This window comes from Pseudofrankia saprophytica (assembly GCF_000235425.2).
Classification (GTDB): domain Bacteria; phylum Actinomycetota; class Actinomycetes; order Frankiales; family Frankiaceae; genus Pseudofrankia; species Pseudofrankia saprophytica.
In genome coordinates, this window is record NZ_KI912266.1 from 6,480,890 (window position 1) to 6,565,897 (window position 85,008).

An 85,008-nucleotide genomic window follows, 5' to 3' on the forward strand; every position below is an offset into this window, starting at 1 on the left:
CGGGCGGCGTGGGCGGTGCGGGCGGCGTGGGCGCCCCAGGCGACGTGGGGGGCGGCGCACGGATCGCGCTGACGCTCCCGCCCGACCCGTTCGGCGGCGACGGCGATGCCGCCCGGGCCGCCGGGGCACTGCTCGGCACCGAGCTCGTCGGCGCGGCCCTTCGGCCGTTCCCGGACGTCGCGACGATCGCCCGCGCCGCCGCCCGGCTGAACGCCGCCGCGAACGACCCCGACCTGGTCGCCGGCTTCGTCGGCACGGTCGGCCCCGACCGGCTGGCAGCCGTCCTGCACCTGGCCGAAGGCGTCCACGGCGGCGGGTACGTCATCGAGGCGACGGCGCGCGGCAGCCGGGTCCACGCCAGTCACGGCGGTCCGCGCACCGTCCTGGACGCACCCGGCAGACGCCTGCCGGCCGAGACCGCGGGCGCGCTGACGGCGGCGCTCGGCGCCACGCTCGCCACGTTCAGCCGGGCCGGGGGGCTCACCGCCGGCTGGCTCGGCCGGTTCAACGCGCGCGGCGAGCCGGGCGCCGCGGAGACGACCCTGCTCGGCCCGCTGCTGCGCCATGGCCGGTTCGCCCCGGCGAGCCTGCGGCTGCTCGGTGACGCCCTCTTCGCCGGCACGGACGTCCGCGGCGGCCGCTACCGGGTCCGCTCCGCCCCACTCACCGGCCCTGGATCGGGTGGGGCCCGTGACGTCAGCCTGTTCGGCGGTGGGCCGGCGGACGCCCGGGCGGGCTATGCCGCCGCGCTGCTGCGGGCGATCGCCGCCGAGCCGGCGCTCGCGGCGCGCTTCGCCACCGACCACGTCGAGACGGTCCTGGCGGGTTCCCGGCTGGCGGCCCTGCCACCGCCGGTCCGGGCCGGCGTGCCGGAGCAGGTCGCGAGCGCCTGGGCGTACCTGGTCGGGCGCGCCGGCGGGTCCGAGGCACGCCGGGCCGACCCGGCGGGGGCCGCGACCTTCGTCGCCCGGCTGGCCTTCGCCGTCCACCAGCACCGGGCCGCCCACCTCGACCAGGCACGTCACCGGGACACGTCCTGGCCGCTACCCGCCGGCCTGCGCGTCGCGATCGGCGAGACGCTGGGCGTGTGGCGGGAGGAGATGTACAACTCTGCGACCGGCCTGCTGCCCGCCGCGGACGCCCTGCGCGACACCGCCGGCGCGGCACTGGTAACGGACTGGCCAGCCGCCCCGGCCTCCAGCCCAGCCCGGGCCTCCGGCCCAGCCCCTGCCTCCAGCCACGCCGCGAGTTCCGGCGCGGCGGGCGGGGCGGCCCCGGGCGAGGGCGGGGCAAGCGCGGGTGGAGCGAGCGCGGGCGGACCCTGGTCGACGCACCTGGCGGGTCCGGCCGACGGGGCGCGGATCCCGGCCGAGCTGTGGGCCGACCTGCTCGGCGAGGCGCTGGCCGCCGGCGGGCCNCCGCCGCGCGCTCGCGACCGACGCGGCGCTCGTCGCGCGGCAGTGGGAGCAGGCCCAGTGGGCGGCGACCCGCGGCTACCGGAGCGACGGCCGCACGGCCTACCCGGCGAGCCCGCGCACGCTCGGGCAGCTGCGCCAGTCGGCGCTGTTCGCCTTCTTCAACGCGACGCTCGCGCGCACCGCCGACCAGCTCACGCTGCGCGCCGAGCTCGGCGCGCAGGACGAGGCCAGGGCGACCGCAAAGCTGATCGACGAGCTCGCCGCGATCGCCCGCGCGGTGAAACCGACGGACCCGGTCGGCACGCTCTCGGGCCTCGCGGTGAGCGTGCCGGTGGCCGCCGCGTCGGCCGACCTCAAACCGTTCGGCCCCGCCGTCCTGTCGCCGGACGCGCTGGCCGCGATCGACTCGGCCCGGGCCGCCGCGGCGGCGCTGCCCGGCTGGCAGGCGGCCTACGTGGCCTCGGCGACCGAGGTCTGGCTGCGCCGCGCCGACGACCCGATCATCCCCGTCGAGGTCACCGACGCCGCCGGCCGCCGCCGCCGATTCACCGGCGACCCGCGCGGGGACGGCTTCATCACCGGCCCGCTCGACGACTTCCTCGACGCCGCCGACCGCCCCCTCGCCCCGGAGCGGATGTCCCCCGCCGGCCGCGCCGCCTACCTGCGCTGGCTCGCCAGCCCCGCCCTGGTGGCCAACAACGACCGCGTCCCCGTCCTCGTCTCCGTCCTCCCCCACCCCACCGGCTGAGCCCCCCTCGGCAGTTGATCTTCGAGGCAGCTGATATTGGGGCCGCGACCGCACTTTCCGGCCCAGTTCCAGCTGCCTCGACGCGCCGGCCCACCCCGGCCCACGCCGACCGAGTACTACTGGCGGCTAGCGCAGGATCTGGCTCAGGTCGTAGCGCACCGTCTCGTCGAGCTGGGAGTAGGTGCAGCTGTCCGGGTCGCGGTCCGGGCGGAAGCGGACGAACTGGGCGGTGTGCCGGAACCGAGGCCCCTCCAGCTGGTCGTAGCGAACCTCGACGACCAGCTCGGGGCGCAGCGGCACGAACGAGAGGTCCTTGCCCTTGCCCCACCGGCTCTCCCCCGCCTCCCACGGCGTGCGGGTGTCCCCCATCCGCTCCGGCGCCCACGGATGCCCGGCCAGGTCCGTGACCAGCGGCGCGAGCTCCTCGGCGAGCGACCGGCGCCGCTCCCGCGTGAACGCCGACGCCACCCCGACCGCGGCGAGCGTCGTCCCCCCGTCGGGCGTGTCCGTGTAGAGGCCGAGCAGGAGCGACCCGACGGCGGTCGGCTCGGCCGCGTACGGCCGGTAGCCGGCGACGACACAGTCCGCCGTCCGGTCGTGCTTGACCTTGAACATGACCCGCTTGTCCTGCTGGTAGGGCGCGTCCAGCGGCTTGGCGATCAGCCCGTCCAGCCCCGCGCCCTCGAACGTCTCGAACCAGCGGCCCGCCTCGTCGGCATCGGTCGTGGTGGGCGTGACATGGACGGACCCGACAGTGGCCGCCGTGGCGCCGACGGCGTCGGCGAGCAGCCGGCGCCGCTCGGCGAACGGCGTGTCCAGCAGCGAGGCGTCCCCGAGGGCCAGCAGGTCGAAGGCGACGAACGAGGCCGGCGTCTCGGCCGCGAGGAGCCTGATCCGGCTGGCCGCCGGATGCACCCGCTGCCCGAGCGCCGCCCAGTCCAGCCGGTCCCCCACCGGCACGACGATCTCCCCGTCGAGCACGCACCGCTCCGGCAGCCCGGCCAGGAACGCCTCGACCAGCTCCGGGAAGTACCTCCTGATCGACTTCGTGTTCCGCGACCCGATCTCGATCTCGTCCCCGTCCCGGAACACGATCGACCGAAACCCGTCCCACTTCGGCTCATAGCTCATCCCGGCCGGGATCTTCGCCACAGGCTTGGCCAGCATCGGCTTCACGGGAGGCAGCACAGGAAGGTCCACCCACCCATGGTCGCGCACACCGGAACGCGGACAGCCACCACGGCCACCCTGCGGCCGCTCTCCTGCCAGAGGCTCGCGGCTCACTCGGCCCAGCGCGGCCCCTGGCCGGTGCCGTTTCCGTGTGGATCAGGCCGATGGTTCGCCGACGCGACCCGGTAGGCGGCGGCTGAGGGCGAGCATCGCCAGCGCCGCCGCGGTCAGGAGGGCGAACAGCCAGGTGACCCAGTCGTCACCCGCCCTGGCCTGCAAGAGGCCGAGCACGGTGATGCCGAGCGACGCCGACAGTTGCACTGACATGAACAGCGCGGTCGTCCCCTGCGGCTGTTCGGCGGGCGGCAGGGTGCGAAAGACGCTGGCGAACGTCGGGGACGCCGTCGCGCCGAAGCCCAGCCCGATGGCGACGAACAGGACGAACACGGCCGCGAGCGGCAGCCGGTCGTGGGTGAGCGCGAAGGTGAGCAGCCCGGCGGCGGTGACCACACTTCCCGCCCGGACCAGCGGGCGTGGCCCCGTCCGGTCGCTCATCCGGCCGCCCCAGGACATCGAGACGAACAGCCCGAGCCCCAGCGCGCACACCAGCAGGCCCTGGCCGATGCCGTGCAGGTGGTGACGCTCGGCCCCGAAGATCGGCAGCGCCGACTGCTGCCCGTACATGAGCAGCCCGACGCAGCTCATCACCGCGAGGCTGGCGCCGAACCCGGGCCGGCGCAACAGGCGCAGGTCGAAGGCCGGCGTGGTCGTCGCCGTCAGGGCGTGCCGGGCGTAGCCGGCGAGCAGCGCGACCCCCGCGGCGGCGGCCAGGGCGACGACCAGACCGGCGCCGGCCTGGCCCGCCCTGGTCAGCGCGAGCAGGACCGCAACGTAGCCAGTGGTCAGCAGCACGAGTCCACGCACGTCGGCCGTCGGCACGGCGCCGCCAGCCTCGGTACCGCCAGCCTCGGTACCGCCGGCCTCGGCGTCCTGATCCGGCGCCGCGCGGGCCGGGCGATCGGCCGGGATGTACACGAGCGCGACGACGAGCAGGCCCAGGCACAGCGGGATGTTCACCACGAAGATCCACTGCCAGTGCCCGGTCGTGAGGAGCAGGCCACCCACGACTGGTCCGACCGCCGGCGCGACGTTGATGATCATAGAGATCGTGCCGAGCACCCGGCCGACCCGGTCCTGGCCGGCGAGCCGGGCCGCGAGCAGGAGCGCCGTCGGCTCGAGCAGGCCGCCACCGAGGCCCTGCACCACCCGGAAGGCGATCAGCGCCTCGGCCGACCAGGCGAGGGACGCGAGCGCCGAGCCGAGCCCGAACAGCCCAAGACCAGTGAGGAACACCGCCCGCCCGCCGAACCTGGCGGTGAGCCAGCCGAGCAGCGGGAGCATCGTGGCGGCCGCGAGCAGGTAGCCGACGGTCGTCCAGACCACCGTGGTGAGCGGGGCGTCGAAGTCGGCGGCGAGCGTGCGCAGCGCGACCGAGACCACGGTTCCGTCGAGCACCGCGACCAGCGCGGCGAGCCCCAGCGCCACCAGGGCACCCGTCGGCGCCCCGGCCCGTTCCGCCGGTCGCCGGTCGTCGTTCTGGGCGTCGGGCGTGGCCGGGCCTGGGACGGCGGACGCCCGCGCGTTGGTCGTCGTGTCGTCGGCGCTCTCCGCACTTACTGCCATGGCACGAAAGTAAACCAAACCGTTTAGTGCAGCAACCTGCGGAGCGCGTCAACATCGCGTTACACTCGTGCCGTGGAGGCAGTGGCGGACGCAGGGCGCGCGGACGCAGGTCGCGCGGACACGCGGCGGGTGGCCCGGCGGGACAAGCGACGGGTGATCCTGGACGCGGCCGCGCCGATCTTCGGCGACGAGGGCTACGAGCGAGCGAGCATCGACGCGATCGCCACGTCGGCAGGCGTCTCCAAGCCCACGATCTACAGCTACTTCGGCGGCAAGGAGCAGCTGTTCCGCGAGTCGGTCGCCGACTCGGCCATCCAGCAGAACGCCCAGGTCCTGGAAGTGATCCAGCGGCTGGACTTCTCGGAGCAGGGGTGGCTCGCGAGCCTGCGCGACCTGGGCATGCGGCTCGTCGAGTGCCAGCGCACCCCGTGCGCCGTCTTCCTCGCCCGCATGATCGCTTCAGAGACGGCGCGTGACCCTGAGGTCTACCGGGTGGTGCGGGTCAAGGCGGCGGCCCCGATCCTGGAGGCGCTGGCCGGCCGGCTCGCGATGCTCGGCAACGCCGGTCACCTCACCGTGCCCGACCCGACGCTCGCCGCCCGCCAGTTCCTCGCCCTGATCGGCGCCGAGATCTCCGACCTCACCGAGCAGGGCACCCGGCCTGTCCCCGACGACCGCGTCCGCGCCGCCGTCGACGCCGGCGTCGACACCTTCCTGCGCGCCCATACCCACTCGCCCAGGTAACCCAGCGGGAAGGACCACCGCCCGCGGCGGGGACGAGCGTCAGGAGACGGTGGGTGCCGTGAACTGCAGGTCGAGCTCCACCTTCACCTTGTCCGAGAGGGCGAACTGGTCGACGCCGATCGGCATGTTGAAGTCGATGCCGAACTCGCTGCGCAGGATCACCGTGCTTGCCGCGAAGCCCGCGCGGAAGCTGCCGTCCATGGGGTGCGTCGCGCTGCCGAAGTACTCGACGGTCAGCGCCACCGGCCGGGTCACGCCGTTGATCGTCAGGTCACCGGCCGCCTCGTAGCCGTCCGGCCCCTCGACCACCGAGGTGGAGACGAAGGTGACGCGCGGCTGGCCTACCGCGTTGAGGTATTCGGCGGCGTGCAGGTGGGTGTCGCGCATCGGGAACGCGGTGTTGATCGACGCCATCTCGATCGACGCGGTGACGGACACCGAGTCCAACGTCTCACCGACGGTCAGTGTCGCGTCGAACTCGTCGAACCGGCCGCGGAAGTTGCTGACGCCGAGGTAGCGGACCTGGAAGGTGACGCTGGAGGACTTCGGATCCAACGCCCAGGAGCCGGCCGCGAGCGGGAGCGAGTCGACGCCGGGCCCGGCGGTCGAGGGAGCGGTCATTCAACGGCCTCCGTGCGGTGAGGGACGACGAGATGGGTCACCAGACCGCGCGGGACGACCAGTCGGTGCACCGGAGAGTGTGCGACCAATCCCCCGCAGGTCGCAGGCCGATGCTAGCCGGTCAGAGGCTGCCGCTCAGGCCAAACCACATTCTCGTATACGTTCTCGTATACAGAGCACTTCGGGCTGCTGCCGCCGATGGCACGAATGGGTGGTTTCCCTCGCCACGGGCGGTCTTCCGGCGCTTTCCTGGGCGGCTTTCGCCCGCGGCGCGAGGCAGTTCGCCGCCACGCCGCCACGCCGCGAGCCTCCCGGTCGGTCAGCCAGCCGTGAACTCCCCGATCGCCGCAAGGACCGCCTCGGCGAGGTCGGGACGGCAGATGAGCAGGTCGGGCAGGAGCGGGTCGGGCTGGTTGTAGCGCAGCGGCGAGCCGTCGATGCGGGTGGCGTGCAGGCCGGCGGCCAGCGCCACCGCGACCGGGGCCGCCGAATCCCACTCGTACTGGCCGCCGGCGTGCAGGTAGACGTCCGCCTCGCCACGGATCACCGCGGCCGCCTTGGCGCCGGCCGAGCCCATCGGGACGACGACGCCACCGATCCGCTCGGCGACGCCGGTGACCAGTTTGGGAGCGCGGGTCCGGCTCGCGACCAGGCGCGGCGGCCCCGCCGCCGCCGCTGCCGGTGGGGTGATGGTCGCGGTCGACAGGGTCACCCCGAGGGCGGGAAGCGCGACGGCGCCGACGGCGAGGGCGCCGCCCTGCCAGAGGGCGACGTGGACGGCCCAGTCGGTGCGGCCTGTCTCGGAGAACTCCCGGGTGCCGTCGAGCGGGTCGATGATCCATACTCGGTCGGCGGCGAGCCGGGCCCGGTCGTCGACGGCCTCCTCCGACAGCACCGCGTCGGCCGGCCGGTGGTGCGCGAGCGCGGCGGCGAGCAGTTTCTGCGAGCCGGCGTCGCCGGCGTCGCGCAGCGCCGCGCTGTCCGTGAAGCCCACCTCGTCGCGGATCTCGAGCAGCCGGTGGCCCGCGTCGGTGGCGAGCCGGCTCGCGAGCGCGGCGTCGGTCGGCGCGGAGTCGGTTGGCTCTATGGTGCCGTCGATGCTCATCAGCCCCACATTCTATGGCAGACATCTGCCATCAATCATCTGTTTCGCGACCCGCGGAAGCGGCCGCGGACGGACCGGCAAGCCTGCCCACGGACGGCGTTCGTCGATTCTGTACCGACCATCCGGCTCGGCGAACGCGACCGGTGCCAGGCGCGGCAGGCACTACAGCCCGACGGCCGACACCCGACGGGCGCGGTCATGCTCCGTAATGTCTCCGTAACCGCTACGGTCGCGGGGTGTCCGCCACCACTCGTACTCCCGACGGATCGCCGGGCATTCCGTCAGGTCCCCTGAGGCTGGTCGGCCCGGACCGCGCCGCCGAGCTGACGGCCGCGTCCAGGGACTGGCCCTCGCTCACGCTCACCCTCGCCCAGCTCGCCGATCTGGAGCTGCTGCTGCTGGGCACGTTCGGCCCGGTGCCCGGATACGCGGAGGAGACGCTGCGCGACGGCCTGCGAATGCCGGTGCTCGTCGTTTCGGCCGAGACTGCCGCCGGTGTCGCCCCGGGTGACTCCGTGGCGCTGCGCGACCCCGAGGGGGTGATGATCGCCGCGCTGCGGGTGGGGCTGGTCCGCCAGGCCGGCGCGACCGCCCAGCCAGGTGCCGTCGCCGGTGGATCACCCGGCGCGACCAGGCCGCCCGGTGCGCCAGGCGAGGAGGCCGAGGTCGTGGAGCCGGGTCAGGTACGGCTGGCGGGCCGGATCGAGGGACTGCGGCTGCCACGCCATCCCGACTACCCGGGGTTGCGACCGCGGCCCGACGAGCTGCGCGCGCTGCTGCGCGAGCGCGACTGGTTCCAGCCGGGGGGCCGGCCACCCTGGGCGGTCTGGGCCGACGGTCTGCTGCACACGGCCGACATCGCCCGCATCCGGGCGCTGACCCGGCAGGGCAAGCGATGCGTGGTCCTCGCGCCGATGGGCGGGGCCGACCCGGCCGACCCGCGTCACCACCTGCGGGTCCGCGCTCTGCGCGCGGCGCTCGACGCGCTCGACGCGCCGATCCGCCCGACGGAGGCGACACTCGCCGGCGAGGCGATCGCCGCCGAGGCCACCCGCGCCTCGGCGGCCGTGCGGTCCTACCCACCGAGCCCCGCCGCGCCACCCACCGGCACCGAGGCGGTGGGTGGCCAGGCCGCGCGTGCCCCCGACGCTCAGCCGGCGAAGGCGCTGCTGGTACTGGTGCCGGTCGCGCCCAGCGCGGTGCTCGCCGCGCCCCGGGAGCCCGGGATCACGGCCACCTCCCCGTTCGGCGCGCCTACCGGCGCCGACCCCGGCGAACCCGACCGGCTGGCCGAGCTGTCGACCCTGCGCGCCCACGTCGCCGAGTTCTACGGTCTTGGCGGCAGCATCACCGGGCCGGCGCTGGGGGCGCCGGGGCGCGAGGAGCTCGGCGCGCTGCTCGCCGCCGGCAGGCCGATCCCGGCGGAGCTCACCCCGCCTGGCGTGGCCGCCCAGCTCGCGCGCGCCTACCCCCCACGGCACGCCCGCGGCCTCACCGTCCTGTTCACCGGGTTGTCCGGATCGGGGAAGTCGACGCTCGCGGGCCTGCTGGCGGTCCGGCTGCTCGAGCGCGGCGACCGGCACGTCACCCTGCTCGACGGCGACGTGGTGCGTGCCTACCTGTCCGAGGGGCTCGGCTTCTCCCGCGCCGACCGGGAGGCGGGCATGACCCGGATCGGCTTCGTCGCCGCCGAGGTCGCGGCCGCCGGCGGCATCGCCATCTGCGCGCCGATCGCACCTCATGCGGCGCCGCGCGCGCGGGTTCGTGAGCTGGTCGCGGGCAGCGGCGCCGGGTTCGTGCTTGTCCACGTCTCCACGCCGCTGGACGTCTGCGAGGACCGCGACCGCGAGGGCCTCTACGCCAAGGCGCGCGCCGGGGTGATCCCCGAGTTCCCCGGCATCTCCGACCCGTATGAGGAACCGGCCGACGCCGAGGTCACCGTCGACACCGCGCGGGTCACCCCCGACGCCGCCGTCGACTCCGTGCTCACCCATCTGCGCGCCGAAGGCTGGCTCCTGGCCTGACCCGACCTGCCCTTGACCCGACCTGCCCTGGCCCGGCCGCCCGAACGTCGTCCGGGCCGGCGGCGCGTGCCGCCGACCCGGACGACGTGGATCAGGCGATCGGGATCAGGCCAGGTCGAAGCGGCCGAGGTTCATGACCTTGGTCCAGGCGGCGACGAAGTCGTCCACGAACTTCTGCTTCGCGTCGTCGCTGCCGTAGACCTCCGCGACCGCCCTCAGCTCGGAGTTCGAGCCGAAGACCAGGTCGACGCGGCTCCCGGTCCACCTGACCTCGCCGGTGGCGTCGTCGCGGCCCTCGAACGTGTTCGCGTCCTCGGACGTGGGCGTCCACGTGACGCCCAAATCGAGCAGGTTGACGAAGAAGTCGTTCGTCAGCGCCCCCGGGGTTGTGGTGAACGCGCCGAGCGGCGACTGCTGGTAGTTCGCGCCGAGGACCCGCAGGCCACCGACGAGGACGGTCATCTCCGGGGCGGAGAGGGTCAGCAGGTTCGCCCGGTCGACCAGCAGGAACTCGGCCGGCAGCCGCTGGGCCTTCCCGAGGTAGTTGCGGAACCCGTCCGCCTTCGGCTCGAGCGGCGCGAACGACTCGACGTCGGTCTGCTCCTGCGAGGCGTCGGTGCGGCCCGGCGTGAACGGGACCTCGACGTCGTGGCCGGCGTTCCTCGCCGCCTGCTCGACGCCGACGCCACCGGCGAGCACGATCAGGTCGGCGAGCGAGACCTGCCGGCCACCGGCCACGTTGAAGGTCTCCTGGATCCCGGTCAGGGCCCGCAGGACGACCGCGAGCTGGTCGGGCTCGTTGACCTCCCAACCGATCTGCGGCTCCAGGCGGAGGCGGGCGCCGTTGGCGCCGCCGCGCTTGTCGCCGCCCCGGTAGGTCGAGGCCGACGCCCAGGCGGTGGAGACCAGCTGGGAGACCGTCAGGCCGGACGCGAGGATCTGGCCCTTGAGGGTGGCCACATCCGTGGCGTCGACGAGCTCACCCGCGACCGGCGGGACCGGGTCCTGCCAGATCAGCACCTCGGCCGGGACCTCCGGGCCGAGATAACGCTCGACCGGCCCCATGTCACGGTGCGTCAGCTTGTACCAGGCCCGCGCGAACGCGTCGGCGAACGCGGCCGGGTCGTCCCTGAAGCGCCGCGAGATCGGCTCGTAGACCGGGTCGAAGCGCAGCGCGAGGTCGGTCGTCAGCATCGTCGGCGCGTGCGTCGTCGCCGGGTCGTGCGCGTCCGGGACGGTGCCGGCCCCGGCGCCGTCCTTCGGCCGCCACTGGTTGGCGCCCGCCGGGCTCTGGAACAGCTCCCAGTCGTACCCGAAGAGGATCTCGAAGAAGCTGTTGTCCCATGTCGTCGGCGTGTTCGTCCAGATGCCCTCGAGGCCGCTGGTGATCGCGTCGCCGCCCTTGCCGGTGCCGTAGGAGCTCTTCCAGCCGAGGCCCTGCTGCTCGATCGGGGCGCCCTCGGGCTCGGGGCCGACACTCTCCGCCGGGCCGGCACCGTGCGTCTTGCCGAAGGTGTGGCCGCCGGCGATCAGGGCGACCGTCTCCTCGTCGTTCATCGCCATCCGGCGGAACGTCTCGCGAATGTCACGGGCCGAGGCGAGCGGGTCCGGGTTGCCGTTCGGGCCCTCGGGGTTGACGTAGATGAGGCCCATCTGGACCGCGCCCAGGGGCTCCTCGAGCTCCCGGTCACCGGTGTAGCGCTCGTCGCCGAGCCAGGTCGACTCGGGACCCCAGTAGACGTCCTCGTCCGGCTCCCAGACGTCCGGGCGGCCGCCGGCGAAGCCGAAGGTCTGGAAGCCCATCGACTCCAGGGCGACGTTTCCCGCGAGGACCATCAGGTCGGCCCAGGAGATCTTCTGCCCGTACTTCTTCTTGACCGGCCACAGCAGGCGGCGGGCCTTGTCGAGGTTGCCGTTGTCCGGCCAGCTGTTCAGCGGCGCGAACCGCTGCTGGCCGCTGCCGGCGCCCCCACGGCCGTCGTCGATGCGGTAGGTCCCCGCGGAGTGCCACGCCATCCGGATCATGAACGGGCCGTAGTGCCCGAAGTCGGCCGGCCACCAGTCCTGCGAGGTCGTCAGCACCTCGGCGATGTCGCTCTTCACGGCGGCGAGGTCGAGGGACGTGAACGCCGCCGCGTAGTCGAACCGCTCGCCGAGGGGGTTGGCCACGGCGGGGTTCTTGGCAAGGAGGTGCAGGTTGAGCTGGTTCGGCCACCAGCCACGGTTCCCGCCGCCCTGGGTGGGGTGCGGGGCACGCGGGTGCTCGACCGGGCACCCCACGCTGTTCGCTTCGTTGACGTTGGGCGCGGTTTCGCGGGTCTCGGACATGGGATTCCTCCCGAGCCTAGATGGGTCAGGCACGATCGGGCGCGGGCCCGGCCGAGCAGGCCGGGCACAGGCCCCAGTAGGTGACCTCGGCCTCGTCGATCGAGTAGCCACGGTCGTCGGACGCGGTCAGGCACGGCGCCTCGCCGACGGCGCAGTCGACGTCGGCGATGTCGCCGCACGACCGGCACACGACGTGGTGGTGGTTGTCCCCGACTCTCGACTCGTAGCGGGCCACGGAGCCGGCCGGCTGGATGCGCCGCACCAGCCCCGCGGCCGTCAGCGCATGCAGCGAGTCATACACGGCCTGGTGCGACACCTCGGGCAGCTCCCGGCGAACGACGCCGATGATCGAGTCCGTGTCGGCATGTGCGTGGGCGAACACAGCGCCCAGCACGGCCATCCGAGGTCGGGTCACACGCAGACCGGCCCCTCGCAGCATCCCCTGGAAGTCCAAGGCGGCGGCCATGGCGCATACTCTTCCCCGTTTTCTTGAACCTGTCAAGAAAACACTGTGGCCCGTTCCACCAGCCGCGACGCGCTGACGAACCGCTGGCTAGGACGAACCGCTGGCTAGTAGGCGCCCTCGCGGCGCAGGACCGCGAAGACGGTGCGCCAGAGGATCACGAAGTCCATGGCCAGCGTCCAGTTCTCGACGTAGCGCAGGTCGAGGCGGACCGACTCGTCCCAGGCCAGGTCGGAGCGGCCGCTGATCTGCCACAGGCCCGTCAGGCCGGGCTTGACCATCAGCCGGCGGTGCACGTCGCCCTCGTACGCGGCGACCTCACTCGGCAGCGGCGGGCGGGGGCCGACCAGCGACATGTCCCCCCGCAGGACGTTGAACAGCTGCGGCAGCTCGTCGAGCGACCACTTGCGCAGGAACTTCCCGACCCCGGTCACCCGCGGGTCGTCGCGCATCTTGAACAGCAGGCCCTGGCCCTCGTTGCTCGTCCGCAGCCCGACCAGGCGCGCCTCGGCGTCGACGTACATCGAGCGGAACTTGTACATCTTGAACGGCTGGCCGCCCCGGCCGACCCGGACCTGCTTGAAGATTGCCGGTCCGCGGCTGTTGAGCCGGACCGCGAGCGCGAGCCCGAGCAGCAGCGGCGAGAAGAACAGGACGATGCTCAGCGCCACCGCCCGGTCGAAGAGCATCTTCATGACCCGGCGCGAGCCGGTCAGCTCCGGCTCCTCGACGTGCAGCAACGGCAGGCCGGCCACCGGCCGGATCGAGATCCTCGGGCCGACGACGTCGGTCAGCGCCGACGAGACGAGCACCTCGACGTCCGAGCCCTCCAGGTTCCACAGCATCCGCTGCAGGGTCCCGCCGTCCACCTGCGGCGAGATCGCAACCGTGGTGGCGCGGGTCGCCCTGATCGAGGTGTGCAGCGACTCGGTGGTGCCGACGATCGGCACGCCCAGCAGGTCGAACCCGCTGCGCTCGGGACGGTCGCTGCTGTGCCGACCGGGCGAGCGGTCCAGCACGACGCCGACGACCGACCACCCCGCTGTCGGGTCGCGCTGCGCGAGCCGGACCAGCATCGCCGCCGACTCGCCGGCGCCGACCACGAGCACCCGGTGCATGCACCGGCCCTGCCGGCGCGCCCGGTGCAGGAGGCCGCGCCCGCCGATCCGGCCGGCCACGGTCAGCAGGATCGCCACCGGGAAGACGACCAGCACGTAGGCGCGGGCGATCTCCGCCTTGGTCACGTACGACACGGTCGCAACCGTCGCGACGACCCGCATCGCGGCGTTGACGACCCGGCGGAACTCCTCGGAGCCGCCGCCGAGGAACCGGGGCTCGTAGGCCCGGTTCAACGACATCGCGACGCCCCAGACCAGTGGCAGCAGCACCGTCGCGAGCAGGTACCACCGCGGCGACGTGGCCCGCATCTCGAAGTGCAGAAAGCCACCGAACCGGATGACGTATGCCACACCGGTCGCGGCCACACAGGCGGCGGCGTCGAAGAGGATCAGCACCCGGACGTAGCGATGCTCCCACCGCAGCTGGGCCCGGTAGCCGCCCGGCGGCGGCGCCTGGCCGCCTCGCGGAGCACGGCCGGGCGCCGCCGTCCGCTGGGGCGGACTGGCCGCCTGCCAGCCGGCCGGCGCGGTCGCCGTCACCGCGCGCCCCCCGCGAACCAGTGGGCAACGCATCCCTGCAGCGTCAGCACGTTCTCCTCCGCGGTGGGCAACTCCACCGGCTCCCCCCACGCGCCACACCGCGCGGACCCACCCGTGTTCGGGTGCTCCCCCTTCGGTGTGCGCCACCGCGAGCCCCGTTCCCGCGTCCCGGCGCGACTGCTGATCCCGCGCAAGGGCGTGAGAGCCACCAGACCGTGGCCACGCGGGCAAACCTACCCGCCCCTGACTATCGCCCCACCAGCGCCCCCACGTGGCAGAACGCGCCATTCGAGCGATGACCGTCATCGACGGACAAACGCGCACCAGCCTCGCGCGAGGGCAATCCGCGCCTCGACAATGAGTTACACAACGACGCCGAAGTGTTACTGTCCGCGAATCCCGGGATGGCGACCCCGGGGTGAGGCCCCCTGGCCGCCGTGGCGGCCAGGGCGAGAGCGGTCGGCGTCCGTCGGACGGGTGGGGGCGCCCAGGCGGACGTCGACCCCCTTTTCTGGTTCGCTCCGTCCGGGCACGGCGCTCCGGCCCCGTACTCACGACCTCCGAAATCGGCTTCGCCGATTCCGCAGGGACCCCGTCGCTCCCACGGGACCTCCGCGCCGTGTCCTCCTCCGCTCACGGGCGCTCCGGCGACCTCGCTGCGGCCCAGCCCCGATCGCTTCGCTCCGGGGCCGGGCCTCCGCGAGGCGCGCCTCCGCGCCGCTACGGTCACCCGCCGCTGAACGTCACCAATCGACAAAATGTTGGATCCAGACGGCCACTTCGCTTCGCTTGTGGGAGGCCTCTGCGGAGGTGTGCCTCTACGCGCGGACCTACCGCTGAACGTCACCGACCCGAAGCAGGCCCATCCGTAGGCCCTTTCGCTTCGCTCGTGGATGTCTGGACCAGTGACGGCTGGAGCGCTCCCGTACCGGTCGGTCGGGAGCGAACTCCACCCCACGAGCGCAGCGAAGTGGCCCCGAGCACGGTCTTGTGGTCCCACACCGTCCGAGCGCAAAGCAACCGAGCTGGCGCAGAGGCGCGCCTCCGCGGAGGCCCGGCCACGAGCGAAGCGAAGTGGTTGGGCCGCAGCGGAGGTCGCCGGAGCGCCGTGAGCGGAGGAGGACGGCGCGCGGAGGTCCCGTGGGAGCGAAGCGAGTACGGGGCCGGAGCGCGCCGCCCGCACGGAGCGAACCAATGTCAGGGCAGGGCGGCGACGATGTCCGCGATGGGCTTGCGGGCGCCGGTGTAGAAGGGCGTCTCCAGCCGGGTGTGCCGGCGGGCGGCGCTCGAGCGCAGGTGGCGGATGCAGTCGACGATCCGGTGCAGCTGGTCCGCCTCGAAGGCGAGCAGCCACTCGTAGTCGCCGAGGCCGAAGGCGGAGACGGTGTTGGCGCGTACGTCCTCGTACTCCCGGCCCATGATCCCGTGCTCGGAGAGCATCCCGCGCCGCTCGTAGTCGGGCAGCAGGTACCACTCGAGCGAGCGGTTGAACGGGTAGACGCAGACGTAGTCGCGCGGGTCCTCACGCCGGACGTACGCCGGGATGTGGCTGCGGTTGAACTCGGCCGGCCGGTGCAGGCCGACGGCCGACCACACCGGGTCGAGGTGCGCGCCCAGCGTCGTCTGGCGGAACCGCTGGTAGGTCTCCTGCAGCAGGTCCGGGTCGGGGCAGGTCCACCAGATCATGAGGTCGGCGTCGGCACGGTAGCCGGAGATCTCGTACACGCCCCGGGTGTAGACGTCCTTGGCGAGCGCGCCGTCGAGCAGCGCGTCCGCCTCGGCCGCGACGGCGGACCGGTCGGCAGGCAGCGGCCGCCGGGCGGCGAACACCGACCAGCTGGTGTAGAGCATCTCCGCGTTCAGGTCCCGGGCGGACTTCGCCGTCTCACCGTGCTGGGTACCGGGCTCCTGCCGCGGGGACGTGGTCTCCAGCTGGGATGAGGACTCCGGCTGCGACGTGGACGAAGGCTGGGTGGACGACATACGCCTATTCTTCCTCGCTCGCGGGGCGGCTTACCGCGCCGACCACATCCGTCTCGGGCCGAAGCACCGCCGCCGCCGCGGCCTCACCGGACCGGATGCAGGCGGGAATGCCGACCCCGTCGTAGCCCGCGCCGGCGAGCGCGAGCCCCGGCGGCAGCGCCCGTCGCACCATCACGACCCGCTCCAGATGACCCGGCAGGTACTGCGGCAGCGCCCCGCCCCACCGGCTCACCCGGCTCGCGACCGGCCTGGCCGACAGGCCGGTGGCATGCGCGATCTCCGCGGCCACCACCCCGGCGAGCTCGGTGTCGGAGCGGCGCAGGTCCCGGTCGGCGCCCGCCCGCCCGACGCTCGCGCGGATCACCCGCAGCGGACCGCCGCCGGACACGTGCGGCCACTTCGAGGTCAGGTAGGTCGCGGCCTTGATCGTCGCGCGTTCCCGGGCCGGCACCAGGAAACCGCTGCCGGCCGGCAGGTCGACGTCACGGAAGACGAGCGTGACCAGCCCGATCGAGGCGTACGGCACGCCGGCCAGCGGCGCTGCGGCCCGCGGCGCGACCGGGCTGAGCAGCTCGCGCGCGGCCCCGGCGGGGACCGCGAGGATCACCGCGTCGGCATCCAGCGAGCCACTGCCACGCGGCCCGACCGCCACGGCATCCGGGCCGGCGTCGCCGGCCGGGCCGGACTCGTCGAAGTCGACGCGCCAGCCGCCTTCCACCTGGGTGAGCCGGCGCGCCAGCACCCCGGTGCGCACGGTCGCGCCACTGGCCTCGGCGACCCGGGCGGCGAAGGCGCCGAGGCCGCCGCGCACCGAGGCGAACACCGGCGAGGGCGCCGCGGCGACGGCCGGCGCCGCCGCCGGCCCGGTGCGTGCCCGCACCCGGTGGGCGCCGAGCAGCAGCGAGCGGTCCTCGGCCAGGATCGGCACCAGCTGCGGGACGGTCGCGCGCAGCGACAGCGCATCGGCCCGGCCGGCGTAGACGCCACCGAGCAGCGGGTCGACCAGCCGGTCGACGACCTGGCGCCCGACCCGGGCACCGACGTAGTCACCGACCGTCGGGTCGTCCGGCATCTTCGCGCGCGGCAGCACCAGGTCGGCTGCGGCGCGCACCAGTCCCCACGGGGACAGCACCCGGGAGCGGATCAGCCCCAGCGCGTCGGTCGGCACCCCGAGCAGCGTGTTCGGCGGGATCGGCCGCAGCCGCCCGTTGATCCACAGCGACGCCGAGGTGGTGTCGGGATGGACGATGTCGTGGCCGAGGCCGACCTGGCGGGCCAGCCGAAGACCTTCCGGGACCCTGGCCAGGAAGGACTCGGCACCCTCCTCGATGTCGAGCCCCGCGAGCGGGGTGGTGCGCAGCTTGCCGCCCACCCGGTCGCCGGCCTCCAGCACGGTCACCTCGGCCCGGCCGGCCAGCGCATGCGCCGCGGCCAGCCCCGCGATACCCCCGCCGACAATCACCACTCGCACGCTGGAACGCTCCCTCCGCGACCTGGGACGGACCCGCGGGGGCGCGGGGTCTCGTCGACGTCGCGCGTCTTTCGGCCGGCGTCACTCGTGACGGCCGGGTTGCCGGCCGCCAGGAGCGACGCCGGCGGATTCCTAGCCGCCATGAACGAGGTCGACGATGTGGGCCAGCACGCCCGGGTCGGTCTCGGGCAGCACGCCATGGCCGAGGTTGAAGATGTGCCCCTCGGCCTTGGACCCACGCAGCAGCACGTCACGGACCTTCTCGGCGAGCACGTCCCGGGGGGCGAACACCGCGGTGGGGTCCAGGTTGCCCTGCAGGGCGCGGCCCGGGCCGACCCGGCGGGCCGCCTCGTCGAGGCCGACCCGCCAGTCGACACCGACGACGTCCGCGCCCGCCTCGCCCATCGCGGTGAGCAGCTCACCGGTGTTGACGCCGAAGTGGATCCGCGGCACCCCGGCGTCCTCGAAGGCGGCCAGCACCCGGGCGCTGTGCGGGGCGACGTAGCGGCGGTAGTCGGCCTCGTCGAGCGCGCCGGCCCAGGAGTCGAACAGCTGCAGCGCGTCGATGCCCGCGTCGACCTGCACCCGCAGGAAGCCGATGGTGATCTCGGCGAGGCGGTCCAGCAGCGCGTGCCACAGCGAGGGGTTGCTGTACATCAGCTCCTTGGTCTTCGCGTGCGTCCGGCTCGGGCCGCCCTCGACGAGGTAGCTGGCCAGCGTGAACGGCGCCCCGGCGAAGCCGATCAGCGGGGTGTCGCCGAGCTCGGCGAGCAGCAGCCGGACCGCGTCGTGGATGTAGGGGACGTCGTCAGGCGAGATCGGGCGCAGCTGCGCGAGACCGGCCGCGTCGCGGATCGGCTCGGCCACCACCGGCCCGGTCCCGGGCACGATGTCGACGTCCACGCCGATCGCGACCAGCGGTACGACGATGTCCGAGAAGAAGATCGCCGCGTCCGTGCCGAACCGGCGGACCGGCTGCAGCGTGATCTCGGTGACCAGCGCGGCGTCCTGGCAGGAGTCCAGCATCGGCACCCCGGCGCGCAGCGCCCGGTACTCCGGCAGGGCCCGGCCGGCCTGGCGCATGAACCACACCGGCGTCGCGTCGGTCGGCTCCCGCCGGGCGGCGCGCAGCAGGGACGCGCGTTCCGCCAGCCCGGGCCGGCGAGGCCCGGCGGGCGCGGTCAAGGCAGACGGAGCTCCCACAGCCATACTCCGATCGTGACACGTGCCGGCCGAGGGTGCCGAACCCGCGTCGCCAGCGGCGCCGCCAGCCTTCCCAGGCGACGGCTCCGGAACTTCTACCTCTAGTAGAAACTACTCCCCCGGCTTCCGGCCGCCGCACCCGCGGCGGGACATTCCGGATCTCGTCGGCCAGGCTCCCCCGGCCTCTCGAGGCACCCGACCCAGGGCCGAAGAATGCCCATCGGGCGCCCAACGGGTGGAACCGGGACGCTCGTCACATGTGTCGCGCGCGGGGCACAGCCGGTCCGGCGCGACACGCCGGGGGGAATGCGTGGAGATCAGCCATGGTCGTGGCACCGTCTGTCCCGTCCGAAAGGGCTGGGAGTGCATGCGATGTCCGAGCTGGCGCTGCCTGCTCGCTGCCGGGGCAGCTTCGCCGCGGGCCGCGACAGTGCCCCGGGGGCGACCCTGGACCCCGACCAGCAGAAGACCCCGGACCCCGACCAGCAGAATCAGCCGGCCACAGGAGGTGCGGTCATGCTCCCTGGACGCGAGCCCGATCAGCCTGATCATCCCGCCGGGAACGCGGGCCCCGGGCGCTCCGCCCCGGCAGGCCGGCACGGGGCGGCCACCCTCACCGGTGACCGTGACCCCGTGGGCGAGTACCACCACTGCCCCGAGTGTGCCGACGAGCGGCGGTTCGAGCGGCCGGAATGCCTCGACGGGCACGGCGCGGACTGTCCCGAGCGGGCCTGTGCGCACTGCGGTGCCGCGATCCTGGTCGCGCCCCTGACCCAGCCCGGCGCCGGGCTGGACGACGAGGCGGACCGGCCCCGGCCCCGGGTGGTCCGCCAGCCGGGGCCCGGCCGCGAACCGGACGCCTCGTCCCGAGGCAGGACGCCGCGCCCCCTGGCCGGTGCCAGGCGCGCTCCACGGTCGCTGGCGTGAGCCTGTACGGCACGGCGCCGGAGGCACCTGGCCCCGGCGTCGTTCCCGCGGTCGCCCCACATCGGGCGGTACCCCACCGGGCGCACCCATCGGGGTCGAAGCAGCACGCTCCGGCGTCCGGCCAGCGCGATCTACGCCTACGCCCTAACGTGGCCGCCATGGGCGTCCCGTTGTCACCCGACGCCGGGTCCGCGCGAGCGGCGGTGACGGCGGCGACCACGACGACGCCGGCCCTCGCGGGGCCGGGCCTGTTCGTCGCCACGGCCACGGCGTTGCGGGAGGCCTTGGGCACGCTGCGCCCCGAGTTGGCCGTCCGGGAGGCGACGCCGCCGAGCCGGGTCGCGCCCTACGCGTTCGCGCTCGCGGCCAGCCTCGCCGGCGATGACGAGGACCTCGCCGCCGGCCGGCTCGTCCTCCTGTTCGATCCGGCGGGGCACAACGCCTGGGAGGGCACCGCCCGGCTGGTCTGCTATGCCCGCGCCGCCGTCGAGCCCGAGGTCGCGACCGACCCGATGCTGCCCGAGGTGGCATGGTCCTGGCTGGTCGAGGCGATGGCGGCGCACGGCGTGGGCGTCCGGGCACTCGGTGGCACGGTCACCACGACGACGTCGCGCCGCTTCGGGGTGCTCGCGCCCGACGGCGACAGCTTCGACGTCGAGATGCGCTGCTCCTGGTCTCCCGACTGGGCGGAGACAGCCGGCCGGCCCCGTCCCGGCGGGGAGGGTGGGACGCCCTGGTCGGCCCAGGGCACGGCCGCCCACCTGCATGCGTTCGCCGACCTGCTGGCCGCCATGGCCGGCCTGCCGCCCCGCATCGCCGGCGTCGTCTCTCTCCCCGGACGCCGCTTCTAACCGCTGGTCAGCCGGCCCGCGCGGCACGCAGCACCCGCCCCTCGGGCAGCGCGGGCGAGCCGCGTACATATGCCGGTACGCCGGTCACTGGTGCCGGTAGCCTCGTTACGAAGCGTATAAACGGTACGTTTGATCCGCCGACCGGCCTGCCAACCGCGGCTTTGACACGTACCATCGCCGATCGTGACGTCGACGGTTCCGAACTCAACACGGCAGCTCAGCGGGGGTGGCAGACCAGACGTGACCGACGCGGCAGAGCCGGCGTCGCCCGCCGTCACCCCACTGCTGGAACCGGTCGAGGGCGTACCACCCGTCACCAGCGACGCGAGGGCCCTCGCCGCGGTGGCCGAGCGGCTCGCCGCGGGTGAGGGTCCGGTGGCCTTCGACGCCGAGCGCGCATCCGGCTATCGCTACAGCCAGCGCGCCTACCTGGTCCAGATCCGCCGGCGCGGCTCCGGCACGGTGCTGATCGACCCGGTCACACTGCCCGACCTGACCGTGCTCCAGGAGAAGGTCGGCGAGTGCGAGTGGGTGCTGCACGCCGCGAGCCAGGACCTGCCCTGCCTGGCCGAGCTGGGGCTGCGCCCGACGAGGCTGTTCGACACCGAGCTCGCCGGCCGGCTGCTGGGCTACGAGCGGGTCGGGCTCGGGATGATGGTCGAGCGGGTGCTCGGGTTCGGCCTGGAGAAGGGGCACTCCGCGGCTGACTGGTCGACCCGACCGCTGCCCGAGCCGTGGCTGCGCTACGCGGCGCTCGACGTCGAGCTGCTCGTCGAGCTGCGTGACGCGCTCACGGCCGAGCTCACCGAGACGGGCAAGCTGGAGTTCGCCCTCCAGGAGTTCGCGGCGATCGCCGCCGCCCCGCCACGCGAGCCGAGGGCCGAGCCCTGGCGGCGCACCAGCGGCATCCACCGCGCCCGCAGCCGACGGCAGCTGGCCGCGGTCCGCTCGATGTGGACCGCCCGGGACAAGATCGCCCGCGTCCGCGACATCGCGCCCGGCCGGGTGCTGCCAGACAGCGCGATCATCGACGCGGTGCTGTCCGCGCCCGCCGACGCCGCCGAGCTGGTCAAGCTGCCGGTGTTCTCCGGGCCGCGGCTGCGGCGCAGCGCCGGCGTCTGGATGACGGCGCTGACCCAGGCCGCGGCGCTGCCGGACGCGGAGCTCCCGCCCGCGACCGCCTCCACCGGCGGCGACGGGCTGCCGCCGCCCAACCGGTGGGCCGAGCGCGACCCGATCGCCGCCGCCCGGCTCGCCCGGGTCCGCGCCAGCCTCAACAAGGTCGCGGGCGAGCAGAACATGCCGGTGGAGAACCTGATCGAGCCCGCGTTGACCCGGCGGGTCGCCTGGTCGCCGCCCGGCGAGCTGTCCGCCGCGGCCGTGGCCGACGCGCTGCGCGCCGGCGGTGCCCGCCCCTGGCAGGTGGACCTGACGGCGACCGCGATCGCCGTCGCCCTGATCGAGCCCCCCAAGGCCGAGCCCCAGGAGCCGCGCCCGGCCGGCCGGGCCGCCACCGCGGCCGCCGGTCCGGCCGGCGGCACCGAGGCCGCCCCCTAGCTCCCGCTGGTCCTACCGGCCAGTACCCGCTGATCCTGCTGGACGCGACCGCGCGGGCGGTCTGGCCCGGGATGTCCGCCGAGCGCGAACCCGGGCACGATCCGTGGCCGCCGCCGGTTGCTGGCGACATGAGTGATGACGTCCCGCCAGCCCAGCGTGACGACCCCGCCGGCCAGGGCGACGAGCCGGCCGAGCAGGAGCCGCTCGACGCCTACTCAGCGGCCGTCGTCCACGTGGCGAGCACGGTGCTGCCGAGCGTCGCGAGCCTGCGGGTCCGCGGCCGGCGCGGGCAGGGCGCCGGCAGCGCGAGCGTCCTGACCACCGACGGGTTCCTGCTCACCAGCGCGCACGTCGTAGAGGGGGCGGACACCGCCGAGGCGATCTTCACCGACGGCTCCGACGTCACCGCCGATGTGATCGGCCGTGATCCGCTGTCGGACCTCGCGGTGCTCCGGGCGCGCGGCGACGTGCCGTCTCCGGTCACCCTCGGCGACGCCGGCCAGCTGCGGGTCGGCCAGCTGGTCGTCGCGCTCGGCAACCCCCTCGGCCTGGCCGGCAGCGTCACCGCCGGGATCGTCTCCGCGCTCGGCCGCTCGCTGCCGACCCAGTCCGGCCGGGTCGTCGACGAGGTCATCCAGACCGACGCGGCCCTCAACCCGGGCAACAGCGGCGGGGTGCTCGCCGACAGCCGGGGCCGCATGGTCGGCGTCAACACGGCGGTCGCGGGGATCGGCCTCGGCCTCGCCGTCCCGATCAACGACACCACCCGCGGCCTGATCGCCACCCTGATGCGCCACGGCCGGGTCCGCCGCGCCTGGCTCGGCATCGCCGGCGCCGAGGCCCCGCTGCCACCGGCGCTGGCCGCCAAGGTGGGGCGCCGCGCCGGCCTGCGGGTCGCCCAGGTGGTCGACGGCAGCCCCGCCGAACGCGCGGGCCTGCGTCGTGGCGACGTCGTCCTGTCCGTCGACGGCCAGGAGATCGCCACCAGCACCGCCATCCAGAAGCTCATGGTCGAACACGCCATCGGCCGCCGCCTGGAGGTCACCGTGTGGCGAAACGGCGCCCTCGTCGACGTCGTCGCCGTCCCCCGCGAGCTCACCGACGCCTAGGTCGCCGACGCGGGCCTGCTTCGGGATCACGTGGCGGGTGCCGTGCGGGCGACAGTCGCCGGGGCGACGAACGCGGTTCGAGGGGCGATTCCCGTCCTCAGAATGACGGCGTGGCCTAACCGCCAGGTAAGGCCACGACAGCGGGTCCGTAACGGATCCGTCTGCTTCCCGCCGCCGAGGTTCTCGTGAGCTCGGCGCCCCGAACACCTGCCCGCGCCGGGTCGACCGCCGCCTGGGACGACGCCGTCCCGTGGCCGGCCGTGGCGAGCTGAAAGGACCTCCCGTGAGTGGCGTCAACGAAGCCGCCGTGTCGGATCCGTCGACCCGCCCCAGGCGCACGCGCCGTCGCCGGGGCCACCCGACGGCATGCGTTCAGGTCTCGACGGCCGAGCCGGCCACGGTCGGGACCGTCGCCGCGGCCATCGCCCCGGAGGCCATCGAGCCGGCGGTCGCCGCGGGCGCCCCGGACACCGCGAGCGCTCCGGACACGACGGGAGTCCCGGACGCGGCGGGAGTCCCGGACACGGCGGGAGTCCCGGTCTCCGGTCCTGGTGTCTTCGACGACGGCGTCGTCTGGTTCCCCGGCGAGCCGGCCGACGACGCCGACGACGCGGGTGCGGGCGCGCTCGCGGCGACCGACGGCAGAGTTGCCGCGCCATCGGCGCCCGCCCGGGTCGCGCCGACCCGGCCGGCGCGGCGGCGGCTCGCCGTCGTCCTGCCGGCCGCCGGGATCGCGACCGTCCTCGCGGCGGGCGGTGTCGGGATCGGCGCGCTCGCGGCGCAGGGGGAGGCTCAGCCAGGCGACACCGTCAGCGCCTACCTGACACAGATCGGCCACGGTCAGCTGTGGGCCGCCTACCAGCGGCTGTGCGGCCAGACGCTCGACGAGCACGCGACGGCCGGCCACGCGTACGGCCCCGGCGACTTCCAGAACGACCTACTGGCTCAGAACGCCCGTGACGGCGGGACGATCCGCGCGGTCAGCGTCACCGGCGTGACGCTCGCCCCCACGCCGGCCACGGAGTCGGAGCGCGACGTCACCGTCCTCGTCCGGCGCGAGCACGCGGCCACGAGCCGCGTATATCGCGTCGACCGTCACGACGGCCGTTACTGCCTGCGCACCATCTGACCCAGCCCTTTCTGCACCTTCCGCACCTTCCGCGAGCCGCCCGCCCGGCCGCGAGACGCCCGTCGGCGCGGTGCTCGCGCGCCGCCTTCGATCTTGCCTTCTCCGATCTTTCAGCCACCAGAACCGAGGACGCAGTGAACGCCAACCAGTACGGACACCCCGCCACCCCGACGCAGTACGACGCGCAGCCCGGCGCCGCCTGGCCGGGACAGCCCGCCGGCCCCGGCCAGCCCGGCTACCCCGCTCAGCCCGGGTACGGCGGCCAACCGGGCTACGGCCAGCAGCCCGGGTACGGCGGCCAACCGGGCTACGGGGGGCAGCCCGGCTACGGGGGGCAGCCCGGCTACGGGGCACCCGGCTACGGCGACGCTGCGGGGTACGGCGCGCCGGCCGGGCCGGGCCTGCCCGGTTACCCGGGCGCGGGCGCGCCGGCGCCCAGGAAGCGGCGACGCTGGGTGCTGCCCGTCGTCCTCGTGGCCGTGCTCATCGTCGGCGGCTGCGCGGCCGGCATCGCGACGCTCGCCAAGGCGGGCTCGGGACCGAAGTCCGTGGTCAGCGGCTACCTGGGCGACGTGCGGGGCGCCCGCTACCAGCAGGCCTACGACCGGCTGTGCGGCTCGCTGCGCGGCCAGGGCTCCGCCGCGGACTTCACCACGGTCATGCGGCAGCGGGACACGGCCGAGGGCCCGATCTCCAAGTTCAAGACCACCGGGTACAGCGTGAGCTCACGCAACGGCTCCACCACGCGGGTCGTCACCGCCAGGATCACCCGGAATGGCAAGACCACCGCGTACGACTACAAGATTGGCAAGGAAGGCGGCAAGGACTGCCTGCTGTCCACGTGACCCGGCCGCCGTGGGCCTGACAGGGCCGACACCGGGTTCGACAGGAGCGACGCGGAGCGTGCGCCGGGCAAGACGGGGCGCGCCTGGCACGGTGGCCAGAGGGGCATGGAAGACTCGCGGCGGTTGTTACCTACTCATCGGTAACTCTGTCGTAGGCTGGCGGGGTGCCGCTGGGCGACGCCCGGTGGCACGGCCCAGCCGAGCCGTTCCTCGCCGGGGAGGACCTCCGTGTTCAAGGCATCCCGTGGTGCTGTCCGCGACGTCGTGTTCGTCGACGGGGTACGCACCCCGTTCGGCAAGGCCAAGGGGGTCTACGCCGAGACCCGCGCGGACGACCTGGTGGTCCGGGTCATCCGGGACCTGTTGCGGCGCAACCCGTCCCTGCCGCCGGAGCGGGTCGACGACGTGGCGATCGCCGCGACGACCCAGATCGGCGACCAGGGGCTGACGATCGGCCGGGTCGCCGGGATCCTGTCCGGGCTGCCCGAGTCGGTGCCCGGCTACGCGATCGACCGGATGTGCGCCGGCGCCGTCACGGCCGTCACCACCACGGCGTCCGCGATCGGTATCGGCGCCTACGACGTGGCGATCGCCGGCGGCGTCGAGCACATGGGGCGCCACCCGATGGGCGAGGGCGTCGACCCGAACCCGCGCTTCGTCTCCGAGAAGCTCGTCGACCCGTCCGCGCTGGTCATGGGCATGACCGCCGAGAACGTGCACGACCGCTACCCCGACATCACCAAGGCGCGCGCCGACGCCTACGCCGCCGCGTCCCAGGAGAAGGTCGCGAAGGCCTACGCGGACGGCAAGATCCAGCCGGACCTCGTCCCGGTCGCCGCGCGGCACGCCGAGACCGGCTGGGAGTACGTGACGGCCGACGAGCCGCCGCGGCCGGGCACGACCGTCGAGGGCCTGGCGCAGCTGAAGACCCCGTTCCGGCCGCACGGCAGGGTGACGGCAGGCAACTCGGCCGGCATCAACGACGGCGCGACGGGCTGCATCCTGGCCGCGAGCGAGGTCGCCGACGAGCTGGGCCTGTCCAAGAAGATGTCTCTCGTCGGGTTCGGGTTCGTCGGGGTGGCGCCCGAGGTGATGGGCGTCGGCCCGATCCCGTCGACCGAGAAGGCGCTCGCCCGCACCGGCCTGACGATCGACGACATCGGCCTGTTCGAGCTGAACGAGGCGTTCGCCGTCCAGGTGCTGGCGTTCCTCGACCACTTCGGCCTCGCGGACGACGACCCGCGGGTCAACCCCTACGGCGGCGCGATCGCGCTCGGCCACCCGCTGGCGAGCTCCGGCGTGCGGCTGATGACGCAGCTCGCCCGCGAGTTCGAGGAGCACACCGAGGTCCGCTACGGCCTGACCGCGATGTGCGTCGGCTTCGGCATGGGCGCCACCACGATCTGGGAAAACCCCCACTTCTCGGCCTGAGACCGATCCGGACAGGAGAACCGCCGCATGAGCAGCACTGGCGCAGCGCTGGACTTTCCGGACGAGGTCGTCACGCACGCCTACGTCCGTTACGCCCAGCTTCCCGGGGTCGACGGCCCGATCGCCCTGATCACGCTGGACAACGGGCATGACCACACCCGGCCGAACACGTTCGGCCCCGCCGGGCTGCGCGAGCTGTTGGCCGCCGTCGACGAGATCGAGGCGCACACGCCGCCGGTCGCCGCGGTCGCCGTCACCGGCAAGCCGTTCATCTTCTGCGTCGGCGCGGACCTGTCGTTCCGGTCGTCCTTCACCGACCCGGACGCGATCCGGCCGGCGATCGAGAAGCTCGGCGAGCTGGGGCACCAGGCGCTGCGCCGCGTCGGCGAGGGCAAGCTTCGCGGGCGGAAGGTGCCGACGTTCGCGCTGGTCAACGGCGCGGCGATGGGCGGTGGCCTGGAGCTGGCGCTGCACTGCGACTACCGGGCGTTCTCCGCCGGCATCCCGGTGCTCGCGCTGCCGGAGGTGTTCCTCGGTCTGGTACCCGGCTGGGGCGGCACCCAGCTGCTACCGAACCTGGTCGGCGCCGACAAGGCCGTCACCCTCGCGATCGAGAACCCGCTCAACACCAACCGCACCCTCAAGGGCCCGCAGGCGGCGAAGCTCGGCCTCGCCGACGTCCTGCTGGAGCCGGCCGACTTCCTCGAGGAGGCGCTCGGCTGGGTCGGCCGGGTGCTGCGCGGCCTGAGCCAAAGGTCGAGCGACAATGGCGAAGCCTCGCGCGACCGGCGGCTGTCAGACGACATTGTCGATCCGGTCGCCGCCCGCCCGGCCGTCGAGCGCGGCCAGGCCTGGGCGGACGCGCTCGCCCGCGGCCGGGCGCTGGCAGACGCGAAGCTGCACGGCGCCGCGCCCGCCGCCTACCGCGCGCTGGACCTGCTGGCGCTGGCCGAGACGGCCGACCGTGACGCCGGCTACGCCGCCGAGACGACGGCGCTCGCCGACCTGTCGGTCTCCGACGAACTCGCCGCGAGCCTCTACGCCTTCGACCTGACCCAGAAGCGCGCCCGCAAGCCGGTCGGCGGGCCGGACCCGAAGCTCGCCCGGCCGGTGACGAAGGTCGGCGTCGTGGGCGCCGGGCTGATGGCCAGCCAGCTCGCGCTGCTGTTCGCCCAGCGCCTCGAGGTGCCGGTCGTGCTCACCGACCTCGACCAGGCCCGCCTCGACAAGGGCGTCGGCTACGTCCACCGCGAGGTCGACAACCTGCTGCTGCGCGGCCGGGTCTCCCACGACAAGGCCAACCGGCTCAAGGCCCTGGTCACCGGTTCGCTGACCAAGGACGCGTTCGCCGACGCCGACCTCGTCATCGAGGCCGTCTTCGAGGATTTGAAGGTCAAGCAGGTGGTGCTCGGCGAGCTGGAGGCGGTGGTCCGCCCCGACGCCCTGCTGCTGACGAACACCTCCGCGCTGTCCGTGACCGACATGGCCGCGGGCCTCGCGCACCCCGAGCGGGTCGCCGGCCTGCACTTCTTCAACCCGGTCGCGGTGCTGCCGCTCGTCGAGGTGGTGCGGGCGGCCCGGACGGACGACGCCGCGATCGCCACGACGCTCGCGGTCGCCAAGAAGCTCGGCAAGAACGCCGTCCTCGTCAAGGACGCGCCGGCGTTCGTCGTCAACCGGCTGCTCACCCGCTTCCTCGGCGAGGTGCTCGGCGCGATCGAGGCCGGCACCCCGGTCGCCGAGGCGGACGCGGCGCTCGACCCGCTGGGCCTGCCGATGTCGCCGCTGACGCTGCTCGCGCTGGTCGGCCCGCCGGTGGCGCTGCACGTCGCCGAGACGCTGCACGAGGCGTTCCCCGACCGGTTCCACTCCCCCGCGGGCCTGGGCCGGGTCGTCGCCGCCGGCAAGACCAACATCTACACGACCGGCCCGGACGGCGCGCAGGTCGTCGACGAGGAGGCCGCGGCGCTCGCCCGCGGCCCGGTCGCCGGCGACGGCGCGGGCGCGGGCTCCGCGCTCGCGCCGAGCGGTGACGAGGTCCGCGCCTCGGCGCTCTCGGCCCTGGCCCAGGAGATCCGCCTGCTCCTCGACGAGGGCGTCGTCGCCGAGGCCGCCGACGTCGACCTGTGCATGATCCTCGGCGCCGGCTGGCCCTTCCACCTCGGCGGCATCACCCCGTACCTCGACCGCATCGGCGTCAGCGAGAAGATCGCCGGTGCCCGCTTCACCCCGCCCGGCGTCGCCACCGTCCGCTGACGACACGCTGTCGATCAGGTCGCTCGGCCGGCGACGACCGGATTGCGCCGTCGTCCGGGCGAGGGCCGCGAGTGGCGGGCCACGGGTGGGCCGCCGATCTCGGCGTCCGCACCGGCCCCGCCGCCGTCAGCCCGTCTGGTAGGTGACCGTGACGCGCCGGTTCTTCGCCCGGCCGTCGGGATCGTCAGAGCCGTCCGGGTGAGTGTTCGGCGACCGGATCCGACGCGCCGTGTCCCGTCGTCGCCACCGTGACTCCGGTCGCCGCCCCCGCCGCCCGTAGCCGCGCCGCGACGGCCTCCGCGCGACGCTGGGAGAGGGTTTGGTTGTCGTCCACCGCGCCCACGCTGTCGGTATAACCGTCGGCCTGGACCGTGGCTGCCGCCGGCGTGGGCCGCCTCACCCGGTCACCACCACGTCGGTGAAAAGCGGCCGCGCGTCGGCGAAAACGCTCACGCGCGCCCCGGCCGGCGGCGCGGCGAACGTGTACGTGGCGGCCGCCGAGGTGTCGTTCCTGATACCGAACTGGACGGCCATGGGGCCGAGATCCTGCCCCTGGCTGTCGGTCACGACGAGATAGCCCTTCAGGTTCACCGGGTCGACCAGCGTTATGGGTACCGAGACGTTCCCGAACATTCCGTACAGCGATATGCCCGAAGGTCCCCGTCCTCGGCCGAGGGCGCTACCCGCCCGGGACCGGCTGGCCGCACCAGTAGCCGTCATGGTCGAACTCCGCCGGTGGCCGCACCGCGGTGAAGCCGCGGCCCGTGGGGTCGGCCTTGATGAAGTTCTCGCAGAGGACTGGCGCCCTGGGCTTGGACAGGTCGACCGGGGGCATCAGGCCACTGCCGGTGAAGTCCGTCACCCGCCGGAGCCTCTCGATGAACTCGGCGCGGGTCGGGCAGGGCCCGGCCAGCTCGAGGCCGTGGATCATCTCGTCGGCGGCGACGTACGCCGCGATCGCGATCTCATCGCTCGGGTCCGTCATCTCCGGGGAGTAGGTGGTCATCGCGTTGTCGTACGCGGTCATCGCCGGGGAGCCCGGCGCGGCGAAGGTCGAGATGGTCGTCATCCCCGCCATCTTGGGACCGAACGTCTCGAGCAGGGACGAGCTGTAGCCGGCGGCATTCAGCGCGACGTTGATCCCCACCCCGAGATCCTTGGCCCGGGCGTAGATGTCGATGAAGTCGGCGGCCTGCGCGGAGCCGACCAGTGCGTCGGCGCCGGACTGCTTCAGTTCATCGGCGACACTCGACGCGCTGCTGATCTCGTGGGTGAAGTCGACCTGGTCGACGACCTGGACCCCGCGGCTTCGCAGGCTGGCCGAGAGCGCCGTGACGAGGGTCGGTGAGGTCGCCGCGCTCGGGTCGACGACGACCACCGCCTTGGTGCCGCCCTCCGCCTTGACGTAGTCACCGAACGTCGAGACGGTGCCCTTGTTGAACAGGCTGCCGAAATGGAAGGCATTGGGATACTCGCTCCATTCGGCACTGGAGGCGAACCCGGTGACCGGGACGTTCTTCTTCTGCAGCCAGGCAGCTGAGCCGCCGAAGGCGACCGTCAGCGCGATGAGGCCGAAGACCCGCTCGCGATCGACGAGACGACGTACCGCCGACGAGAATCCCGCGGCGGAGGCCTGGTCGTCCTGCCAGACGAGATCGATCCGGCGGCCGCCGACGCCGCCGCGGGCGTTCTGTAGGTCCACCCGGGCGTCGACCGCGCCGCGCACCCCCTTGAAGGCGTCCACGACCGCGGCGGGGCCACTGTCAGAAAGGGCGAGCCCGATTTTGATCGCGCCCGGCGCCACTCCCGGGCCCGGGCCCAGGCCCGGGGCCGGGCAGGGGCTGGCCGCGCCGCCGGACGCGCCCGACGGCGCCCCGCAGCCGGAGAGCAGGCCGGGTGAGGTCACGAGCGCGACGGCGAGGGCCACCGTGACCGTCCGCGCGTGTAATCGAGGCAGGTTCATCGTGCGCGCTGTCTCCCGTCGTGGTGCCAGGCGTTTCTCGTGGTCCCTGCCGCCGACGCGGAGCGCTGTCGCGCCGGTGGCGAGCCCGAAGGCTCGAGAGGTGACGAGGCGCAAAGGAACCAGCGGTCCAAGCGGCGAGCCAGCCCGCCAGTCGAGGTCCGGCGGACGTATCGTTCCTGACGTAGATATTCTTTTTGACGGGAGCGGGCTTTCCGGATTCGGTCGTCCGGCCCCAGGGACGACTGGCCCGCACAGCCCTGTCCGTTCCCCGCCGCGGCGGGGAACGGAAAGAATCGCCAGGCATGCGGCAGCGTCGAATCGATAGGCGGCCTCGCCACCTCGATGACACGACCATGGCAGCTCCCGAGCGACACAGTCTTGGGCAACCGCCAAATCGTGCTGGGACAAATGTTTAGCACGCGTTCTACTGGTAGGCAAGACCGATAGCCGCGGGACCGGCCTACCCCTCGGAGAGCAGGCGCAGAACCCTCACCGCGCCCGACGCCGGCCAGGCCCGGGCGGCCGGCCACGACGTGGTCCGGATGGGCCGCTGACCAGCGACACCTGAGGCGGGGACAAAGGCGACGCCCGCACCAGCGCCGGCGTGACGTTGGGCCATGGCCCAGGCACAGGGACGGGCAAAGGCGCGGGGCTGGCCACAGATATCTGTGGCCAGCCCCGCGCCTCATCTCGTCGACGACGCTGTCAGCCGGAGGTCACCGCATGGCGTCGCGCGCCCGGTCGACCGCCGATACGACCGGTCCGACCGTCCACTGGGCGGCGGGGGAACCGGCGGTCGACGGGTGCGGGTGCGTCGGGGCGACCTTTTCCGCGGCGTGCAGCTTGCGGCCCATGCCTTCAAGCTGATGCTCGTCGCGGGCCGCCCGCACGCGCGGGAACTCCTCGCTCTCCTCGTGCTCCGCGTGGGCGGACACGGAGCGCTCCAGATCGGTCAGCTTCCGCGCGAACTCGGCGCTGTCCAGGTCCATCTTCCCCAGCTCCCGGAGCACGCGGCCGGCCTTGTCCTCCTCCTCGTTGCGGGCAGCGGCGACGGACTTGTCGACCTTCTTCGTCACGGGCCGCACGACCATCTCCTCGGCGGTCTCGTGGACCGCGAGCAGCGCGCGCAGCTCGTCGAACGCCTGCCGCTTGTCCTCGCCCGTCCCCGTGCGCACCTCGGCGAACAGGTCACGAATGCGAGCGTGCTGGTCGAGCAGAACTCCCACCACATCGTCCTCAGACAGTCGCGCCGCGCGGGCACGCTCTACGTCGGCCTCGCTCATCGCCATGATCCCTCCTCGTTGTGGTGACGTTGTTGTGGTGACGTTCGGTCCGGTGCAGCGTTCGCCCTTCCCGCGTTCTCCGCTCCCAATCACGCAGCAGCGGAGCCATTCGGAGAAGCCATTCATCCGATCCGGTCCACCATCAGCCGACGTCAGCCGGCGTTCACCATCAGCCGGCCCGGCGAACAGCACGAAGGCCTACATGATGATCTATGTCGGCCACAAAAAAAATCGATCAGACGATCAGCGCCCAGGTGGGCGGAGCGACCGTCATGCTCCCGGCGAGACCAAAACCAGCCGGGAATCGTCAGGCAGTCAGGAATCGTCAGGCCAATGCGGGCGGCCGTCATCGGCCGCGCCATCACCCTCAGGCCGCCCACGGCTTCCGGCCCGGCTCATCCCGGCCGAACCGATGGTCAATCAGGTCGATCAGGAGGAAACGTCCCCCGCGGACACCCGCTGGTGGTGACGGCCCCGAGGGCCGGTGGACCGGCGCGCGCGGGTCCCGGTGTCGACGCGGCGACGGTGCGAGACCTCCGGCGCACGCTCGCGGTCCTCCGCGATGCTTTGCGCGATCATGTCGAGGGTCCGCGTCCGGGTCTGATCGTCGAGTCCGGTCAGAAGGCTGTCCAGCACGCCCATCGCCCACTCCGTTCGGTTTCGCTCGGTTTCCTCCCGATTCCCACGGAACCGCGGGTAACACGACGCCCGACATGATTTATCCGTCGGACGAGAGATCATCGGGCCCTTGGGATAGAACGGGGTGATCCGGGTACCTCGCCGCCATGACCACTACTCAGCACACCACCGGAGTCCCCGCGGCCCGGCTCAGCGACGACGACCTGCGCCGTGAGCTTGACCGGCTGCACGCCACCCGCCACGACACGATGATCGGCGGCAGCGAGGACGCACTCGCGACCCACACCCGGCGGATGCTCGAGCTGGAGGCCGAGTACCTCACCCGGTTCCCCGCCGAGTCCGCTCCCGACCCCGCCCGGACGCGGGCGGGCGCGCGCCGGCTCGCGGCCGGACGCTGACGCGGCGGCGCGGCGGCCTGGCAGCAAGGAAGGAACTCATGAGTTCGACGCCAGTGACGGCCAGGCCGTTCAGGCAGCCACGGCTCCGCGCCCCCGGCCGCCACCGCGGCCGCCGCTGCCGAGACCGGGACAGCCCAGCCGGGACCACCACCGCATCCAGCGTGGCCGCCGCTGCTACCCCGTCCACCGCGGGCGCCTAGCTACCTGAGCGGATCGCCGGTGATCGTGGCGGCGGAGCCGGAACCGGGTGCGAGACCGGGACATCGTCGGATCAGGCCAGAATGGGCCCATGACCAACCGGGGAACGTCGAGACGGGCACGTGCCGCTTGCCGGCCGTCGTCGACGGGCCCCGCGCCGGGGAACGCCCCGCCCTCCGCCAGCAACGCCGCCGCGACCGACACAGCCACCGACACGATGGACTCGCGGACGATCGGCGGGCCCGCGGGCGCCGGGCAGCGCAGAGCGGCGCAGCTCAGGGCGGGGCGACTCAGGGCGGGGCAGCTCAGGGCGGGGCAGAAACACAAACGTGGCGAGAGCCCGACCAATCGCGATGGGGTAGCCGCAGGTACGGCGGCGACTGGCTGGCGGCGAGGAGCCGCGCCGCGGGCAGCCGCCCTGTTGGCCTACGGGCTCGGGCTGATCGACGTCCTGTCGGCGGTCACGCCGCCGGGCCATCGCCGGGTGGCCGAGCTGCGGGCCATCCTGCCGACGGGCATCCCGGAGCACGCGCGGACGCTGACGGTCCTCGTCGGCGTCCTGCTGGTCGTGCTCGCGCACGGGCTCGCGCGCCGCAAGCAGCGCGCCTGGCAGCTCGTGCTCGCGCTCGCCGCGCTGAGCACGATCCTGCATCTGCTCAAGGGCCTCGACTACGACGACGCCGCCGGGTCGGCCGCGGTCACCGGCTGGCTGCTCTACCGCCATCGGGACTTCCACGCCGAGCCTGACCCGTCGAGCCGCTGGCGGGCCGTCGGCGCCTTCGCCGCGCTGTTCGGACTGTCGGTGGGCAGCGGCCTGTTGATGCTGCGTCTGGGCTGGTCGAGGTCGATCGGCGAGTACGCGCTGTCCGAGCAGGTCGAGCACGTGCTCGGCGGCATGGTCGGCGTCCACGGCCCGGTCGGCTTCGCCTCGGGCCGGGTCGACCGGATGGTCGCCCGGACGCTCGCCGCGATGGGCCTGCTGACGGTGGCGCTGCCGACCTGGATGGCACTGCGGCCGCCGCGGCCGCACCCGCGCCATGACGCGGACGACGAGGCCCGGCTGCTGGAGCTGCTCGCCCGCCACGGCGGCGACGACTCACTCGGCTGGTTCGCGCTGCGCCGGGACAAGGCGGTGATCTGGTCGCCGTCGGGGAAGGCCGCGATCGCCTACCGTGTCGTCGGCGCGGTGATGCTCGCCAGCGGCGACCCGCTCGGCGACCGGGAGGCGTGGCCGGGGGCGATCGCCGAGTTCCTGCGGGTCGCCGCCCGGCACGCCTGGGTCCCGGCGGTGATCGGCTGCTCGGCCGCCGGCGGCACGGCGTGGACGAGGGCCGGGCTGACCGCGCTGGAGCTGGGTGACGAGGCCGTGCTCTCGGTCGACGACTTCAGCCTGGACGGCCGGGCGATGCGCGGGGTCCGCCAGGCGGTCGCCCGGGTCGAGCGCGCCGGCTACGAGACGCGGGCCACGCGGGTGCGTGACCTGCCCGCGGCGGAACTGGCCGAACTGCGCCGGCTGGCGCACGCCTGGCGCGGCTCGGAACCGGAGCGCGGATTCTCGATGGCACTCGGGCGGTTCGCCGAGCCCGCCGCGGCCGCGGGTAAGGGCACCGGCACCGGCACCGGCACCGGTGCGGGTGCGGGTGCCGGTGCCGGCGGCCGGGTCGGCGTCGGCACGGGTGACGACGACGCCGTCGTCACCGCGTGCGCCGCCGACTGCGTGGTCGTCACCGCCGTCAGCCGGCCCGAGGCCGGCCGAGACGCGCCGGCCGGCGGGGACGCCACCGTGCCAGCCGGCGCGGTACGCGGGTTGCTGCACTTCGTGCCCTGGGGCCACGACGGGCTGTCGCTCGACGTGATGCTGCGCGACCCGCGGGCCGACAACGGGCTGACCGAGTACCTCATCGTCGCGACGATCCGCGCCGCCCGCGACCTGGGCGTACGCCGCATCTCGCTGAACTTCGCCGCCTTCCGCCAGGCGCTGGAGCTCGGAGGCCGGCTCGGCGCGGGCCCCGTGGCCAGGAGCGGGCGGTGGCTGCTGGTGTTCCTGTCCCGCTGGTTCCAGATCGAGAGCCTCTACCGGTTCAACGCCCGGTTCCAGCCGGCCTGGCAGCCGCGCTACATCTGCTTCCCCACCAGCCGTGACCTGCCCAGGGTCGCCGTCGCGATGATGGAGGCCGAGGCCTACCTCACCAGGCCCTGGCGCCGCTCCCGCCGCCCTCGGCCCACCAGCTAGACGACGGAACGTGGCGGATCAGCGACCGTATAGACACGACCATCTGCCACGCTCCAAAGTCACGGTTCGGGAACCGGACGGGGCTGGAGGTCAGCGGCGGGCGGGGACGCCGCCGGGCGGCGGCGCGCCGGCCATCGATGACGGGTCGGAGCCTTCGGGGGCCGGCTGGGTGGCGCCGCGCGGGCGCAGGGCCACGCCGACGCCGGCCCAGACGAGGTCGGCCACAGTGGCGAACAGCCGGGATACCAGCGCCAGCACCAGCGCCGGATCCCGGGCGAGCGCCGGCGACAGGGCCAGAACCAGCACCGCCTCGCGTACCCCGAGGCCGGCGGGAAGCACCAGCACGAGGAAGCCAGCGGTCCAGGACAGTGCGTAGCCGCCGACGGCGAGCGCGAGCAGCCGCGGCCCGCCGACGCTCGCGCCGAGGTCTCGGGCGAGCAGGAACGTCGCCGCGCCGTAGCAGCCGAAGCTCACCACCAGCCAGCCGGCGCCGGCCAGCACCGCGCGCGCCGGAACCGGCTCGGTCATCGCGGGGCGGCGCAGCAGCCGGAAGGCCAACGCCAGCAGCCGGCGCAGCACCGGCGGCAACAGCAGCAGCGCGAAGGCCGCGGCGGCGGCGAACGCCCACCAGTAGCTCGTGAGCGCGTCCCGGGAGACGAACGGGAGGGTCGCCGCCGCGACGAGCCCGCCGCACGGCACCGCGAGCGCCAGCACGATCAGGCTCGCCGCCGCCGAGCGCGGCCGGGCCACCCCGTAGTCGCGCGACAGCTCCATCTGAGCCAACACCGGCCACACGCTGCCCGGGATGTACTTGCCGACCTGGCCGACGAAGAAGATCCGCGTCGCCGCCCGCAGCGGCAGCCGCGCGCCCAGCCCGGCGAGCACCGCCCGCCACGACAGCACCGTCAGCCCGACGGCGACGACCGTCGCCACCCCCGAGCCGACCACCCCGACGACGCTCAGCTCCCGCAGCGACGCGCTGACCTCGTGCCACCGGCTGACCAGCGTGGCCACGAGCAGCCCGGCGGCCACCAGCAACGCCCCGCGCACCAGCCACGCGCGCGGCCCGCCCTTGCGTCTCGGCGCCGCCGGCGTCCCCTGTTCGCCTGACGGAGCGGACGCGGCGGAAGCGGGGGACGCGGCGGTGGCGGCCCGCGGACCGGCCGGATCCGACGCCGAGGCGGACACCGCCGCCGAGTCGGACGTCGCGGCCGTCCGCCGTGACGCCGCCCGGCCGCCGGCCTGGGTACGACCCGCGCGGTGCCGCCCGGTCATCGCCGGCTGGTTCGGCGCGGTGTCAGCATGCACCCGTCCAGACTAGGGGCGGACCGGTATCGCGCCGCGCTGCCCCGTCCGCACCGGTCGGCATACCTGGCGCGGACCGGGTCGGGCCGGCCGGTCGCGGACCGGACCGAAGTCGGTCCCGGACCGGACCGAAAGCCGAAACCGCCGGCCAGGCGGGTGCCTGGCCGGCGGTCGGAAGTGCCGTGCGGGGTAGCCGAGCTACTCGGCCGAGCGGCGCTGCCGCGGCGAGGCCTTGGCCGCCTTCACCTGCTCCGGGACCACCGGCTCGGCGGACGAGGCCGACTCGGGCGACGTGCCCGGCTCGCCGGCGAGTGCCGGCTGCCGACGAGCGACCGCCTCGACGACCTTGCGGGCCAGGTCCTGCGGCGCGAGGCCGACCTCCGCGAGCACCTCGTCGCGCTTGCCCTGGTCGAGGAAGCGCTGGGCGATGCCGAAGTCGCGCAGCGGGATGTCGACGTCGGCGTCCCGCAGGGCCTGCGCGATGGCCGAGCCGACACCGCCGACCCGGCCGTTGTCCTCGACGGTGACGACCAGGTCGTGCTCGCGGGCGAGCTCGACGATCTCGGCCGGCACCGGCTTGACCCAGCGCGGGTCGACGACGGTGATCCCGATGCCCTGGCTGGCCACCCGGCGGGCGACCTCCATGCAGGTCGTGGCCATCGCGCCGACGGAGACCAGCAGCACCTCTCGGTGCCGCGCCACCGCCGGCTCGCGGAACAGGACGTCCACGGTGCCGGCGGTGTCGATCGCCGGCACCTCGGCCGAGAGGTTGCCCTTCGGGAAGCGGATGACGTTCGGCTTCTCGGTCTCGGCGACCGCCTCGCGCAGCAGGGCGCGCAGCGTCGGCTCGTCGCGCGGCGCGGCGATCTCCAGGTCCGGCACGATCTGCATGAGCGACATGTCCCACATGCCGTTGTGCGACGGGCCGTCCTCGCCGGTCACGCCCGCGCGGTCGAGCACGAACGTCACGGCCTGGCGGTGCAGCGCGACGTCCATGAGGACCTGGTCGAACGCGCGGTTGAGGAAGGTCGCGTAGATGCAGACGACCGGCTTGAGGCCGCCCATCGCGAGGCCCGCCGCCGAGGTGGTGGCGTGCTGCTCGGCGATGCCGACGTCGAAGACCCGGTCGGGGAACGCCTTGGAGAACGCGTGCAGGCCGACGGGCTGCAGCATCGCGGCGGTCAGGGTGACCACATCCGGCCGCTCCGCGCCGATCTGGACGATCTCGTCGGAGAAGACGCCCGTCCAGGACCGGCCCTTCTTCGCGCCGGTCGGCTTGCCGGTCTTCGGGTCGATGATGCCGACGGCGTGGAACTGGTCGGCCTCGTCCTGCTCGGCGGCCGGGTAGCCGAAGCCCTTGCGGGTGACGGCGTGCACGATCACCGGGCGGTTGTAGTCCTTGGCGCGGCGCAGCGCCTGCTCCATGGCGGCGTGGTCGTGGCCGTCGACCGGGCCGACGTACTTCAGGCCGAGGTCCTCGAACATGCCCTGCGGCTGGACGACGTCCTTGATGCCCCGCTTGATGCCGTGCAGCGCGTCGAACAGCGGGGCGCCGACCAGCGGGGTGCGGCCGAGGACCTGCTTGACGACGTCGAGCACCTGCTCGTACTCGGGCGCCAGGCGCAGCGCGGCCAGGTGGTCGGCGAGGCCGCCGATGGTCGGCGCGTAGGAGCGGCCGTTGTCGTTGACGACGATGACGACCTTGCGGTCGCCAGCGGCGATGTTGTTGATCGCCTCCCAGCACATGCCGCCCGTGAGCGCGCCGTCGCCGACGACGGCGACGACGTGGCGGTCCTCGCCACGCAGCGCATAGGCCCGCGACAGACCGTCGGCGTAGGAGAGTGCGGTGGAGGCGTGCGAGTTCTCGATGATGTCGTGGTCGGACTCGGCCTGGCTGGGGTAGCCGGACATCCCGCCACGCTGGCGCAGGTTCACGAAACCGTCGGCGCGGCCAGTGAGCAGCTTGTGCACATAGGCCTGATGACCGGTGTCCCAGAGGACCCGGTCAAAGGGCGAGTCGAATACCCGATGAATTGCCACCGTGAGTTCGACTGCGCCCAGGTTCGGACCGAGGTGGCCACCAGTGCGCGCGACCGCGTGGATCAGGAAATCACGGATCTCCGCGGCCAGGACGGGCAGCTCCTCGGGGTTGAGGCGTTTGACGTCCTGTGGGCTGTTGATCGTCGGCAGCAGCGGCACGGCGTGCACTCCCTCCCCCGACTGGGGATCGGTCCCGGGGTCCGGGAAAGCCTAGCCTGGCCGGATGCCGGCCAAGGGACCGGCACCCGACATGTGAGATCACCATGACCGCGAGTGAATTCGCGCGCTTTGGCGCTAGAATGCACTCCCCAGCGTGGCGACACTCTGTTGTAACAACAACGCGTCCCGGCACCAGTACTCTCATGAACCTACCGCCGTTCGGTCACCACGCCATGTCGGTCATCCGACCACCCGACGCGGCGGTCTCCGCCTGCCCCAGACCTCCCAGCAGACCTCCCAGATCACGACCTCCCAGATCGGCTTCGCCGATCCGGCAGGGACCCCGTCCGGCGATCCGGCAGGAACCCCGGCTTCGCGATCCGGCAGGGACCCGGCCAGGCGCCGGGACGCCCTCACCCGAGGCCGGGCGCGCCGCTCCCGATCAACGGTCCGCGGGTTTCCGATCGGGTGCCGGGACCAGGCGGGCGACGCACTCGACATGCGCGGTCATCGGGAACAGGTCGAAGGCACGGATTCCGTCGACCTGGTAGCCGGCCGACGCCGCGACGGCGAGGTCACGCCCGAGCGCGACCGGGTCGCACGCCACGTAGGCGACCGCCCTGGGCCGCAGCGCGAGCAGCGCCGTCAGCACGTCCGTACCGGCGCCGGTACGCGGCGGGTCCAGCACCGCCACGTCGACGCCGCCCCCACCCGGGCCGCCGGTGGGCCGGGCGCCGCCGACGCAGTGGCGCACGGTCGCCGCCGTCACCCGCACCGGCCGGACCGAGACCCACGGCAGGTCGGCGAGGCTGCGGGCCGCCGACGTGATCGCCGCCGCGTCGGACTCCAGCGCGATCACCTCACCGGCCGGGCCGACCGCCTCGGCGAGGAACGCGGCGAACAGGCCGGCGCCCGCGTACAGGTCGAGCGCCCGCTCCCCCGGCCGCGGCTCCAGCGCGGCCAGCACCGCGCCGACGAGGGTGCGCGCCGCCGCCGGGTGGACCTGCCAGAAGGCGGACGCGTCCACCCGGAACTCCCGGCCCAACACCCGCTCGACCAGCCCGCCGCCGTGAGCCGCTCGGCTGACGTCGCGGGCCGTGCCACCAGCGGGGCGAACAGCCACCCGCCCGGAACTCACGCTCGCCGCGACCTCGACCGCCTCCGCCCCCGGAAAGCGCCGCCCGGCGACGGCCTCCATGACCAGCGGATGCGCGATCCGGCAGTCGGGCGTGGCCACGACCTGGTGCGACCGGTGCATCCGCAGCCCCACCTCGCCGTCCGCCGTCACGGCGAAACGCATCCGGGAGCGCCAGCCGAGCCCAACGCCTGCCGGCAGCGCCGCCGTGGGGTCTCCCTCGCCTTCCAGGGCCGGCAGCGGCTCGACCGTGACGGCGAGTCCGGGCACGCCCTTCTCGACGTCCCGCTCGCCGCCGTGGGCGTCGCCGTGGGCCACGTGCGCGGCCAGGCCCGCGTGGCGGCGCAACGCCTCGACGATCACCTCGGCCTTCAGCCGCCGCTGGGCGGCCAGGGACGCGTGCTGCCAGTCGCAGCCGCCGCAGCCTCCCAGACCGAGGCGAGTGTCGCCACGTTCGCCCCGTGCTCCTCCCGACGCCTCCGGCCGCGGTGCTCCTTCCAGAGCCGCCGGCCTGAAGGGCCCAGCATGCGGGCAGGGCGCCTCCACCCGGTCGGGCGAGGGTTCGAGGATCTCGACGGCGTCGGCGCGCCAGTACCGGTCGTGGGAGCGGTCGGTGACGCGGGCGCGCACCCGCTCACCGGGCAGCGCGTGCCGGACGAACACCACCCGGCCGCCCGCCCGCGCCACGCACGACCCGCCGTGGGCGACCGGGCCCACGTCCAGGTCGACCAGCTCGCCGCCCTCGTGGTTCTCGTCAGTCGCGTCGCCCTCGTAGTCCTCGTCGGCCCACCGCGCACCCACGCGGTGGCCGCCGCCAGCACCGGCCGGGCCGGGCATGGCCGCTCCCTGGTCGGCCGGCCCGGGGCTCTCGGCCGGCCCAGGGCTCAGGGACGCGCGAGAACGTTCCTCCTCGCGCCGCCGACGGCCTCCCGTCTTCGGAGGCACTAGCCCTCCGGCCCGTCGCCGCGGCCGGGCAGCGCGGTCGAGCCGGTCGACGGTGACTCCGCGGCGACGGCGGCGGTCGCGACGGCGACCGGGCCGCGCGGGCCGCGCGGGCCGGCCTGGCCGCGCCGGACGGCGCCCGCGGCCTCCCCCTCCATGCGGCGCTGCGCGTGCGACGACGACTCCAGCTGCCAGGGCACGCTCGTCACCATCACCCCTGGCTGGAACAGCAGCCTCGCCTTGAGCCGCAGCGCGCTCTGGTTGTGCAGCAGGTGCTCCCACCAGTGGCCGACGACGTACTCCGGGACGAACACCGCGACGACGTCGCGGGGGCTGTCCTTGCGGATGTCCGCGACGTACTTGAGCACCGGCCCGGTGATCTCCCGGTAGGGCGAGGCGAGCGTCACCAGGTCGATGGTGATGCCGCGCTCGTGCCACTCCTGGGTCAACCGCTCGGCGTCGGCCGGGTCGACGGCGGCGGTCACCGCGACGAGGCTGTGCGGCCTGGTCGCCTTGGCATAGGCGAGCGCCCGCAGCGTCGGCGCGTGGATCTTGCTGACCAGCACGACGCCGTGGACCCGGGACGGCAGCGTCGGCGGGCCGGGCGGCGGGGTCAGCTCGGTGGCGATCCGGTCGTAGTGCTTGCGCACCGCCCGCATCGCCGCGAAGATCACCGGCATCGCGATGACGACGATGTACGCGCCGTGGGTGAACTTCGTCGCCAGCACGAGCACGAGCACGAGGCCGGTCATGCAGGCCCCGAAGAAGTTGATCGTCTGGGAGCGGCGGACCTTGCGCCGCCCGCCCGGCGTCGTCGCGAGCACCGAGCCGCCGCGCAGCACCCGCTGCCAGTGGCGCACCATGCCGGTCTGGCTCAGGGTGAACGAGACGAACACGCCGACGATGTAGAGCTGGATCAGCCGGGTGGTCTCGGCCTTGAACACGATCACCAGCAGGGTGGCGAAGCCGGCGAGCAGCAGGATCCCGTTGGAGTAGGCGAGCCGATCGCCGCGGGTGTGCAGCTGGCGCGGCAGGTAGCCGTCGCGGGCGAGGATCGAGCCGAGCACCGGGAAGCCGTTGAACGCGGTGTTCGCGGCCAGGATCAGGATCAGCGCCGTCACCGCGGCGATGTAGACGAACCCGATCGAGCCGCTGCCGAACACGGCCGCCGCGACCTGGGCGATCACCGTCGGCTGGTCGCCGTGCGAACCGATGAGGTTCTTCGCGTCCTCGGCGACGTGCACCTTGCTGGCCATCGCGAGCACGGTGACGCCGATGAACATCAGCGCGGCGATCAGGCCCATCGCCAGCAGCGTCGACGCCGCGTTCTTGCTCTTGGGCGGGCGGAACGCCGGCACACCGTTGCTGATCGCCTCGACGCCGGTCAGCGCCGTGCAGCCCGACGAGAACGCCCGCAGCGCGAGGAACGCCAGCGCCAGCCCGGAGTAGTGGCTGGTCGCGGCCACCTGGTAGTCGGCACTCTCCGCCCGCGGCGTGTGCCCGAAGGCCATCTTCACGAACCCGATGGCGATCATGACGAAGATGCCGAGGATGAAGCCGTAGGTAGGGATCGCGAACGCGGTGCCCGACTCGCGCACGCCGCGCAGGTTCATCATCGTCAGCACGACGATGAGCACCACCGCGATCAGCACCCTGTGCTGCGCGAGGCTGGTGACCGCGCTCGTCAGGTTCGCCACGCCGGCGGAGACCGACACGGCGACGGTCAGCACGTAGTCGACCAGCAGGGCGCTGGCGACCGTGAGCCCCGCCGGCCCGCCGATGTTCTCCGTCGCCACCTCGTAGTCGCCGCCGCCGCTGGGATAGGCGTGCACGGTCTGCCGGTAGGACGCGACGACCGTCAGCATGAGCGCGACGACGACGAGCGCGATCCAGGGCGTGAAGTGGTAGAACGCCAGGCCGCCGAGCGAGAGGACCAGCAGGATCTCCTCGGTCGCGTACGACACCGAGGACAGCGCGTCACTGGCGAACACGGGCAGAGCTACCCGCTTCGGCAGCAACGTCTCACCGAGCCGGTCACTTCCGAGGGGGCGGCCGACCCAGATGCGCTTCAGCCGGTCCGTGAGCGCCACGCGCAGGATGCTACCGAGCAACCTCGCCGATCTGTCCGGCGTGGCGGATATCGCCATCGCATCCCGAGAGTGCCGGGCCGGCCCCGCACCGACGAGGGCTCCTGACATGGAGCGCCCGATGATCGTCCGGCGCCGGAAAACCCCAGTGTGACGAGACAATTTCGCCCACCGCGCCCCCTCGCGCCCGTCCGCCGCGGTCTGCCCGCGGGCCCCCGACGTGTGACCCGCGGCATAGCCCCGAAGCGCACCGGCCGTCGGCTGGCCGCGCGATCGGCGCACGTCACCCGTCCGACGGCCCCGGTCCGTCGACCCAGGGCATCGGGCCCGGCTACGCTCTCGCCCCATGCACGTCGTGATCCTCGGCTGCGGCCGGGTCGGCTCGGCGCTCGCCATCGAGCTCGAACGTTTCGGGCACAGCGTCGCCGTCATCGACCAGGACCCCCGGGCCTTCCACCGGCTGCCGCCGTCGTTCACCGGCAGCAAGGTCACCGGCGTCGGGTTCGACCGGGACACCATGATCGAGGCCGGCATCGAGAAGGCCGACGCGTTCGCCTCGGTGTCCAGCGGCGACAACTCGAACATCATCTCCGCCCGGGTGGCCCGGGAGAACTTCGGCGTCCAGCGGGTCGTCGCCCGGATCTACGACCCGCGCCGCGCCGAGGTCTACGAGCGGCTCGGCATCCCGACCGTGGCCACCGTGCGCTGGACGCGTGACCAGATGCTCGCCCGGCTGCTGCCCGAGGCCGTCACCCCGGAATGGACCCACCCGTCCGGCGCCGCCCTGATGACCCAGATGACCCCCGCGAAGGGCTGGGCCGGCCGGCCCGTCAAGGAGATCGAGCTGGCGGCCGGCATCCGCGTCGCCTGCGTGACCAGATACGGCGAAGGCCTCATCCCGGACGGGCGCACGATGGTGCAGGACGGCGACATCCTGCACGCCGCCGTGGCCCGCAAGCGCGTCGCCGAGGCCGAGTCGGTCGTGCGCGCCAACCCGCCCAAGGGGGCCTGAGGGTCATGACGCGTCAGGTGGTGACGATCGCCGGTGCCGGCAAGGTCGGCCGGTCGATCGCGAGCGAGCTCCTCGACAACGGCACCGAGGTACTGCTCATCGAGCGGGACGGCGCCAAGATCCGCCCGGAGGCACTCCCGAAGGCGCGCTGGCTGCAGGCGGACGCCTGCGAGCTGGCGTCGCTGGAGTCGGCCGGGCTGGAGAACTGCGGGGTCATGGTCGCCGCGACCGGCGATGACAAGGCCAACCTGGTCGTCTCGCTGCTGGCCAAGACCGAGTTCGGCGTGCCCCGGGTGGTGGCCCGGGTGAACCACCCGAAGAACGAGTGGCTGTTCACGGACAGCTGGGGCGTCGACGTGGCCGTGTCGGCCCCGCGGATGCTGACGGCGCTCGTCGAGGAGGCGGTCAGCGTCGGCGACCTGGTCCGGCTGATGAAGTTCCGCCAGTCCGACGCGTCGCTGGTCGAGCTCACCCTGCCGGCGGACTCGCCGGTCGCCGGCCAGACCGTCGGCGAGATCTCGCTGCCGCGCGACTGCGCGCTGGTCGTCATCCTGCGCGGCGGCCAGGCCGTCGTGCCGTCCCCGGACAGCACGCTGGAGCCCGGTGACGAGGTGCTGGCCGTCGCCGTCACCACCGACGCGGAAGCCGAGCTCGCCGCCCTCCTCGGCGCGGCGCCGCCCTCCACCTCGTGACCCCGCGGGCCGTCCCGTGATCCCGCGGCCGATGCCGACGTCGGCGTCGGCCGTCTAGTCGTCGAGCGGCTTGCGAACAGCGGCCTCGGCGGGGACCGGCTCGGTGGGGCGCTGCTCCGGCGGCGGCTCGAAGCGCGCCGCCGGGGCCATCCTGCGCACGATCGCCAGCGTCGCGAGCACGGCCAAGCCGAACAGCGGCAGCCCGAGCGCGAGGTTCGCGGCCGCGAGCCAGCCATCCCGGTCGGCGAGGTAGAGCACTCCCTGCACCGCGAACCGCAGGAAGTACACGATGATCCAGACGCCGGTGGCCCAGTTCGCCGCCCGCAGGGTGTCGCGGTGGTTGCGCCAGTCGGAATACCGCTGGTCCAGGCCGGCCATCACGTAGCCGGCAAGCGGCCGGCGGACGGCGAGCGAGGCGACGCCGACGACGACGGCCCCCGCGTTACGCAGGATGGAGACGAGGAAGTAGTCCTTGCCGCGGCCTGTCCTGGACGCGACGTAGCCGGCCACGCCGACGGCGAGCAGCCCGGAGAACGCCTGCTGCTTCGGCTCGCCGCGAACCATCCGCAGGATGAAGATCGCGACGCCGACGACGACGGCACCGATGATGCCCGAGGTCAGCCCGGCGGCGCTGTTGAGGGCGACGAACGCGATCGTCGGCAGCGAGCTGTCGACGATCCCGCGAGGGCCGCCGATCGCCTCGCTGAACGAGACCTTGAACTCGGCGCTCGCCGGGCCCCGGCCACCGGCAGCGTCCCGGCCGTCCGGACTCGGGCGGCCGCCCTCCCGGTGAGCGGCCACGTCGAGCGGCGTTTCCTCGCCGGACGGTGTGGCGTCGGGCGCGTTGTTCCCCCGAGGGGACAGTCCTGGCATCGGGTAGGTCGGCCCACTCTCCTGGGACGGTCGGCTCCCGCAAGAGTAACCGTCCCGGCGTGGGTCCCCGCCGACGGCGAGGCCGTCACCAGGTGTGGCGGTGGCGGCTCGGCGCCGGCTTCGCTGGCTCAGTGGCTGGCGACCGGGAGCAGCTCGTAGCGGGGATTGAAGATCGTCGCCCGCCGGTCGTCCCGGCTGATCCGGCCGGTCGCCTTCAACGACCGGCCGGCGTCCAGGCCGGGAATCTGTCTGCGCCCCAGGAACACCAGCGTCACGCAGCCGCTGCCGTCGTACACCTCGACCTCGAGGCTCGGTGCGCCTGACCGCGTACGCACGGTGACCGACCGGACGGTACCGGCGACGCAGGCTGCCTCATGGTCCTGGCAGCCGCCGATCGGGACCGCGCCCTCGGCGCGGGCCGCCCGCTGCAGGTCTTCCGCCTCGAGCTCGTCGTCGTCGGCCGTCAGCCGGTGCACCACCTTGCCCCACCAGCCGCCTCGCTCAGCCACGACTCCTCCGATCTGACCCGCCGATACCAGGCAACGTTTCTCGCCGAGTCAGTGGACATCGGTTTGAAACACCGTTGAAAGGCAGTGTGCCCCGGCAAAGGGGGTCGGGCCGTGGGTTTTGTGACCTCGGTCTCCGTCCTGTCCGCGCCGGCCTCTCGGTCGGGTCTCGCGCGATGCCTCGTCGCGGTCCTAGTCGGTCGACGCGGTGGCCGTCTTGTTCTCCATGCCCGGCGGCAGCCCTCCGGTCACCCGCGCCCAGCCGGCGGCGACGGCCCGCTCGGCCGCGAGCCTGCCGAGCGCGACCGCGACCGCGGACAGCAGCGCGAAGAACATCGCCTCCCGCCACGTCGTGTCCGGGTGTGCCAGGTTCTTGGGCGGCTCGCCGCCGCGCACCTTCCGGTAGACGGCGTTGACGCTCTTGGTCGCCGCCGTTCCGCCCGCCACGGTGGCCGCTCCCCCGACGATCTTCCAGCCGACCTTGGATACCGGTCCCGCCACCGCGCACCTCTCCATGTCCTCGACGTCCATGTCCTCGACCGACGTCCATGTCCTCGACGCTCGGGTGTTCGGCGCCGGTCGTTCGCGCCCGGCCGACGCCCAGGCGACGTCTGCGCGTCCGGCCGTCGGCGCGGCGCCATCCGCGCGCGCCACCGTTGCTCTACCTACCCATCCAGTGACAGCGCGCGCAGCCAGTATCGTGCCTGGCCGGCGGGTTCCGCCGGCCGCGTCCACCGGCGGTCGGCGCGCGCGTGCGTCGCCCCCGCCCGCCGACCAGAAGGAGAACCGCCATGACCGCCCTCGATCCCACGCCCGCCGACACCGTGACCAGCGGCGTCGTGGAGGTGCTGGCGCGCCGGCTTGATCCGGGGGTACCGCTGCCCCGGTACGCCCAGCCGCTGGACGCCGGCGCGGATCTCGTCACGGCCGAGGACGTCACGCTCGCGCCGGGCGAGCGCGCGATCGTCGGAACGGGGCTCGCCATCGCGCTGCCCGCCGGATATGTGGCTTTTGTGCACCCCCGGAGCGGACTGGCTGCGCGCCACGGGCTCTCCGTGGTCAACGCACCCGGTACCGTCGATGCCGGCTACCGTGGGGAGATCAAAGTAATCCTCATCAACACGGACAGGACCGAGCCGATCAGGTTGTCCCGCGGCGACCGAATCGCCCAGCTCGTCGTACAGCGCGTGGATCACGCGGTCTTCCGCGAGGTCGACGAGCTGCCGGCCTCCGGGCGCGGCGACGGTGGCTTCGGCTCGACGGGCATCGCCGGGGGCAACCCCGGTAGCTGACCGGGGTTGGCGACACGGGGTTCGTCGACCGGCCCGGGGACCGTCCAGGTACGGGACCCATCCAGGGTCATCGCTCGTTGACTCGAGTGGACCGGCTTGGTGAGCAGGCAGGAGAGGGAAGGCCATGGCATTCGGGCGCCGCCGCAGGCAGGAGGCCGACGAGGCCGAGTTCGTCGACGAGGGGCTGGAGCCCGGGGAGCACGCCGACGCGGTCGACAACCCACGGGGCCCGTACGACCTCGCCGACGCCCCTCGTGACGACGTCCACCACCTCGATGTCGGGGCCCTACGGGTGCCCGCGCTGGAGGGCGTGCAGATCCAGTTCCAGGTCGAGGAGGCGTCCGGCCGGCCGATGAGCGTGGTCGTCGCCGACGGCCACAGCGCCATGGAGTTGGCCGTCTTCGCCGCGCCGAAGACCCGGGGCCTGTGGGATGACGTCCGGGACGAGATCATCGAGCAGCTGGAGGCGAACGGCGGCTCGCCGCGCACCGTCGAGGGCCGCTATGGCCGCGAGCTGGAGCTCGCGCTGCCGACACCGGTGCCCGGGCAGCTGGTCCCCGGCCGGATGATCGGGATCGACGGCCCGCGCTGGTTCGTGCGCGCCGTGATGACCGGCCCGGGCGCGCTCGACCCGTCCGAGGCGCCGCTGTTGGAGGAGACGCTGCGCCGCCTGGTGGTCGTGCGCGGCGACGACGCGATGCCGGTTCGCGACCCCCTGCCGCTGAAGCTGCCCAAGGAGGTCGCCGACCACGTCGGGGGCCTGGACGAGAACGGCGCGGGCACCGGCACCGACGCGACCTCCGGCCGCCCGCAGATGCCCGCCCCCGGCGCCCGCATCGCCGAGCTCCGCTGACCTCTGCCGCCGAAGCGGAAAGCGTCGCGTGTCATTTTCAGGGGCGTCCGGAAACGGGTGACCGGCAAGATGGCTGGGGACGCCGGCCGTGGCGGTCCACTGTCACAGTCGTGCCGGGCGCGCGGAACGCGCGGCCACGGGCGCTCATGTCCTCGGAGGCAGAGTTGGCCATCTACGCGCTTGGAGACCTGGTTCCCGACATCGATCCGTCGGCGTACGTCCATCCGGACGCGACCGTGATCGGATCGGTGACGATCGGCCCAGAGTCGTCGATCTGGCCGCGGGCCGTGCTGCGCGGGGACACCGGAAAGATCATTATTGGGGCCCGCACGTCGATCCAGGACGGCACGGTCGTGCACACCACCGCCCTGCACAGCACGGTCGTCGGCGACGACTGCGTGGTGGGCCACGTCGCCCACCTGGAGGGCTGCACCGTCGAGAACGGGGCACTCATCGGCTCGGGCTCGATCGTGCTGCACAACGCCCGGGTGGGCACCGGCGCGATCGTCGGTGCCAACGCGGTCGTCAGCAACAACGGCGTCGTCCCGCCGGGCGCGATGGCCCTCGGCGTCCCCGCCAAGATCCGCGAAGGCGCCGCCAACCCCGACGGCATCGCCATCGCCGCCGAGCACTACGTCGAGAACGGCAAGCGCTTCCGCGAGGAGCTACGCCGCCTCGACTGAGGCTCGGCACCTCGGTGGTCCGAGAGGTCCGGATGGTCCGAGAGGTCCGGGTGGCCGCGACGCGCCCGGGAGCCGGCTGGATCAGCTGCCGCGCAGGTGGCGAAGCTTGACCGGGTTGGCGACCAGGTCGATCGCAAGGACGCGGCCGCCCTCGGTGGTCAGGGCGACCACGTCGGTCAGCTCGTCGCCGAGGTAGCCCAGGAAGCCGGGACCGCCGTTGACCTCGGCCGGCACGATGGTCCGCGGGCCGGCCGGGTCCTGCCCCGCCTTCGCGAGGATGCCGAGCAGGAAGCGCGCGACCTTCTCGGCGCCGACGATCGGCCGGCGTGCCGCCTGGGCCACCCCGCCGCCGTCGGACCGCAGCACGACGTCCGGGTCGAGCAGCTCGAGCAGCGCGGTCAGGTCGCCGCCGTCCGCCGCCCGTTGGAAGGCCTCCGCGACTCGCCAGCCGCGGGCGGGATCCGGGTCGAACCGGGCACCGCGGGCACGGACGTGGCGGCGGGCGCGGCTGGCGAGCTGCCGGGACGCCGCGGAAGTACGGCCGGTTATCTCGCCGATCTCGGCGAAGCCGTAGCCGAAGACGTCGTGCAGCACGAGCGCGGTCCGCTCGGCCGGGGTGAGGGTCTCCATCACGACGAGCATCGCCATGCTGACCGACTCGGCGAGCGTCACCCGGTCCGCCGCCGGGTCGGGCAACGACGCGGCGGCCGCCCGCTGGGTCGTCATCGCCCCCGCCGTCCCCGCTGTGTAGACCGCGACCGCGTCGAGGCCGCCGACCTCGGCCAGCGGCTCGGGCAGCCACGGGCCCACATAGGCCTCCCTGCGGACGCGTGCCGAGCGCAGCTCGTCGAGGCAGAGCCGGCCGACGACGACGGTCAGCCAGGCCCGCAGGTCGTCGGGCTCGACGTCGGCGCGGTCGAGGCGCAGCCATGCCTCCTGGACGACGTCCTCGGCCTCGGCGAACGAGCCGAGGATCCGGTAGGCCAGGCCGCGCAGGTACCCGCGTTCGGCCTCGAACGCGGCCGCGAGCCCAGCGGCCCGTCCCTCGGCCGTTTCATCAGGGAAGATCTTCATCGTCTCTCCGCAACTCAGCTCTTCTGCGTCGAGAGGAGGACGAGACACCGGCCCGGGATGTGACGGGGGCGCCGAGCGCCCCCGTCACTGGCCGGAGGGCCCTGGCGGTCGGTCAGACCGCCGCGGGCCTGGGAACCAGCTCGACGGCCACGGTGATCTCGCCGGTGGCCTCGACGAAGGCGAGGTCGGCGATGCTGCCGGCGTTGCGAAGGTCGGAGCCGACCGGGCCGAGCAGGGCGAGGACGTCCGGCTCGGCGCCGACCCGGGCCGAGGCGACCTCGGCCTTCATCGACACCTTGGCCTCGGACTTGGCGCGCCGCACCGCGGAGAGCACCACGCCGACCACCTCGAGCTGGCGCGCCGGCGCCGCCTCGGCGAGCTTGCGCAGCTGCGGCGCCTCCGGCCAGCGCGCCCGGTGCACCGAGCCGGCCTGCCACCAGGACCAGACCTCCTCGGTGACGAACGGCAGGAACGGCGCGAACAGCCGCAGCAGCGTCGAGAGCGCCACCGCGAGCGTCGCCCGCGCCGAGGCAGCGCCCGCCTCACCGGCGCCGCCATAGGCGCGGCCCTTCACCAGCTCGACATAGTCGTCGCAGAACGTCCAGAAGAACGACTCGGTGATCTCGAGCGCGCGGGCGTAGTCGTAGCCGTCGAAGGCGGCGGTCGCCTGGTCGACGACGTCGGCGAGGCTCGCGAGCAGCGCCCGGTCCAGCGGCTCGGTCACCGCGGCCAGCGTCGCCTCGTCGGCGGCGTCCCCGGTCGCGATGCCAGCCGGCAGCGCGGCGCCGCCCTCACCGTCGACGATGCCCAGCGCGAACCGGCTCGCGTTGAGAATCTTGATCGCGAGCCGGCGGCCGATCTTCATCTGGCCGACGTCGAACGCCGTGTCCGTCCCCGGCCGGCCGGAGGCCGCCCAGTAGCGGACGCCGTCCGAGCCGTGCTCCTCGAGCAGCCCCATCGGGGTGACCACGTTGCCCTTGGACTTGGACATCTTCTTGCGGTCGGGGTCCAGGATCCAGCCGGAGATCGCCGCGTCCGACCAGGGCAGCACGCCGTGCTCCTCGTGGCTGCGCACCACGGTCGAGAACAGCCAGGTCCGGATGATCTCGTGAGCCTGCGGGCGCAGGTCCATCGGGAACACCCGCGCGAACAGGTCCGCGTCGTAGCCCCAGCCGCCGGCGATCTGCGGCGTCAGCGACGAGGTCGCCCAGGTGTCCATGACGTCGGGGTCGCCGGTGAAACCGCCGGGCACGTCGCGCTGGGCGGCGGTGTAGCCGGGCGGGACGTCCGTCGACGGGTCGAGGGGCAGGCTGTCCTCGGCGGCCAGGATCGGTGCCTCGTAACGCGGCTCGCCATCCTCGTCGAGCTCGTACCAGACCGGGAACGGCACGCCGAAGAAGCGCTGCCGGGAGACCAGCCAGTCGCCGTTGAGGCCATCGACCCAGTTCTCGTAGCGGACCCGCATGTGCGGCGGGTGCCAGCGCAGCTGGGCGCCGCGCTCGCGCAGCGCGGCCCGCAGCTCCTCGTCGCGGCCGCCGTTGCGGATGTACCACTGCCGGGTGGAGACGATCTCCAGCGGGCGGTCACCCTTCTCGTAGAACTTCACCGGGTGCTCGATCGGCCTCGGCTCGCCCTGCAGCGCGCCGGCCTCCCGGAGCAGCTCGACGATCCGGGTCTTGGCGGCGTGCACGGTCTTGCTCGCGATCTCCCCGTACGCCGCCCGACCGGCGTCGCTGTCGATCGCGGCCGGCGGGTCGGCCAGCAGCCGGCCGTCGCGGCCGATGACGGCCCGGGCGGGCAGGCTCAGCTCGCGCCACCAGATCACGTCGGTGAGGTCGCCGAACGTACAGATCATCGCGATGCCGGAGCCCTTCTCCGGGTCCGCGAGCCGGTGCGCGACCACCGGCACCTCGACGCCGAACAGCGGCGTGCGCACGGTCTTGCCGAACAGCGACTGGTAGCGCTCGTCGTCCGGGTGCGCGACCAGCGCGACGCAGGCCGCCAACAGCTCGGGGCGGGTCGTCTCGATGATCACGTGGCCGTCGCCGCTCGCCTTCGGGAAGGCGAGCGTGTGGTAGGCGCCGGGGCGGGGCCGGTCCTCCAGCTCGGCCTGGGCCACGGCGGTGCGGAACGTGACGTCCCACAGCGTCGGCGCCTCGGCCAGGTAGGCGTTGCCGCGCGCGTAGTTGCGCAGGAACGCCCGCTGGGCGACGGCGCGCGAGCGGGTGTCGATCGTCGCGTAGGTCTGCGTCCAGTCGACGGACAGGCCGAGGCGACGCCAGAGCTCCTCGAAGCCCTTCTCGTCCTCGAGCGTCAGCTCCTCGCACAGCTCGACGAAGTTGCGCCGGCTGATCGGGATCTGCTCCTTGCCCGGCTTGGCCGGCGGGGTGAACTCCGGGTCGTACTGGACGGACGGGTCGCAGCGCACGCCGTAGAAGTTCTGCACCCGCCGCTCGGTCGGCAGGCCGTTGTCGTCGAACCCCATCGGGTAGAAGACCTCGAGGCCGCGCATCCGCTGGTAGCGGGCGATCAGGTCGGTGTGGGTGTACGAGAAGACGTGGCCGACGTGCAGCGAGCCGCTTACGGTCGGCGGCGGAGTGTCGATCGAGTAGACGCGCGCGCGCTCGACCGTGCGGTCGAACCGGTACGTCTGCTGGTCCTGCCATACCGAGGACCAGCGCTCCTCGACCCCGTCGAGACTCGGTTTCGCTGGAATCGCCCGAGCGGCCGGCTGCGTCGCCGGCTGGCGCTGCGTTGTCGGCTGGCGCTGGGCACCGTCTGTTGACACCACCCTTCCATCCTATGGGTGATCGCCAACCGGTTATTCGGCGCCGCCGCCGCACCGCGCCGCGCCGCCGCTAGTCGCGGTCGGCGCGGGGGGTCTCGGCGAGCAGGGCGGCCAGCGCGGTGAAGATCGCCGGCGGGGCCGCGAGGTAGAGGTCCTCGCCGCCGGGCGCTCCGTCCAGGCCGCCGGTGACGGCTCCGGCCTCCGCGGCGATCAGGCCGCCGGCGGCGTGGTCCCAGGGCTTCAGGCCGCGCTCGTAGTAGGCGTCGAGCGTGCCGGCGGCGACCGCGCACAGGTCCAGCGAGGCCGCGCCCATCCGGCGGATGTCCCGCACCCGCGGGATCACCCTGGTCAGTACGGCGACCTGGGCCGTGCGCCGCGCGACGGTGTAGCCGAACCCGGTGGCGACGAGCGCCATCTCGAGGCTCGTCACTCCCGAGGCGCGCAGCGGCCGGCCGTCCAGCGCGGCGCCCCCACCGCGCAGCGCCGTGTAGGTGCGCCCGAGCGCGGGCGCGTGCACGACGCCGGCGACGACCTCACCGTCCACCTCGACGCCGATGGAGACGGCCCAGTTCGGCAGGTTGTAGAGGAAGTTGACGGTCCCGTCGATCGGGTCGACGATCCAGCGCACCCCGCTGGTCCCGACCGCGTCCGAGCCTTCCTCGCCGAGGATCCCGTCCCCTGGCCGTGCCTCGTGCAGCCGCCTGGCGACCAGCTCCTCGGAGGCCCGGTCCAGCGCCGTCACGACGTCCGTCGGCGACGACTTCGTCGACTCCGCCGCCACGGTCCCCGCCCGCCCCCGCACCAGCAGGTCCCCCGCCTCCGCGGCGACGTCCAGGGCCAGGGCCAGCAGCTCCTCCGCCCCAGGCTGATCAGCCATCGCGCCGCACCCCATCCACATCCACAGCATCACGCACGGCAACCGCCTCGGCGGCGGGCACGGACATCCTCACGCGGTCATCCTGCCAACCCGACCTGAACAACCACGCGCTTGTCCGCCCCGCCGAGCTGTGAGCCCGCCCACCGCCGCCCGGCCGGTGGGCCCACCGGCAGCCAGGCCCGCGGCCTAGGATCCGATCATGCTGGTGCGTGAGGCGATCGGTCGGTTTCTCGGCGAGCAGGGGGTGCGGGTCGCCTTCGGGGTCGTCGGCAGCGGGAACTTTCATGTGACGGGCGCGCTGGTGGCGGCGGGGGCGCGGTTCGTCGCGGCGCGGCATGAGGGTGGGGCCGTGTGCATGGCGGACGGGTACGCGCGGATGTCCGGCGAGGTCGGTGTGCTGTCCGTGCACCAGGGACCCGGGTTCACGAACGCGATGACGGGGCTCGCCGAGGCGGCGAAGAGCGCGACCCCGCTGCTCGTCCTCGCGCCCGAGGCGGCCGACGAGCGGTCCAACTTCTTCGTCGACCAGGCGGCGATGGCCACGGCAGTGGGAGCCGTTCCGATCCGGGTGCGCTCGCCGCGCACCGCGCTCGCGGATGTGGCCCGGGCCTACGCGACGGCTCGCAACCTGGGCGAGACGGTCGTGCTGGGCATTCCGATCGACGTCCAGGACGAGGAGCTGTCGGACGGGCCGACGCCCGTGGTGCCGGTCGCGGCGAAGCCGCCGGTCGCGCGCACGGGCGATGCCGCCCAGCTGGCCGAGATCCTGCTCGACGCGCGGCGGCCGGTCTTCATCGCCGGCCGGGGGGCACGCTCACCGGGGGCCGCGGCCGCGATTCGCCGCCTCGCCGACGAGACCGGCGCGCTGCTGGCGACCTCCGCGGTCGCGCGCGGACTGTTCCACGACAGCCCCTGGGATCTCGACGTCTCGGGCGGCTTCGCCTCGCCGCTCGCGGCCGAGCTGATCGGTGCCGCGGACGTGCTCGTCGGGTTCGGCTGCGCCCTGAACATGTGGACCACGCGGCACGGCAAGCTGATCGATCCGGAGGCCACCGTCGTCCAGGTCGACAGCGACCCGGCGCGGCTGGGGCGCAGCCGCCCCGTCCACCTGGGGCTCTGGGGTGGTGTCCAGGAGACCGCGAACCAGGTGGCCGGAATCATCGACATTCTCCGCAAGGGCCGCTCGCCCTCACAGCCTGGCTATCGTGCCCCGGCGCTGGCCAAGCGGATCGCCGCCGAGCATCGCTGGGATCAGGTGCCGTTCGACGACCTCTCGACCGGCACGCTCATCGATCCCCGCACGCTGTCGATCGAGCTGAACCGGCTGCTGCCGGAGGAACGAGTCGTCTCGATCGACTCGGGGAACTTCATGGGCTGGCCGTCGATGTATCTGGACGTGCCGGACGAGAACGGCTTCTGCTTCACCCAGGCGTTCCAGTCGATCGGGCTGGGCCTGGCCACCGGGATCGGCGCCGCGATCGCCCAGCCGGACCGGCTGCCGGTCGTCGGCACCGGTGACGGCGGCTTCATGATGGGGATCTCCGAGCTCGACACCGCCGTCCGGCTGAAGCTGTCGCTGGTCGTGATCGTCTACAACGACTCGGCGTACGGCGCGGAGGTGCACCACTTCACCGACGGCGCCCCGCTCGACAACGTCACCTTCCCGGACACCGACATCGCGGCGATCGCCCGCGGCCACGGCTGCGCGGGCGTCACGGTCCGCTCGATCGGCGACCTCGACGCGGTCAAAGGATGGCTCGCGGACCCGAGCGTCCCACTCGTGATCGACGCCAAGATCGTCCCGATGGCCTCGTGGTGGCTACAGGAAGCCTTCGGCCACTAGAAAGACAAGGCGACCAGGTCGTCTCCCCCATCACCAACACCGCCCCGGCCCGACGGGGTGTTCGGCGCAGTCGCGCCGGAGAGAGGTTCGGCTATGACCGCCATCGAGTCCCTGCTCACGGCCCTCACCTCCGGTGAGGTCACGATCGTCGACCTGACCGCCCCGCTCTCGCCCGAGACACCGATCCTGAGGCTGCCGGCGCCGTTCGCGAACACGATCCCGCTGTCGCTGGAAAAGATCAGCGACTTCGACGAGGCCGGTCCGTTCTGGGGCTGGAACAACATCCACACCGGCGAGCACACCGGCACGCACCTGGACGCTCCGGTGCACTGGGCGTCGGGCCGGGACGGCCTCTCGGTCGACCAGATCCCGCCGGCGCGCCTCGTCGGCCCAGCGGTCGTCCTCGACTTCACCGCCGAGGCGGCCGCGAATCCTGACTTCCTGCTGGAGCCCGCACATCTGGATGCCTGGGTGGCCGCGAACGGCCCGCTGCCCGATGGCGCCTGGCTGCTGTTCCGGACCGGCTGGTCGAGGTACTCGACGGACGCGGCCGCGTTCCTCAACGCTGACGACAGCGGCCCGCACACGCCCGGCGTCTCGGCCGCCGGCGCCGAGTGGCTGGCGAGATCACCGATCTCCGGCTTCGGTGTCGAGACCGTCGGCATCGACGCCGGTTGCGCCGGCACCCTGGACCCGGTCTTCCCGGTTCACTACCACCTGCTGGGCGCCAACAAGTTCGGCCTCACCCAGCTCCAGAACCTCGACAAGCTCCCCACCACCGGCGCACTGCTGGTCGTCGCCCCGCTCCCGATCGTCGGCGGCACCGGTTCCCCGGCCCGCGCCTACGCCCTCGTCCCGGCGTGACTTGCTCGCCAGAAAGGAAGGAGCCCGGGAGCGGTACTCCCAGGCTCACCATCCCGATGCCCGATCCGCGAAGGTGGTACTGTTCGAGCCATCAGCGTCTAACCCGTCAGGGGCCGACCCGCCAATAGAGCATGGTCGTGGCGTAGCACCTTGTGGCACTCGGGGTAACGCGTGACTGTGGTTGAGTTCGTTCCACACGAGATCACGCCGCGGGAGCTTCGCAACGACTCCGGCGGGATCCTGCGCGCCGTCGAGCGGGGCGAGACCTTTGTCGTCACGCGAGACGGCAGCCCGATCGCCGAGCTGATCCCCCTTCCGCGCCGGACGTTCGTACCGACGACGCAGGTGTTAGCCATGTTCGCGAACGAGCCCCCCATGGACGCCGATCGTCTCTGCGCGGACCTGGACGCCGTTGTCGATCACGCTGACGGCGCGGACTGTCAGGAGCTGGTGTCGCGGTAGGTCCGCAACTCGGTCAGCTGACCCTTCTCGACCCGGAACAGCCAGATCAGGCGCGTCCCGCGGGCGGCGCCGACGGCCGCGACCAGGTCGCGGTCCCCGAGAACGGAGTCGATGGTGAAGCACAGGTCCGGTCGGGCGGCACGGATCTGCTCGATGGCGCGCGCCACCTCCTCCGGCCCCCGCACCTCAGGATGCGCGTGGTCCACCCAGTCCACGGCGATGATCTCGCTGGCGATCGACGTGTCGCCGGAGTTCCACATCTCGAAGTAGTGCTCGACAAGCCATCGGCCGGAGCCGGCCTCGTCGCTGCCCACAGGCCCAACCACCCTCCATGTCGGCGGGGCCCGGCCACCGGGGCCGCCCGCCCCGGCACGCCGTCTGCCCGATGATCCGCCGAGCCGTTCCCGACAAGGACAGAGGCCCGGGAGTGGCTCCCGGGCCCCCGTCGGACGGCCGTGCGTGGCTGGATCGTCAGATCAACGAGCGCAGGACGTAGGGGAGGATGCCGCCGTGGCGGTAGTAGTCCGCCTCGCCGGGGGTGTCGATGCGGACGACGGCCTCGAAGGACTTGTCGCCGGCCTGGACGGTCAGGGTCGTGGTCTTCTCGCTGATCTCGGCGAGGCCGGTGACGGTGAAGACCTCCTCGCCGGTCAGGCCCAGGGACGCGGCCGAGTCGCCGGGCTGGAACTGCAGCGGCAGCACGCCCATGCCGATGAGGTTCGAGCGGTGGATCCGCTCGTAGCTCTCGGCGATGACGACCCGGACGCCCAGCAGCGCGGTGCCCTTGGCCGCCCAGTCACGCGACGAGCCGGAGCCGTACTCCTTGCCGGCCAGCACGACCAGCGGCACGCCCTCGGCGGCGTACTTCTGCGCCGCGTCGTAGATCGCCAGCTGCTCGCCGTCCGGCAGGTGGCGGGTGACGCCGCCCTCGGTGCCGGGGGCGAGCAGGTTGCGCAGCCGGATGTTGGCGAACGTGCCGCGGATCATGACCTCGTGGTTGCCGCGGCGCGAGCCGTAGGAGTTGAAGTCGCCGGCGGCGACGCCGTGCTCGGTCAGGTAACGACCGGCGGGCGAGTCCTTCTTGATGTTGCCGGCGGGCGAGATGTGGTCGGTGGTGACCGAGTCACCCAGCACCGCGAGCACCCGGGCGCCGACGATGTCGGTCCGCGGGGACGGGTTCCGGTCCATGCCCTCGAAATACGGAGGGTGGCGGACGTAGGTGGAGTCGGGCGCCCAGCCGAACGTCTGGGAAACCTCACCGCCGTCGCCGACCGGTAGAGACTGCCACCGCTCGTCGCCGGACAGGTCGGCGTAGTCCCGCTCGAACATGTCCGACGTGATCGCCTCGGCGACGACCGCGGCGACCTCGGCCTCGGTCGGCCAGATGTCGCGCAGGTAGACCGGGTTGCCCTCGGGGTCGGTGCCCAGCGGGTCGTTGTTCAGGTCGACGTCCATCGTGCCGGCCAGCGCGTAGGCGACGACCAGCGGCGGGGACGCCAGGTAGTTCATCTTGATGTCCGGGTTGATCCGGCCCTCGAAGTTCCGGTTGCCGGACAGGACCGACACGACCGCGAGGTCGCCCTCGTTGATCCCGGCGCTGATCTCGTCCTGCAACGGGCCGGAGTTGCCGATGCAGGTGGTGCAGCCGTAGCCGACCAGGTTGAAGCCGACCTTGTCCAGGTACGGCACGAGCCCGGCCCGCTCGTAGTAGTCCATGACGACCTTGGACCCAGGGGCGAGCGTCGTCTTGACCCACGGCTTGCGGGTCAGGCCCTTCTCGACGGCGTTGCGGGCGAGCAGCGCAGCGCCGATCATGACCTGCGGGTTCGAGGTGTTGGTGCAGGACGTGATCGCCGCGATCGCGACCGCGCCGTGGTCGATCGTGAACGACGTGCCGTCGGCCAGGGTCACCGCGGTCGGGTTCGACGGCCGGCCGTCGAGGTCGCCGCTGATCCCGTTCGACGAGGCGGGGGCGTCGCCCGGCTTGTCGCCGATCGCGGACGGGACGTCGGAGGCCGGGAACGACTCGTCGTCGGCCTCGTCGGCGCCGCCGGGGGCGAGCGCGACGGTCTTCGCGTAGTCGGCGAGCGCCGCGCGGAACTTCGGCTTCGCGGTGGCCAGCGGCACCCGGTCCTGCGGGCGCTTCGGGCCGGCGAGCGACGGCTCGACCGTCGAGAGGTCCAGCTCGAGCGTGGTCGTGTAGCTGGCCTCGTGCGACGGGTCGTGCCAGAGGCCCTGCTCCTTGGCGTACGCCTCGACGAGCGCGATGAGCTCGGCCGGGCGGCCCGAGAGCTTCAGGTAGTTCAGCGTCTCCTGGTCGACCGGGAAGATCGCGCAGGTGGAGCCGTACTCGGGGCTCATGTTGCCGATCGTGGCCCGGTTGGCCAGCGGCACCGACGTCACGCCCTCGCCGTAGAACTCGACGAACCGGCCGACGACGCCGTGCTTGCGCAGCTTCTCGGTGATGACCAGCACCATGTCGGTGGCGGTGGTGCCGGCGGGCAGCTCGCCGGTCAGCTTGAAGCCGACGACGGTCGGGATGAGCATGCTGACCGGCTGGCCGAGCATGGCGGCCTCGGCCTCGATGCCGCCGACGCCCCAGCCCAGCACACCCAGACCGTTGATCATGGTGGTGTGGCTGTCGGTGCCGACGAGGGTGTCCGGGTAGGCCAGCGTGCCCTCGGGCGTCTCCTTGGTGAAGACGACCCGGGCGAGGTGCTCCAGGTTGACCTGGTGGACGATGCCGGTGTTCGGCGGCACGACGGTGAAGTTGTCGAACGCGGCCTGGCCCCAGCGCAGGAACTGGTAGCGCTCCCGGTTCCGGTTGAACTCCAGCGACGCGTTCAGGTCGAACGCGTCGGGGCGGCCGAAGTGGTCGGCGATGATCGAGTGGTCGATGACCAGCTCCGCCGGGGCCAGCGGGTTGATCTTCGCGGGGTCGCCGCCGAGGGCCACCATCGCCTCGCGCATGGCGGCCAGGTCGACGACACACGGCACGCCGGTGAAGTCCTGCATGATCACCCGGGCGGGGGTGAACTGGATCTCCTGGCTCGGCTCGGCGCTCGGGTCCCAGCTCGCCAGTGCCCGTACATGGTCGGCGGTGATGTTCGCGCCGTCCTCGGTGCGCAGCAGGTTCTCCAGCAACACCCGCAGGCTGTAGGGCAGGCGGTCAGCACCGGGCACCGCGTCCAGCCGTCTGATCGTGTAGGTGCGCTCCCCCACCACGAGCTGTCCGGTGCTGCCGAAGCTGTCCATGTCCGTCGTCTCCTCCATGTCACGCGGAACCACGCTGTCGCGCCGACCACGCTGCGTTCCATGAACCTTCCATGAACCGAGCGCACCGCGCGCCATCCGGCCCACGCCCTGGCCGCGGTCGCGGCCGGGCACTGGCCGGTGGCATCGTTGCCCATCCTGGCATTCCCCGCTTCGCCGGCGTCAGCGCAGCGGGCCCGGTGACGGTCGCATCGCCATCAAGTTACTTAGCTTTGCTAAGTATACAGCCTAGGTAGGGCAAACGGTACGGGCCGGACGCACCGGTCTTGCCCGCCGCGGCAGTCGAGCCGACTGTGAGCCCGGCCCCACCCACCAGGGACCGCCGGCCACCGCCCGCAGAAGGTCAGCCGGGCTCGCCCGCGAGGGTGGGGCGCTGCGCGCAGAACGGCGACCGACGCAGCCGGCGCAGCGCCGCCCACCGTTCGTCCGGGGTGGGTGGCACGGACAGTGACCCTGCCGCGGCACGCGCCCAGGTCATCGCCGGCCTGTCTGGAGCCAGCAGGGTCACGCCCGGGAGCACGGCGGCGACCGCGCGCAGCGCCGGCAGGTCGGTCGCGAGCACCGGCGTGCCGGCCGCACATCCGGCCAGCACCACCGGTACCAGGTCGGGCGCGTCACCGACACCGCTCTCTGCGCCGGCACGTCCCTCGCCGCCAGCACGTCCCTCGCCGCCAGCACGTCCCTCGCCGCCAGCGGCCGCCGGCACGACCAGCAGCGCGGCCTCCACCAGCAACCGGGCCACCTCGTGCGGCGCGCGCTCGCCCGGCAGGTCGAGCGCGCCGACGACACCGCTCACCGTCGCGCGGGTCAGCAGCCGACCGCGCTGCGCGGGCGGGATCGGCCCCACCAGCCGCAGCCGCGCGGGCACGCCGTCGCGGCGCAGCGCCGCGAGCAGGTCCACGGACCTGGCCCGGCCTGGCTCGTCCACGGCGTCGCCCAGGTGCAGCATCGTCCACGCCGCCTCCTCGGCCCCGGTCCGGCCGGGCCGCCCGCGCGCGGCGATCGCGATGCCGAACAGGGCGAGGTCGACGGACGACGCTGCGGGCGGCTGAGCACCGCCGAGCGCGTCGGCGGCGTTCACCGCGACCTCATCGACGAGACCATCGCGACGGCATCCAGCCTTCCGACACCCTTCATGCGCGAAGTGTGACGCACCAACCACACACAGCACGTGAGCCACCCGTGTCGCGCCCGGACAGGCGCGCCCTCTACGACAGCAGCCCGCCCGACAGCAGCCCGCCCGGCAGCGGCCCGCCCGGCAGCGGCCCGCCCGGCAGCGGCAGCGGCCCAGGTCTCGTCTACGGGTGCTCGCGGACGGCGGCGACCTCGACCGGTGGGCGGACCGCGCCGGCGGCCTCGACGGCCACCCGCTGGGCCGGGATGGCCACCGGCGCCACCGGCGCCACCGCCGTCGTGGCGGCCCGGCGATCCGCGACCCGGCGGGGTGCCCCGAGGTAGCGGACGACGACGAAGCCGATCGCGAGATCCGCGCAGATCCGTGCCGGCGCTGCCGCCCCCGCGGCGGTCGCCACGCCCAACGCGGCGCAGATCGACGCGAGCAGGCAGGTGTAGCCGGTGACGGCCGTGTGCGACCAGCCGCCGGTGGCCAGCCGCTGGTAGGCGTGCTCGCGGTGCGGCAGGTACCACCGCTCGCCGCCGCGGATCCGGCGCGCCAGCGTCGTCGCCGTGTCGGCCAGGTAGAGCACGACCGGCGCCACGACCGCTTCGACGCCGACCCCGGACAGCGCCGCCTGCAGCGCCAGTGCCGCGATCGCCCCGCCGAGCGCGTAGCTGCCGACGTCACCGAGGAAGACCAGCGCACGGGGCAGGTTGAACGGCGCGAAGCCGATCGCCGCACCCGCGACCACCACGCCGCCGGCGACCAGGGGCGGGTTGTGGTGCACCGTGCCGACCAGCGCGTAGCCAACCCCGGCGACCGTCGCCTGGGCGGCCGAGATGCCGTTGACCCCGTCCATGAAGTTGAAGGCGTTGACGAACCCCGTCACCCACAGCGGCCCCACGACGGCGGCCGCGACGAGCAGCGCCGTCCCCGGCCCGTCGCCGACGAGGGTGACGGACAGCACGGTCGTCGCCGTGACCGCCGCCGCGCCGACCCCCTGCAGCGCGAGCCGGCGAAGTGGCGAGATCCCACCGATGTCGCTGGCCACGTCCTCGGCAAGGCCGATCAGGCCGAACAGCGTGATCGCCAGCGTCATCGGCAGCAGGTCGGGCGCACTCGCCCGGCCGCTGGTGAGAACCGTGGCCAGCACGCCGGCGAACATCCCGAGCACGACCGCCGCCCCACCGCCCCGCGGCGTTGGCACCGTGTGCAGCGAGCGCTCACCCGCGACGTCCAGCACCGACAGGCGCCGCATGCAGGCGATGACGAGCGGCGTCGCGGCCAGGGTGACGACGCAGGCCGCGGATCCGGCACCGACCATGTGTTCCTCCGGCGGGGAAGCAGGACGGGATGGGCCGAGCCCAGGACCAAACTTCGTGACTCACTGTAATGCTCTACCTACTCGATGCCGGTAAGCGGCGCCGAGTGTCCCCGGGAACCCGTAACCCACTGTGATCGATCCCGGGCGGATCCGGCCGTCAACCGATCCGGACCGTCAACGGATCCGGAGGTCGTCGACCTCGATGTCCTCGCTCCAGCCGCGGCTCAGCTCGGCGTAGTCCGGGTCCGCCTCAACCTCGTGGGCCACGCGGGCGGGCGGAACCGTGGACCAGAAGACGCGCCTGGGCTCCGCTCCGGCGGGCTCGGGCCACACCCGAGTCGCCGCGCGGTGCGTCGGTGGCCGCGCCACCCCACCGGACGCCGGCACAGGCGACATGGCCGCGGAATGGGCTGACGCGGGCGCCATGGCCCACCGTTCGGGCCCGTCCGACGGGACCCCCGCCGCGGCCGGGAACGGAGCCGGAGCTGCTGGGAGGGTGCCAAGGACCGCGGCGAAAACCGCCCTGGTGTGCTCCGCCGGCTCGGTGGCCATCCTGGCCCACTCCGCGGCGCGCCGGCGCATCCGCGCGAGCCTCGCCCGGTCGGCCAGCAGGTCGGTCAGCACCGCGGCGAGCGCCGCCGGCGACTCGTCACCCGGCGTGACGCCCGTCGCCCCGTCGACGTAGGCGTCGCGGGCGTCGCCGCGCACCGGGCCGACGACCGGGCAGCCAGCCAGCTGCGCCTCGGTTAGCACCCGGGCGTGGTCCGCGCCGCCGCGGCCCGGTCGGGCACCCGTGCACAGCACGAACAGGTCAGCCCCCGCGTACAGGGCGGCCAGCCGCGAATCGTCCGGTGACTCGAGGAGTTCGGCGTCGCCCGCCGCCGCGACCGCCGCCCGAGCCGCTTCCGGTGCGCGCCCCCGCACCGCGACCACCAGCCGGACCGTCCCGACCGCCTGGCGCACCACGCGCAGCGCGGCAAGCAGCGTCGGCAGGCCGTCGCCGGCCCCATGGGCGCCCCCAGCGCCGCCAGCCGCATCGGCGGCATCGGCGGCATCGGCGTCCGTGCTGTCCACGGCGAACGGCAGGACCGTCAGCAGGGTCGGCGTGCGCGGCGCGGCGCTGTCCCGGCTCGTTCGGGCACCCGCGGCCAGGAGAGCCGACCGCCAGGCCGACGTGACGCCCGGCCGCAGCACCGGGACGGCGCCGAGGCTTGCCAGCGCGCCGGCGCTGTACGAGCCGGTCGTCAACGGGAACAGCGCCCGGCGGTGGGCCAACAGCGCGCGGCCGAACCACCGCGCCCGGATACCGTCGGCGTCGCACACCATCACCGGGCCGCGCCTGGCCCGCCCGACCACGACGGCGGCCGCCGCGACCGGGATGAGGCCGGGCCCGCCAGTGAGGACAGCGTCCAGCGGTGCCAGCCGCGCCGCGACGCGCAGGGCCGAGGCGGCGAAGCGCTGCCTGGCCCATGGGTCGTGCGGGCGCGCCGGGCTGTGCAGGTCGACCCGGTGGACCAGGGCGCCGCCCGCGCGCAGCCGCTCCTCGACAGCGGCCAGGTAACGCTCGACGCCGCCGCCCAGCCCCACCGACGGGGCCAGCAGCAGCACGCGCGGGTCACTGGGCCCAGTCTCGGCCCCGATATCGAGACGATGCGTGGAGAACACGGGCGGTGACTCTATGTGACCATCCCGGTCGAGCGGCGCTCGTCGCCCTCGGCGTGCCGGCAGTTCACCCGCTCACCCGCGACAGCCCCGGTCTCCCGGCCCAACACTTGCCCGATCGATGTGCGCTGGACCACAATACCCCAGAATCGTATCATGTATACATACTGCGATCTTTGACCGGGAGTAATCGCTGGTCAGGCGTGATCGCTGGTCGAAGATGGTCGAGGATGGGAGAGCGCGATGCTCCGGTGGCCCGACGGTGACCTCCTGCCCCCGCCGCTGCGGGACCGGCTGATGGGCCCCGACGCGCCCTTCGAGCTGGCGCGGGAACAGGTGCGCGGCGTCGAGATGACCGTCTTCGCCCGTCGCCCGCCGCATCTGCCCGCGATACTGGCGTCCGCCTGCCAGCGTTTTCCCGACCGGCCCTACCTCGTCTTCGTCGATGCGTCCGGCGCCGCGACCACGCTGACGTTCGCCGAGACCGCCGCGCGCGCCGTGCGGGTCGCGGGCGTGCTGCGCGACAAGTTCGGGGTGAGGAAGGGCGACCGGGTTGGCTTCGTCGCCGCGAACTGCGCCGAGTACGCCGTCAGCATGTGGGCCGCGCTCTCCCTGGGCGCGATCGCCGTCGGGTTCAACGGCTGGTGGACGGGCCCGGAGCTGGCGCACGGCCTGCGGCTGACCACGCCGACCGTGGTCTTCGGCGACGAGCGCCGCCTCGCCCGCCTCGACGGGATCCCCGAGGCCGCGGGCCAGCCCGTCCTCACCTTCGCCGAGCTGTTCGCCACGCTCCCCCCGCCCATCCACGCCGTCGGCAGCGACGCCGGCGGCGCCGATGCCGACGGCGCCGCTGGCGGTGGCGCCGGTGTGGCGGCCGCGGCCCTGCTCGCGCTGTGCCCCGACCTGGACGAGGACGACCCGGTCACGATCCTGTTCACCAGCGGCACCACCGGCCGCCCGAAGGGCGCTCTGCTCCCCCACCGAGCGCTGGTCAACTTCAGTCCCGACGCCGCCCTGCGCGGCGCCGCCGCCGGGCTGCTCGACCAGCTGGCCCAGGCGTCCCCCGCGTCCCAGGGCTCCCCCGCGCCGGCACCCGCCGCGCCCCCACCGCCGGTGTCGATCCTCGCCGGCCCGTTCTTCCACATCTCCGGCATCGGCCCGCTGCTCAGCCACGCCCCGTACAACGGCATGACCCTGGTCTTCGCCCCGCCCGGGAAATGGGACCCGACCGTCCACCTCGACCTGACCACGCGTCACGGCGTCACCAACTGGTCCGGCGTGCCGACCCAGTTCCTGCGCCTGCTCGAGCACCCGCGCCTGGGCGACTACGACCTGTCCAGCCTGCGCGGCCTCGGCGGCGGCGGCGCGGCCCTCCCGCCCGAGGTCGTCCGGCTGATCGAGCGCGTACTGCCCGGCCGCACCCTCGGCGGCGGCTACGGCATGACGGAGACCGCCGGCATCGGCGCGACCACGGGCGGGCGCAGGCTGCGCGACGCGCCCAGCTCACTCGGGGTGGCGACGCCGACCTCCGAGATCAAGGTCGTCGGCCCGGACGGCGCCGAGCTGCCCGACGGCGAGGTCGGCGAGATCTGCGTCCGCTGCCCGAGCGTCTTCCTCGGCTACTGGGAGAACGAGGAGGCGACGGCCGCCGTCCTCGGCACCGACGGCTGGTACCGCACCGGCGACTTCGGCCGCGTCGACGGCGGCCTGCTCTACATGGAGAGCCGCCTCCGCGACATGATCATCCGCGGCGGCGAGAACATCTACCCGATCGAGATCGAGAACCGGCTCGTCGAGCACCCCGCCCTGGCCGACGCCGCCGTCATCGGCGTCGAGCACCGCGAGCTCGGCCAGGAGGTGATGGCGGTCGTCGTGCGCCGCGAAGGCGCCGATGTCACCGCCGAGGACGTCCAGGCCTGGGTCGCCGCCGCGCTCGCCCGCTTCAAGGTCCCGGCCCACGTCCGCTTCGCCACCGAGCTCCCCTACAACGCCACCGGCAAGCTCCTGAAGCGCGAGCTCGAGAAGCTCTACGCCACCCCAGCCAGATAATCCGACCAATACCGCGCCGACCAACACCACGGTCGCCACGGTGATCCCGTTGACGCGACAGGTCGCTGTTTCCGCCCTCGGGCGGTCGCGGAACGACGGCGGTTACGACCACCCGAGAGCGGAAACGGCGATCATGCCCGCGGCGGGACGGACCGACCTCGCCGACCACGCGGTGGGACTCGGTGGGACTCGGTCAGCCTCCGCAGCCGCCACCGCATCCACCGCCTCCACAGCCGCCCCCGCCGCCACAGCCGCCCCCGCCGCCGCAGCCGCCGCCGTCACCGCTGCTGCCGCCGCCGCTGGCGGACGGCTGTGGGAAGCCGAGCTGCTGGGCGAGGTCGCGGTCGGCCGCCCAGATGGCGGCGGCGCCAAAGAGGGCGTATGCGTACGCGCGCTGGCCGGGGAGGCTGCCGGTGCGCAGTGGCGTCGAGCCACGGCGGGCGGCGGCGAGGACGCCGCGGCCGCGGCTGGTGAGGACCTCGAACCTCGTGCGCAGCACGGCGACGACGGCGATGACGACGGTGAAGATCAGCTCCACGACGAGGAAGCCGACCGGGTGGTGGCGGGCGGTGCCGGCGACCAGCCGGGTGAAGCCCACGAGGAGGAACGCCGTCGGCCACCAGGCGAGCTGGCGGTGCATCCGCGCCCGGGCGGGGGTGGCGACCAGTCCGAGGCCGACGAGCCGGCGGCGCAGCTCGCCGGCCGCCGGGCCGCGCGCGACCACCGAGGCCAGCATCGACATCCGCGGGCCGAACGCCGCGCCGGTCCCATCCCGGACCGCCCGCTGGAACGGGGTCAGCGCGCCCGGCATGGGAGCGCCAGCCGGTACGAGTTGGCCCGCCCTCGTCCCTGAGGCCACGAGCCCCTGCTCCCGCAGCGCGACGACGGTGGCCTCCACGGCGCGCCGGGTGCCGCCGGCGAGGAAGGCGAGCTCCTCGGGCGCGAGGCCCGCGTTCGCGCCGCCGGCCGACCAGGTGGGCGAACCGTCTGCCGGGGCGCGCAGCCGCCATCGAACCAGCATGACCACGGTGGCGACCAGCCCCAGCGCGAGCAGGTAGCCGGCCCCGAAGGCCGGTCCGCTGATGCCCCAGGTAGGGCTGTCAGCCGCGGGCGCCTCGCCCGCCGCCAGGCCCACCGGCCCGGCCAGAAGATTCGTCGGCATAGAGAGAGCGTCACCGATGCTCGATGACGTCTCCAGATGTTCGACGGGCCGACTGCCGTCGTCTCCGCGACACCAGGGCGCCCAGCCCAGAGCCGAGTCGGCCGACTTCAACCCCTGGACTACTCGCATCGCCACCGTGGCCAGGCATCGGCGCGGCCACCAGGGCCGACGATGCCTGGCCACCCCGTCCCGGTTCGCTGGTGGAACGAGACCGGTTGATCACCACCTACGTGTTGCCGTCGTCGCGGATTCGGCCAGATCGCGAGCGCGACGACACGTTCGTGGCGATCACCGGCCAGGGGGGGCCGGCCGCCTCGGTGCCAGGCCGGCGGCGGGGCGGCCGGGCGGCGGGGCGGCGTACATGGCGGGGACCGGGCGGGGCAGGCCGAGCTGGCCGTTCCTGGTCGTCGACTGGACCGGGACCAGCGGCGACACCGCGAGGCCGGTCGCCCAGGCCACGGCCAGGCCCCGGGGCGGGATCCGCGCCTCGGACCGCGCGTGCGCCGACGGCTGCTCGCGCGTGTCGTCCTGGCCAGCGGCGGCCAGCCCCGGTGCCGGTGCCGATGCCTGGCCGGACCCCTGGCTGTCCCGGCTGGGGGACGCGCCGGCGGTCTGGCTCTGCCGGGATACCCGCTGTGCCCAGTCCCCGAGCCACGCGACGACCCGGCCGCCGGCCAGCGGGGGCGAGATGAAGTATCCCTGCACCTCGTCGCAGCGCCAGCTTGCCAGGGCCAGCCATGCGGCCTTCGTCTCCACGCCTTCGGCGACGATCCGCAGGTCCAGGGCGTGCGCCAGCGACACGGTCGAGCGGACGATCTCGGCGGCGGACGGGTCCCGGTGCATGTCCCGCAGGAACATCTGGTCCAGCTTGACCTCGTCGGCCGGCAGCTCCCGCAGGTAGGCGAGCGAACAGAAGCCGGTGCCGTAGTCGTCGAGGCTGACGCGCACGCCGAGCCCGCGCAGGTCGGCGAGCGTGCGCCCGGCCTGCTCTCTGGCGGTGATGACCGCCTCCTCGGTGACCTCGACGACGAGGGCGCGCGGCGCGAGCTCGTGGCGGCGCAGCGCGTCGCTGACCAGCTCGACGAAGCCCGCGTCCCCGATCATCGACGGCGGGACGTTCACGGAGACCGACAGCGCCGCGCCGGCCGCGTGCCAGGAGGCGCAGTCGGCGAGGGCGAGGTCCAGCACCCGGCGGGTGAGCTGCGGCATCAGGCCGGCCTGCTCCATCTCGGGCAGGAAGACGGCGGGGCCGCGCAGGCCCTCGCGCGGGTGCTGCCAGCGCACCAGCGCCTCCAGCCCGGTGACCCGGCCGGTGCGCGGGTCTGCCTTCGGCTGGTAGCGCAGCTCGATCTGGTTCTGCTCGAGGGCGCCACGCAGCTCGGCGCGCAGCCGCAGCCTCGCCCGGCCGGGCGACGTGGGCGCGTGCCGGCCGCGCTGGTAGGTGCGCTGGCCGACGCGGGTCAGCTTCGCCTCGTACATCGCCGCCTCGGCGTGACGCAGCAGCTCGGCGGCGCTGCGGCCGTGCGCCGGGGCGTAGGCGATCCCGACGCTGACCTCGGTCTGCACCGGTATGTCGGCGAGCAGCACGGGGGTGCGCAGCGCGTCGCGCAGCCGGCTGGCGAGAAGTTCCGCCCGTCCGGGTCCGGCGTCGCGCAGCAGCACGGCGAACTCGTCGCCGCCGATCCGCGCGGCCAGGTCCGAGGGATGGATCAGGACGCGCAGCCGGTGGGCGACGACGGCGAGCAGCCGGTCGCCGCTCTCGTGGCCGAGAACACCGTTGATCTCCCGGAACCGGTCGATGTCGACGAGGACGAGCGCCGCCGGGGCGGCCTCCCGCACCCGGTGCTCGCCACCGCCGACGACCCGGGTCGCGGCGTCGAGGAAGGCCCGCCGGCCGACCAGGCCCGTCAGCTCGTCACGGCCGCGGAACCGGCGCAGCACCGGCTTCACCCGCGTCGTCAGCAGGCACAGCGAGGTGGCCACCAGCACCGAGGTGAGGAACCCGGCGCGGCCCGTCCAGCCGCCCCCGAACGCGCCGCGGCTCGCCAGCAGCGCGAGGCCGACCAGGACGGTGACGAGCAGGCCCACGACCAGCGCGATCAGCGGCCCGGTCGGACCGGGCGAGACCGGGCTCGCCAGGGCCACCGGCCGGCTGGACGGCACCGCGAATGCCGTGACACCGCCGCCGCCCGCTCCCGTACCGACACCGGGTCCCGTACCGGCACCCGCTGCCTGGCGGTCGCCAGCGCCGAGGCCGGCGGTTGGCCGTCCGCCGCGCGGACCGGCGCCGCGGCGGTGGACCACGCGGCGCCAGCCCGCGAGCGCCGTCCGGGGAAGCACGGGGAACCTGGCCGCGAGCCCCGAGGCGACCAACCCGCTGGCGTTCGCCCCGACCGGGCTCACCAGCGCGCGGCCCACCGGGGTCGGCGGGACACCCGGCATCCTCCGGGCCATCGGCGTCGTGGGGCTGTCCCCGCCCACCGCCAGCTCCTGCACGGCAGCCGCGAGATCTCGCATCCCAGCGCCCACGTCCCGCGCGGCCGCCACCGCCGCCGCGGCGGGCTGGGCTCCGGCGGCCGGCTCGGCCGCCACCGGAGCGGGCGCCGCCAGGTCGTCGACCGGTCGCTTACCGGGCCTCCCCACCGTCCCGGCCCGGGGCTCCCCCCGCGTCGCACCGCCGCCCGCGCCCGTCGTGGCCGCTGTGTCCTCGGTCTGTTCGGCTGGCCGCGGTCGAGCCGTGGCCAGGCCTCCATCCGTCCCGGCCGCGGTCCGCGCTGCGGTCCCGGCCGCCGTCATGATCGGGCCACGGGAATGTCACGTGGCACCGGAGTCCGGCTTCGCCCCTGCATCGGTCCCCCATTGGTGATGCCTACTTGCCTGAGCGCCCGCAATGCCGCCTCCCACGGCCTTTCCGGACGCCTGCGACGAACGCCGTGCCCCGGCACCGCGGCCGCCTTCACCACGGTTGTCGCATTCGGCCGCACAGCGTGCTGGCCCCTGTCCCGGGGCCACTGGCGGACCGGCTGGCGCGACGTAGGCAAGCCCTCCCGAGTTCGGGCGGTTCATGCCGTGCCGTGCCGTCCGACCACACCGCGCATGGCTCGGGAGGTTATCCGAATCCCGGCGAATTCTGGATGGGCACTTGTGGGACCGACTGCGCGCCATCACGCCCGCGGGGACGCCTCGGTCCCGGATTCTCGCTGGTGAGCATGGCAAAACCGCAGGCCACCTCTGCCGAGTGCCACGACGTTGCCTCTTTCGCCCTTCGTCGGCCACGCGCGGGCTCCGGTATCAGGGGTGCCCGTAAGGCCCGTCGATCCGGGTATGTCGACCCAAGCCAGGAGACCCACGTCGCCTGACGATCACGTGAGGCGACGACACTCCCGGAATATTCACCGCTTGTCGCCTCTCAGCGCCTTATGGTGACATCGTTGAGGGGTACCCAGGGCTCGATCGCCGGGAAGACCACGAAGAGCAGCAGCGTCACGACGCCGGCCGCCAGCAGCAGTGCCAGCAGCACCCGCACCGGAATCGGCCCCGGCAGATGGCGGTAGATCCAGCCGTACACGAGTCAGGCCTCCCCTGAAGCGAACGGCACCCCGGCGCCCGGCGCCTTCATAACGGTTCTGTCGAGCGAGGCGAAGACGATGAGCCTGCTTTTTGCCGAGTACTTGGGGTGACAGGTCGTCATCGTCAGAACGGCCGCCGTGGGTGTGGCCCCGGGGTGTTCCGGGACCGGGGCGGTCACGTCGATCCGGTCGGGTGCGACAACCTCCGACCTGGTCATTCGATAGACGTAGTAACGGTCAGAGACCTCCACTACCACCGGATCGCCGGTGCGCAGCTCATCCAACCGGTTGAACGGTTTCCCATAGGTGGTCCGGTGACCTGATACAACAAAGTTGCCCGTTTCCCCTGGCATCGCCGTTCCGGGATAATGCCCGGGCCCTTCCTCCAGCTGGGCCTCGCCGACTCCCTCGACGACGACGGGCGCGTAGTCGTCGCCGAGGCGCGGAATGTGCAGCACCGCGAAGCCCTGACCGACGGCCGGTTTCGGCCGCGTCGCGGGCGGTGGCTGCGACGGCTTCGCGGGCGGTTTGGTGGCCGGCCCGTGCCAGGACGCGGTGAGCCGGTCGTGCAGCCTGCTCTGCGACCTCGCCTGGAACAGGTCGGTGATCCACAACTGGTAGGCCAGGAACAGCGCGACGAGCAGACCCAGGGTGATGAGGAGCTCTCCCACCGCGCGCACGGCCGCGGCGCCCACTCGTCCAAGCCGCGGCCGCGGCGGCTGGCCCGGCGGCGGGGCACTCGGCGGCGCCGCCGAGCCGCGGCCACCGTCTGAGCGGCCACCGTCTGGGCGGCCGTCGTCCGCGCGGCCGTCGGGCGGGCCGGCCTGGCGCGGCACCTGGCCGGCGGGGCCGTCGGCGACCTGGCGCTCCTCGCGGCCGCCGGCCACCAACCCGGCCCCGCGCCATGCCTCGTCCCGGTCCTGAGCCTGGTTCTGGGCTTCCCGAGCCTGGTCCTGGGCTCCCTGGGCCTGTTCCCGGGCCCGAGCCCGGGCCGCGCTGCCGGCGGGGACACCGGCCGGGTACTCGTCCACCGGGTCGCCGTCCGCCGCTCCCACCATGGGAGCACCTTAGGTTATTGAAACATCACTTTACGTGAACAGCATGCCCCCTCTCCGGTCCACGCGGCGTCCCGACACGGAGCGGATCCGCCCGTCACGCCCGCACCGGAACTACAATCGGCGATCACGAGATGACGTATTGTTCTCTGCCGCGTCGGACAAAGGATCCTTGCCCGTGCCGCACAGTCTCCGGCCAGTGTCGCCGGGATCATCGTTGCCCCCGGGATCAGGAGGGACCCCCGAGACGCCCCGCGTCCTGCTTCTCACCGCGCAGGCCGGACCGGGAGTCGACCGCTACGTCGCCGCCGTCGAGGAGGCGCTGCTCGCCGGCGGCGCCACGCTGACCAGGCTGGACCTGCCTTCGGCGGGCCTCGCCGACAGCATCGACCGGCCCGAGACGGCGGCGCGGCCCGCCGAACCGGAGCGCCGTGGCCTGCTGGCCCGGCGCGCCGACCTGCTCGCGAGGACGCCGTTCGGCGCGGGCGTCGGCCCGCAGCCGGGCACCGGCGCCCAGCTGGCGGCGCGGGTGGACGTCGCACGTCGGGCGGCCGGGGCCGCGCGCCGGTTCGGCCACCTCGACGCGCTCGTCGCCGGCCACCCGTCCCTGATCAAGACCGCCGCCGGGGCGGCATCGCTCGGCGGGGCGCGCCGGGTCCCGGTGCTCTGCTACGGGGCCGACATCTGGCGGATACCGCCTACCGACCGGGCGCTGCTCGCGCGTCACCCGCTGATCTATCCGGTGACGGTCAGCTCGTTCTGCGCGGGAGCGCTCGCCGGCACGCGGCTCGCCCGGCTGCTGCCGCCCGGGGTGCCGGCGCGCTGGCGCGCCGCGCTGCTGGCGGAGGGTGGCCGGCGCCGGCCACATCCCCCGGTACCGACGGTGCTGAGCGTCTTCCCGCTCGCCGCCTGGGCCGACAAGGGGCTGCCGACGCTGCTGGCCGCTCTGGAGGTGACGCGCGCCGAGCTCGGCCCGGTGCGCCTCGTGGTCGCGGGGCGGGGCCCCGCGCCGGGCGCGCTGCTCGAGCTGATGTCGGCGACGCCGGACGCCGAGCTGCACGAGTCCCCCGAGGACGAGACCCTGGCCCGGCTGTACGCGACCGCCGACCTGTACGCGCTGTGCACCAGGACGAGGACCGGCGGGACGCGCCCGTGCGGCGAGGGGTACGGCCTCACGCTGTTGGAGGCGCAGCTCGCCGGCTGCGCCGTCGTCGGCCCGGCGCACGGCGGCTCGCGCGACGCCTACCAGGAGGGCGTCACCGGCGTGACCCCCGTGGACGAGTCCCCGCGGGCGCTGGCCGACGTGCTCGTCGGCCTGCTGCGCGACCGTGCCCGGCTGACCAGGACCGGCCGGCGTGGCGCCGAGTGGGCCGAGCTGGTCACCCGCCCCGACGACCACCTGCGCGCGGTCTTCCAGACGCTGCTAGGCGGCCCGCCCACCGTGCCGCCCGGCCCGCCCGCCGCCGCAGCGGTCGCGGCGGCGGTCCAGAACGGGTCGGCGCCACCCGACCAGCGAACGGCTCCCGACCGTCCCAGGACCCTGCCCGCCGCCTCCCTCGCCTGGCCGCGCGACTAGGCCGGGCCAGGCAGGCAGGCCAAAGCCAGGTGGGCGGGGTCAGGGGCGGGCGGCGCGCAGCCGGGTGAGCAGGGCGTACTCGTCGAAGTAGAGGCGGTTCTCGACGACCCGGCCGGCGCGGACCCGGTAGACCTCGGCGATCCGCAGGCTGACCCGGGCGCCGGTCGGCTCGGCCCGCGCACCCCACGGGCTCACGTAGGCCCCCACGTGCGTGGCCGTGAGGGTGTACTCCTCGACGACCATGTCGTCCTGCTCGACCAGGAGGTGGGTCTCGGCCGCGAGGTCGGCGAAGGCCCCGAGGAAGGCGTCGACGTAGGCCGTCGCCGCGTCCCGGCCGCGCGCGACCACGCCGCCGGGGGCCTCGAGGACCAGCTCGTCGTCGAGCAGCTCGGCGAGCGCCGCCGCGTCGTCCGCCTCGAAGGCGGCCAGCACCCGCCGTACCGTCTCCAACGCCGCGCCCACGACCGCCCCGCGCCCTTCCCTCGCCGCGTCTGCCTCAGGCGTCGCGCCCGCCCGCGGCGGGCGCCCTGGTGCCGGTCTATTCGAGGTAGTCGCGCAGCTTCTGGGAACGCGACGGATGCCGCAGCTTCGAGAGAGTCTTCGACTCGATCTGCCGGATCCGCTCCCGCGTCACCCCGAACTCCCGACCGACCTCCTCCAACGTCCGAGGATGCCCATCCGTCAACCCGAACCGCAGCTGGATGACCTTCTTCTCCCGATCCGACAACGTGTGCAACACCGAATCCAGCTGCTCCTGCAACAACAGGAAACTCGCCGCATCCACCGGCACCACGGCATCGGTGTCCTCGATGAAGTCACCGAGGTGGGAGTCCTCCTCCTCACCGATCGGCGTCTCCAGCGACACCGGCTCCTGCGACACCTTCTGGATCTCCCGGACCTTGTCCGGGGTCAGGTCCATCTCCTTGCCGATCTCCTCCGGGGTGGGCTCACGGCCCAGGTCCTGCAGGAGCTGCCGCTGGATCCGGATCAGCTTGTTGATCGTCTCGACCATGTGGACCGGGATCCGGATCGTCCGCGCCTGATCCGCGATCGCCCGGGTGATCGCCTGCCGGATCCACCACGTCGCATACGTCGAGAACTTGTAACCCTTGGTGTAGTCGAACTTCTCGACCGCCCGGATCAGACCCAGGTTCCCCTCCTGGATCAGATCCAGGAACAACATCCCCCGGCCGACGTACCGCTTGGCGATGGAGACCACCAGCCGCAGGTTCGCCTCGACCAGCTTGCGCTTTGCGACGTTGCCGTCCCGCTCGACCGCCTCCAGGTCGACGCGCAGCGCGACGGTCACCCGCCGCGCCTCGCTGAGCTTCTCGGCGGCGAACAGGCCGGCCTCGATCCGCTTGGCGAGGTCGACCTCCTCCTCGGCGGTCAGCAGCGGGACCTTGCCGATCTCCTTGAGGTACATGCGCACCGGGTCGGACGTGGGCGCCTTGGCGGCGAGGTCCGCCTCCTCACGGCGGCGGCGCGCGAGCAGGTCCGCGGCGTCACCCGAGTCCGAGCGCGGGTCGAGGATCTCGATGCCCTCGTCGTTCAGGAGCGACATCACCTGCTCGGCCTGCTCCTGCGGCAGCTCGGCGGCCTGGATCGCCACCGTGATGTCGTCGGTGGTGAGAAAGCCGGTCTCCTTGCCCCGGGTGACGAGGTCCTTGACCTCGTCGACCTGGGCTACTCGCGGCAGGACGGTCTGGGTGCGCATGGGCGGAATCTCGTCACTTCCTTCTCGGCGGGATCGACCCAGGTCACGTGGCACCGCTGCCTCGTCCCCGGAGTTCTTTCTTGTACTGTTCGAGCGCTATGAGCTCGCCGAACGCCTGGTTGAACGCCTCGGGGTCGTTCACCGGATTCAGCCGCTGGACCCGCGACTTCACCTCGTTGATCCGGCGGTCGACGGCCGTCTCCTGCACCCGCGCCAGCTGCGCGGCGACGTAGCCGTCGTCGACCTCGTGGTCCACCAGCATCGGCTCGACCGCGAGCGCCGTGACCAGCCGCGCGACCGGCTCGTGCGGGGTCGCCGCGACCACCAGGGCCACCCAGCTGGGCACGTCGCCTGCGGCGGCGAGCCCGGCGCAGACGCCGCCGGCGGCGGCGATCGCCGCGAGCACCGCGCGGTGCTCGGGCACCGTGAACACCTCGGGGTCGAGCTGGTCGAACATCGGCCCGGCAAGCCCGGGGCACTGCACGGCGATCTTGAGCGTCTCCCGCTCGACGATCACCGCCGGGTCGTCGGGGCCGCCGGGCGGGCCGCCGCGGCCGCCCCGCGGGGCCGCCGCGGCGGCCGGCCGACCGGTGCCCTTGCCGCCGCGGCGGCCGGGCGGGCCGTCGAGCATCGGCGCCGACGGGTGCTCGGCGACGCGGCGCAGCACGAACTCCTCGTCGTTGAAGCCTGTCCACCGGTCGAGCTGGACGGTGTAGCGCTGCCGCAGCGACCAGTCCTTGACCCGGTTGACGATCGGAGCGGCGGCGTCGAGCGCCGCGACGCGGCCCTCGATGCTGTCGAGGTCGTGACGGCCGACCACCTGCCGCAGCGCGAACTCGACCAGCGGCACCCGGCTCGCGACGAGGTCGCGTACGGCCGCGTCACCGTGAGCCAGCCGCAGATCGCACGGGTCGAGCCCGGACGGCTCGACGGCGACGTAGGTCTGGGTGACGAAGCGCTCCTCGTGCTCGAAGGCACGCATCGCCGCCTTCTGCCCGGCCGCGTCGCCGTCGAAGGCGAAGATGACCTCACCACGCTGGGCGTCGGAGTCCATCAGCAGCCGGCGGACGGTGCCGACATGGTCCGACCCGAACGCGGTGCCACAGGTCGCGACGGCCGTGGCGACGCCGGCGAGATGGCAGGCCATCACGTCGGTGTAGCCCTCGACGACGACGACCTGGTAGCGGCGGGCGATCTCGCGGCGGGCGAGGTCGGCGCCGTAGAGCAGGTGCGCCTTCTTGAACAGCGGTGTCTCGGGGCTGTTGAGGTACTTGGGGCCGGCCTTCTCGTCGTCGTCCGCGAGCCGTCGCCCGCCGAAGCCGACGACCTCGCCGGACAGATCCCTGATCGGCCAGACGAGCCGGTGGCGAAACCGGTCGACCAGCCCGCCACGGGCGCTCCGCTTGGCCAGCCCGCCGAGCTCCAGCTCCTCGGCGGTGAACCGGCGGGCGAGCAGGTGGCGGGTCAGCTCGTCCCAGCCCTGCGGGGCGTAGCCGACACCGAAGTGGGCCACGACGTCGGCGCCGAAGCCGCGGGCGGCGAGGAAGTCCCAGCCGGCGCGGGCCGATGGCGCCGCGGACAGCTGCTCGGCGTAGAACTGGGCGGCGGCGCGGTGGGCGTCCAGCAGGCGCTGACGCTGGCTGGTGACCGAGCGGCTGGTCGTGCCGCCGCCCTCATAGGTCAGGGTGACGCCGGCCTTGCGGGCGAGCCGCTCGACGGCCTCGGGGAAGCTCAGCCCGTCGATCGCGCGGACGAAGTGGATGACGTCGCCGCCCTGCTCGCAGCCGAAGCAGTGGTAGACCCCGGTCGACGGCCTGACGTTGAACGAGGGCGTCTTCTCTTCGTGGAACGGGCACAGCCCGCGCAGGTTGTCACTGCCGGCCGGGCGCAGCTGGACGTGCTCGCCGATGACGTCCTCGATCCGGGCCCGCTCGCGGATGAGGGCGATGTCCGCGTCGCGGATGCGTCCGGCCAACGGTCCCTCCCCTGCGCGTCCGGCCCGTGCCGGTCAGTCGACGAGCGGACTCGGCCGACGGCGAGATCCTGCCGCGTGCCGACGCCGGGTGGGTGAGATGGGCACCTGCCAGGTATGAGAACCTGGCGTACCGGCCCAGCTCATCAACCATCACCGGGCACAGCACAACGGCACACACGGTCGCCGCCCACGCAAGTGCCGCCCACACAACCCCTACGCGCTGATGGTACTTGTCGCGAACGCGACAGTACCGATCTTGCGGTGTTCTGGGCAATGGGCGCGGAGCGTCTGGATCTCACAGTACGTGTGGAAGCGGGCGGCCCTTCAGCTCCGCGTGCCGTCGGCTCGCGCTGGCGTCGGTGAGCCGGGCCACCTGGTCGATCACGATACGCAGCCGGGACGGGTCGTCAGGGGCGGCCCGCCAGCCCGGGCGCAGAAGGGGCTCCAGGGTCTCGGGCGCACCGGCGGCTATGAGGTCGACGAGCTCGGCGACCACCTCACGCTGGCGCGCGCGGCGCGCGTCCCCGGAGCGCAGGCCGATGACGAAGTACCAGGCCACGCCCTTCAGCGCCACGCACTCGGCCCGGATGTCCGCCGGGACGACCAGGTCCGCCCGGTATCGGCGCAGCGGACCGCCGCCGAATCGCTCCTGGGTCGCGACGCGGGCGGCGGCGGTGAAGCGGGCCACCAGCTCGCTCGTCATCGTGCGCAGCGCGGCGAGGCCCGCGGCCGAGGTGGGACTGGGCGCGCCCCACCAGGGCTGGGCGGCCAGCCGCGCCAACGCCTCGGCGACCGCCGCCGCGTCGGCGCCGTAGAGGCCGGCCGTGTAGTCGGCGAGCTCGGCCCGCCCGGCCGGCGCCAGGATCGCCGCGAGGTCCACCAGGCCGCCGACGACGCCGTCCTCGAGGTCGTGCACGGAGTAGGCGACGTCGTCGGCCCAGTCCATGATCTGCGCCTCCAGGCAGCGCCGGCTGTCGGGGGCGTCCGCGCGGACCCACTGGAACGCTGCCAGGTCGTCGTCGTAGACGCCGTACTTGCGCGCGGTCAGGTCCGGCTGGGCGCAGCCGGAGCCGGAGCCGGCGGCGCCCCCTGGCCGGGGCCAGGGGTACTTCAGCGTCGCGTCGAGGGTGGCCCTGGTCAGGTTCAGCCCACCCGGCGCTCCGGTCTGGTCCACGGTCTTGGCCTCGAGCCTGGTCAGCTCGCGAAAACTCTGCGCGTTGCCCTCGAATCCACCACAGGTCGTGGCGGCGACGTTGAGCGCGCGCTCGCCGTTGTGCCCGAAAGGAGGGTGACCAAGGTCATGTGCGAGGCAGGCCGTGTCGACGAGGTCGGCGTCGGCCCCGAGCGCCGCGGCGAGTTCCCGGCCAATCTGCGCCGTTTCCAGAGAGTGCGTGAGCCGGGTGCGCGGGAAGTCGTCATCCAGCGGGCCCATGACCTGCGTTTTTGCCGCGAGCCGCCGCAAGGCGCTCGAATGCAACACGCGGGCACGATCCCGAGCGAAGGCACCACGCTGGTCCGGTGTAGCCTTCGGGCGCTCGTCCAGTCGACGTTGTACGTCCGCGTCGTCATACCAGGTCATCAAGGATCCCACCTCACCGGCCGAGCCATTTCGGGAGGAACGCCCTGCCTGGGGTCGACGTAGCGACCATACTTTGTGCCGCACCCCCTAGCACTCGGCCCGGAGGCCCGCCGTGAACAACATCGTCAAGTATTTGATCATCGCCTTCGTGCTGTTCTTCGTGGTGACCCAGCCGGACAGTGCGGCGAGCATCATCTCCAAGGGCATCGACGGGCTCCAGTCCATCGGCAATGGCGTGTCCGACTTCGTCACCCAGACCGCCCTGTGACCGGCGCAACTCGTTCGGGCGTCCGCGCCCGTCGGGCCGGGCACGGACGGCGGGAGCCGGACATGGGCGAAGGCCGGCAGCCCGACCAGGGAGGCCGGCGGCTTGCCCAGGGAGGCCGGCAGTCCGGTCCGGGAGACCGGCGGCCCGGCCAGGTTGGTGGGTGACGTCACCAGAGGCGCGCCGCCACCGGCGCCGGGCGCCAGCCCGCATGGCCCGCCCGGCTCGGCGCCATCGGCGCGGGGCCGGGCACGGGGCGGGCAGGGCACTCGACCGGGACGAGCGGAACGGCGCCCGGACGACGTCGTGGCCTCGCCCTCGAGATCGCGCCGTATTCCCGCTCCCGCATCCTGATCAGTCTGGGACACTGCCGCTGTGGTGAGACTCCGCCTTCCTGACCCCGCCAACCGCGACCTGAAGTACCTGGCCTCCCAGGAGCGGCTGGTATCGATGGTCCGGCTGCACTGGGCCGTCCTGCTTCGCGTGGTCGCCGAGACCGCCGGCGCCATCGCGCTCGCGCTCGCCGTCAACATCTTCCTCGCGGTCCGCGGCGGCGGCACGTTCGTCACCACGTTGCTGTGGTACTTCGCCCTGTTCATGATCCTGCGCGCTCTCTGGCGGATCACCGACTGGCACATGGACCACCTGATGATCACGGACAAGCGGCTGCTGAAGGTGTCCGGGGTCTTCGTGCGCAAGGCCCAGACGATGCCGCTCAGCAAGATCACCGACATGACCTACACCCGGGACCCGCTCGGCCGGGTGCTCGGCTACGGGGAGTTCAAGGTCGAGTCCGCCGGCCAGGACCAGGCGCTGAACCGGCTGCCCTACATCCCCAAGCCGGACCAGCTCTACATCACCCTGCTGGACATGACCTTCGGCGGCGGCCCGAAGCCCGCCGAGGACGATTGAGACGAGACCACGGGAACGCGAATGGGCCCCCGCCACCTTCCAGGTGGCGGGGGCCCATCGCTTGGCCGGGGACCGTCTGGCTATGCGAGCAGGGCGCGGGCCGCTTCGGCGATGTGCTTGGCAGAGATGCCGGCGAAGTCGAGCAGCTCCTCCGGGGTGCCGGAACCGGGCAGCTCCCGAACGGCCAGGTGGCTCAGCCGCAGCGGGACGCTCCCGTCCCCGAGCGCCTCGAGCACGGCGCCGCCGATCCCGCCCTCCGGCCAGTGGTCCTCGGCGACGACGATCCGCCCGGCGGTCGCGTTCGCCGCCTCGCTCAGAGTCGCCTTGTCTACCGGCTTGATCGAGTAAAGGTCGATCACCCGGGCGACGATGCCGTCCGCGGCGAGCACGTCCGCGGCGGCGAGCGCCTGGTGCAGGGTGACACCCGCGCCGATGAGCGTGACCACGTCGGCGTCCGAGCTGCGTAGCACCTTGGATCCACCGGGCGCGAACGGCTCGTCCGGCCTGTACAGCACCGGGTAGGCGCCTCGGGTCGTGCGCATGTAGCTGACACCCTCGAGGTCCGCCATCGCGGCGACGAGCTTGGCCGTGCTGGTGGCGTCGCTCGGGTAGAGCACGGTCGACCCGCCGACCGCGCGGATCATCGCCAGGTCCTCCAGCGCCATCTGCGACGGGCCGTCGGCGCCGATCTCCACCCCGGCGTGCGAGCCGGAGAGCCGGATGTCGGCATGCGAGACGGCGGCCATCCGGATGAAGTCATATGCGCGCGAGAGGAACGCCGCGAAGGTGGAGGCGAACGGCACGTAGCCGCGCACCTGCAGGCCCACCGCGGCGGCGACCATCTGCTGCTCGGCGATGAACATCTCGAAGAACCGCTCGGGGTGGGCCTTCTTGAAGTCGTCGGAGTACGTCGAGTTGCTCACCTCGGCGTCCAGGGCGACGACGTCGCCGCGCGCGCCGACGGCCGCCAGCGCCTCGCCGTAGGCCTTTCGAGTCGCCACCTTGGTGCCGATCTCCCACGTGGGCAGCGTGACCTGCACGTCGGCCCGAGCCGCCGGCCGGGGCAGTGACGGCCCGGGCACCGGGCCGCGCACGCGCAGGTTGCGCTCACCACCGAGCTCGGCGATGGCACGCTCGGCCATGTCGGCCGGCAGCGGCTTACCATGCCAGCCCTCGTGGTCGGCGATCTCGCTGAACCCGTCGCCCTTGATGGTGCGGGCGATGATGGCCACCGGCCCGTCGTACCCGTCGGCCTCGGTGAGCGCCGCGTCGATCGCGTCGAGGTCGTGGCCGTCGATCTGGATCGTCTTGACGCCGAAAGCGCTGATCCGATGGGCGTAGGTCGCCAGGTCCCAGCCGAGCTCGGTCGGGCCACGCTGACCGAGCCGGTTGACGTCGATGATCGCGACCAGGTTCGACAGCTCGTAGATCGATGCCTTGTCGAAGGCCTCCCACATCGAGCCCTCGGCCATCTCGCTGTCACCGCAGAGGACCCAGACCCGGTAGGGGCTCTTGTCGAGGTACTTGCCGGCGAGCGCGACGCCCACCGCGTCGGGCAGGCCCTGGCCGAGCGACCCGGTCGCCACGTCCACCCAGGGCAGCACGGGCGTCGGGTGGCCCTGCAGGCGCTGGCCGAACCGGCGGTAGCCGGTCATCAGCTCCTCGTCGGTGACCACGCCGACGGCCTTGTAGACCGAATAGAGCAGCGGGGACGCATGCCCCTTCGAGAAGATCAGGTGATCGTTCGCGGGGTCGCCCGGGTTGTCCCAGTCGTAACGCAGGTGACGGGCGACCAGCACGGCCAGCAGGTCGGCGGCCGACATCGACGACGTAGGGTGCCCCGAACCCGCCGACGTGCTGGACCGGATCGAGTCGACCCTCAGCTGTCGAGCGAGTTCGCGAACCGTTTCCAGGTCGGCCACGTCCACAGCTTCGGACACGGGACTTGCCACGCCTGCCTCCTCCATCGCGACGCCGGCGGTAGGTCCACACCGACCTACCCGTCGTCGCACTACCCGGCGTCTAAGCGTTCCGAACCGTACCAGCGCGGCAGACGGCCTCAATGTCCGCCAAGCCATGGGGATGTGCGTCACATCCCAGGTTCCGGCGGCCTTCGGCGGCGCGACGAGAAACAGTCGCGCACCGCCCGCCGCCAGATACACCACGTCGGGCGCGGGCATAAGTTCCGACCGCCAGCCACTGGCTGGTCAGAGTCGCGTCGCCACCGAACACCGCACCGTGACCAGCGAACCACACCGCCAGATCGCCACGACAGACCTCACGCGAAGTTTGTTGGAGCAAACAGCAAACCGGCCGCGACCGAGGTTCTCCCCGCCGGGTGCGAACACCACGAAAGCGCGGATTGCAGGAACGCGGGCTCAGGGCAGCTCAGGACCGTCACATGGCCGCATGGCCGCATGGCCGCATGGCCGCATGGCCGCATGGCCGCATGGCCGCATGGCCGCATGGCCGCATGGCCGCATGGCCGGAGGCCGGATGGCCGGCTAGACGGCCGGGGCGCCGGCGCCGGACGGGGTCGCGCGGTGGAACATCTGATACCAGCGGTACCCGATCGCCTCCCGCACGATGTAGCGGGCCTGGGTGTCCCACCCACGGTTCGCCGGACCGGTCCGGGTCGGCGAGGTGGTCGCCCTCAGACCCAGGTCTCGGGCCATGGCCACCGAGCGCAGGCTGTGCCAACGATCGGTGACGACCACCGCGCTGCGCAGTGACCGGGTGTTCATCTCCCCCGCAGCGGCTACCAGGGACTGGAGTGTGTCCCTTCCCTCCGGGACCGCGAGCACCGCCGAGGCCGGCACGCCCTGCTTGACGAGGTAGGACGCGCCGACGCCGGCCTCGGAGAACGGGTCGCCGGGGATCCGGCCGCCGACGGTGATCACCAGCGGGGCGACCCCCGCACGGTAGAGCTCGGCGGCGTGGTCCAGCCGGGCGGCGAAGACCGCCGACGGCCGGCCGTTGTACTGCGACGCGCCGAGCACGACCAGGGCATCCGAACGGGGCCGGTGATCCTGGCTGCCGACCGACCACACCTGCCCGATGGTGACCAACATGAAGACGATCACACCGACCACCAGGGCGAGCACCCCGCGCACCAGCCACAGCCACCAGGGCACGCGCAACCCGCGCACCAGCCCGGGCCGGCGGCGAGGCGCGGTGGGCGCCTTCGTCGCTGGTGCCGTCGCGGGCGTGGCCGGCTCGGCGTTCGCGGCAGGCCGCGCGCCCGTGGCGCGGCGACCTAGGGTTCGGATCACTGGACTCCTCCCCCGCAGACCCTATCGACCCGACTTGCGCCCTTTTTCGCGGGACACCCGTTCCGCCCGCGACGACCTCTCCTGCCCGGATGGTCCACGGTGGTCTGCATTCCCCGTCTAAGGCGGATCACGCCCTGGGACAGGCGTGATCGCGCCAACGGATGTGGTCCGGCCGGGACGGCCCCGTCCGCTCACCCGCTGAACCAAAGATGAACATCGCATGACAAGGCCACCGACAGTCGCCCCCGCGACATGCGCGAGGTTCGGATGTTTGCCACGATGCGCCGCGAAACGGTCCTACGCGGTGATCCGGCGCGAGGATCCGACACGCGGACCACAGAGACCACAGAGCACGGAGGAGGGCGGCAGGTGGCTACTGCTCGCGGCCGCGGCCGCGTCATAGGTCCGGTCCTCGCCGTGCTGCTGGTGCTCGGGGTGGTGACGCTCGCCGTCGTCCCCCGACTCACCGGCGGCAAGGACGGGGGTGGGCAGGGTGGCAAGCTCACCGACGTCCGCATCCTGGGCGGCTCGGAAACGCAGCCGTACCTGACCAACCCGGACGTGACCAAGCGCCTCGCCGAGCTCGGGTACCGGCTGCGGGTCGACACCGCGGGCTCTCGCGAGATCGTCAAGCGCGACCTGGACGGCTACGACATCGCGCTGCCGTCGAACTCCCCGCAGGCCGACCAGATCCGGCGCGACCAGAAGATCACCCGTGCCTCCTACCCGCTGTTCTTCACACCGATCGCGATCGCGACCTTCGAGCCGATCGTGCGGGCCCTGACCACCGAGGGCGTCATCAAGCCCGACGGGAACGTCAGCTACTTCGACATGCGCAAGTACCTCGACCTGGTGACGGACGGCACCCGCTGGTCCGACCTCAAGGACAACACCGCGTACTCGAACCCCGGACCGATGCTGATCAAGTCGACGGACGTCCGCGCGTCGAACTCGGCGGCCGTCTACCTGGCGCTCGCCTCCTACGTGGAAAACAGCAACCAGGTCGTGAGCGACGCGACGACGGCCGACAGGCTGGGCACCCAACTCGCCCCGCTGTTCACCGGGCAGGGCTACACGGACCCGTCCACGGAGGGGCCGTTCAACGACTACCTGTCGATCGGCAGCTCCAAGATGCCGATGGTCATGATCTACGAGTCGCAGTTCCGGGCGCACCAGATCGCGAACGACAAGGCGATCACGCAGGGCCGGGTTCTCGTCTACCCGAGCCCGACGATCTACGCCAAGCACACCGCGGTCCCGCGGACCGACGCGGGCGAGGAAGTCGCGAAGCTGCTGGCCACCGACACGACGTTGCAGGAGCTCGCGGTCCGCCTCGGCTTCCGCACCTCCAACGGCGCCCAGCCCGCCGGCAACGCGGGCGGCGGCGGCATCGGTCCGCCGCCACAGCTGGCCAACGTCGTCGATCCGCCGACACAAGCGATCTCCGAACGGATGATCAGCCAGATCGACAAGGCGTACAACGGATAGGGGCCGGATGAGCCACAAGATCGTCCCGTGGCGGCGCGGCCGGCCGCGCAGGCCGTCTGGCGCGCTCGCGGCGGCCGGCACCGCCGCC

The 85,008-nt window shown here is 73.3% G+C and carries 66 protein-coding genes; 25 read left to right on the forward strand and 41 right to left on the reverse strand.

Annotated features, from left to right (window positions below; all coding sequences use genetic code 11):
• The 3 genes from FRCN3DRAFT_RS55390 to FRCN3DRAFT_RS0227495 all read right to left on the reverse strand — a co-directional run.
• A partial coding sequence (locus FRCN3DRAFT_RS55390) for a hypothetical protein (RefSeq protein ID WP_007519287.1) occupies positions 1 to 1,025 on the reverse strand: 1,025 nt, incomplete at its 3' end.
• 1,267 nt (positions 1,026 to 2,292) lie between these two features.
• Entirely contained in the window at positions 2,293 to 3,366 is a 1,074-nt protein-coding gene (locus FRCN3DRAFT_RS0227490; protein ID WP_027140990.1) for an ATP-dependent DNA ligase, read from the reverse strand.
• Between the two features lie 126 nt (positions 3,367 to 3,492).
• A complete protein-coding gene (locus FRCN3DRAFT_RS0227495) occupies positions 3,493 to 5,019 on the reverse strand; it encodes an MFS transporter (protein ID WP_007519281.1) in 1,527 nt (508 codons plus the stop codon).
• 72 nt (positions 5,020 to 5,091) lie between these two features.
• On the opposite strand from FRCN3DRAFT_RS0227495, the gene FRCN3DRAFT_RS0227500 reads away from it, so the two are divergent.
• Positions 5,092 to 5,763, forward strand: a complete 672-nt coding sequence (locus tag FRCN3DRAFT_RS0227500) for a TetR/AcrR family transcriptional regulator (protein WP_232794168.1) — start codon at positions 5,092 to 5,094, stop codon at positions 5,761 to 5,763.
• 39 nt (positions 5,764 to 5,802) lie between these two features.
• On the opposite strand, the gene FRCN3DRAFT_RS0227505 is transcribed toward FRCN3DRAFT_RS0227500, so the two are convergent.
• Both FRCN3DRAFT_RS0227505 and FRCN3DRAFT_RS0227510 read right to left on the reverse strand, forming a co-directional pair.
• Entirely contained in the window at positions 5,803 to 6,384 is a 582-nt protein-coding gene (locus FRCN3DRAFT_RS0227505) for a YceI family protein (RefSeq protein WP_007519278.1), read from the reverse strand.
• Positions 6,385 to 6,703: 319 nt separating this feature from the next.
• The gene (locus FRCN3DRAFT_RS0227510; RefSeq protein WP_007519276.1) at positions 6,704 to 7,489 is read right to left on the reverse strand and encodes a 3'(2'),5'-bisphosphate nucleotidase CysQ; all 786 of its coding nucleotides are present in this window, start codon (positions 7,487 to 7,489) and stop codon (positions 6,704 to 6,706) included.
• A 236-nt stretch (positions 7,490 to 7,725) separates the two neighbouring features.
• Here FRCN3DRAFT_RS0227510 and cysC point away from each other — a divergent pair, with 236 nt between their 5' ends.
• Positions 7,726 to 9,513: an adenylyl-sulfate kinase gene (gene cysC / locus FRCN3DRAFT_RS0227515; protein ID WP_007519275.1), complete on the forward strand. Its 1,788-nt coding sequence runs from the start codon at positions 7,726 to 7,728 to the stop codon at positions 9,511 to 9,513.
• A 105-nt stretch (positions 9,514 to 9,618) separates the two neighbouring features.
• Here cysC and katG read toward each other — a convergent pair whose 3' ends face one another.
• The 6 genes from katG to hemE form a co-directional block, all read right to left on the reverse strand.
• A complete protein-coding gene (gene katG, locus FRCN3DRAFT_RS0227520; protein WP_007519274.1) occupies positions 9,619 to 11,841 on the reverse strand; it encodes a catalase/peroxidase HPI in 2,223 nt (740 codons plus the stop codon).
• A gap of 25 nt (positions 11,842 to 11,866) precedes the next feature.
• Complete coding sequence (locus tag FRCN3DRAFT_RS0227525) at positions 11,867 to 12,307, reverse strand: Fur family transcriptional regulator (RefSeq protein ID WP_007519273.1); 441 nt, start codon at positions 12,305 to 12,307, stop codon at positions 11,867 to 11,869.
• A gap of 104 nt (positions 12,308 to 12,411) precedes the next feature.
• The gene (locus FRCN3DRAFT_RS0227530; RefSeq protein ID WP_007519271.1) at positions 12,412 to 13,962 is read right to left on the reverse strand and encodes a sugar transferase; all 1,551 of its coding nucleotides are present in this window, start codon (positions 13,960 to 13,962) and stop codon (positions 12,412 to 12,414) included.
• A 1,197-nt stretch (positions 13,963 to 15,159) separates the two neighbouring features.
• Positions 15,160 to 15,813: a hydrogen peroxide-dependent heme synthase gene (gene hemQ, locus FRCN3DRAFT_RS0227535; RefSeq protein WP_198536172.1), complete on the reverse strand. Its 654-nt coding sequence runs from the start codon at positions 15,811 to 15,813 to the stop codon at positions 15,160 to 15,162.
• 136 nt (positions 15,814 to 15,949) lie between these two features.
• Positions 15,950 to 17,416, reverse strand: coding sequence for a protoporphyrinogen oxidase (gene hemG / locus FRCN3DRAFT_RS0227540; RefSeq protein ID WP_027140991.1), 1,467 nt, complete (start codon positions 17,414 to 17,416; stop codon positions 15,950 to 15,952).
• 132 nt (positions 17,417 to 17,548) lie between these two features.
• Positions 17,549 to 18,625, reverse strand: coding sequence for a uroporphyrinogen decarboxylase (gene hemE, locus FRCN3DRAFT_RS0227545; protein ID WP_027140992.1), 1,077 nt, complete (start codon positions 18,623 to 18,625; stop codon positions 17,549 to 17,551).
• A 366-nt stretch (positions 18,626 to 18,991) separates the two neighbouring features.
• Here hemE and FRCN3DRAFT_RS56575 point away from each other — a divergent pair, with 366 nt between their 5' ends.
• From FRCN3DRAFT_RS56575 to FRCN3DRAFT_RS0227585, 8 genes are all read left to right on the forward strand, one after another.
• Complete coding sequence (locus tag FRCN3DRAFT_RS56575; RefSeq protein ID WP_007516074.1) at positions 18,992 to 19,546, forward strand: hypothetical protein; 555 nt, start codon at positions 18,992 to 18,994, stop codon at positions 19,544 to 19,546.
• A gap of 158 nt (positions 19,547 to 19,704) precedes the next feature.
• Positions 19,705 to 20,397 (forward strand): DUF3000 domain-containing protein, encoded by a 693-nt coding sequence (locus FRCN3DRAFT_RS56580; RefSeq protein WP_007516075.1) that lies wholly within the window; start codon positions 19,705 to 19,707, stop codon positions 20,395 to 20,397.
• 240 nt (positions 20,398 to 20,637) lie between these two features.
• On the forward strand, positions 20,638 to 21,954 hold the full coding sequence (locus tag FRCN3DRAFT_RS46610) for a ribonuclease D (protein WP_007516076.1): 1,317 nt from the start codon (positions 20,638 to 20,640) through the stop codon (positions 21,952 to 21,954).
• A 128-nt stretch (positions 21,955 to 22,082) separates the two neighbouring features.
• Positions 22,083 to 23,063: a S1C family serine protease gene (locus tag FRCN3DRAFT_RS0227565; protein ID WP_007516077.1), complete on the forward strand. Its 981-nt coding sequence runs from the start codon at positions 22,083 to 22,085 to the stop codon at positions 23,061 to 23,063.
• Positions 23,064 to 23,346: 283 nt separating this feature from the next.
• A complete protein-coding gene (locus FRCN3DRAFT_RS0227570) occupies positions 23,347 to 24,192 on the forward strand; it encodes a hypothetical protein (protein ID WP_007516078.1) in 846 nt (281 codons plus the stop codon).
• A 134-nt stretch (positions 24,193 to 24,326) separates the two neighbouring features.
• Complete coding sequence (locus tag FRCN3DRAFT_RS0227575; protein WP_007516079.1) at positions 24,327 to 25,037, forward strand: hypothetical protein; 711 nt, start codon at positions 24,327 to 24,329, stop codon at positions 25,035 to 25,037.
• A 228-nt stretch (positions 25,038 to 25,265) separates the two neighbouring features.
• Entirely contained in the window at positions 25,266 to 26,468 is a 1,203-nt protein-coding gene (locus tag FRCN3DRAFT_RS0227580; RefSeq protein WP_007516080.1) for a thiolase family protein, read from the forward strand.
• Positions 26,469 to 26,495: 27 nt separating this feature from the next.
• Entirely contained in the window at positions 26,496 to 28,724 is a 2,229-nt protein-coding gene (locus FRCN3DRAFT_RS0227585) for a 3-hydroxyacyl-CoA dehydrogenase NAD-binding domain-containing protein (protein ID WP_007516081.1), read from the forward strand.
• A gap of 184 nt (positions 28,725 to 28,908) precedes the next feature.
• On the opposite strand, the gene FRCN3DRAFT_RS56585 is transcribed toward FRCN3DRAFT_RS0227585, so the two are convergent.
• From FRCN3DRAFT_RS56585 to FRCN3DRAFT_RS46625, 5 genes are all read right to left on the reverse strand, one after another.
• Complete coding sequence (locus FRCN3DRAFT_RS56585) at positions 28,909 to 29,124, reverse strand: OmpA family protein (protein WP_007516082.1); 216 nt, start codon at positions 29,122 to 29,124, stop codon at positions 28,909 to 28,911.
• Positions 29,121 to 29,315 carry a hypothetical protein gene (locus tag FRCN3DRAFT_RS56590; RefSeq protein ID WP_232794171.1) on the reverse strand — a complete coding sequence of 65 codons (195 nt, stop codon included), beginning with the start codon at positions 29,313 to 29,315 and terminating at the stop codon, positions 29,121 to 29,123. Before FRCN3DRAFT_RS56590 ends, FRCN3DRAFT_RS56585 begins: the two co-directional genes overlap by 4 nt.
• A gap of 88 nt (positions 29,316 to 29,403) precedes the next feature.
• A complete protein-coding gene (locus FRCN3DRAFT_RS0227600) occupies positions 29,404 to 30,687 on the reverse strand; it encodes an ABC transporter substrate-binding protein (protein ID WP_007516084.1) in 1,284 nt (427 codons plus the stop codon).
• 716 nt (positions 30,688 to 31,403) lie between these two features.
• Entirely contained in the window at positions 31,404 to 31,976 is a 573-nt protein-coding gene (locus FRCN3DRAFT_RS0227605) for a hemerythrin domain-containing protein (protein WP_007516085.1), read from the reverse strand.
• A 423-nt stretch (positions 31,977 to 32,399) separates the two neighbouring features.
• On the reverse strand, positions 32,400 to 32,612 hold the full coding sequence (locus FRCN3DRAFT_RS46625) for a hypothetical protein (RefSeq protein WP_007516086.1): 213 nt from the start codon (positions 32,610 to 32,612) through the stop codon (positions 32,400 to 32,402).
• Positions 32,613 to 32,755: 143 nt separating this feature from the next.
• Here FRCN3DRAFT_RS46625 and FRCN3DRAFT_RS0227615 point away from each other — a divergent pair, with 143 nt between their 5' ends.
• Both FRCN3DRAFT_RS0227615 and FRCN3DRAFT_RS46630 read left to right on the forward strand, forming a co-directional pair.
• Entirely contained in the window at positions 32,756 to 33,007 is a 252-nt protein-coding gene (locus FRCN3DRAFT_RS0227615) for a DUF6158 family protein (protein WP_007516087.1), read from the forward strand.
• 247 nt (positions 33,008 to 33,254) lie between these two features.
• Positions 33,255 to 35,438, forward strand: a complete 2,184-nt coding sequence (locus tag FRCN3DRAFT_RS46630; protein ID WP_007516088.1) for a phosphatidylglycerol lysyltransferase domain-containing protein — start codon at positions 33,255 to 33,257, stop codon at positions 35,436 to 35,438.
• A 90-nt stretch (positions 35,439 to 35,528) separates the two neighbouring features.
• On the opposite strand, the gene FRCN3DRAFT_RS0227625 is transcribed toward FRCN3DRAFT_RS46630, so the two are convergent.
• The 4 genes from FRCN3DRAFT_RS0227625 to FRCN3DRAFT_RS0227645 all read right to left on the reverse strand — a co-directional run bounded on the left by FRCN3DRAFT_RS0227625 (position 35,529) and on the right by FRCN3DRAFT_RS0227645 (position 43,109).
• Entirely contained in the window at positions 35,529 to 36,713 is a 1,185-nt protein-coding gene (locus FRCN3DRAFT_RS0227625; protein ID WP_007516089.1) for a lysylphosphatidylglycerol synthase transmembrane domain-containing protein, read from the reverse strand.
• A gap of 228 nt (positions 36,714 to 36,941) precedes the next feature.
• Complete coding sequence (dxs, locus tag FRCN3DRAFT_RS0227635) at positions 36,942 to 38,942, reverse strand: 1-deoxy-D-xylulose-5-phosphate synthase (protein ID WP_007516090.1); 2,001 nt, start codon at positions 38,940 to 38,942, stop codon at positions 36,942 to 36,944.
• A gap of 442 nt (positions 38,943 to 39,384) precedes the next feature.
• The gene (locus FRCN3DRAFT_RS0227640; RefSeq protein WP_007516091.1) at positions 39,385 to 40,914 is read right to left on the reverse strand and encodes a class I SAM-dependent RNA methyltransferase; all 1,530 of its coding nucleotides are present in this window, start codon (positions 40,912 to 40,914) and stop codon (positions 39,385 to 39,387) included.
• A 107-nt stretch (positions 40,915 to 41,021) separates the two neighbouring features.
• The gene (locus FRCN3DRAFT_RS0227645) at positions 41,022 to 43,109 is read right to left on the reverse strand and encodes an APC family permease (RefSeq protein ID WP_027140996.1); all 2,088 of its coding nucleotides are present in this window, start codon (positions 43,107 to 43,109) and stop codon (positions 41,022 to 41,024) included.
• Positions 43,110 to 43,452: 343 nt separating this feature from the next.
• Between FRCN3DRAFT_RS0227645 and FRCN3DRAFT_RS0227650 the strand changes: the two genes are divergently transcribed.
• Both FRCN3DRAFT_RS0227650 and FRCN3DRAFT_RS0227655 read left to right on the forward strand, forming a co-directional pair.
• Positions 43,453 to 44,118 carry a potassium channel family protein gene (locus tag FRCN3DRAFT_RS0227650; protein ID WP_007516093.1) on the forward strand — a complete coding sequence of 222 codons (666 nt, stop codon included), beginning with the start codon at positions 43,453 to 43,455 and terminating at the stop codon, positions 44,116 to 44,118.
• Positions 44,119 to 44,123: 5 nt separating this feature from the next.
• Positions 44,124 to 44,810, forward strand: coding sequence for a potassium channel family protein (locus FRCN3DRAFT_RS0227655; RefSeq protein WP_007516094.1), 687 nt, complete (start codon positions 44,124 to 44,126; stop codon positions 44,808 to 44,810).
• Between the two features lie 54 nt (positions 44,811 to 44,864).
• On the opposite strand, the gene FRCN3DRAFT_RS0227660 is transcribed toward FRCN3DRAFT_RS0227655, so the two are convergent.
• The 3 genes from FRCN3DRAFT_RS0227660 to FRCN3DRAFT_RS0227670 form a co-directional block, all read right to left on the reverse strand.
• Positions 44,865 to 45,683 carry a DUF3159 domain-containing protein gene (locus tag FRCN3DRAFT_RS0227660; RefSeq protein ID WP_007516095.1) on the reverse strand — a complete coding sequence of 273 codons (819 nt, stop codon included), beginning with the start codon at positions 45,681 to 45,683 and terminating at the stop codon, positions 44,865 to 44,867.
• Between the two features lie 128 nt (positions 45,684 to 45,811).
• On the reverse strand, positions 45,812 to 46,192 hold the full coding sequence (locus FRCN3DRAFT_RS0227665) for an OB-fold nucleic acid binding domain-containing protein (protein WP_007516096.1): 381 nt from the start codon (positions 46,190 to 46,192) through the stop codon (positions 45,812 to 45,814).
• Positions 46,193 to 46,381: 189 nt separating this feature from the next.
• Entirely contained in the window at positions 46,382 to 46,720 is a 339-nt protein-coding gene (locus tag FRCN3DRAFT_RS0227670) for a DUF4235 domain-containing protein (protein ID WP_335341676.1), read from the reverse strand.
• Between the two features lie 260 nt (positions 46,721 to 46,980).
• Between FRCN3DRAFT_RS0227670 and dut the strand changes: the two genes are divergently transcribed.
• From dut to FRCN3DRAFT_RS0227685, 3 genes are all read left to right on the forward strand, one after another.
• Complete coding sequence (gene dut, locus FRCN3DRAFT_RS0227675) at positions 46,981 to 47,481, forward strand: dUTP diphosphatase (RefSeq protein ID WP_007516098.1); 501 nt, start codon at positions 46,981 to 46,983, stop codon at positions 47,479 to 47,481.
• Positions 47,482 to 47,605: 124 nt separating this feature from the next.
• A complete protein-coding gene (locus FRCN3DRAFT_RS0227680) occupies positions 47,606 to 48,334 on the forward strand; it encodes a DUF3710 domain-containing protein (protein ID WP_007516099.1) in 729 nt (242 codons plus the stop codon).
• A gap of 164 nt (positions 48,335 to 48,498) precedes the next feature.
• A complete protein-coding gene (locus FRCN3DRAFT_RS0227685) occupies positions 48,499 to 49,017 on the forward strand; it encodes a gamma carbonic anhydrase family protein (RefSeq protein WP_007516100.1) in 519 nt (172 codons plus the stop codon).
• Between the two features lie 81 nt (positions 49,018 to 49,098).
• On the opposite strand, the gene sigJ is transcribed toward FRCN3DRAFT_RS0227685, so the two are convergent.
• The 3 genes from sigJ to FRCN3DRAFT_RS0227700 all read right to left on the reverse strand — a co-directional run bounded on the left by sigJ (position 49,099) and on the right by FRCN3DRAFT_RS0227700 (position 53,756).
• The gene (sigJ, locus tag FRCN3DRAFT_RS0227690; protein ID WP_007516101.1) at positions 49,099 to 50,091 is read right to left on the reverse strand and encodes an RNA polymerase sigma factor SigJ; all 993 of its coding nucleotides are present in this window, start codon (positions 50,089 to 50,091) and stop codon (positions 49,099 to 49,101) included.
• 112 nt (positions 50,092 to 50,203) lie between these two features.
• Entirely contained in the window at positions 50,204 to 52,882 is a 2,679-nt protein-coding gene (gene valS / locus FRCN3DRAFT_RS0227695; protein WP_007516102.1) for a valine--tRNA ligase, read from the reverse strand.
• Between the two features lie 67 nt (positions 52,883 to 52,949).
• A complete protein-coding gene (locus FRCN3DRAFT_RS0227700; protein WP_027140997.1) occupies positions 52,950 to 53,756 on the reverse strand; it encodes an inositol monophosphatase family protein in 807 nt (268 codons plus the stop codon).
• Between the two features lie 199 nt (positions 53,757 to 53,955).
• Here FRCN3DRAFT_RS0227700 and FRCN3DRAFT_RS0227705 point away from each other — a divergent pair, with 199 nt between their 5' ends.
• From FRCN3DRAFT_RS0227705 to FRCN3DRAFT_RS0227715, 3 genes are all read left to right on the forward strand, one after another.
• On the forward strand, positions 53,956 to 55,599 hold the full coding sequence (locus tag FRCN3DRAFT_RS0227705; RefSeq protein WP_007516104.1) for a thiamine pyrophosphate-binding protein: 1,644 nt from the start codon (positions 53,956 to 53,958) through the stop codon (positions 55,597 to 55,599).
• Between the two features lie 93 nt (positions 55,600 to 55,692).
• Entirely contained in the window at positions 55,693 to 56,463 is a 771-nt protein-coding gene (locus tag FRCN3DRAFT_RS0227710) for a cyclase family protein (protein ID WP_007516105.1), read from the forward strand.
• A 171-nt stretch (positions 56,464 to 56,634) separates the two neighbouring features.
• Positions 56,635 to 56,925 carry a type II toxin-antitoxin system Phd/YefM family antitoxin gene (locus FRCN3DRAFT_RS0227715; protein ID WP_007516106.1) on the forward strand — a complete coding sequence of 97 codons (291 nt, stop codon included), beginning with the start codon at positions 56,635 to 56,637 and terminating at the stop codon, positions 56,923 to 56,925.
• Here the strand turns inward: FRCN3DRAFT_RS0227715 and FRCN3DRAFT_RS0227720 are convergent.
• From FRCN3DRAFT_RS0227720 to FRCN3DRAFT_RS46635, 5 genes are all read right to left on the reverse strand, one after another.
• On the reverse strand, positions 56,904 to 57,239 hold the full coding sequence (locus FRCN3DRAFT_RS0227720) for an ester cyclase (RefSeq protein ID WP_007516107.1): 336 nt from the start codon (positions 57,237 to 57,239) through the stop codon (positions 56,904 to 56,906). The genes FRCN3DRAFT_RS0227715 and FRCN3DRAFT_RS0227720 overlap by 22 nt on opposite strands.
• A gap of 157 nt (positions 57,240 to 57,396) precedes the next feature.
• Positions 57,397 to 60,180 (reverse strand): aconitate hydratase, encoded by a 2,784-nt coding sequence (gene acnA / locus FRCN3DRAFT_RS0227725; protein WP_007516108.1) that lies wholly within the window; start codon positions 60,178 to 60,180, stop codon positions 57,397 to 57,399.
• 361 nt (positions 60,181 to 60,541) lie between these two features.
• Positions 60,542 to 61,279, reverse strand: a complete 738-nt coding sequence (locus tag FRCN3DRAFT_RS0227730; RefSeq protein WP_007516109.1) for a hypothetical protein — start codon at positions 61,277 to 61,279, stop codon at positions 60,542 to 60,544.
• Positions 61,280 to 61,496: 217 nt separating this feature from the next.
• Positions 61,497 to 62,639, reverse strand: a complete 1,143-nt coding sequence (locus tag FRCN3DRAFT_RS0227735; protein WP_007516110.1) for an MraY family glycosyltransferase — start codon at positions 62,637 to 62,639, stop codon at positions 61,497 to 61,499.
• A 174-nt stretch (positions 62,640 to 62,813) separates the two neighbouring features.
• Positions 62,814 to 64,304 (reverse strand): glycosyltransferase, encoded by a 1,491-nt coding sequence (locus FRCN3DRAFT_RS46635; RefSeq protein ID WP_007516111.1) that lies wholly within the window; start codon positions 64,302 to 64,304, stop codon positions 62,814 to 62,816.
• A 240-nt stretch (positions 64,305 to 64,544) separates the two neighbouring features.
• On the opposite strand from FRCN3DRAFT_RS46635, the gene FRCN3DRAFT_RS0227745 reads away from it, so the two are divergent.
• The gene (locus tag FRCN3DRAFT_RS0227745) at positions 64,545 to 66,350 is read left to right on the forward strand and encodes a class I adenylate-forming enzyme family protein (RefSeq protein WP_007516112.1); all 1,806 of its coding nucleotides are present in this window, start codon (positions 64,545 to 64,547) and stop codon (positions 66,348 to 66,350) included.
• A 193-nt stretch (positions 66,351 to 66,543) separates the two neighbouring features.
• Here FRCN3DRAFT_RS0227745 and FRCN3DRAFT_RS0227750 read toward each other — a convergent pair whose 3' ends face one another.
• The 4 genes from FRCN3DRAFT_RS0227750 to FRCN3DRAFT_RS46645 form a co-directional block, all read right to left on the reverse strand.
• Complete coding sequence (locus tag FRCN3DRAFT_RS0227750) at positions 66,544 to 67,512, reverse strand: TIGR04222 domain-containing membrane protein (protein WP_007516113.1); 969 nt, start codon at positions 67,510 to 67,512, stop codon at positions 66,544 to 66,546.
• 288 nt (positions 67,513 to 67,800) lie between these two features.
• Complete coding sequence (locus FRCN3DRAFT_RS46640; RefSeq protein WP_232794173.1) at positions 67,801 to 70,155, reverse strand: putative bifunctional diguanylate cyclase/phosphodiesterase; 2,355 nt, start codon at positions 70,153 to 70,155, stop codon at positions 67,801 to 67,803.
• Between the two features lie 766 nt (positions 70,156 to 70,921).
• Entirely contained in the window at positions 70,922 to 71,080 is a 159-nt protein-coding gene (locus tag FRCN3DRAFT_RS55395) for a hypothetical protein (RefSeq protein ID WP_007516115.1), read from the reverse strand.
• A gap of 3 nt (positions 71,081 to 71,083) precedes the next feature.
• The gene (locus tag FRCN3DRAFT_RS46645; protein WP_083401281.1) at positions 71,084 to 72,139 is read right to left on the reverse strand and encodes a class E sortase; all 1,056 of its coding nucleotides are present in this window, start codon (positions 72,137 to 72,139) and stop codon (positions 71,084 to 71,086) included.
• Positions 72,140 to 72,353: 214 nt separating this feature from the next.
• On the opposite strand from FRCN3DRAFT_RS46645, the gene FRCN3DRAFT_RS0227770 reads away from it, so the two are divergent.
• The gene (locus FRCN3DRAFT_RS0227770; RefSeq protein ID WP_063630179.1) at positions 72,354 to 73,712 is read left to right on the forward strand and encodes a glycosyltransferase family 4 protein; all 1,359 of its coding nucleotides are present in this window, start codon (positions 72,354 to 72,356) and stop codon (positions 73,710 to 73,712) included.
• A 39-nt stretch (positions 73,713 to 73,751) separates the two neighbouring features.
• On the opposite strand, the gene FRCN3DRAFT_RS0227775 is transcribed toward FRCN3DRAFT_RS0227770, so the two are convergent.
• The 4 genes from FRCN3DRAFT_RS0227775 to FRCN3DRAFT_RS0227790 all read right to left on the reverse strand — a co-directional run bounded on the left by FRCN3DRAFT_RS0227775 (position 73,752) and on the right by FRCN3DRAFT_RS0227790 (position 78,983).
• Positions 73,752 to 74,174, reverse strand: coding sequence for an ester cyclase (locus FRCN3DRAFT_RS0227775; RefSeq protein WP_007520592.1), 423 nt, complete (start codon positions 74,172 to 74,174; stop codon positions 73,752 to 73,754).
• Between the two features lie 76 nt (positions 74,175 to 74,250).
• A complete protein-coding gene (locus FRCN3DRAFT_RS0227780) occupies positions 74,251 to 75,429 on the reverse strand; it encodes an RNA polymerase sigma factor (RefSeq protein ID WP_007520593.1) in 1,179 nt (392 codons plus the stop codon).
• Between the two features lie 43 nt (positions 75,430 to 75,472).
• Complete coding sequence (gene dnaG, locus FRCN3DRAFT_RS0227785; protein WP_027141000.1) at positions 75,473 to 77,404, reverse strand: DNA primase; 1,932 nt, start codon at positions 77,402 to 77,404, stop codon at positions 75,473 to 75,475.
• 295 nt (positions 77,405 to 77,699) lie between these two features.
• Positions 77,700 to 78,983, reverse strand: coding sequence for a deoxyguanosinetriphosphate triphosphohydrolase (locus FRCN3DRAFT_RS0227790; RefSeq protein ID WP_007520193.1), 1,284 nt, complete (start codon positions 78,981 to 78,983; stop codon positions 77,700 to 77,702).
• 112 nt (positions 78,984 to 79,095) lie between these two features.
• On the opposite strand from FRCN3DRAFT_RS0227790, the gene FRCN3DRAFT_RS55400 reads away from it, so the two are divergent.
• Both FRCN3DRAFT_RS55400 and FRCN3DRAFT_RS0227800 read left to right on the forward strand, forming a co-directional pair.
• Positions 79,096 to 79,251 carry a hypothetical protein gene (locus FRCN3DRAFT_RS55400; RefSeq protein WP_007520190.1) on the forward strand — a complete coding sequence of 52 codons (156 nt, stop codon included), beginning with the start codon at positions 79,096 to 79,098 and terminating at the stop codon, positions 79,249 to 79,251.
• A gap of 372 nt (positions 79,252 to 79,623) precedes the next feature.
• The gene (locus tag FRCN3DRAFT_RS0227800) at positions 79,624 to 80,160 is read left to right on the forward strand and encodes a PH domain-containing protein (RefSeq protein WP_007520188.1); all 537 of its coding nucleotides are present in this window, start codon (positions 79,624 to 79,626) and stop codon (positions 80,158 to 80,160) included.
• Between the two features lie 80 nt (positions 80,161 to 80,240).
• Here the strand turns inward: FRCN3DRAFT_RS0227800 and FRCN3DRAFT_RS0227805 are convergent, their stop codons facing one another.
• Together FRCN3DRAFT_RS0227805 and FRCN3DRAFT_RS46650 are read right to left on the reverse strand one after the other, a co-directional pair.
• On the reverse strand, positions 80,241 to 82,112 hold the full coding sequence (locus FRCN3DRAFT_RS0227805) for a transketolase (protein ID WP_007520185.1): 1,872 nt from the start codon (positions 82,110 to 82,112) through the stop codon (positions 80,241 to 80,243).
• Between the two features lie 552 nt (positions 82,113 to 82,664).
• Positions 82,665 to 83,432 carry a YdcF family protein gene (locus FRCN3DRAFT_RS46650; protein ID WP_007520183.1) on the reverse strand — a complete coding sequence of 256 codons (768 nt, stop codon included), beginning with the start codon at positions 83,430 to 83,432 and terminating at the stop codon, positions 82,665 to 82,667.
• Between the two features lie 369 nt (positions 83,433 to 83,801).
• Here FRCN3DRAFT_RS46650 and FRCN3DRAFT_RS0227815 point away from each other — a divergent pair, with 369 nt between their 5' ends.
• Positions 83,802 to 84,920: a hypothetical protein gene (locus tag FRCN3DRAFT_RS0227815; RefSeq protein ID WP_007520181.1), complete on the forward strand. Its 1,119-nt coding sequence runs from the start codon at positions 83,802 to 83,804 to the stop codon at positions 84,918 to 84,920.
• Positions 84,921 to 85,008 lie beyond the last annotated feature (88 nt).

What these genes read in the sequence shown, in the direction of transcription:
- FRCN3DRAFT_RS0227600 (WP_007516084.1), bottom strand. Translation starts at nt 30,687, where the DNA reads ATGAACCTGCCTCGATTACACGCGCGGACGGTCACGGTGGCCCTCGCC.
- FRCN3DRAFT_RS46645 (WP_083401281.1), bottom strand. Translation starts at nt 72,139, where the DNA reads ATGGTGGGAGCGGCGGACGGCGACCCGGTGGACGAGTACCCGGCCGGT.
- FRCN3DRAFT_RS0227640 (WP_007516091.1), bottom strand. Translation starts at nt 40,914, where the DNA reads ATGCCCGGCCCGGCCGGTGCTGGCGGCGGCCACCGCGTGGGTGCGCGG.
- dut (WP_007516098.1), top strand. Translation starts at nt 46,981, where the DNA reads ATGACCGCCCTCGATCCCACGCCCGCCGACACCGTGACCAGCGGCGTC.
- FRCN3DRAFT_RS0227745 (WP_007516112.1), top strand. Translation starts at nt 64,545, where the DNA reads ATGCTCCGGTGGCCCGACGGTGACCTCCTGCCCCCGCCGCTGCGGGAC.
- FRCN3DRAFT_RS0227670 (WP_335341676.1), bottom strand. Translation starts at nt 46,720, where the DNA reads ATGGACGTCGAGGACATGGAGAGGTGCGCGGTGGCGGGACCGGTATCC.
- FRCN3DRAFT_RS0227780 (WP_007520593.1), bottom strand. Translation starts at nt 75,429, where the DNA reads ATGCGCACCCAGACCGTCCTGCCGCGAGTAGCCCAGGTCGACGAGGTC.
- katG (WP_007519274.1), bottom strand. Translation starts at nt 11,841, where the DNA reads ATGTCCGAGACCCGCGAAACCGCGCCCAACGTCAACGAAGCGAACAGC.
- FRCN3DRAFT_RS0227495 (WP_007519281.1), bottom strand. Translation starts at nt 5,019, where the DNA reads ATGGCAGTAAGTGCGGAGAGCGCCGACGACACGACGACCAACGCGCGG.
- FRCN3DRAFT_RS56575 (WP_007516074.1), top strand. Translation starts at nt 18,992, where the DNA reads ATGTCCGAGCTGGCGCTGCCTGCTCGCTGCCGGGGCAGCTTCGCCGCG.
- FRCN3DRAFT_RS56580 (WP_007516075.1), top strand. Translation starts at nt 19,705, where the DNA reads ATGGGCGTCCCGTTGTCACCCGACGCCGGGTCCGCGCGAGCGGCGGTG.
- FRCN3DRAFT_RS0227735 (WP_007516110.1), bottom strand. Translation starts at nt 62,639, where the DNA reads ATGGTCGGTGCCGGATCCGCGGCCTGCGTCGTCACCCTGGCCGCGACG.
- FRCN3DRAFT_RS46625 (WP_007516086.1), bottom strand. Translation starts at nt 32,612, where the DNA reads ATGGGCGTGCTGGACAGCCTTCTGACCGGACTCGACGATCAGACCCGG.
- acnA (WP_007516108.1), bottom strand. Translation starts at nt 60,180, where the DNA reads ATGGACAGCTTCGGCAGCACCGGACAGCTCGTGGTGGGGGAGCGCACC.
- FRCN3DRAFT_RS0227525 (WP_007519273.1), bottom strand. Translation starts at nt 12,307, where the DNA reads ATGGCCGCCGCCTTGGACTTCCAGGGGATGCTGCGAGGGGCCGGTCTG.
- FRCN3DRAFT_RS0227615 (WP_007516087.1), top strand. Translation starts at nt 32,756, where the DNA reads ATGACCACTACTCAGCACACCACCGGAGTCCCCGCGGCCCGGCTCAGC.
- FRCN3DRAFT_RS0227510 (WP_007519276.1), bottom strand. Translation starts at nt 7,489, where the DNA reads ATGAGCATCGACGGCACCATAGAGCCAACCGACTCCGCGCCGACCGAC.
- FRCN3DRAFT_RS0227710 (WP_007516105.1), top strand. Translation starts at nt 55,693, where the DNA reads ATGACCGCCATCGAGTCCCTGCTCACGGCCCTCACCTCCGGTGAGGTC.
- hemE (WP_027140992.1), bottom strand. Translation starts at nt 18,625, where the DNA reads ATGGCTGTGGGAGCTCCGTCTGCCTTGACCGCGCCCGCCGGGCCTCGC.
- sigJ (WP_007516101.1), bottom strand. Translation starts at nt 50,091, where the DNA reads ATGAAGATCTTCCCTGATGAAACGGCCGAGGGACGGGCCGCTGGGCTC.
- FRCN3DRAFT_RS0227585 (WP_007516081.1), top strand. Translation starts at nt 26,496, where the DNA reads ATGAGCAGCACTGGCGCAGCGCTGGACTTTCCGGACGAGGTCGTCACG.
- FRCN3DRAFT_RS0227790 (WP_007520193.1), bottom strand. Translation starts at nt 78,983, where the DNA reads ATGACCTGGTATGACGACGCGGACGTACAACGTCGACTGGACGAGCGC.
- FRCN3DRAFT_RS0227750 (WP_007516113.1), bottom strand. Translation starts at nt 67,512, where the DNA reads ATGCCGACGAATCTTCTGGCCGGGCCGGTGGGCCTGGCGGCGGGCGAG.
- FRCN3DRAFT_RS0227680 (WP_007516099.1), top strand. Translation starts at nt 47,606, where the DNA reads ATGGCATTCGGGCGCCGCCGCAGGCAGGAGGCCGACGAGGCCGAGTTC.
- FRCN3DRAFT_RS0227700 (WP_027140997.1), bottom strand. Translation starts at nt 53,756, where the DNA reads ATGGCTGATCAGCCTGGGGCGGAGGAGCTGCTGGCCCTGGCCCTGGAC.
- FRCN3DRAFT_RS0227650 (WP_007516093.1), top strand. Translation starts at nt 43,453, where the DNA reads ATGCACGTCGTGATCCTCGGCTGCGGCCGGGTCGGCTCGGCGCTCGCC.
- FRCN3DRAFT_RS0227565 (WP_007516077.1), top strand. Translation starts at nt 22,083, where the DNA reads ATGAGTGATGACGTCCCGCCAGCCCAGCGTGACGACCCCGCCGGCCAG.
- FRCN3DRAFT_RS0227655 (WP_007516094.1), top strand. Translation starts at nt 44,124, where the DNA reads ATGACGCGTCAGGTGGTGACGATCGCCGGTGCCGGCAAGGTCGGCCGG.
- FRCN3DRAFT_RS0227660 (WP_007516095.1), bottom strand. Translation starts at nt 45,683, where the DNA reads ATGCCAGGACTGTCCCCTCGGGGGAACAACGCGCCCGACGCCACACCG.
- FRCN3DRAFT_RS0227605 (WP_007516085.1), bottom strand. Translation starts at nt 31,976, where the DNA reads ATGGCGATGAGCGAGGCCGACGTAGAGCGTGCCCGCGCGGCGCGACTG.
- FRCN3DRAFT_RS0227625 (WP_007516089.1), bottom strand. Translation starts at nt 36,713, where the DNA reads ATGACCGGGCGGCACCGCGCGGGTCGTACCCAGGCCGGCGGCCGGGCG.
- FRCN3DRAFT_RS0227705 (WP_007516104.1), top strand. Translation starts at nt 53,956, where the DNA reads ATGCTGGTGCGTGAGGCGATCGGTCGGTTTCTCGGCGAGCAGGGGGTG.
- hemQ (WP_198536172.1), bottom strand. Translation starts at nt 15,813, where the DNA reads ATGCTCTACACCAGCTGGTCGGTGTTCGCCGCCCGGCGGCCGCTGCCT.
- FRCN3DRAFT_RS0227505 (WP_007519278.1), bottom strand. Translation starts at nt 6,384, where the DNA reads ATGACCGCTCCCTCGACCGCCGGGCCCGGCGTCGACTCGCTCCCGCTC.